Source organism: Thermodesulfobacterium sp. TA1 (genome assembly GCF_008630935.1).
Taxonomy (GTDB): domain Bacteria; phylum Desulfobacterota; class Thermodesulfobacteria; order Thermodesulfobacteriales; family Thermodesulfobacteriaceae; genus Thermodesulfobacterium.
This window is the reverse complement of sequence record NZ_CP043908.1, coordinates 621,853-735,773: the sequence shown is the minus strand read 5'-3', so window position 1 is coordinate 735,773 and position 113,921 is coordinate 621,853. Positions and strand designations below refer to the sequence as shown.

Below are 113,921 nucleotides of genomic sequence, written 5' to 3'. Positions count from 1 at the left end.
AAGGTATATGGTGATTACCAAATCCCCTCTTACAGGAGCCATCGCTTGTTCTAACTCAGGAGGATTTTTTGGGGCTGAGCTTAAGATGGCTGGTTATGATATGATAATACTTGAAGGTAAAGCCCCTAAACCGGTTTACATTGCTATTGAGGACGACAAAGTTGAGATAAAAGATGCTTCACATCTTTGGGGAAAGTTGGTTTATGAAACCACCGACTTTTTAAAACAAGAATACGGAGACAAAGCCAAGGTTCTTGCTATCGGTCCTGCAGGAGAAAAGCTGGTAAAAATTGCTGCGGTTATGAACGATTATGACAGGGCAGCCGGAAGGTCTGGGGTTGGTGCTGTGATGGGTTCTAAAAACGTAAAAGCTATCGTAGCCAAAGGAACCAAGGGAGTTTCTGTAGCTGATGAACAAAAGGTAAAAGATGTGGTAGCAAGTAAGATAAAGATTATCCGTGAAAACCCTGTTACTGGAGAAGGCTTACCGGCATACGGAACAGCCATTTTGGTAAACATCATTAACGAACATGGTATCTTTCCGGTAGCGAACTTCCAAAAAGCCTATACCCCTGAAGCTGATAATATAAGCGGTGAAACCATGGCAAAAACCATTCTAACCAAAAAACATGCTTGTTTCAGATGTCCTATAGCCTGCGGGAGAATAGTTAGATTAAAAGATGGAAAAGAAGTGGGTGGACCTGAATATGAAACCGTGTGGTCTTACGGAGCAGACTGTGAGGTATACGACCTAAACGCTATTGCTGAGGCTAATTACTGGTGCAACCAGTACGGGTTAGACACCATCTCTACAGGAGCTACCATAGCAGCAGCGATGGAGCTCTATCAAAAAGGATATATCAAAGATGAAGAGATAGCTAAAGATGGATTATCCCTTAAGTTTGGAGACCCTGAGGCTATAGTAGGTTGGACGATTAAAATAGGAAAAAGAGAAGGGTTAGGAGATAAACTGGCAGAAGGTTCTTATAGGCTGTGTGAAGCCTATGGAGTTGCAGAACTTTCCATGAGTGTTAAAAAACTAGAACTTCCTGCCTACGATCCAAGAGGCGTACAAGGCCATGGTTTGGTTTATGCTACTGCTAACAGAGGTGGTTGTCATGTTAGAGGATATCTTATCTCTGCTGAAATCTTGGGTATTCCTCAAAAGCTTGACAGATTTTCTCTTGAAAATAAGGCTGAATGGGCTAAACTATTCCAAGACCTTACCGCGGTGATCGATTCCCTTGGGATGTGTCTGTTTACTTCTTTTGCTTTAGGCCTTAAAGATTATGTAGACTTGATAAACGCTGTTTGTGGTACAGACTATACAGAAGAAACCTTACTTACTGCCGGAGAAAGAATAAACAACTTAGAAAGACTCTTCAACTTAAAAGCAGGTATAGACCCATCTCAAGATACCCTTCCTAAGAGACTTCTTGAAGAACCTATACCTGAAGGACCATCCAAAGGTGCAGTCCATAAGCTTTCAGAACTTCTGCCTAAGTACTATGAAGTAAGAGGTTGGGATGAAAAAGGCTATCCTAAAGAAGAAACTTTAAAAAGATTAGAAATCTAAAGTTTTAAAAAACCTATCTCAAACCAAGAGGGCTTCGGAAATTTTCCGAAGCCCTTTTTTATGAATATTTTAATGGGGGTTGCTATTGAGTTTTGAAAAGCTTTATTTAGAACTTACCAGTAAATGCAATCTTACCTGCAAAATATGTTATCGTCAGGGATGGCAAGAAACCTTACAGGACCTGGATTTTTCTCTTTTAGAAAAAATCTATCAAGAAACAAAAGGCTTGAATTTAAAAGAAATAGTTTTAGGTGGCATAGGAGAACCTCTTTTTTATCCTTACATAAAAGAAACTTTAAACCTCTTTTCACGATTTAACCTTACCTTAACCACAAACGGAACCCTTCTTAAAAACGAACTTTTAGAAATGGTTGCTACCAAAATTAGCAAAGTAGTAGTCTCTATCGATGGAAGTTTTAAAACCTATGAAAAGATAAGAGGTTATCCTTTAAACGAAGTTTTAAACAATCTAAAAGCTTTAAACAATATCAAACAAAAACTCAAATCTGAGCTCCCTTTTTTATCGGTTGAGTTTGTCTTATCTAAAGAAAACCAGAAAGAACTGCTTAAGATGGTAGAGATCTGTGCCGAGATAAAAGCCGACCAGCTTATCATCTCCCAGCTTGTACCTCAAACAGAGGTTAATAAAAACAAGATTTTATATAAAAAATATAACAATCAAAAACTTAAAAGTTTATTAGAAAAGGTAAAACTTTATGCTTTAAAAAAGGGATTAAAATTAGTTATTCCTAAGGTAGAACTAAAAACCGAAAGGTTCTGTCCTTTTATAGAAGAAAAAGCTCTGGTCGTGGGAGCAGACGGGAAGGTTTATCCCTGTTACAGATTTTCTCATTCTATGGTAGAATATATTTTTGGAAGAAAAAAAGAGGTCTTCAAGCACTCTTTTGGAGATTTAAGAGAAAAAAGCTTAATAGAAATTTTTAATACCTCCTCATATCAAGACTTCCGTTACCGTATCTATGCTAATAGATATCCCTCTTGTATTGACTGCGACTTGATAGACGGCTGTGAATTGGTAAAAACCTCGGAATGTGATTGTTATGCCCTTATGCCTTCTTGTGGAGATTGTCTGTGGAGCAGAGGGTTTGCTATATGTCCCTAAATTTGGGAGGAGGGAAAAACATGATAAAAGTAAAACTTTTTGCAACCTTAAGAGAAGGTAGAAAAAATGAAATAGATTTTGAGTTCTTTGAAGGTATAAACGGAAGATATATCCTTAACGCGCTTAACATCCCAGAAAAGCAGGTATCTATATTTTTGGTAAACGGAAGAGATAAATCCTTAGATGAACCTCTCTCTGATGGTGATGTAATAGCTATTTTTCCACCGGTAGGGGGAGGATAAACCTTGATAGAAAAAAGATATTTAAGAAACCTTAAGATGCTTTCTTTAGAAGAACAAAAAAAGCTAAAAGATACTAAAGTTTTAGTGGCTGGATGTGGAGGTCTTGGAGGTTATGTAGTTGAAATGCTTGCAAGACTGGGTATAGGTTTTATAACCGTAGTTGACGATGAAGTCTTTGAAGAAACCAACCTCAACAGACAGCTTTTTAGTGATGTTAATACCATCGGAAAGAAAAAAGCCTTAGTTGCTAAAGAACGAATTTTAGCGGTCAACCCTGAGGTATCAGTAAATCCAGTCTTAACTAAGATAGAAGAAAACAACGCAAAAGAAATACTCGCAGGGCACGAGATGGTGGTAGACGCCCTTGATAGCATACCCCACAAGATTCTTCTCGAAAGAACATGTGAAGACCTAAAAATACCTCTCATTCATGGAGCAATAGCTGGTTGGTATGGCCAAGTTACTACCGTTTTACCCGGAGATAAAACTTTATCTATAATCTATAAAAACCGTTCTAATGGTATAGAAAAAGAATTAGGAACACCCTCTTTTTCTCCAGCTGTGATAGCAGGAATTCAAGTTAGCGAGGTGGTAAAAATAAGCTTAAAACGAGGAGAAATTCTTTCAAAAAAACTTCTCTACGTAGATTTACTTAATCAAGAATATCACAAAATAGAGTTGCATTTTTAAAAAACATCTGTTTAAATAGAAAAACATGAGATATGGTAGATGGTGCTGGAAAAAACATGGTTTTAAAGAGTGTGGTGTTAGGAAAACCCAGGCAAGAGAAGCCTTGATAGAACTTCTTAGTCAAACTGAAGGACATCTAACCGCCGAAGAAATCTTTTGGAAACTTAAAGAAGTTTTACCTGGTATAGGATTGGCTACTGTTTACCGAACCTTAGAACTTCTTACCCAATTGGGATTGGTTAAAAAATTAGATTTTCAAGAGGGTAAAGCCCGGTTTGAATTTATAAAACCTGAGGAAAGAGACCATCACCATCTTATTTGTAAAAACTGCGGTAAAATTTTTAACTATACCCCTTCTGAAGAATATCAAACCTTAAAAGAACTAACTGAAAAAATAAAAAAAGAATTTGGTTTTATGGTAGATACCTTAGAAATCCAAGCCTACGGACTCTGCAAAGACTGTCAAAAAGTTTAGAATTCTCAATCAGATATTTTTTTCTTGGCTCTAATAAGCGCTCTTCTTTAAAAACTTTTTAACCTTTTTTTCTTGTCATCCTCTAACAACATAGGAATGATCTCCTCAAGAAGCCTTTTCCCTTTCTCAAAAAAACAGGGAAAAGAGAAGTAATATAATAATAATTAAAAATCTTACTAACTCCCCCAGTCTATCTCTTGACTTTTATAAAATTTTAAATATAGAATATAAACATATTCTAATTTATAACTAGCTTAATTTAGGAGGGGAATGTAAATGGGTATGTTCAGCAATCTTAATAAAAATTTAAGGCTAAGGTGGAAACTTACTATTCCTTTAGTATTGGTGCTTTTTATAGGTATAACTGCAACCGTTTTTGTTACTTCCTACAGTCTTTACTATATAAACCTTTATCATGCTAAAACTAAAAGTTTACCGCATTATGCTAAAGCTGTAAAAGAATCTCTGGTAAAAGATATGGTAAATCCTAATTATAAAGACCTAAGAAATTATTATCTTTCTTCTTTAGGTAATGTTAAAGTTTTAAGAGGACCTAAGGTGGAAAGCCAGTTTGGAGCAGACAAAAATGTATCGTTAGAATTATCTTCTGTAGAAAAAGAGGCTGTTTTAGGCGGTAAAGAAGTATTTCGCAAAGAAAACCATACTCTACAAGGGATCTATCCAATTAAAGCTGAAAATAGATGCTTAGGGTGTCATAAAGTAAACGAAGGAGAGGTTTTAGGGGCTTTAGTAATAAGCCTACCTTACAACGAAATTTTTTCTCTTATCACCAAAACTCAAATAGTTTATGGAGTGTTTGGTTTTTTAGGTATTATAGGTGGTTTTTTAGCTGTTTATTTTGCCTATATAATATCCCACAAACCATTAGACCAATTAGCCTTGATATTACAAAAAATGGCTGAAGGGGATTTGACGGTAAAGGTACCTTATTCAGACTTTAAGGACATTACAGGAAGGGTGGCAAGAAGCATTCAAAAGTTGCTTAACTCTTTTATAGAACTAAACGAAAAGTCTCTTTCTTACTCTCATCGTTTAGCTGAAGCCACAGATAAAAACTTCCAATACGTAGACAAAACCTTTGAAAGTTCAAAAGAACTAACGTCCCAAGCCTCTCAAATTGCAGCAGCTATAGAGGAAATGACCGCAACCATCGGAGATATTGCTAAAAATGCTAACTCGGTTTCAGATTTAGCCTCTAAAAACATAGAGATTGCCTTTGAAGGCCAAAACATCTCGGAAGAAGCAGGAAGAGTTGTTTTAAAGGCTAACCAAGAAACCCTTGCTTTAAAACAAGTCATAAACAGTCTAAATCAAAGAGCAGGAGAAATTGGTTACATAGTTCAACTTATAAAAGACATAGCAGACCAAACAAACCTTCTTGCTCTTAATGCAACGATCGAAGCTGCTCGAGCTGGAGAACACGGTAAAGGTTTTGCTGTGGTAGCAGACGAGATAAGAAAGTTAGCAGACAGAACCTTAAAAGCCACCCAAGAAATCGCCGAAAAAATAAGCAACATCCAACAGGAAACACACCAGGCCTTTACCAACATGGAAAGCACCGCTAAAGAAGTAGAAACAGCCTTATCCTCTTTAGAAAAAGTAAAACAGGTTTTAACCCAAATCGTAACCTCTTCTCAACAGGTAAAAGACGCTATCTCTCAAATCGCCGCAGCCACAGAACAACAGTCTGTTGCCAGCGAAGAAATTAGCCAAAATGTAGAAAAAGTAGCTAAAATTGCCTCTGAAGTAGATCATTTTGTAGAACAATTAGGTCAATCGATCTATCAACTCATCTTAATTTCTTCTGATTTAAGACATACCGCTACCTCGGTGGTTACGCAAAAACTTAAAGAGGCTCTCTTTGATATCTTTATAGGTGACCATGAAAGGATGTTTTTAAGGGTTAAAGCTCACTTAAAGGGATGGGATAAATTGAACCCTGAACTTATAGCTAACTATCAGGATTGTGGCATAGGTAAGTGGTATTATGGAGAAGAGGGTGCAAAATTTAGAAACCTACCGGTGTTTAAAGAATTCGAAGAGATACATAAAAAATGCCATCTTTTGAGTAAAGAAACTGTTTTAGCCTACGAATCTGGTCAATTCGAAAAAGTAAAAACCTTAGAAAAAGAGTTAGAACAAAATTCACAGAAAATAAGGGAATTTCTTAATAAAATGGAAGAAATTTATCTTTCTGAACTTAAAAAAGGTTAAATAGCTATTCTTTAAGAATGAGGCTTGGGGTTTAGTTTATCTCGAGCCTCAAAGTTTATCCTAAAAGAGTTAATCTTTAAAAGGTATAGCTAAGTTTCTTATATGAGATTCTTTTTCTCGCCAGTCTTTTAAGGCTTTAACCCATAGATCCAAATATATCTTTTTTCCTAAAAGGAACTCTAATTCCTCTCTGGCAAGAGTTCCTATTTTTTTTAACATCTGTCCTTTTTTTCCTATGATAATTCCTTTTTGAGAATCTCTTTCTATAAAAATGGTAGCTTGAATATAAAGAAAGTTTCTTTCTTTATCCTCTCTTATTTCTTCTACTTTCACCGCAGTGCTATAAGGTATTTCTTGATAGGTATGTTGAAAGATTTTTTCTCTAATAATTTCAGCTATCAAGAGACTAAGTGGTAAATCTGTAACCCTGTCTGGTTCGTAGTAAAAAGGACCTTCTGGTAGCAATTCAACCAGTTCATTAATTATCCTGTCAACTCCGTCGTTTTTTAGAGCAGAAACCGGAATTATAGCTTTAAAATCATGAAGCTTAGAAAAGTAGTCTATCATCGGTAAAAGCTCACTTTTTTTGATAAGGTCTATCTTATTTAAAACTAAAATAGTGGGTTTATTTGCTTTTTTTATTAAGTCTAAAAGTTTCTCCTCTTCAGGCAGTCTGTGGGTCACATCAACCACCCATAAAATGATGTCTACCTCTTCTAAAGCATTTAAAGCTTCTTCTACCATCATTTTGTTAAAAAGAGATTTAGCATCATGAATCCCTGGCGTGTCTATGAACACTATTTGATAGTGGTCTTTAGTAAGGACCCCTCTAATGTTAAACCTGGTAGTTTGAGGTTTAGGACTTACGATAGAAATCTTGGTACCTATCATTTGGTTTAACAACGTAGATTTACCTACATTAGGAAAACCTATGAGAGCTACAAAACCTGATTTGATTTTGGGTATAGCTTTTATCTCCTTAATTTCTTTGGTTTTATCACTCATTTAAAAACTCCTCTTATGTTTAGTTTTGGTTTTTACCTCTTCTGAACAAACTTCATTCCATAAACAATCTTTACAAGCTTTTTCTTTCCAAACTTCCCATATTTCATAAAGTTTGTTTTTTACTGTTTGTTTTTCTATTAAAACACCTAACTGCACCTTTAGAAGATTTAAAGCTAATAAGTCCTTTTGGTCTATTTTATCACTAAGCGCGCATTTTTCTCCCTCAAGGTAAGGGCAGGATTTACAAACCATATCAGGTCCTTCTACGATAAGCGCCGGCGTTTTCTCCCAAGCTTTAACTACCCTATTTAGGTTCTTTACAAAAGATGCATCGTAGCCTAAACCTTTATAAAACTGTAAACAGATTAAATGATGTCCTCTAAGATGCAAGCTGTTATTCATGTTCTTTCTTTTCTTCAGATTTTAGTTGTTTTAACGCCTTTTTAGCTGCCAAATTTTCTGCTTCTTTTTTGGAAGGACCTTTGGCTCTTCCAAGGATTTGGTCTTTCAGTTTTACCACTACTTCGAATTTAGGATTATGAGGGGGTCCACTTATAGAGACTACCTCATATTCTGGTCTTTCGTGGTATTTACTTTGTAAAAACTCTTGGAGTTCTGTCTTATAATCATATCCTACAATTTTTGGAAACTTTGCAAGATAAGGTTTAAACCATGTCTTAACACACTCACAAGCCACTTCAAGGCCACCTTCTAAAAAAATAGCCCCAATAAGTGCCTCTAAAGCCCGAGCAGCAATGTTTTCCTTACTTTTTGGATCAAGCTTTTCCTCTCTTTTTCCTAAATATAAATAATCTAAAAGGTTTAGTTTCTTAGCAACCTTTATCAAAGTGTTTTTGCAAACAAGGTATGCCCTTTTCTTAGTAAGAACCCCTTCTTGGTCTTCTTGATATTTTTGAAAAATCAGCTGAGAAATACAAAGGTTTAACACAGCATCTCCTAAAAATTCAAGCCTTTCGTTGTCCTCTAAAGCAAGTTCTTTATGACTTATTTTATAAGACCTGTGGGTTAGGGCTGTCCTTAAAAGTTCTTTGTTTTGAAACCTAAATTCTATGAGTTTTTCTAATTCTTCCAAATCTTTTTCCATAGATTAATACTATCAGCGAGCAACCAAAAAAGCGCCCTTAAATCTTTGTTTTTTTAGGTTTTGATAAAGCGAAAGGGCCTGATTTAAATCATCGCTTAAAAAAATTTGAACCCTATAAAATATACAATCTCCTTTAATAAAAGGTTCTATTTCAACCTTAGAAAATTCTTTTTCTAACTGTCTTTTATATTGCAAAGCATTTTCTTTGTGTCTAAAAGACCCTACTTGAAGATAAAATTCACCCTTATAAAAATTGGGGATATGAGTATAAACCATCTGACTATCTTTAATTTCTCCCTCACCTAGAGCTACTATTTTTACCTTAGCCGTTCCTTTTCCTATAATATCTAACTCTTTGGCTGCTACATAACTGAGGTCAAGACACCTATCACCAACAAAGGGACCTCTATCATTAACCCTTACTACTACTTGCTTCCCGTTTTCTAAATTAGTAACCAAAAGATAGGTTCCCATAGGAAGAAGTTTGTGAGCTGCTGTATATTCATACATGTTATAAACCTCACCACTTGCAGCAAAAGCACCATGAAATCCTGGGCCATACCAAGAGGCAATGCAAATTTCTTCATATCCCTTAGCAGAAGGCAAAGGATAATAAGTTTTCCCGTTAATGGTATAAGGTTTTAGCCATCCAGGAATATTTAAAGAAGGGCCTGAGAAAGTGTATTCTTGAGAAAAATCTAATGGCTTAGGAGGTTTGGCACAACCTATTAAAAAGAAACAAAAACCTAAAAACCAAAACCATCTTTTTCTCATAATCTATTCTCTTAAGCTAAAGCCTGAGCCACCTTTTTAGCAAAATAGGTAATAATAAGGTCTGCCCCTGCCCTCTTTATAGCTATAAGACTTTCAAACATGGTTTTCTCTTCATCAAGCCATCCTAACTTAGAAGCAGCTTTTATCATAGCGTACTCTCCACTAACCTGATAGGCGGCCAATGGATGATTAAACTCTTCTCTTATTGCCCTTATTACATCTAAATAAGGCATAGCAGGTTTAACCATCAAAATATCAGCCCCTTCTTGTACGTCTAAATAAGCCTCTCTCAAGGCTTCTCTAAGGTTAGCAGGGTCCATCTGATATGACCTACGGTCTCCAAACTTGGGAGCAGAATCAGCAGCTTCTCTAAAGGGACCATAAAAAGCAGAACAATACTTAACCGCATAACTCATGATGGCTACCTCTGAAAATCCTGCTTCATCAAGGGCCTCCCTTATCCTTCCTACCCTTCCATCCATCATGTCTGAAGGAGCAACTACATCAGCCCCTGCTTTAGCATGAGAAACGGCTATCTTAGCAAGCTGTTCTAAGGTGGCATCATTTTCTACTGTATGATTTTTAATAATTCCGCAATGTCCATGGGAAGTGTACTCACACAAACACACATCTGTAATCACTACAAGCTCAGGAAATTTTTCTTTTAATGCCCGTAAAGCCTTTTGAATAATCCCATCCTTAGCATAGGCTGAACTACCTATCTCGTCCTTCTTTTCAGGAATACCAAAAAGAAGGACCGCTTTGATCCCAAGGTCTACTACCTCTTTTACCTCTTCGATAAGTTTATCTATCGAAAACCGATAAACCTCAGGCATAGATTTTACTTCTTGTTTTATGCCTTTACCTTCACATACAAAAAGCGGATAAATTAAATCGTTTACCGTAAGAACTGTTTCTCGGACCAAAGACCTAATGTTTTCATTTTTTCTAAGCCTTCTTGGTCTATATTCCGGAAAAAACATGTATTCCCCCTATTCAAAATTTAAAGCCTTCTCCAATAAATTATAAAAAGTCTTTAAGTCTTCTTTATAGTTTTCTGTAAGATGAATAAGTATTACCGGTTTTTTTCTTTCTACCAAGGCTTTAAAATCTGCACAAGCTTGGGCAAACTGTTGATCCCAGAAAGTATAACCCTCTTCAGGAATTACCTGGTTAGCCTTTCTACCCTTTCTGGTAAACAACATAAACCTTGAAAGAATAGGTCCTCCTTTATGCATCTGTCCGGTAGAATGAAGATATCTCGGACCGAAACCAAAAACAGTGCTACAATTTTTCTTTTCACGAACAAGGGTCCTAAAATCCCTAAAAAGGTCTTCAACTTCAGAGGTTGGAGGAAGATAAGCTAAAAACCCTACATAATTCCAAGGGGAAAAGTCCTTAAAGAACTTCTTAAGCAGTGCTGAAAACTTAGGAAACTCTATAGAGATGGTGTCTTCATAATAAAAACTAATTCCTGTAGACTCGTCTAAATAAAGCTCTATACCAAAATCTTTTTCTTGCTTAAATTTTTGTAAAAAGGTTTTAGTTTTCTCCTTAGTAAGGACGACATCCGGTTCATCAAACGGGTTTAAAGTAAGAAAATAACCACAAAGAGCTATAGCTACCATCCATCTAAAAGCCTCTGCAAAAATTTCATATCGTTCATCAAGCACATAGGTTTTTACCCTAAATCCCTCTTCTGTAAGGTCTGAAACCAACCTTTGATAAATCTTTTCTCTTCCCTTAAGCGCAAGATAAATAAAAGTTCTATCATTTCCGTAAACCGTAGGAGATCCCGGGGATTCACCTACGATAGGGACTAAACCAGTATAGTTCTTTCCTAAACTTTCAGCGATAAGCTGCTCCAACCATAAGACAAAAGGCTTAAGTAAGGGATCGGTGATAAAAGAAATTTTGTCTTGACCCTGAATATAGGCTTCTACCAAAAACTCAGATAAAGTAGCAGCTAAATTATATCCCCAGGGAATGTCAGCATTACAAGCTTCATACATCTTCTGGGCATAACTTAAAGCTTTGTTTAAATCAAGTCCCATCAAAGCAGCCGGTAAAAACCCAATTTCTGAAAGGGCTGCATATCGCCCACCTATAAAAGGAGGATGAAAAAAGACCTTTCTGAAGCCAAGTTCTTTAGCCTGCGATTCCAGAGGCGACCCCTCATCGGTTAAAGCCACAAATTGAGCTCCGGGATTAGAGACCAGACCTTCTAATTTTTGCCAAAAATACTTTAAATGAGAAAGGGTTTCTAACGTTGTCCCTGATTTAGATACGATAAAAAACAAGGTCTTATCTAAAGGTAAACTTTCTATTTGGGAGATTACCTCTGGGTCGTTGGTGTCAAGCACCCAAAACTGAGGATATCCTGGTTGAGAGCCAAACATCTGAGCTAATACCCACGGAAAAAGAGAAGACCCTCCCATCCCACACCAAACTACATGAGAAAACTCAGTCTTTACCTCTTCAGCAAAAGCCTGGTAATCTTTTATTTTGGAAAGAATAGAAATTACTCCATCTACCCAGTCTAAACGTCTTTTTATTTTTTCTTGAACCTTAGGGTCAGAACTAAAAAGTGAAGGGTCCTTTTGAAACAATCTTTGCAAAATTTCTTGTTTTTGCTCGTTAGAAAAATTCCTTGGACGTTTGATATGTCCAAAATCTCGATAAGTTTTGGCAATCTTCGGAGGTTGAGACATGTAAAGCTCCTTTCTGTTTGATTTATTCAAGTATTTTAAGGAAAAAGAAGGATTTGTCAAGGCAACAAAGGTGCTTTCTAAAAATATTGCACAGCCCCATCTCCTTTAGACACAAACCCGAAAACTTTTCAGCCATATCTCTTCAAAATATGACCAGGGTTTTCCCACTATTCATTTCGAACAAACTGAAAAAATTTGTTCTATATTTCCCAAAATATAATGAGAAGTTTCAAGCTTATCACTCCCTTTCTTTACCTCGAACAAACTTAAGATATTTTCTAAATTGCACTAAATAAAGATTAAAGAAATTTTTAAGAATATCTCTTATTAAAGGCTTGCATTTTCAAAATTATATGCTATTTTTATATTTGAAAGTTGGGGCTGTAGCTCAGCACGGTTAGAGCGCCTGCCTGTCACGCAGGAGGCCGCGGGTTCAAGTCCCGTCAGCCCCGCTTTTCTAAAAAGTCTACTTCCTAAATCGTGATAAATATTCTTTAAAATTATTTTCTCTATTGTTTTTGCGGCTTTTCTTGTGTGCTTGCCTTAAACGAGTGTATCTTAAAGTTATCGAGAGTTTTTATATCCGAAAAACTTTTAAATTCAACCCCATTCATAATAAGATGGCTTGTAAAGGTATGCCTTAGGTCGTGAAATCTAAAATCCTTTATTCCTGCTTTTTTGCAAGCTGTGTTAAAGCTCCTTTTTACGTAGGTTTATCTTTTTCCTTGTTGTTGGTGTATATGCTATAAACCGTTACCGCACCTTCTAGGTTAAGAGTTCCGAAAGTAGTGTCCTTTAGTTCCTGTGCCTGAGAAACACCTGTTCCCAAAAGACTAAAAAGCCCCAGTAAAATTAATCTTTTCATGGTTAACACCTCCTTATCCTAATCCTAAGTTGTAAGAACTTTCTCCATGCTGGGACTTATCCAGTCCCGTTATCTCCTCTTCGTGATTAACCCTTAAGCCTATCATGATTTTTATTACTATAAGTATTAAAAAAGTCATTATCCCATCGTAGATTATGGTTAAACCTACCGCTAAAAGCTGGATGAGCACTTGATTTGGATTTCCATAAAGAATTCCCCTGCCTGCCTCGTTTATAGATGGGTCTGCGAATACGCCAGTTAGTATTGCGCCAAGTATCCCCGCAATTCCGTGGATACCAAAAACATCAAGGGCATCATCGTATCTTAATTTGTGTTTTACTATTGCAACCATGAAGTAGGGAATAATACCAGCAAAAAGTCCTATGATAAGAGCACCGACTACATTGACAAAGCCCGCAGCTGGTGTTATGGCTACAAGTCCTGCTACAGCACCAGATGCAAGACCAAGAACGGTAGGTTTTTTAGCGTGAAGCCATTCGGTAAACATCCAGGATAGAGCTGCAGTTGCTGCTGCAGTGTTTGTATTTAAGAAGGCTACTGTTGAAAGCTCGTTTGAGGCAAGCGCGGAACCTGCGTTAAAACCGAACCATCCAAACCACAACAAACCAGTGCCTATGACAACCATGGGAAGGTTGCTCGGAATGAGAGTAGCGTCTTTACGCCTGCCCAAAAGAAAAGCACCTACCAAACCCGCAATACCAGCGTTTATATGCACCACCGTTCCACCTGCAAAATCAAGGGCACCAAGCTTTGCTAAAAATCCATCTCCCCATACCCAGTGAGCTACTGGCACATAAACGAAACTTATCCAAAGAATGCTAAAAATTACCCATGCGGAAAACTTCATCCTCTCTATGTACGATCCACTGATCAGAGCAACGGTTATTGCAGCAAAAGTTAGCTGAAAGACTACAAAAATGAACTCAGGTATAGTTCCTTTCAAACTTTTTAAACTTATACCATTTAACAAAATCTTTGATGGACTCCCTATAATACCCGAGATGTCAGTGTTAAAAGCTAAGCTGTAGCCGTAAAGAATCCAAAGCACAGTTGCTATACAGTAAGACACAAAGGACATGGCAATAGTGTTTAGAGTATCCTTTCTTTTTGCTATCCCGCCGTAAAAGATAGCAAGACCCGGAAGCGTCATAAGTATAACTAAGGCTGTTGCCACGGTCATCCAAGCAGTGTCCCCAGTGTCAAGCTGTATAGCTTGCTCTTGAGCAAATGATAAATCAAATAATAGCAATGGTATAATCATAATACTTCCTACCCTACGCATGTTAACTCCTCCTTTGCTTAAGTCTTATAGACTTTACGGTTTTTTCCGTCTACCAACCTTTGCTTTGGCTTTAATAAAAGTTCTTATTTTACTTGAGTCTTTTTGTAGCCCCTATTCCGGCAAATATTTAACCTTAGCTCAAAATCCTTTAAAAAAGTGTCTTATATTGCTTGCTCGCCCCTTTCCCCTGTCCTTATCCTTATCACCTCTTCTATAGGAATGACGAAAATCTTCCCATCTCCCACACTACCAGTTTGCGCAGCCTTGACTATTTTCTCTATAACCTTTTCCACATCTTCATCCCTTACCACCACCTCTATCTTCACCTTGGGCAAAAGGTCTACTACATACTCCGTTCCCCTATAGATCTCAATATGTCCCTTTTGTTGACCAAAACCCCTAACTTCTGTGACCGTCATCCCTCCTATACCTATCTCAACAAGGGTATCCCTTACTTCTTCTAGTTTGAAGGACTTGATTATGGCTTCTATCTTCTTCATATCACCACCTCCTTATGAGGTTTTATACAAAAATTGTGCCAAGTTAACACCCTATGACCACCTGGACCACCCGCATACTTTATGGATATTAGTGTATGCTCTCTGGAGGATCCAAAATCAAAAATTACACCCCACGACTATGATGTATTCAGATTTGTATGTCTTCACAAAGTTTAGATGATCCAAATCTTCCATAATATGCTGGGTCAGTCCATAAAAGTCTGATGTGTTAATATCTCTTGCAGCCTAACTTTAGAATATCTTTCTCAGTGGCACAAACAATCTTTTCAACTTCTATAAAGTAAAAGTTTAAATAGGCTGCTTGTACAATCATCCCGCAAGGCTATATTGTCTCTTTTATCCAATAAAAAGACAATATGAAGAGGAACCTTCAAATCTTGTTTTTTCTAATGTTCCAGTTTTTACAGCTATAGCACTTATAAAAATTTCTTCTAACTTTTCCTACGGTTTGGTTATGGCAGACAGGACATTTGTTAAAAGTTTTTAGCACTCTTTTTGACCGTCAAAACGCTTCTGCTTTTTTCTCCAATCCCGCTATTTCTACAAGCCAGCCAATTTAATCTTACTTATATTACCTCCTGCTATATGTTATAGCATAAGTGGAACATCTTGAGCGATTACCAAATTTTTTTTATTTTATAAGGTTAAGAAATACCGTATTTTCTGATACGGTAGTTTAATTGTCTTCTAGTCATACCTAAAAGTTTAGCTGCTTGTGTTTGGTTAAATTTACAAGCCTTAAGGGCTGATATGATTCTCTGCTTTTCTTCTTCCTCTATCTCTTGTTTAAGACTTATGTTTTGGGAGGTCTGTTCCTTAGTGATCGAAATAGATTGAGATGTTTGACATGATTTAAAACCTTCAGGTAGATGTTCAGGGGTTATAAACTCTTCATCTGAAAGTATAACCAAGCTTTCAAGAACGTTTTCAAGTTCTCTTACATTTCCTGGCCAAGGGTATTCTAAAAAGATTTTTAAGGTTTCTTTAGCTATTTTTACGTTTTTTTTATATTTTTGGCTTAACTGGTCCAAAAAATGTTCGGTTAAGACTAAAATATCCTCTTTTCTTTCCCTTAAAGGTGGGATATATATGTTTACTACGTTAAGTCTAAAATAAAGGTCTTCTCTAAATCTTCCCTGGTTGATAAGTTCTTGTAAATTTTTATGGGTAGCAGAAATTATGCGTATGTCCACCTTTATAGGTTTGGTTCCTCCCAACCTTTCAAAAGTATATTCTTGCAGAACCCTTAATAATTTAGCCTGAAGGGATAAAGGTAGGTCTCCTATCTCATCTAAAAATAACGTACCCCCGTTAGCCAATTCAAACTTACCAGGCTTTGAGGTAAGAGCTCCAGTAAAAGAACCTTTTTCATACCCAAAGAGTTCAGCCTCTAATAAACTCTCAGGTATGGCAGCACAATTTATAGCTATAAAAGGTTTATCTGCTCTATCGCTATTAAAATGAATGGCCTTGGCTATAAGCTCTTTTCCTGTACCGCTTTCTCCTTGAATTAAAACAGGAGCCTTGGTTGAAGCAATTTTTTCACATATCTTTATTATCTGTCTCATAGGTTCTGAAGAATATATAAGATTATGAAACTGATATTTTTTCTTTACTTCTCTTTCAAAAAATTCCCTTTTTTTCTTTTCTTCATAAAGCAGGTTGTAAACCTTTATCATCTGTGCAAAAAGGGTGGCTAAGATTTCTAAAACTCTTAAGTCTTCACTAAAATCAATACCCTGATCAAAGATCCTATCAACCGATAAAACCCCCAAAATTTCATCTCCTAACTTGATGGGAACACATAGAAATGAAATGTTGTCCTTTTCAATCCGAGCTCCTGTTTTGTTTAAAAAAAGAGGTTCTTTCCCGATGTTTGGAATAACCATGGGTTCCCCTGTCTCAAAAACCCTACCTACCACCCCTTCTCCAATTTTATAACGTCCTCTTTTAATCTGTTCTTCTGTAAGACCATAAGCCACCGTGATTTTTAAGTCTTTGGTATTAGGGTCAAAAAGAGTGACCGTCCCCCTTGTTAAATGTAGGTTTTCTGCAAGGATCTTAAGGGCATTTCTAAGGTTCTCAAAAATGTTTAAAGATGAGCTTAAAACTTTACTAACTTTAAATAAGGTTAAAATCTCTTGATAAGCCCTTTCCTTTAGATTTCCTTCGTTCATGTTAGTTTGTAACCTTATCGGTCAATTTGTTTAAAAAATGTTTTTATAAATATAACTATGTTTACAACTTTAGCAAGTTTATAGCAATAGGACTTAAAAAAAATATTTTTTGTCCCAAACTATATAAAAAGTTTTTTTCTAAAACTCCCGAGAGAAAGCAATAACAATGAAATGGCTAACTTATGTCTTAGATTAACAGAGTCTGAGTTAATTAATCTCAAATTACCAAAATTTACTAAAAATTACAAAATATTACTTTAATGAACTTTTTGGTCAAAAAATTTTTTTCAAAAATTACATGTTTATCAAAAATTTTTTAGGTATGTATTTTGCTTATTCCTCTAAATAAAAAGCTTGAAAGGAGGAGTAAAGATGCTTAGAAAACCGAGGGACAAGAAGGATGTAATGGAACTTATCAAAGCTCATGATGTAAGGTTTGTAAAACTTTGGTTTACCGATGTATTAGGCCAACTTAAAAGTTTCACCATTCATGTAGATGAATTAGAGGTTGCCTTTGAAGAAGGAATGGGTTTTGATGGGTCTTCTATTCAAGGTTTTGCAAGGATTGATGAGTCAGATATGATAGCTATCCCAGACCCTACCTCTTTTATTATTCTTCCATGGAGGCCTAAGGAAAAAACAGTTGCCAGGATGTTTTGTGATATCTACGAGCCTGACGGCAACCCTTATAAAGGAGACCCAAGATATGTATTAAAAAAAGCCTTAGAAAAAATGAAAGAAATGGGATTTACTGACTTTTTCGTAGGCCCTGAATTAGAATTTTTTTACTTTAAATCACCAAATAATCCTGAAATTTTAGACCAAGGTGGATATTTTGACTATTCTTTAGACGCTGCCGAAGACCTAAGAAGAGACACTATTTTAGCCTTAGAAAGTATGGGTATCAGAGTAGAATATTCTCATCATGAAGTAGCCCCTTCTCAACATGAAATAGACTTAAGGTATACCAGTGCGTTAGACATGGCTGATATCGTGATGACCTATAAGGTAACCGTAAAGGAAATAGCTCAAAAATACGGAGTTTATGCCACTTTTATGCCTAAACCTATCTTTGGAGTAAACGGAAGTGGTATGCATACCCATCAATCCCTTTTTATCAAAGATAAAAACGCCTTTTTTGACCCCAACGACCCTTATCATCTTTCTGAGATAGCTAAACAATATACCGCAGGCATTCTGACTCATATTAGAGAAATTACGCTTGTCCTTAACCAATGGGTTAACTCTTATAAAAGGCTTGTCCCTGGATATGAGGCCCCGGTTTATATCTGTTGGGCAAGAAGAAACCGTTCTGCCTTGGTTAGAGTGCCTATGTATAAACCAGGAAAAGAAAAGGCTACCAGGATTGAGGTTAGGTCTCCTGACCCAGGATGTAATCCTTATTTAGCCTTTGCAGCCATGCTTTGGACAGGGTTAAAAGGTATTCAAAACCGATACACTTTACCAGAACCGGTAGAAATGGATGTATACCATCTAAGCCCTGAAGAAAGAAAAAAACTGGGTATAAAGGAACTTCCCGGAAGCTTGTATGAAGCTATAGAAGAAGCAGAAAAAGGCACGGTCTTAAAAGAGGTTTTAGGTGACCACGTCTATACTCAACTCATAGAAAACAAAAAATTAGAATGGGATGACTACAGAATAAGAGTTTTTGAATACGAGATAGAAAAGTACTTACCTATACTTTAAAAATGAAAAATTTTAAAAAGCCCCTTCTTCAGGGGCTTTTTAAAATTAAATCTATCGAGATTAACCCTAAGGAGTTTATAGATTTTACATCTCTAAAAACTTTATTACCTGTATTAGAAAAGCTATATAACTCTAAAATACCTATACTCTTAGGGGGAGAAAGCGGAGTAGGGAAATCTTTTATAGCTAAAAAAGCTCATTTTTTGTTTAACAAAGAACATACATTTTTTTATTTAGATTGTCTTGCCTCCTCTTTTTGTAAAGAGGAAATTTTCAAAGAAATATATCTACTTCAAAACCAAAAAGGGACCCTTTTTGTAAATCATATAGATAGACTGTCTGAAGAATTCTTAGAAACTTTTATCAAAATCGTTTTATCTCAATCTCAGCTAAAGTTCATAGCCTCTTCATCTGCTAAAAATTTAACTTTAAACGTGTTTAGGACCTATTTCTATAGTCTACAAATTTTACCCCTAAGAGAAAGAAAAGAAGATATACCAGAATTTTTAGCGTATTTCTTAAAAATATTTAACCAAAAATATCAAAAAAGGGTCTTCTTTCAACCTTTAACCATAGAAATATTAAAAGACTACCCATGGCCCGCCAACATAAGGGAACTTCAAAACTTGGTAGAAAGGCTGGTTATTTTTAAAAATAAAAAAATCTATCCTAAGGACATTTTTGAATTTTTAAGTTTTAGTTTGAACAAAAAATAACATAAATGTAAAAAAATGTAAAAGAATGTAATTTAAGGTTAAAAAGTCTTAAGAAAGGCCCCAATAAAGTTAGGCATAATTTTTGATTTAAACATTTCTGAACTGAAACTTTTATAAAGTTTTTAAAAAGGGTGGAACATGAAACCAACTAATTTTGCAAATTTTTATCCTGATTTTTATGTAGAACGTTTAGAGAATAAGTGTGTAAAATGTAAGGTTTGTGTCAAAGAGTGTACTTATGGAGTACATGTTTGGGATGAAAAAAAGAAATTGTTAAAAGAGGACCATACTAAATGTGTAGGATGTCATAGGTGTGAGGCTATGTGCCCCACCAATGCCTTAATAATAAAAAAAAATCCTTCGGAGTTTAGAGAACATCATCTGTGGACTCCCAATTTTATTAAAAATATATATAAACAAGCAGACAAAGGTGGAATTTTACTTTCTTCAACCGGATGTGATTTGCCTTTAAAGGTTTATTTTGACCATCTTGTGCTGGATGCATGTCAGGTTACCAATCCACCTATCGATCCATTAAGAGAGCCTATGGAGTTGAGGACTTATATTGGCTCAAAACCTGAAAAACTGGAGATAGAAAGAACAGAAAAAGGCTTTAGACTTAAAAAATCTTTGCCTCCTTTGATAAAATTAGAAATGCCTATAATATTTTCAGGAATGTCCTATGGTTCTATAAACCTTCATGTTCACCAAGGACTTGTACGCGCAGCTAAAGACTTAGGAATTTTATACAACACAGGGGAAGGAGGATTGCATCCTTCTTTATATGAATATAAAGACCATATAGTGGTCCAGTGTGCTTCTGGAAGGTTTGGGGTTAACGTAGATTATCTAAATTCTGGGGTAGCTATAGAAATAAAAATAGGACAAGGGGCTAAACCTGGTATTGGAGGGCATTTACCAGGAGAAAAGGTTACTGAAGAAATTTCTAAAACCAGGATGATACCCTTAGGCACCGATGCCATCTCCCCTGCCCCTCATCACGACATCTATTCGATAGAAGACTTAAGAGGTCTTATCTTTGCTTTAAAAGAAGCCACCGAGTATAAAAAACCTGTTTTCGTAAAAGTAGCTGCGGTGCATAACATCGCTGCTATTGCCTCTGGAATAATAAGGGCTGGGGCTGATGCAGTAGTTATAGATGGGATAAGAGGGGGCACGGGGGCTGCTCCGACGATGTTTAGACAATACGTAGGCATACCGATAGAACTTGCTATTTCTGCTGTAGATAAAAGACTAAGAGAAGAAGGTATTAGGCATAAAACTACCATCATCGCCTCTGGTGGTATACGCTGCAGTGCTGATGTAGTGAAAGCCATTGCTTTAGGGGCAGATGTAGTAGCTATCGGCACCCCACTTCTTATCGCTGTAGGGTGTACCCTTTGCCAAAGATGTTATACTGGAAAATGTCCTTGGGGTATAGCTACCAACCATCCAGAATTAATAAAACGTCTTTCACCAGACATAGTCTATGAAAAAGTCTACAACCTAATGATAGGTTGGCAGAGTGAGATAAAAGAAATGCTTGGGGCAATGGGGTTCAACTCGATAGAAAGCTTACGGAGTAATAGAGAAAAACTAAGGGCTATAGGCTTAACTCGAGAAGAGATGGAAGTCCTTGAAGTAAAACAGGCAGGCGAATAAATATCAAAGGGGTTTAACGATGTGGGACTTTATCCTTAAAGATTATAAAGAAATTTCTGGTTGTGGGGTTTCTGGAATAATCAACCTCAAGGGAGGGTTGATACCAGGAGACCTAATAATAAAATCTATCGTTTGTCAAGAAGAAAGAGGGAACGGTTTGGGTGCCGGGTTTGCTGGTTATGGAATTTATCCTGACTTTAAAGACTTTTATGCCTTACATGTGATGGCTGATGACAAAAATTGTTTGGAAAAATTTGAAGCCTTCCTTTTTCAAAAAATTAAAGCAATCTACCACGAACCTATCCCTACTAGAAAAGTAAAAACCATCAAAAATCCTCCTATTTTTAAAAGATACTTTGTAAAACCTGAAATAGAAGAAACCCTTTCTTTAGAAGAGCAAGAAAACAAAATAATAGAAATGGTTATGTATATCAACGCCAACCTAAAAGGGATTTACATCCTTTCTTCTGGAAAAAACATGGGAGTTTTTAAGGGAGTGGGGTTCCCAAGTGAAATAGCAGAATTCTTTAGAATAGACGAATATCAAGCATATATCTGGACAGCGCACAATCGTTTTCCTACAAATACCCCTGGTTGGTGGGGAGGAGCACATCCCTTTAGTCTTCTTGACTGGTCTATCGTACATAATGGTGAAATTTCAAGCTACGGGACCAATAAGAGATATTTAGAACTTTTTGGTTATAAATGTACCCTTCTTACTGATACAGAGGTGGTTACCTATCTTTTAGACCTCCTTATAAGAAGGCACAAATTGCCTATTAAATTAGCTTGTACTGCTTTGGCTCCACCTTTTTGGATGGAAATAGAATGTTTAAATGAAGAAGAAAAAAATTTGATAGAGGCCTTGAGAGTAGTGTACGGAGGAGCCCTTTTAAACGGTCCTTTTGCCATTATCTTTGCCTATAACGGTGGAATAGTAGGGTTAACCGACAGATCTAAGCTTAGACCTTTAGTAGTAGCTAAATCAGGGGATTTGTATTATTTAGCCAGTGAAGAAGCCGCTATAAGAACCATTTGTCCTAACCCTGAGATTGTTTGGCATCCTAAGGCAGGAGAACCAGTAATCTTAGAAATAACAGAAGGTACTATTCCTCACCAAAAAAGTTATAAATAAAAGTTGCTAGGAGGAAGCCCTTAATGAGCGTAGTTTTTAACGTTGGGAAATTAAGTTATACCAAAGTAAATCAAATTGTCCGCGAAAAAATCTTAGAAGGTAAAAAAGCGTTTGAAATACACGGGGTAAACGGTCATAGATACTTACTTGCAGGAATAAAAGAAAAGATTACGGTAAAAATTTGGGGGACCGTAGGACTTGATTTAGGATGTTTTATGAGCGGTCCTGAAATATATGTCTATGGAAACGTTCAGGATGGCTGCGGAAATACGATGGAAGAAGGGAAAATAACGGTATACGGAATGGCAGGTGATGTAGTGGGTTACAGCATGCGAGGCGGGAAGATTTTTATTAAAGGAGATGTAGGATACCGTGTGGGCATTCATATGAAATCCTATCAAGATAAACATCCGGTAATCGTAATAGGTGGAAAAGCTGGAGACTTTTTAGGAGAATACATGGCTGGAGGAACGATCGTGGTTTTAGGAATATATTCTCAACATCCAGAAAGACCTATAGTAGGAAAGTTTTTAGGAACAGGTATGCACGGAGGGGCTATCTACTTAAGAGGTAAAATAGACCCTTTTTTTCTTGGAAAAAACCTAAAGGTCTCTTCTCTAAACGAAGAAGACCAGGCATATCTTAAAAAAATTTTAAAAGAATATTGTGCTGATATAGGCGAAGACTTAGGAGTTTTGCTAAACGAAAAATTTTTCAAAATAACTCCTATGTCCCATAGACCATACGGTAATCTTTATGCATACTAAATGAAAAAACCCTGAGAGGCAATAACCTCCCAGGGCTTAAATTTAATCGTTAGACGAGATTTTTATCCGTGGGAAGCAGGAAAGAAGGTATAACTAACCCAAACCAAGACAATCAAAAGAATTATTCCTAATCCTACAGACCATTTTACCAGTTTACTTTCTATAGGCAACCAGGGGTCATATTTCATTTTTTGAAGTTCTTCTATAAGTTTTGCTTCTTTTTCTTCAGCCATATTTACCTCCTTTGGTAGATTTTTATATAAAACTTACTGCCCTATTATAGGTGGTTTTACTCCATGGAAGAAGATGTAAGAAATCAAAAGTCCAATCCAGATGATAAAACCAAACAGACATACTAAGTACACCACAGCCAAACGGCCGATACCTTCTTCCCAAAGTTTCCTAAAATCAGAAATGATACCGATGGTAAAAAAGGTAAAGAGGAACATAAAAGTTCTTAAGTTATTTAATCCATTGGTAGCAGTTTTGGTTTGATCAACTACGTTCTTAGAATCCTTTATACTGGCCTTTAACTCTTCTATTTCAGCTTTTTTAGCAGCTATCTGTTGAGCCAACTGGTCTTTAATAGCTGGATCAACTGCTGTAGCTGCTTGTTTTTCAAGCTTTTCTATCTGTTTTTGAACCCCTTTAATCTGATGTTCTACCGTTCCCACCTTAGGAGCATGAGGGGCAGAAATAATCAAAAAGATTACGAAACCAAGGGCATAAGCCAAAACAAACTTGGGAAACCTATGCCAGATTTCTTTAGCGGTAACTCTTTGACCTTCTTGACATTCTATATGAGCACACCAGATATAAGCTAAAATAAAAGCCCAAATACTGATAAAGATGTCTATAAACAACTTGGTAGTAGCTGCAGCCATCATAATCCAACCAGGTTCATATTTGATACCTGCTACGGCTTCAGCCTTACCTCTTATCAAAGCATCTACTATAGCACCAGAGGCAAAAGCAGCCCCGTCGGTTTTAACCGCAAGTCCCATCCAAGCACCAGCAACCATTGGTTGCTGCCATAAAAACTCACGGGCTAAGAAAGGAAGGATAAGTAATTCAACCACCGCAAAAATAACCACCAAAGAAGAAACCATAACCGGAACAACCGGCCTTGCCTTAATTGCACCACCGGTGGCGATGGATGCAGAAACACCGCAGATAGAAATACCTGAGGCTAAAGGTGCAGCCCACTCCTTACTAAACTTAAAATATTTTCTTGCCAACCAATAAACAAGAGCCCAATAAATAAGATAAGCCTCAACTATAGCACAAAGTCCTCTGAAAAGAACCGCTGAAGCAAGACCAAAGGCTTGAGCTGATTTTAAACCAAGAACCGCACCCATCAAACCAATACCTGTCTTAACGTAAAACTCTGGTAAAACAGCCTCTTTGATAAAATTAGCAAACCCTCTAAAAAAGTTACCTATAATCAAACCAAGGATTAGAGCAAAGATAAGTCCACCTTCTCCAGTAAGTTTTAAAGACCAAGGGATGTTATGTTTAGTAGGATCGGTAGCCGCAAAATATGCATAATGTCCTATCAACCAACAAATATAACTTAACCAAAAAATAAAAAAGAAACCAACGATAAACCTCCCTACGTTAAGCCCTAAAAAGGCAGCCCCAATAGCAAAAAACACAGTTAAAAAAAGCCAGGTTAAAATTAAAGATACCCCACCAGAAATACCTACCTTCTTACTAAGAGGGGCAATGGCTTTATCAAGAGAAATCCATTCTGAAGTCTTTACCGTCCAACCAAATGGGTCTATCCCTACATAGGCTAAAAAAGAAATTATTATCAAGGCCATCGCTAAATAAAAGGCTAACCAATCTTCATTAACCAAACCTTTTTTCTTCTCCTCTACCATACGACCTCCTCCTTTCTTTTAAATTTTAAACCTTAAAAATCCTAAACTTTACTTTTAACCACCTCAACCTTTTTTCATTATCTCACCCCCTTGTTCCAGATTTTAGTTTTACCTAGGCAAAAATAACAAAAAACATGCCTATTTTTATTTTTTTATTCTTTTTAAAAAACTTGAAAAAACCTAAGGTTTTAAGAATGGATTTTTTAAGAAATTTTTACTGTTACCTAAAGGTAACGGTTTTTAGACCTTATGTTTCTTTTAAGTAACGTTATCCTTATACAAACTACTACGGTTCATTCCTCTTCTGTGTGGACTGGAAGAAGTCCAAACTTTTTAAGTTTTTGCCATAAAGTTTTACGGCTAATCCCTAACTTTTGGGCAGCCTCGGTTTTGTTCCAGTTGGTTTCTATTAAGGCTTGAAGTATAATTTCTTTTTCTAATGCTTCTTTGGCAAGTTTATAATCTGAGGTCTCTGTTTTAAAACTATGGATTATTTCTTCAGGTAAGTGCTTAAGGGTTATCTTGCCGTCTACAGCTAATAAGACAGCCCTTTCTATAACATGTTTTAGTTCTCTTACGTTGCCTGGATAATCATAATTCATTAAAGCTTGAAAGGCTTCTTCGGTAATCTGAGGTATGGGCTTTTTAAACTTTTCAGAGAATTTCTTTAAAAAGTGGTTTACCAAAATAGGAATATCCTCTTTTCTTTCTCTAAGAGGAGGTATTTCAATAGACATAACGTTTATTCTATAATAAAGGTCTTCCCTAAATTTCCCTTCTTTTACCAGTTGTCTTAAATTTTTACTGGTAGCATAAAGAAACCTTACATCTATCTTTATAGGTTTTTCGCTTCCTAAACGATATAGGGTTTGATCTTCTAAAACCCTTAACAGTTTAGCTTGCAAGTTCTGAGGAAGTTCTGCGATTTCATCAAAAAAAAGCGTTCCGCCGTTAGCTAATTCTAATCTACCTTTTTTAGAATTATAGGCACCGGTAAACGCCCCTTTTTCGTAACCAAAAAGCTCTGCCTCAAACAAATTCTCAGGAATGGCTGCACAGTTTATTTTAAGGTAGGGTTTATCTGCCCTTAAGCTTAAAGCTTGGATGCAATCAGCTATTAATTCTTTACCTGTTCCGCTTTCTCCTAAAATCAACACAGAAACATCTGTTTTGGCTACAAGTTCTATTTTGTTTAAAATGTCTTTGATAGCCTTACTTTCTCCCACTATCTGTTTAAAGGCTTCTTTTTCTTTTAATTTTTCCCTTAACTCATCTACCTCTTTTCTTAAAGTTTTAAACTCAAAAAATTTTTCTATTGCTATCATCAATTCTTCGTTGGTAAAAGGTTTAGCCAAATAATCAAATGCCCCTTCTTTTATAGCCTGCACCGCACTTTTAATTTCAGCAAAAGCGGTAATCATTATTACCCCTACTTGTTGGTCTTGTGTTTTTATTTTTCTTAACAACGTAAGGCCATCTATATCTGGAAGCTTGAGATCAACAATACAAAGGTCAAACCTTTGTGCTTCTAACTTTTTTAGAACCTCTGTGCCTGTTTCACAGGTTTCTACTTCAAAACCTTGGTCTTTTAAATAGTGAGAAAGTCCAAATAAAATAATTGGCTCGTCGTCAACTATTAAAATTCTACCCTTCATATACCTTTTCCTTTTCTAAAGGTAGTTCTACCACAAAAGTAGTTCCTTTTTCTGAGGTATAAAACCAAATTTTACCTCCGTGTTGCTCAACTATAGACTTAGAAATGAAAAGTCCAAGGCCTGTCCCTTTACCTAAAGGTTTAGTAGTAAAAAATGGCTCAAAAATCTTTTTGGCTATATGGTCTGGTATTCCTGTTCCTGTATCTGAAACCTCAAAGATCATTTTATTTTCTTTCATGTAAGCCCTTACGGTTAAAATCTTGGTCCCAGAATGTTCCATAGCGTCTATCGCATTTAACAAAAGATTAAGTAAAACCTGTTCGATTTTATTTGCATCTAAATAAACCGGCTTTAAATTTTCTTCCAACTCTAAGATTAATTTTATACTTTTTTCTTTTAGATAATAGCTAATGAGTTTCAAAACATTTTCTATTAAGTTTTTAACCTCGCAAGCCTTAAGTTCTAACTCAGTTTTTTTGGAAAAATCAAGTAGGACTTTAAGGATATTTTGAATACGAGACAATCCCTGATTGATAAGTTCTATATGTTGATTTCTCGTTTGTTCATCCATAGAAGTTTTAAAAAGATTGTTTACGCATAAAATAATACCTCCTAAAGGGTTGTTTATTTCATGGGCTATTCCTGCGGCAAGCTGTCCGATAGCAGCCAATTTTTCGGTAATGGCCATTTGTTCTTCTATTTTCTTCTTTTCGGTTACATCTTCAACATAATGAACCACCTTTACCACTTTACCTTTTTCATCAAAAACTGGATAAAGATGAGTATAATAATACCCTCCTTCAGGCGAGCTAAGATGTTCTGAAACCGGCTGTTTGGTCTCCATTACTTTTTTTAATAAAGCTACAAGGCAAGGTCTGATCTCGTCTGATTGCAGAGGATTACATTCCATGTTGAAAACCGGTCCCTTTTTCTGATTTATCCATTCCTGATAGGCTTTATTGCTAACCTCTATAGTACAGTTTAGGTTAACTAATGCTAATGGGTCGGTTATATGATTAAAGATGGTTTGCAAGGTTTGAGCATACGTTTTTATAGCTTCTTGAGCTTCAAAAAGATGATTAGCCAATTGATTAAAAGACTGAAGAAGCTCCCCTATTTCGTCTTTTCTTTCTACTTCTATCTTCTGATTTAAAGGAGCCTTTCCAGAGATAATGTCTCTAAAATGGATGGTAAGCCTTTTAATAGGTTTGCCTACAATAGCCCAAAAAACCCCTTCTATCGTGACTAACAATAAGATGATGGTTAACATACCAGAAATAAACGTAGTTAGGGCGATATGTTTTATTTCCCATAACCAAGTTTTTAGCGGTATATAGACAGCCTCTAATCCCATCAAATCTCCTGGTTTCCAATTAAAATCCTCTTTTCTCGGATAGATTTTAAGAAGGTTTTTTGGTGCATCTTTTACCCTACCATGACATATAAGACATTCTTTTTCCGTTATAATAGGTTTTACAACCACTAAATATTTTTCTTTATTTATTTCTATTATATTTTCCCAACGTTTAAGATTTTTATCTTGATTAAAAATGGCTAAAAGTTTTCTTTCGAGCTCATTGGGGAGGTGGTTAGGGTTTATTGGTTTTAACGAAACCCTTTTATATTCATAGTCATTAAATTTGGCTTTAAACCTTTGCATTACTTTAGTCCTTATATGGGTGGTAGACATAGCCTCCAAGATAAAATCTTCTTTTAAATTCACTTCTTTAAAAAACTTAAAAAGAGAAGGTCTTAGTTCTTCTTTTACATAATCTCCCAAAGCGTCTATTTGAGTAATCAATATCTCAGATTCTCTTCTTGCTTCTTCCAGCATCTTATTTTTTAAAAAATAATAAAGAAGGGTTGAAAAAAGGAAACAAAAAAGGGAAATAACGCACAAAAGATAAAGGGTAAACTTGGTGCTTAGACTTAAATTGTTTAAAAAATTTTTTAAATTTTTCATCGATAGTTTAATTTTAAAAACAATAGTCCTTTTTTCAAGTTATGTTAAAATTAAACATCTATATATCTTTTATATAAAAGGGGGGCATTGTCATGGATTGGAAAGATACCCTTAACCTTCCACAAACTAGCTTTCCGATGAAAGCTAATTTAGTAGAGCGGGAACCTCAGTTTTTAGAATTTTGGGAAAAAGAAAAAATTTATGAAAAAATGCTTAAAAAAAGAGAGAACGCTCCTTTATATGTTCTTCATGACGGCCCCCCTTATGCTAACGGACATATTCATTTAGGGACAGCCCTAAATAAAATTTTAAAAGACATTATAGTAAAAAGTAAAACCATGGCAGGGTATAAAGTGCCCTTTGTGCCTGGATGGGATTGTCATGGCTTACCTATAGAGTTAAAAACCGAACAAGAGTTAGGGGTAAAAAGAGGAGAATTGCCTCCCTTAGTAATAAGAGAGGCCTGCAGAAAGTATGCAGAAAGATACATTAACATTCAAAGAGAAGAGTTTAAAAGACTTGGAGTTTTTGCCTTTTGGGATAAACCCTATCTTACGATGGACTATAAATATGAAGCCACCATCGCCAGGGAATTTTTAAGATTTTTAGAATCTGGACAGGTTTATCGCAAGAAAAAACCTGTTTTTTGGTGCCCGACCTGTGTAACCGCCCTTGCAGAGGCTGAGGTAGAATATGGACCTCACAAATCTTACTCTATTTTTGTAAAATTTCCTTTTACAGAAGACCTTAAAGAGTTTATTTCTAAAAATTATGGAGTTTCTTTAGATAAACCAGCTTATGTATTGATTTGGACGACTACTCCTTGGACCTTACCGGCAAATTTAGGTTTAGCCTTAAACCCTGAATTTGATTACTTATTGGTAGAATGGGAAGAGGAATATTATTTAGTAGCTGAAGGGCGAGTGTCAGGACTTTGCGCCGAGCTCAATAAAGACCTACCTAAATTTATAGCTAAGATAGACCCCAAAACCTTAGAAGGAAAAAAGGCCTTTCATCCTTTTTATCAAAAGGAAAGCCTTATCATCTTAGCTGACTTTGTAAGTTTAGACACTGGTACCGGAATTGTTCATATTGCTCCAGGTCATGGAGAAGAAGACTATCAAGTAGGTCTTAAGTATGGATTAGAGGTTTATGTGCCTGTAGACCAAGAGGGAAGATTTTATAAAGAGGTGGAATTGGTAGGAGGGCTTTCTATCTATCAGGCTAACGAAAAAATTTTAGAAACTCTAAAAGAAAACGGAAGACTGCTTCATGTTGATAAAATAGAACATAACTATCCCTTCTGCTGGAGATGTAAAAAACCGATTATTTTTAGGGCTGAAGATCAATGGTTTATTTCTATGGAACTAAAAAGATTAAGAGAAAAAGCCTTGAAAGCTATAGAAAGTGTAAAATTTATCCCCTCTTGGGGGAAAAACCGTCTTTATAGTATGTTAGAAAGTAGGCCTGATTGGTGTGTTTCCAGACAAAGGGTATGGGGCGTTCCGATTACAGTGTTTAAATGTGAAAATTGTGGAGAGATACTAAAAGATTTTAAGTATTATGAAAAAGTAATAGCCCTTTTTGAAAAAGAAGGTTGTGACCCTTGGTTTGTTAAAACCGCAGAAGAGCTTTTACCAGAAGGCACAACCTGCCCTAAATGTGGGCATACCAAGTTTACCAAGGAAAAAGATATCTTAGATGTATGGTTTGACTCTGGGGTTTCCTTTGCTGCAGTGATTGAGAAAAGAGAAGAACTTTCTTTTCCTGCGGACCTCTATTTAGAAGGGTCTGATCAACATAGAGGATGGTTTCACAGCTCGCTTCTTTGTGCAGTAGGTACTAGAGGGGTTCCTCCTTATAAAGCCTTACTTACTCATGGATTTGTGGTAGACGGACAAGGAAGAAAAATGTCTAAAAGTTTAGGAAATGTTATTCATCCCCAAGACTTGATCAAACAGCACGGGGCAGAAATATTAAGACTTTGGGTATCGGCTGAGGACTACCGGGATGACATAAAAATCTCTAAGGAAATACTTGCAAGGCTGGTTGAAGCCTACCGTAAAGTTAGAAATACCTGTAGATTTTTGATAGGTAATCTTTATGACTTCGACCCAAAAAAAGACTTGATATCTTTTGAAAATCTTCCTTCTTTTGAAAAATACATCCTTTATAGGCTAAGCAAAATAATAGAAAAAGTAAAAAAAGGATATGAGGATTTTGAATTTCACGTGGTTTATCATGAGATTTATCGGTTTTGTGTGGTAGAGCTTTCCTCTCTCATCATAGACATAAACCGAGACTATCTTTATTGTGAACGCCCAGACAGCCCTAAACGTAGAGCTACCCAAACTGTTTTTTATTATTCTTTAGATTCTATCGTTAAACTTATAGCCCCGATTCTTTCTTTTACTGCAGAAGATATCTGGCAAAACCTTCCTTACCCTAAGGATGAACCTTCGGTCTTTCTTACCGAGTTTCCTAACTATAAATTTGAGATTCCTGAAGATGAGGTTAAAAAATGGGAAACCCTGCTTAGACTTAGAGAAGAATTTCTAAAAGCTTTAGAAATAGCAAGAAAAGACCATAAGTCTATCAACACCTTTTTAGAAGCTGAAGTTTATGTTAAGGCTCCAGAAGAGATAAAAGAGTATCTAAAAGACAAAGCTTTTTGGGAATACTTCTTGATGATAGCTAAGTTTGAATTAGTTGAAAACTTAAACGAGAAATTAGAGCCGCAAACCTTTGTTTCTGAGGAGATATCTGGACTTAAGGTATTAATTAAACCTACCGAATATAAAAAATGTGAAAGGTGTTGGCAAAGAAAACCTGAAGTAGGGAACCTTCCTAATCCTGAACTTTGTGAAAGATGTTATCAGGTAGTAGGTGAGATTAAATGAAAACCTTTTGGGTATGGGCTAACCTTGTTTTTGTGTTAGATAGATTAACCAAATTTTGTTTTATAAACCTTAACTATCCGGGAAATCAAGACATTTGGAAGGTTTTTCCTGGTTTTAACCTGGTTAAGGTATGGAATAAAGGTATAGCCTTTGGTTTGTTTGCTAAAGATAGTCTATTAGGAACCTTAGGTTTGATATTGGCAAACCTAATTATCTTAGGTTTAGTGTTTTATTGGGCTAAAAATAAGGCTTATAAACCTGAAGCAAGGCTTGAAACCTTTGGATTAGGGTTGATTTTTGGAGGAGGACTTAGTAATCTTTTAGACCGGCTGGTGTTTGGTTCGGTTTTTGATTTTATCGACCTTTATGTAGGAAACTACCATTGGCCTGCTTTTAACGTGGCAGACATAGGGATTACCGTAGGACTGTTTATCCTAATTTACCAGCAGATAAAAAATGTTTCTTAAAATAGTTGAAATACCAAGGTTAAAACAGTTTTTATTTAAAACCTCTTCTCACGAATTTGACTATCATTTAGAAGATCTTTTAAAAAAGACCTATTATCCTTTATCGTCTACGGTTTATCAAGTTCAACCTAAAAAACTGGTCTATTTAAACGAAATTCTTTATCACCTTAAAGATAGGTTTAAAAAATTTTTAGAGGCCTCTCCTTTACCTTTTTATATAATTCTTTTTAAAGATAAAGATTCTTCCGAAAAACCACGTTATGTAAGGGCTGGTAAGATTTATTTAAAAGAGGAAGTAAAAAAAGAGGTTTTACAAGAGTTTGAAGGGCTAAATCTCTTTTTTAAAATCCAAGACTGGATAGACGATTGGAAAGAACTTTTACTACCGGCAACCGTAGACCCTAAGCTAATTTTTTTCTTTAAAGACTTCTTTTTTACTGGAGAAAACTTTCCTTGTTTCTTCTGTGGAAGCACTCTACATCCATACCAAAAATGCCCTGGGCTTTTAGAACCCAACCCAAGAGAAATCTTAGATAAAGCCTTAGACCTTCCTTTTTCAGAAGTGGCTCAAAAGACCTGGCAAAACTTAATCGAGGAAGAAAAAACCCCAAGTTATTTCCATGTAAGACATTTTTATCTCTTACCTGAGTTTTTAAAAATTGTTTTTTACCGAGGAGATAACCTCAGTTCTTGGGCTCAGTTAAAACTTACGGCAGAAACCCCTGTTAGAGGGGGAAGCTTAGGTATAGGATTAGAAGCACTTATAAAAGGCGACTTAAACGTTGCTGAAAGTCGATTTTCTGAAGAAGAGGAGGACCTAAAAGCCTCGATAGGTTTAATCTGGGTAAACCTATTAAAAAACAACTGGGATAAAGCCTTATATTTTCTTGAAAACTCCTTAAGTAAAACTTCTTCCAACTTCATCAAAAGTTACCTTCTTTTTCTGAAAGGTTACATAACCGAATATAGAGGAAACGATCTTACAGCAAAAGAACTTTACCAAAGAGCCTTTGAGTTAGATAAGACCTGCTTTCCAGCTTTTTACAAACTTAAAATTTTCGATTATTTAAGGGATGAACCGTTAGAAAAGTTTATAAACTACTTTGTCCATCCTTTTTTGGTGTTTTGGGCTTGGAACGAACCCCTATTTATCAAAGATCAGGAAGAATTAGAAAATTTTATAGAAAAAAAACTCCTTGAAAAAAGAGAAACTGCCTTGCAAAGACTTAAAGAGGCTGAGGATTTATTTCATCGTTTAAAACATGTCATGACTAAAGAGGAAGTAAAAGATTATGAAGAAAAACTTAAAACCTTAGCCTATGAAATCTACCACAAAGGAATGGGAGCGATAGACAAAGCCTCAGACCGAGCACTTGACCTTAACCTTGAGCTCCAAAGTTTAGTATATAACAAAATCAAAGAAATGAACCAAAAACTAACTGAATTAAGAAAACAGTATGAAGTGTTTGCTAACTTTTGGTTAAGGTATCCTTATAAAGATGAAGACTTGATTTTTGGAAAAGAACTAAAAGCCTTAAAGGAATTGATAGAAAAAAACATAGAACGAACCCAAAAAAGAGATATTTCTCAAGTTTTATCTCTCATCGTTTCAGAATTAAACCTGGCAGAAGAAAAAGTTGATATATTAAAAAACTTAAAAGATGAACTTAGAAAAAAATGGCTGTTTAAACAAAGATTAGCAGACTTTTTAAGAAATTTTTTATTATTAGAGACCTTTTTAGTTGTCCTCTATGTGCTGGGTTATTTTGCTGAGTTTTCTTTTTTAGAAAACCTTCTTTCTCTTCCGGTGTTTTTAACTATTTCGGTGTTTCTACTAATCCTCTGTTTGATACTTGCCTACGCTAAAAATCCAGAATAATGAAGTTTATTTGGGTTAACTCAGAAACGTTTCCCTACCAAGTCTTATCTTTTGAAAATCCTTTAGAGGTTCTCGTATTAGAAGACCATTTATATACAGAAAAATTCTTTAAAAAACTACAAAGTTTTATAAAAAAAGGCTTTTATGCCTGTGGATTTTTAAGCTATGAGTTAGGGTATTTATTAGAAAAAAAACTTAACCATTTATTCAAAAAGCCTAATCTTCCAGTTGGTTGGTTTGCTATCTATCCTCCCCCTCAAATTTTTTCCGTTAATCCTTCTTGCTTGAGAACCACAAACTTTAACCTTGAAACCTTTATTTGTGATGTTTCTAAAACTACCTATCAAAAAAATATCCAAAAAATTAAGGAATACATAGTCTCAGGAGATGTTTATCAGGTTAACTATACCTTTAAGTTAAAGTTTACTTTACGAGGCCATCCTTTAGAACTGTTTTATCAACTGCTATTTTCTCAGCGGTGTAAATACGGATTTTTTTTAGAAGGAAAAGATTTTTGGATAGCCTCTTTATCCCCAGAACTTTTTCTTAAAAAAGAGGGCCCTTTTTTAACCACCTCTCCGATGAAAGGAACGATAAAAAGGGCTCCTCTCTTTATTTTAGACCAAGAAACCAAAAGAAAACTTTGGTTTGACGAAAAAAACCGAGCAGAAAACGTTATGATAGTAGACCTCTTAAGAAACGACTTAGGCAGGGTTTGCTTTCCAGGAGAAGTTTGGGTAGAAGAGCTTTTTAAAATAGAAACCTACCCTACCCTTCATCAGATGATCTCTTCTATTAAAGGAAGGCTTTTCACCGAAGACCTGTTTGAGGTTTTTAAAGCCCTTTTCCCTTGTGGGTCAGTTACCGGTGCTCCCAAAATACGGGCGATGGAAATCATCGCTGAGCTCGAAAAAGAGCCTCGGGGAGTTTATACCGGTGCTATAGGCTACATAGACCCAAAAGGCAACTTTTTATTTAACGTTGGTATAAGAACTTTAGTGTTTTTTAAGCAAGGGTTAGACCTTTATCAAGGAGAAGCAGGAATAGGAAGTGGGATTGTTTGGGATAGCCAACCTGAAAAAGAATATGAAGAATGTTTGCTCAAAGCAAAGTTTTTCTTAAATCCAGTACCTTATTTTCAACTGATAGAAACTTTTTGGTTTAAACTTAATACCCCTAACCCTCTTTTAAAATTTCACTATCAAAGATTGATTTTTTCTGCTAAATTTTTTAGGTTTAAACTCCCTGAATCTTTAAAAAATTTTGCTTCTTTTAAAAGTCTTATCCAAGAAAAAATTCCAGACCCAAAAAAATATAAAGTAAGGTTTCTTCTTTATCCTGAGGGAAAGATAGAACTATCCTTTCTCCCTTTTGAAGGTTGGAAAAAAGAGTTAAAAATAGCCTTTATGAAGCGCAATTTTGATTTAAGTTATTTTTCCTATCATAAAACTACCATAAGGTCCCCTTTAGATGAGGCTCTAAAAAAAGCAAAAGAGTTAGGATTTGACGAAGTAGTATTTTATGATGAAAACGGAAGAATTCTCGAAGGTTCTTTTTCTACTTTTTTTGCTAAAAAAGATGGTAAACTTTTTACTCCGGCTTTAAACCTAAAAATTCTTGATGGCGTTATAAGAAAATACTTAATCAAAAAGAATATAGCTATAGAGCAAGAACTTTTCCTTGAAGACCTAAAAAGGTTTTCAGAAATTTACATAGGGAATGCGGTGCGTGGACTTGGTAAAGTAAAAGATTGGTTTATACTAAAATGAAACATCTAAAAGTGTATAATAAGGAGGGTTAAGAGATGACAAGAAAAGGAGGAAGTTGTAAAAGGAAAAAAGAAGGGGCTCAAGAAGTAAAAAAAGAAGCAAAGAAAACTTACAAAATAGCTGTAATTCCGGGAGATGGAACAGGACCTGAAGTAATAAGAGAAGGTATTAAGGTATTAGAGGCTGCAGGAAGAAGGTTCAACCTAAAGTTTGAATGGAATTTTTTTGACTGGGGAGGAGAAAGATACCTTAAAACCGGTGAAACCATCCCTGAAGGAGGCATTGAAGAACTTAAAAAACATGACGCTATTTATTTGGGGGCCATCGGTCATCCTGAGGTTAAACCTGGCATTCTTGAAAAAGAAATCTTATTGAGGATTAGGTTTGAACTTGACCAATACGTTAACCTTAGACCGATTAAACTTTATCCAGGAGTTTGGACCCCTATTAAAGATAAAGGTCCAGAAGATATAGATTTTGTAGTAGTCAGAGAAAATACAGAAGGTCTTTATGCAGGAGGTGGTGGCTTTTTAAGGAAAGGTACTCCTTATGAGGTAGCTATCCAAGAGTCCATTAATACAAGATATGGAGTAGAAAGGTGCATAAGGTTTGCCTTTGAATACTGCAGAAAGAGAAACAAAAAAAAGAAGGTTACGTTAGTAGGCAAGACCAATGTTTTAACCTATGCCTTTGACCTTTGGTATAGGGTGTTCCAAGAAGTAGGACAAGAATACCCTGATATAGAAAAAGATTATGCCCATGTAGACGCAACCTGTATGTGGTTTGTCAAAAACCCTGAATGGTTTGACGTTATCGTTACAGACAACATGTTTGGCGACATCATCACAGACCTTGGGGCTATGATACAAGGTGGTATGGGTATAGCAGCCGGAGGAAATATCAACCCTAACGGGGTCTCTATGTTTGAGCCTATCGGTGGCTCTGCTCCTAAATATACAGGAAAAAACGTCATCAATCCCTTGGCTGCTATCTGTGCAGGTATGATGATGTTAGAACATTTAGGAGAAGAAGAAGCAGCAAAAGCCATAGAAAAAGCGGTTATCAAAGTCTGCAGAGACCATTTAAAAAGCCTGTCTGCAGGACAAATGGGTTATACTACCACCGAAGTAGGAGATTTGGTGGCTAAGTATACTGAAGAAGGAGTGGAACTTTAGCATGCAAAATGTTAATGATAAATTTAAAAGAAATCCCCGAATCACCCGGAGTTTATCTCTTTAAAGGAGGAAGAGGAGAAGTCCTTTATGTAGGAAAGGCCAAAAATCTAAAAAATAGGTTGTCCTATTATGTAAAAGGACTTCTCCTTTCTCCTAAAATTCAACGTTTAGTAGAAACTACTGAAAGTTTAGAATACTTTCTTACTCGAACAGAAAAGGAAGCCCTTCTTCTTGAAGCAAGTCTTATCAAGAAATATCGTCCTAAATATAACGTTCTTTTAAAGGATGATAAAAACTATCCTCTTTTAAGGATAGGATTACAAGAAGAATATCCTGCTTTACAAATTGTACGTAGAAGAAAAAGGGGAGATAAAGCCTTATACTTTGGCCCTTTCACCTCTGCCCGTGGTCTAAGAGAGGTCCTTAAACTCCTCTCTAACCTTTTTCCTTTGAGAAAATGTAGCCTCGCAGAGATGAAAAGAAGAAAAAACCCTTGTATTTATTATCAAATCAAAAAATGCTTAGCCCCTTGTGTTCATCCTATACCTAAAGAAGAATATCAAAAATTAGTTCAAGGAATAATAGAATTTTTCCAAGGAGGAGGGAAAAAATTAGCAGAAAAAATCCGAGAAGAAATAGAAAGACTTGCTGAAAATTTAGAGTTCGAACGAGCGGCTTTTTTAAGAGATAGGCTAAAAGACCTTGAAATCATCTTAGAAAAACAGGCGGTAGTTCTACAAGAAGCCTTAGACTTAGACTTTTGGTTTACTCAAAAAACAGAAGCTAAGGAATATTTTATCGTTCTTTTTATAAGACATGGGTACCTTTATGGCTTCCAAAGTTTTGGGATTAAAAACCCTCTTGAAGGGTCTACCCTAAAAGAGCTTTTAGTTCAGTTTTATCTTGACGGTAAAGTCATTCCTCCTAAAATCTACCTTCCTTATGAGTTAGAAGAAAAAGAGGATTTAGAAGAAGTTTTAACAGAAAACGCAAATTATAAAGTAGAAATATTAGTCCATCCAGAGTCAGAAGAATTTATCGTGTTAAAACAAATAGCACTAAAAAACCTTAAAGAGTATGTCATTTCAGAAAAACGACAAGAAAAACCTTGGTATGCAGGACTTGCCGAAGAGATTAAAACAGTGCTCAAACTTTCTAAAGAACCACGTAAGATTGAAGCTATAGACCTCTCTCAGTTTTATGGAGAGGCAAAAGTAGGGGCTACGGTCTGTTTTTTTGAGGGAGAACCAGATAAAAGTCTTTATAGAAGATATCACATAAAAGAAGCCGGAAGAGATGACTATTCTATGCTTTATGAAGTCTTATATCGGAGGTTAAAACGAGGATTAGAAGAACAAAACCTTCCTGACCTATTCTTGATAGACGGAGGGAAGGGACATTTAGAAACAGCCTTAAGAGTAGTTGAAGACTTAAACCTAAAAGAAGTAGAGATAAGAGCGATTGCTAAGAACGAAAAAAGACAGCCTGAAAAACTTTATATCCCTGGAAGAAAAAATCCTGTCTTTCTCCCCAAACATAAAGAAGTTCATCATTTTATCGGACGGATTATGGAAGAGGCTCATAGGTTTGCTAAAACCTTTGCAGAAAAAAGTAAAACCCAAAAAAACCTTTTAGGTTGGTTAGACAACATCCGAGGAATAGGACCAAAACGCAAAGAAGTGCTTCTCTCCCATTTTAAAAGTCTCGAAGAAATAATTCAAGCACCTTTAGAGAAAATCGCTAAACTACCAGGATTTAATCTAAAACTGGCAAAAACCTTAAAGGAAAATTTGACAAGATATCAAACCTAATAAAAGGTTAAGGGGCTGTTATAAAACAGCCCCTGTCTTTATGATTAATAATTATTTAGATAGATCCTTGTCAATAATCTCTGCTATTCTTTTGCCACTCATAAGCATCCCGCCAAAAATAGGACCCATTCTTGGAAGGCCAAAAACCTCACAAACGGCTATTCCTGTAACATAAAGCCCTTCTGCTACCTTAGCAGTATGTTCTACCACCACCTTTTCAGAAACTTCACTCCAGTTAGACCTTTCTCCTTTGATAAAAATGTTTAACTCTGGATTTTTTTCAGCGGCAATTTGTACAATTTCAGCCCCATGACCAGAGGCATCGACCAAAGCTTTAGACTGAGTAAAAAGTGGGTCTACATGAAGACCTGCCATTTCTATAGCTGTCCACTTCCACAACACCCCACAGACCTTAGGTGGGTTATCCCTGACTATTACATCCTCTACATATACTCCAAGAAAAAACTTAGCTCCAGCATCTAAAGCCCCTGTAGCCAGTTTAGCGATAAGTTCAGCAGGGTCAACCACATACAAACCTTTCTCTGCTTTTTTATATCGTATCTTAAAATCATTTACTATAGGCAATACCTCCTCTTGAACCACTATTTTAGGTATCATATTACCACCACCACCTATACCTCCACCAAAGGACAAACGTTTTTCATAAACCGCTACCTTATAGCCTTTTTCAGCTAAATACTTAGCACATGTAAGTCCTGAAGGACCTGCTCCTACTATCAGTACATCTACATCACTGTAATCATAAAGGTCTTCCATACCATACTTTACGATAGCCCTCTGGATCTCAAGCTCCATAACTTCCTCCCAATTTTTGTAAATTAAAATACTTAAAAAATAAACAATTTGGAGTAAAAGTGAAAAAATTAACTTATATTACCATTTCTTTATCAACTCCCCACTTTTTAAGTTTTTGAGTTAAAGTTTTTCTATCTATTTTTAATTTTTTTGCGGCTAAACTTTTGTTCCAGTTAAGCTGTTTAAGCACCTTCATTATATACTGTTTTTCTATTTCCTCTATAGGTAAAATTTCTTCAAAAGTAGAAGTAAACATCTCTTCTGTTAATCTTTCTACGTTTTTTTCTTTAGTTAGAGGTTCAAACTCAGCCAAAAGCAAGTCTTTTTCTGTGATTTCATCCTTAGTAGAAAAAATTACCAATCTTTCTATTAAATTTTTTAATTCCCTTATGTTGCCTGGCCAATTATATTCCATAAAAAGACTCAAAACCTTGGGAGAAAAAAGCTTTAAAGGTTTTTTGTATTTTTCACAAAAATGTTTTAAAAAGTAGTTTGATAAAATCAGGATATCTCCTTTTCGTTCTCTTAAAGGGGGAAGATGTAGGCTTACTACATTAAGACGATAATAAAGGTCTTCTCTAAAGGTTCCTTTTTTTACCTCTTCTTTTAGGTCTTTGTTGGTAGCGGCTATTATCCTTACGTTTGCTTTAATAACCTTTAAACTACCTACAGGGCTGAACTCTTTCTCTTCTACTACTTTTAGAAGTTTGGCTTGCAAGTCAAGTGGGATGTTACCTATTTCATCAAGAAAAAGCACCCCTCCTTGAGCAAACTCTATTTTTCCTATTTTGGCTTGTTGGGCTCCGGTAAAAGCCCCTTTAGCATGGCCAAAAAGTTCACTTTCGAAAAGGGTCGGTACCACTGCTCCACAGTCTACACATACAAAAGGTCCTTTATAAATTAAATCCATTTCGTGAATCTTTTTAGCTAAAAGCCCTTTACCTGTTCCTGATTCTCCTGTAATAAGGACGGTGCAGTCGGTTGAAGCAATAATTTTAGCCTTCTCAAGAATTTGTTTAATCTTAGGGTCTTCACCTATAAAGGGTATTTTTTCTTCTTTCTCTTTTAAACTAAACTTAAGGTATAAGTTCTCCAGGATAAGCTTTTTTTTCTCTATAGCCTTTTCAACCGCTACCTTAGCCTGATAAACCGAGAAGGGCTTTTCTAAAAAATCAAAAGCCCCCATTTTAATAGCAGAAACTGCGGTCTCTATATTCCCGTAGGCTGAAATAACGATAATCTGACTTTCATAGTTTATCTCTAAAAATTCTTTTAAAAGGTCAAGTCCGTTTCCATCTGGAAGTTTTAGGTCTAAAAATACTACGTCATACTCCTTTTTAGAAAAATATTCTAAAGCGTCCTTTTTATTCTCAGCTGTATCCACCCGATAATCTTCTTTTTGAAAAAAAATAGCCAACCCTTCTCTTATGTCTACTTCATCATCTACTACCAAAATCCTTCCTTTATACCGCATCTTCTCTTAAAGCCTCCCTGGTTAATAAAGGAAAAAGAATTTCAAAACAAGCCCCTCCCTCTTTTAGGTTGTAAACGTTTATCCTTCCTCCATGGTTTTTGATAATACCATAACAAATGGAAAGTCCCAAACCGGTAGCCTCACCTTTTTCTTTGGTAGTAAAAAAAGGGTCGAAAATAAAAGGCATGATCTCAGAAGGTATACCTGGACCTGTATCTTTTACTTTTATCACTATCGTATCGTTTTTAAAAAAAGTTTCTACGGTAATTTCTCCTTTTCCCTTCATAGCCTGGGCAGCGTTAATAAAAAGATTAAACAACACCTGCTCTATCTGGCCTTGGCTCGCATAAATCTGGGGAAGGTTGGTTTGTAATTTTAAGTTAAATTTTATGTTTTTAAATAAAGGATATTCCGACAGAAGCTCATATACCTTCTTTATGGTAAAATTAACCTCTACCCATTCTCTTTTTTCTTCCTCAGGTCTCCCAAAAGTCAACAGTCCGTTGATAATCATCCTACATCTTTCAGTAAGGCTGATAATCCTTTCTAACCATGTCTGATAGGTAGGAACCTCTCCGATTTCCTCCTTTAACATACTGGCATAAAGAAGGATACCACTTAAAGGATTTTTTAACTCATGAGATATTTCACCTGCTAATTTCCCCAAACTGGCAAGTCTTTCGGTGTTAATCCAGTAAGGAAATCTAAACCAGTCTTTTTCCTGAATAAACACATGTATAGTATAATTTGGATTAATAGGAAGATTAAAAAGGTAATAAAAATTGTTTTCAAAGGTAAAAAACGTCAACCCAAAGGTATCAAAAACCGGACCAAAAAGCTCTTCTAAAAAAACCACCTCATCATCTTTAAGAAGATAAATAAAGTCCCTTAAAAACCTTGAGTTATAATAAACGATTTTATGCTTAAACTCAAGCCCTACCCTTTCACATTCAGAAATAGCAGTAGGGTAATTAATTTTTTCTATGCTATCCTTAGTAAAAATTATAGAGTTTTCCAAAAATACCATCAGAATAGCAGTTTCAACAATCCTTGCATTTCTTTTTCCATATAAGCACTAGACATAAACACTACCAGTTTTTTACCAGGATAGTTTAACCAATCAAAGGTTGTTATTAGGTTAAACTCTTCTGTCAGTTTAAAAGCTTTCTTATTTTTAAATCTAATCTCTTCTACCATTCTATCAAGGTCTATCCGGTCTTCTTGAGGAATGTTTTCTAACCCTATTGGTTCTTTAAGATAAATCACATCGGCTAAGCATAAGCTTTCTACATAAGCCTGTTGAAAAATCTTACGCTTGCTTGAGTTGGTCCGAGGTTCAAAAAACAACACGGTTAACTCTGGTTTTACTGCTTTTTTAAGCTCACCAAGAGTAACTCTAACCGCGGTAGGGTGATGGGCAAAATCATCTATTACCACAAGCTCATTAGATTTATAGACTACCTCTTGTCTTCTTTTTATTCCCGGAAAGGTTTTTAATCCCTCTTTTATGTCCTGATTAAAAAGATTTAATCCTTTTAATAAAGCTATCACCCCTAAGGTGTTTAACATGTTATATTCTCCTACCAAACTTACCTGAAAAATCTCTTCTTTATCAGATTGGTTAACCTTAAACTTAGACATAAAACACTTCTCTCCCCAAAAAGTTTCAGCTTCCACCAACCTAAAATCATTGCTCTTTTCTTTTCCGTATGAAATAACCTTAGCTTTAGGGTTTGCCCTTGTTATTACCTCCTTTAAATTAGGTTCATCACCGTTATAAACCAACAACCCATCCTCAGGTAAAAGTTTTATAAATTCTATAAAGGCTTTTTTTAAAGTTTCGAGATCAGGATATACATCTGCATGATCATACTCTAAGCTCGTTAAGATAACAGCATAAGGTTTATAATGAAAAAACTTAGGTACCTTGTCAAAAAAAGCAGAAGGATATTCATCTCCTTCTATCACTATCCATTTTCCTTCGGCATAACCAAAATTTCTCCCTTCATCCTTTAACACCCCTCCTATCAAAAATGAAGGCTCATATCCACCTTTTTTCATTAAATAACTTAAAAGTGCAGTAGTAGTTGTCTTGCCATGGGTTCCAGCACAAACTAAAACCTTTTTTCCGTTAAAACAATTCTTTTCAAGAAATTGGGGAAAAGAAAATAGCGGGATTTTTAACTCTTGAGTCTTTAAAACTTCCAGATGCTCAGCCTTGACCGAGTTTCCTACCACTACACAATCGGGTTTGATTTGATTTATGTTTTCTGGGTCAAAAGGAAAGACTCTAATCTTTAATTCTTTTAAAATTTCTGAAGCCGGAGGATAAACCTCTGCTTTTTCTGAACCAAAAACTTGATATCCAGATTGTTTTAAAAGACCTGCTACTCCACACATTCCTATTCCACCGATTCCTATAAAAAATACCTTCATAACTCAACTCTCCTTTTTCTCCAAAATAATTTCTATCTCAGGCATACCTAAAACCTCTTCTGCTGAACCTTGATTGACCGCTATTTCAAGTAGGCCTTCGCTTCCAAACAACCCTACTATCTCTCCTTTTTTAGCCTCCGCATAAGTTTTAACCATCGGAATTTCTCTACCGCCTACCAAAATTTTAAAAGCCTTTCCGACTTGTCTTGCCAAATCTTGATGCAGGTTGGTAATCAGGTTGCCAAAACGATCTACATACCATACAGAAAGCTTCAAACCTTTTTCTGTTTTTTCAGGAGGTTTAAACTCTAATTTAATCAAGCTTTCTAAAGAAATCCTCCTGCTAAAATGTTCTAATGACTCCCCTGTTAACAACCAAGAAACCACAGGAGCAAAAAGGTCTCTCCCATGAAAAGTTTGACTATAAGGAGGTCTTAAAACCTTATTTACTTCTATTTCATAGGGAATCAATTTTGGTTCTTTTTGATAGATTAAAGAAAAAATTCCGTTATCTGGACCAACAAAAAAATATTTATCAGTCTTAAGAACTAATGCCTTTCTTTCAGTGCCTACCCCTGGGTCAACGATACATAAAAATATGGTACCTTGAGGAAAATATTGATAAGAAAAAAACAACATAAAAGCGGCCTTTTTAATATCTTGAGGGGGTATTTCATGACAAAGGTCTATAAACTGAAGGTCTGCAAAGTTTGACCATCCTTTTTTTTCAAGTTCTTGCAATATTCTACCTTTAACCACCCCTACATAGTGGTCTTTAGACCCAAAGTCAGTAAGTAAAGCTACAGTTTTATACATTCTATCCTTTCTCCTGCAGCTAACTTTCTTTTAGCTTTAGGAGAGTATTTCAGTAAAAGTTCTTTTATAAACTCTAAAGGAGGATTACCTTCGAGGATACAGGCAATGGGTGCACTTTCATTAAGTGTATAAAGCGCGTAATCTACGTTTATTATTTTTTGAATTCTCTGATTTTCCTCTTGATTTCTTCCAAGCACAACCCAAAGATTTTCTTCAAAAAAATGGCGCCCTAAACAAAGAATTTGAGCGGTTTTATAGTTAAGCGGTCTTTTTTCCTTTAAGACTCTAAGAACCCTTGTCCCTATTTGCGGATCGGTCAACAAACATCCCCCTGCAGGGGTTGGAATTTCTTTTAACCCCCACTTTTTAGCCAATTCAAATTGGGTTTTTCTTTGTCTTCCCTGAAGGTCTAAAAGTTTTTCTCTGTCTATCAACCCTTTAGCTTCAGGTATAGTAGGAGCTAAAAGCTTAGCAGAAAGAGGCCTTAGAAGAAAACCTTCTACTCCTGCAACTTTTTCTATAAGCCCTAACGCTTGTTTATTCTGGCTCATGGGCCTTTGACCTACTACCTCTCCAGTAGCTATAAAATCACATCCAAGCTCACCAAGCAAATTTTTAGCAAGCTTAATCATCAAAATCTTACAGTCTAAACAAGGATTAGCAAAATCTCCATATCCATACTTAGGTTTTTTTAAAACCTCTAAGTATTCTTCGGTTATATCTACCACCAGACCCTTTTCAAAACCAACATCTAAAGTTTTCTGATAAAACATCTCAGGGTTTTCTTTATATTTCCAACCAAAAAAAGGAGTAATAAACCTCACAGGAAATACCTTTATCCCTTGATTTTTAAGAAGTAGACCTGCAAGAAGGCTATCAAGCCCGTCTGAAAACAATAAAAGCGCTTTTATCATTTAGGCCCGTTCCTTTAAAAATTGAAAAGCTAATTCAATATGGTCTGGATGGCCTAACATCCGAGCAATTTCCTTAAGTCTTTCTTCTCCTTTAAGAAGTTTAACCATAGCCTTGGTTTCTTCTTGAGTTGAGACCTTTTCTACTAAAAAATGGTGGTCTGCCAAAGCTGCTATTTGAGGAAGATGGGTAATACAAAGCACCTGGGTATTTTCAGAAAGTCTTTTTAGTTTTTCCCCTACCTTTTTAGCGGTAAGTCCTCCTATCCCCACGTCTACCTCATCAAAAATAACCGTCTTAGCGGTCTGTTTATCCTTAATGATAGACTGAGTAGCTAAGAAAAAGCGAGAAAGTTCTCCTCCAGAAGCCACCTTTTCAAGCGGTCTTGGTGGAATCCCTGGATTGGATGAAAAAAGGATCTTAACCTCGTCAAGCCCATAAGGACTAAAATTTTTAGGGTCAAAAGACTTAGTAATTACCTCTATCAAGATCTCAACCTTTTCCATCCCAAGTTCTTTAAGCTCTTCTTTTAACAAATTAGTTAAGACTGACGCCCCTTCTTTTCGTTTAAAGGTTAGGTGTTCTGCAAGTTTTATCACTTCATCTGCCAAAACTTCCCTTTTTTTCTTTAAGTCTTCGTAGTCCTCTTTTCCACAATCTAAAAGCTTAAGTTCCTCTTTTAATTCTTTTAAAAGTTTCTGCAAACCTTGGGTATCTTTTTGATACTTTTTCTTTAACCTTTCATATTGAGAAAGTCGTGCTTCTATTTGGTCTAATTCTGAGTTGTCCTCAGGAAGTTCTTTAAAATAGGCTTGAACCTCTCGCAACATTTCTTTTATTTCGTAGTAAAACCCTAAAGTTCTTTCAGCATAAAACTTAAAGGTTTTATCTAAATCGCTAAGTTTTTCAAAAGAAGATAAAGTTTGATGAAGGTTAGAGGTGGTTTCTTCTAAAAGATTTGAGACCAAACTCAACTGTTCTCTTAAAAAAGTAAGATTTTTAAGTTTTTCCCTTTTCTCTTTAAGCTCTTCTTCCTCTTCTGGATTTGGATTTAAATCTTCAAGCTCTTTTATTTGAAAGGTTAAAAAATCCTTTTTTAGCATCAAGTCTTCAAGTTTCTTTTCTAAAGATAAAACTTGAGAAGAGATTTCTTTATATTGAGATAAAGCTTCTCGGTAAGGCTTGAGAAGAGGGGATAAGTTAATAAACTCGTCTAAAAGCTCTAACTGTTTTTCTGGATGCAGTAGGGTATAAAATTCATGCTGACTGGTAAGAAGGATGAAGTCCTTGGTTAAGTAACTAAGTTCTGTCAAAGAAGCTAATTCCCCATTAATAAAAACTTTTTGTTTTTTTGGAGAAAAAGAGCGTATAACATGAACTTCCTCGGTCTCAGAATAACCCAATTCTTTTAACCTTTGGTATAAAAGTTCTCCACCCCAAATAACAGCCTCTACCTCTCCTTCCTTAGCCCCAGGCTTAAGATAGTCTTGACTAAACCTATCGCCTAACAAAAGCCTTATAGCCTTTATTACCAAAGACTTACCTGCTCCGGTTTCACCAGTAAAAACAATAAACCCCTTATCTAAATTAAGGGAAACCTCGTCTATCAAAACTAGATTTTTGATGCTAAGTTCTTTTAACATACCTTAAATGACTATAAAATTTTAAAACATTTTCTTATAAAAAACAAGGTAAACCCTCTTGCTAAACCTAATTTTTAGATTATTATTTTAAAAGTCTTAGAACTAATATAGCCCGGGTGGCGGAATTGGTAGACGCTGTGGACTTAAAATCCACTGGGGTTTCCGCCCCGTGCCGGTTCGAGTCCGGCCCCGGGCACTCTTCAAGATAATCCTTTTTTAAAACACATAAAAATTCTTAAACAAGTTTTTCTAAAGTATTACCATAATTTACATACCACCCAAAATATTATCCACCATCCTTTGCGTTTTAATTGATGATTTTTTCATCATCCTCTTCCTCTTTTGCTTTGATTTCATCATAGTCATCTTCCAAAGCTTCTCTTAGTTTTATTTCTTCAAGCTTGATGAAATCACCAAGCAAAAAGTTTGTAAAATATTCTCCGACAATTTTGCTTATAAAAAAGCTTATAAAAAATCTATTTTTTGGATCTTTAACATGACTCATAAAATTTTCATCTATGCTTTTAGCTATCTTTTCAAATTCCTCTTTATAATCTTTAAGTAATTTATAAACATATTCTTCTAACTCTATCATCCATTCTATCTGGTTATCAAAATGGGGAACTTTAGTCATAAAACTGCCTCCTTTTAGTTTTTTAACAGCCTTAACTATATAAGTTTGACTATATAGGACTATGAGTTTATTTAGATATTAGGATTACTGTTATGAATTTATTTTATTGAATTTATTTAAGAAATATCTCTGATTTTAAATTTTAAGCTTATTTTAAATATTATACCACATTTTTTAAAAAAAGCAATCTGCTATTTTACCGTCTTAAATACCGTATTCAATATTTTTGGGCTTGATAAAGGTTGAAAAAATTTTATCTTGTTTTATTATTTTTAAGTAGTCGGATGTTCTTAGAAAATATGGGGGCGAAAAGGGCTCGACGGGGATAGGTAGGGTTAAACAGCAGGCCGTGGTCGCACCCAACCACGTTAAATAGGGTGCAAAAACACAACTGCCAACGAATACTCCTACGCTTTGGCAGCCTAAGAGCGCTGCCACGCACCTTTAGACCTTGCCTGTGGGTCTAAAGGTGTGTGACCTAACAGGCTCTGGAAGGCTTAATAGGTGGGGTTAAGCCTTCCGAGAATGCAACCCACCTGGTAGGGTTGCTCGGTGCCTGTGACGAGCGCCCTACGAGATCTACCCACAGGCTAAGCCTGTAGAGGTTTAACTTGAACTATCTCCGGACGCGGGTTCAATTCCCGCCGCCTCCACCAAAATTCTTAAAAACCAACAACTTTTATTCCAAAATTTCTACCCGCTTTCTATCAGGAAAATTATACATAAAAAAGCAAAAACAATAATAATTAATTCCATCCATTCGATATTATATCATTAATTGTGTAAAAACTTGAAAAGTAAAATGGGTATGGGAGCTTCCCCCTCCTTTCTGGTAGTTTTGGTTATTATGCATTGGGGAAGCTACCATACCCTTCCCTTTCCTTCAAGGCTTTACACAATTAATGAGACACTACCAATCCTTCTTAAGGGACACATCTTTAATTGTGGTACATTTTTTCTCCTAATTTTTGATCAACATTTACTTACTTATTATGATTTACTAGAAAAAATGTCTAAATTAAACGACCAATTAGTTAATATTACAATAGAACTCAAAAAGAAGAACGACCAGCTATCTGAAGCTTTAGCCACTATACGAAAATTAGCAAATACAGACCCCTTAACCGGAATTTTAAATAAACGAGCACTAAATAAAATTTTAAGTCGCGAAATTTCCTTTGCTCTAAGGCACAAACTACCTCTCTCAGTAGTTTTGTTTGACTTAGATCATTTCAAGGGAATAAACGACAAATACGGACATGAAGTGGGTAACCGAGTTCTAAAAAAGGTAGCTAATAAGGTTAGAAAATTGATAAGAGCAGAAGATATATTTGGAAGATATGGTGGTGAGGAGTTTATTATTCTTCTACCAAATACTAAGATAGACGATGCTTTGAAAGCCTCTGAAAGAATAAGAAAAGAAATAGCAAAGATTAAAATTAAGGGAATCAAGGAACATATAACTGCAAGTTTTGGCATAACACAATTTCTATGTACAGATAGTAAAAAAACTCTTATCAATAGAGCAGATCAAGCTCTCTACATAGCAAAAAGAAATGGAAGAAATCGCTGTGAAATTCTAATAAATAACACAACAACCTAATTAGACAAAAATTAATCAGGATAAAGGATTCATCGGTTTGAGGTTTTATTTTCTCTAAAATTTTCTGTAGAGACTCTTTCAATCCAAAAGCGATAGGCCCAAGGCAGCCCAAAGGCTCCATCTTTTACATAAAAAACCATTTTATCACCTATCTTTGCCTTTTTATAGAGTCGCTCTGACACTCTAAAAGGACAGTTTAGATCACTTAACTTTAAGAAAAAACCACCCATTTTCCCATACAAAACATATTTACCTTTTACAATGGTTTCAATCCTTTTTGCTTCTGACCTGTCAAACCTTGCGTTAAAGGGCTCAAGTACAACAAATGGTATCAAGTAGTATCCAGCAAAGTAAAGAATTATTAGAATTAAAAGATTTTTTCTAAGATGAAAATGTCTACCAAGAATAAAATATGTAGCAAGAAGATGCAAAAGATATATAGGGATTAAGAGTTTAAAACCAAGTTTAAAAAGATCATCTCTACATAAAACATCACCATATCCTAATACTCTCCAATAAATACCAACTGCAGTGAAAACTAAGAAAATACTTAGAGGAAGATAGTAAAATAACCAATTTCTTAGTCTCTCTTTAACTATACCAATTTTTGAGCTTGGTAATCCCTCAAAACTTTTAACTACTTCAGGCAATAATTCGATTGCCCTTTTTATCTCTTCTTTAAAAGCTTGATCAATTTTTCTATGATAAAAGGCAATTTTGAGAGTGTTACCAAGAATTTCAACGGAAGAAAGGTGTTGAAGCTGGGATTCAGGTGTTATAAGTAGACTAAGCTTTGAAGAATCTAAAACAATTTTTGCCCAGTTAGGATCATCAAAAAAAGTATTAAAACTCTTTCCAAGCCACTTTTTCTCAAGGGAAAGGTATCCATTTAAAGACACCTTTGTTCTTATAACTAATCCATAGAGGTAAGAAATTTCAATTTTCTGACTTCCGAGCTTTAGCAAAGCTTTAGGAGGAAAATAGGAGAACATCTCTGCACCTATTTCTTTATAAATCTGAATAAGCTTTTTGTATTGTTTATAAATTAAAACCAAAAATATGAAGACCAAAAGAAGACCGATAAATTTAAAACTTTCTTCCATTGGTTCCCTCTTTTTTTAATATTTTAAAATATCTTCTTAAATTTAAGATAAAAACTTACCTCATCTTTCTTTCTATTTCAATAGTCCCTATTTTGAGGAATTGACAATCCTTATATAAAAAATTTTTGTAAAAAATTCCCAATTACCAAAATAATTCATAGTGTCCCTTTTATTGTGTAAAAATTTTTCCGGGAAAGGCATGGTAGTTCCCCAATTCAATTTCATTAAACCCTCTTAACTTCCTTAAGTTTAACCTCTCATTCAGTTCTTTCAAGATTAAATATAACAACCTCTCAACAGAGCCTTCATCCGGAAATACTTCTATTACCTTTATCCTCCTTTTTATCTCTTTCGCTAACCTCTCAACCTGATTAGTTGTATAAATAAACTGCCTTATCTCTCTCGGATACCTCAAACAAAAAGGTTAATAATGCATACGCTTTATCCTCCCATTTCTTCACTACCTTAGGATATACCTTACCCCATCTTTCCCTTAATCTTAATATCCCCTCCTTAGCTCTTTCTTCTGTTTCTGCTCTATATATCCTTTTTAAATCTTCTGCAAATAAACCTCTATCTTTTGCCCGCACCTTATTTAAAGAATTCCTTACAGTATGTAATACACAAAGTTGCCATTCCGAAGCTGGATAAACCATCTTTATGGCATTTTCTATCCCAGGCAAATCATCCGTAATAAAAAGTTGAACTTTCTTTACCCCACGCCGATTTAACTCTCTTAAAGGTTTTCCCAATTCTTGGCACTCTCCCTGGCATACCCAAATATCCAAAATCCAAGTATCTCTCTTCTCCCATCAGGCTTTATCCCTAAAGCTAAATATACTGGCTCCTTTGCTACCTCATTTCGACGAATAGACAAATAAGTTCTTTAACTTCATCTTCAGTCACCTTTATTAACCGGGAAATGCTTTTCAGCCCTCCTTCTTTCAGGAAGTAGGAAGGCACGAAAAGTAAATCTCTGGTATAAAAACCATTTGCATAGTCTTCTTGCTCTTCTAAATAAATCCTTCTTTCTTTAAGCATAAGGTTTTCTAAAAGGTTTTTAATAAGATTGTTGACTTCTTGCTGAAAAAAGTTTAGAATTTCTTCTATAGGTTGTTTTGTTAAAGTTTTAGTTTTTTCTTTCATGGTAGCTTCCCCTCCTTTTTTGGTAATTTTTACTTGTTTCCCTGGGGGGAAGCTACCATGCCCTTTATTATTCTTCAAGGCTTTACACAATTAATGAGATACTACCTTTACATCTATTTTACTAACAATGGCTTCAAATAAAGTTCTTTGATAAAACTTTTCCAAAAACAAGAAAAAAAACGCTATAATTATTAAAACTAGACTAGACCTTTTTCTTTTTTAAATTTGATTAAAAACTGCACCAGCAACGATCAAAATTCTTTCCTTGACATCCCTGAGGGGAATCTAAATTTAAAGAAGGGGGAAGGGTGAAGAACGGTTTTCTTATTATATTCCTTTTAGAGGTCTTTTAGGGTAAGACATTAATTGAGCAATTCCTTTTTTATTTTTAGCTTTGAGCTAACAGGATGCTTAACTACATTAACAAAAAACTGCTTTATTTCTTCCCAAAAGGGATCTATTTCCGAAAAAGATTCTTTTTCTGCGTCATCAAAGTAAACGATGGCCCTTTCAAAGGCTGATTCAGGAAAGAGGGCACCATATTTAGTTTTGCAAATTTTCTTTACATCAGTCAAGTTCCAGTTGTAAGTTTTCATTAGAAACCACAGGTCGTAGAAGTCCTTTTTTGTTCCTCTTTGAACGATAGCAACTGCCTTCATTCCAGCTATGTCTTCATCAGAAGCTACAGCTACATACTCGTTGTTTTTTTCTTCATCAGAAATGGAAATTTTTATCTTTTCCAAAGGTCTTATCAATTTGTAGGGATAAAGGAAAAAACTACACCTTACATCTTGGAGAAAAAAAATTAAAGTGTCGGCTTTTAACATTTCTATCTTTAAGTCGCCTCCCCTTTGGAGGATGTTTAAATAATGGAGAGGAGAGTTTTTAAAAAAGCTTTCAGAAAAAAAGTCAAAATCTCTTGAGCCTCTATGATTGTATTTTAAGGTTAAGGCAGTCCCACCTGCTAAATAAAATCCTTCTTCAATAATTCCAGATCTTACAAGCCTCTCTAAAACCTTTCTTTGCCTTTTGGTTAATTTCTTCATCCGAGATTCCCAAGATTATTTTCCAGAAGTTTTTGTTTCTTTTGTCCAACTGATAGTAGAACTTAAAGTAAAGCTCTTTCAAGTATTCCAATGGATAAGCTTCCAAAAGAATCTCGTAAGGTTCAAAGCACATTTTTCTGAAAGCAAGCGTATCCTTACTTTTTGCATCATCCCAGAGGTACTTTTTTGTCTCTCCTTTCATAGTTTAAAAAGATATACCATTAACCTTCTTTTTCAAGATCAAGAAAAATAATTGTGGTTACTATTATAAAGTTCACCCTTAATTCCTAATATGAGAGGTCAGATTGGTAGAATATTCTTCAGAGACGAGATGATGGCTCAAAGTATCTCATAAGTAGGGCTATTGTTGATTTAACAAATTTTAATGTTGCATTATAATTATTGTGATTGTTCATGTTGCCATTTCTTTCTTAAATCATTTTTTTCTCACGCTTTCTGACGACTGATGCTTGCCGTTAGAGAGTAAAAGATCATAGTGTCTCTTTTATTGTGTAAAGAATCTTTTGAGGAGAGCATGGTAGTCCTCACTTTAACCTCCATTAAATCCTCTTAACCTCCTTGAGTTTAATCTCTCATCTATTTCTTTCAAGATTAAATATAACGACTCTCTCAACTTGATTCATAGTCTTCTTGCTCTTCTAAATAAATCCTTCTTTCTTTAAGCATAAGGTTTTCTAAAAGGTTTTTAATAAGATTGTTGACTTCTTGCTGAAAAAAGTCTAGAATTTCTTCTATAGGTTGTTTTGTTAAAGTTTTAGTTTTTTCTTTCACGGTAGCTTCCCCTCCTTTCTGGTAGTTTTGGTTATTAAGGATTGGGGAAGCTACCATACCCTTCCCTTTTCCTCAAGTCTTTACACAATTAAAGAGACACTATTGTAGATTATAATTTTTCGCGAGAGCTTTTTAAGCTAAACCGAGGGGTAGACCAATTGAACTTTCACCTGTAAAATTACAAAATAAACATTGAAGACTAAAAGGGGCTAAGGGATGAAAAATTCAAAAATACTAAATATTTGATGACCTAAGAAAACTTAGCCCTGTAATATTTCTTTGTCTGAAAAAATGCAGGAGTGCCCTAAGAAAGGTAATTAAAATGCAAGCATCAAAGAGGAGATTTTTAAAAATATACATACCCTATGAACTTACCCACAACCGTGAAAATTACTTTCCACTTTGTAGATCAAATTTACAGACCTATTACCTCAAAAGAGGTTATGGATAAAACAAAATGAAATGAAATGAAATGAAAAGAGGTTTATCTGTCTATCAACTTGATGAGTTAGTAGAACTTTGGGTTGAGTGCTGTAAAGAAGAAAATCTTTGGAAGTTTAAAAGCTATGAAACTTGTAACGATTATCTTTTAGTTAGACAGAAAATATACGATGAAAATTCACATCATCGGGAGTTTTATGGAACTGGATTGGAATATATTCCTGCTGTTAGAGATGCAGATGAAAAACTTCTTCGTTGGGTTTTAAAAGAAGGAGTAGATTGGTCTGCAGGCAGAGATAGTTCTTTATGGTGGTGGTGTTTAGACCTTATAACTAAAAGGCTTTATCCTGCCAATTATTTCTATGATTATCCCTATTTGAGAGAGGTTTATTTAGAAGATTTAAAAGATCGTTTAAGGACAATTCCAGAAAAGTCTGATAGTGAGCTAATAAAGGAGTGGGACCTTTACACTAAAGAGGATGAGTTTTTTTATATTCCAGCCTATCATCACAGACAATCCTTCTTTTACTTATCTATAAGAGATGAAATAGAAAATAGAGGACTTAGCAGGGAAGAAGCTGTAGTAAAAAGCGATAAACGCCTAATTACTGTGCTAATTATAACAATTCATAATACAGAAGAAGAAACTTATAAACCAATTTTTCGTAAGAGCCTTAATTTTTGGTGGTGGCATTTAGATAAAATTAAAGAAAGGACTTATCCAGTTGAGCTTCTACCAGAGCATTTGCAAGAGACATACGTGTATGAAGACGTGTTAAGCGATTGGGAAAGAATAGTCTATGATGAGGAGTATGTTTATAAACTTTGCTACGATGACTATGAGGCCCCTTTATTTCTAAGTAGGGATGAGATTCATAAGAGGGGATTAGACAATCATCCGAGGGTAGTTGAGGCAGACAAGGCACTCTTGCGTTATGCCTTGGAAAACCGTTGTATTGAGCCTTATGACTATGATGAGCATGACTTAAAGGAGTGGTGGTGGCATCTTGATAAGTTGTCCAAAAGAATATATCCTGCGGAATTATTGCCTGAACATTTAAGGGAATTTTATTTAAAAAGTGGAGGTAGAGATTGATGCTGCCCTCTTCGCCTTATGAGCTGTATTTGTGACAAGTAATCCTTGCTCGCTCATGAGCATATAAACCCTTTTGTGATTGATCTTTAAGCCCTCTCTATGCTTAAGCCAGGCGGTAACTTGCCTATATCCCCAAAAAAGGATGCTCTGGTTTTATCGCCTTTATCCTCCTCAAAAGTTCCTCATCCTTTGGACCTTCTGCTAACCATTCAACAACCTTTACCTCTTTGGCAGCGTAAAGCTCTCCCTTGATATTCCTAAAGCCTTACAGGCAGCTCTAATCGTATATATAGCTTCCTTAAGCATCTCTATTGCCTCTATCTTGTTTTTAATAGCTCCTCTGTTTTTTTTAAATTTCTATCTCTATAGCTTGCCACGGAACTTCTTTCGCTTCTCTATCTATGCCTTATAGGGATTATCGTCAGATGAGGCATTCATAAGTTCTTTTTGGCCAGCCTCAAGAAATTTATTCCTCCATCGGTAATATAAGGTTTGGCTGATTTTATGCCCCTGCATATATCAGCTACTGACCTCTTTTCCTTTAGCTCCTCAAGGACTATTGCTAATTTCTCCTCTGCCGTCCATTTCCTCTGTTTCATCTCACACCTCCTGTCTTAATATTTTATCCCTGCCTAACAAGAGAGTTTAACCTCTACAACTTTAGTGTGTCCAGTTCCTATGGGGTCCAGTATAGGAGTCTAAAATTTCTTGTTGGAGTTGAGGGTTTAAGTTGTTTAGTTGCTTAATGGTAGCTTCCCCTCCTTTCTGGTAGTTTTGGTTATTAAGAATTGGGGAAGCTACCATACCCTTCACCTCAAGTCTTTACAAAATTAATGAGACACTACCCCTTTCATCTTCAGCATACTTAATTTTTTTTAAGTGAAAGATCAAAGATAATTTTAACAAATTTTTAATAATTATTTAATAATTCCTTAACGATAGGCTTCTATGATACATACAAAAAAACTTTAGGAGGTTTAACAATGAAAGGACTGCTCAGAGCTTTGCTGTTAGTTCTTTTTGTAGGCCTGCTTTGGAGCCTTTCTCTATCCTATGCCGCAGAGAAGAAGTGCTTAGTGATGGGCCTCATACCTGCAGAGGAACCTAAATCCATGATTGAGCGCTACAGGCCCATGAAGGAGTGGATGGAAAAAGATATGGGAATGTGTATTGAGATGTTTACAGCGGTTGACTACACGGGAGTTATTGAGGCTATGAGGGCAAAGAAGGTAGACTTTGCATGGTTTGGAGCCTTTTCTTACGTATTGGCAAACGAAAGAGCAGGTGCGGAAGCTTTTGCTGTGGGAATTGATGAGAAAGGAAGAACAACCTACAGGTCCTATCTTGTGGCAACTCAGGAAGTGGCACAGTTACTTGGAATTAATAGGCCACTTGAGGGTGAGAACGGTATGAAAATTTTAAGGGAAAAGCTTGAAAAACACAAAGGAAAATTCAGCTTTGCTTTCACAGACCCAGCCTCTACTTCTGGATACGCAGTTCCTTTCTACTATATGGCCAAAGCAGGTATGGATCCCAAAGCCTACTTTAGAAATGTAGGTTTTGTTGGAACGCACGATGCGGCAGAGTTGGCGGTCTTCAAAAAGACGTTGAATATAGTAGCTGACAACGACATCACCTATGACAAGCTCTTAAGAGAAGGCAAAATCACAAAGGAAAAAAACATAGTTATCTGGATGTCTCCAGAAATACCAGGTCCTCCTATGGCTTATAGGAAGGACTTGCCAGAAAAAATAAAAGAAGCTCTAAGAAAGTCTATTACCAGAGTGCCTAGGGATGTAGTGGTAGGATATGGGAAGATAGTAGGATATAAGCTTGTGTCAGATGCGGACTATGAAACTATAAAAAAAATAAAAAAATTTATAGATACCCAAAAGAGTAAATAAACGGAGGGTAAAGATGCTTTCTCTTAGCTATATCAACAAAAGCTTTAATGGGAAAAAGGTTTTAAATGATGTATCTTTAAAGGTAAGGAAGGGGGAAGTAGTTACTCTCATTGGTCCCAGCGGTTCTGGGAAGACTACCCTTTTGAGGATAATCAACGGGTTCGTCCTCCCAGATGGGGGAGAAGTCTATTTTGATGGTTTAAAGGTGGATTTTCGTAAAAAAGAAATGTTACGAAACATCCGTAAAAAAATTGGAAAAATCTATCAGCAGTTTAACCTCGTAGAAAGAGCGACTGCCTTAGAAAATGTGATGATGGGGGCTTTGGGTAAATACGACAGAGGAATAGATTATCTCATGACCAGTTTAGGTTTCTTTCCAAAAGAAGTAAAAGAAAAGGCACTCTATCTTCTGGAATATGTAGGTCTTGCAGATCAAGCATACGTCAGGACAGATAGACTAAGCGGAGGTCAAAAGCAAAGAGTGGCCATAGCCCGAGCGCTTATGCAAGATCCGGAAGTTTTACTTGCAGACGAGCCCATCTCCAACTTAGACCCAGGTACAAGCAGAAAGATAATAAACCAGCTTCTAAAAATAAGTAAAGAAAGAGGTATAACCCTGATCTGTGTGCTTCACCAGATCTACTACGTTCAAGAGTTTGATAGAGTGGTTGCCCTAAAGGATGGAAAAATATACTTTGACGGACCTCAGTCGGACTTTAGCTTAGACATGGCAAGAGATCTTTACAAAACAGAATTAGAGGAGGTATACTTTGAAGTACAGTCTCCCAAGCCTATCTTTGAAACATCTGTGGTGGTTCCTTTTTCTGGCAACCCTTTATCTATCCTTTAGTTTTTCTAAATTCGATCTATTCGCTCTGGTGGAGGGTTTTTCCAATTCTATAGCCCTAATTGGGGAAATGATTCCCCCAAAGATTAGTGGGGTGGAAAACATAATCAATCTTACCGTCCAGACTATAGTCATAGGCCTATGGGGAACCATAATAGGAAGTTTCATTTCCCTTCCGGTAGGCTTTTTGTCCGCCAGAAATACTTCACCAAACCTTTTGATTTACTACATCTTTCGTGGATTGGTGACTTTTTTAAGGTCCATACCGGAACTTCTTTATGCGCTTGTTTTGGTGGTGTCCTTTGGTATTGGACCTTTGCCTGGAATTATAGCTCTTGCTATCTCCACAGTTGGTCTTCTGGGCAAGTTCTATTCAGAAGCAATAGAGAGTGTAGATACAAGACCTTTGGAAGCTCTGCGGGCCACAGGTAGTCATAGCATCCAGGTCTTCAGATATGCCATAATACCACAGATACTTCCCTCTTTTGTTGGATATAACCTATATCTTCTAGATCATAACATCAGAGTGGCTATAGTTTTAGGAGTGGTAGGAGCAGGTGGTCTTGGAATTGAGCTTTTTAGTCAGATAAGGTCCTTTAACTACCCTCAGGTCGGCGGTATACTCGTAGTAATATTGATAGTAGTATCTATAATAGACAGGCTTTCTGCCAAGCTCAGAAACGATATATATCAGTATAAGCTCTTGGCATACCACACAAAGACCAAGGACGTTATGGTCCTTGTGACCATATTCATACTTTCTCTTTTATCTTTGAAGTTTTTACCCATCGACACTTCAGAGTTAATCAATGGCTTTAAAAACCTACTGCCCTTGCTTGGGGACTTTCTCAAGCTCGACTTTAGTGAGCTGAAAACTTACCTTATGCTCATGCTTGAAACTATAGCCATAGCTTTGACTGGGACAACGATAGCGGTTTTGTTGTCTGTTCAATTGGGGATGCTAATGGCCAGAAACTTGGTAAATAATGCTTTCATAACCAATCTTTTACGAGAGATGGTAAACTTTTTGAGGGCTATTCCTGAGCTTGTGCTTGCTTTGATTTTTGTCAGCGCAGTAGGACTTGGTCCCTTTGCAGGTGTTTTGGCAATAGCTTTACATACGACGGGTTTTTTAGCCAAATTTTATTCTGAAATAGTAGAAGACTTAGACTACAGGCCTATAGAGGCTTTGGAGGCTGTGGGAGCCAGACTAATTCAAACCATAAGACACGCGATAATACCTATGATACTTCCTTTATTCAATAGCTACAATCTTTACATACTGGATAGAAACGTAAGGGCTGCCACTGTAATGGGGGTGGTAGGAGCAGGGGGAATAGGTTTTGAGCTTGTGATGAGGATAAAGCTTTTTGAGTTCGACAAGGTGTCTGCGATGATACTAGTGATAGTCTTCACCTTGTTGATTATAGACTACTTTTCCGCCTATCTAAGAAGGAGGTTTATGTGATGGATTTGGACTTTAGAGAGGTGGTGGTTAAGATGGATCAGAAATCTTTGAATATTTTCTTTAAGATGCTTTCAATGGAAGAGGTCAAAGTAAAGAAAGGACCGCAGGCTGGATGTTTGATGATAAAGGCTAAGGATTGCTTTGGTGTAGAGTTCTGTTTGGGAGAAGCCTTGGTCTTTGAAGCAGAGGTAGAGTATAAGGGCATTAAGGGCTACGGTTTGGTTTTGGCAGAGGAGGAAGAGAAAGCTGTTGCGATAGCTGTCTTAGAAGCTGTTTTTAAATCGGATGAGGAAAATCTAAAGAAAAAACTCCACCGATTTTTAAGCAAGGAGAAAAAGAAGATTGAAGAAGCTTGGGAAAAGGAAAGAAAGCTTATAGCAAAGACTAAGGTTCAGTTTGAAACTATGGTAAAAAGGTGAAAAAACATGAAAGGAGAGGTATTTTACACTCAAAGAGTTTTTAGAGGTTTGCTAAAGGCGATTAGCTTTCCGGGAACAGTTCAGAGTCTTGAGTTGTCAGAGGACCTTTACGAATTTTTAGGTCCTAAGTTTTGGCCCTTAGGGGCCATAGCTCTTACGCTCATAGACGGGCAGACGAGCTTCTGTGTTGTAGGTCCAGACAGCAAAGTTTTAGAGGAAAAGATAGTCTGGCTAACTAAAAGTAAAGTTTTATCTATGAAAGAGGCCGATTTTGTAATAGCAACGGAGGCTTTGCATGAAAGACTTTGGGATGTCAAAGTAGGGGACCTTCGCAATCCAGAAAAGGCTGCTACTGTCATCTACCTGGTTGAAGAGGTGCAAGAGGGAATACACAGTGGGGTTGTTCTTAGACTATCCGGGCCGGGAGTTAAGGGGGAAAAACTTGTTAGCCTTTTGGGCCTGCCACGGCAGGAGTTCATAACTCTTGCCCAAGTGAATCAACTCTTTCCTCTGGGAGTAGACTGTTTTTTTGTCGATAAAAAGGGAATGTTAGTAAGCATTCCCAGGTCTGTGAAAGAGGAGGTGTTATGAAATGGGTTATGTAGCGGTTAGAGGTGGTGAAAAAGCTATAGAATACGCTTGTAAGCTTTTGGAGTATCAGAGGTTGAAGGGAAAGTCAAAGCTACTGTCCGTTGATCAGATAGCTGAACAGCTTTACTTCCTGGTTGATAGAATTATGTCTGAGGGTTCCCTTTACGCTCCAAAGATAGCTGCTCTAGCCATCAAGCAGGCGGCGGGAGACATACTTGAGGCTTCCTTTATTCTCAGAGCCATCAGGAACACCCTTCCCAGCTTGGGATACTCCCTACCTATCAAAACGGAGAAGATTAAGATAATAAGAAGGATCTCTGCCGCCTTCAAAGACATCCCAGGAGGACAGATCTTAGGACCTACCTCAGACTACTGTCTTAGGCTCTTTAAGTTTGAGCTTCTAGAAGAAGATGAGGAAAGAAGAAAGAAATTTATAGAGGAGCTCTTAGGTGAGATAGGAGATGAAGACCTTCCTACTGAGTTTCCCAAGCTTGTTGAGATTCTTAGGAAAGAGGGGCTTGTTGTAGATGCACCCTCCTATCAATCTACGGAGTTTGTGGATATTACAAAGGAGGCGGTCAGCAAATTTCCTCCCCCAAGAAGCGCCATTCTACAGAACATGGCCAGAGGAGAAACAGGAGGACTTTTGCTTTTAGGCTACTCCAACATGAGAGGTTACGGAGACATACATCCTACCGTGGCAGAGCTGAGAGTAGGTTATGCACCAGTGAGCGTGCTTCATCCTTACACAGGAGAAGAGATTTATGTTGGAGAGGTGAAGGTGACAGAGGTAGAACTGGTAGCAAAGATAGAAAGCCAGGACGGTATGCCTAAGTTCTCCTTGGGATACGGTGCATGTTTTGGACATAACGAAACAAAGGCTATATGCATGGCTGTTTTAGACAAGGCTATGCAAACACAAGAACCACAGCATCCCTCCCAAGACAGCGAGTTTGTATTCTATCACGTAGATAGCGTTGATTCTATGGGCTTTGCCAATCACTACAAGCTTCCTCACTATGTTACCTTCCAATCCGATTTGGACAGGCTAAGAAAGATACAAAGCCAGTTTGCAGAGGTGAAAAGATGAGGCTTAGCTACAATTTTGCCTTTTTAGATGAAAACACCAAAAGGGAGATAAGGCGCTCCATTTTAAAAGCCATATCCATACCGGGCTATCAGGTTCCCTTTGCCTCAAGAGAGCTTCCCATAGCCAAAGGTTGGGGTACAGGAGGCCTTCAGATAACTCTGTCCATCATCGGTCCTGACGACATGCTGAAGGTCATAGACCAAGGATGTGATTACAGCGTAAACGCTGTAAACATAAAAAAGTTCATCAAGGCCATGACCGGAGTAGAAACAACCACGGACACCACAAAAGCCACCGTCATCCAGACCAGACACAGAATCCCGGAGGAACCTTTACGACAAGACCAAATCCTCGTTCTTCAGGTGCCCTATCCAGAGCCCCTAAGGCTTGTTGAGCCAAGCGAAGAGGAAACCAGAAGAATGCATGAGGAAAAGGACTATGGCAAAATGTATCTCTACCTTTATGAGGATATTCTAAGATACGGAGAGATAACCATAGGTGCTAGGTATCCGGTCATGGTAAACAAACGCTACATCATGGACCCAACTCCTATACCCAGGTGGGACGTGCCAAGGCTCAATATGGCAGACAACCTCTTCCTCTTTGGAGCAGGAAGAGAGAAGAAAATATACGCGGTACCCCCATACACAACAGTTGAACCTCTGGAGTTTGAAGACTTCAAATTCAGAGTGGAAGACTTCAGTGGCAAAGCTTGCTACAAGTGCGGTGCTACGGATACCTTCTTAGACGAGATAGTGGAAGACGGCACTGTAAGAAGACTGTATGCTTGCTCCGATACAAGCTACTGTGAAAAAAGAATGGAGGCTAACAAACATGCGGGTAGTTCTAAGAGTTTCTAATCTGACTAAAATTCACGGCAAAGGCTGTCCAGAGTGTCTTTCTATCACAGGGCCAAAGCAAGAAACAAACATCTGCAGAAGATGTAGCTCTGTAGTTGCCTGCGCTGATGTGTCCTTTGAACTCTACGAAGGGGAAATTTTAGGCATCTTGGGAGAGAGCGGTTCTGGAAAAAGCACAGTGATAAAACTCCTAAACTTTGAAATAGAACCGACCTTTGGAGAGGCTCATCTTTATGATGTTAGAGGGGCGGAATGGGTAAATGGTAAAAATCTCTTCTCTCTGAACTCCTATCAGAAAAGGATGTTAAAAAACACAGTCATAGGCGTGGTCTATCAAAATCCACTGCTTGGTCTAAATCCAAACGTAAGCGCCGCAGGCAATGTGGCAGATAGCCTGCTTGTCTCAGGTTGGAGAAACTACAGCTCCATAAAAAACAGAGTTGAATATCTTTTGGAAAAGATGGAGTTTCCAAATCATAGGATGAAGGACCTTCCTAGGAACCTAAGCGGGGGAATGCAGCAGAGGGTGCAGATAGCAAAAGCCCTAGCCAACGAGCCATCCATCCTTCTCTTGGACGAGCCAACCACAGGTTTGGACCTTTCCGTGCAAGCAAGGGTCCTTGACCTGATAAGAAAAATTCACCAAGAGCTAAACCTTTCAATAATCTTTGTTTCCCACGACTTGAGAGTGATAAACCTTTTAGCGGATAGGGTTATTGTGATGAAGTTAGGGAGGATTGTGGAGATGGGGCTTACTGACCAGATACTCAACGATCCTCAGCACGAATACACACAACTCTTAGTATCATCTCAACTTTAGAGGGGAAAAAATGCTTTTGAGAGTAGAAAACTTATCCAAAAAGTTTGAGATAAAGGTAGGACAAAAAAAACTAATAGAGAGCATCAACGGAATAAGCTTTGAGTTGGAAAAAGGAGAGTTTTTGGCTCTCTGTGGGCCAAGTGGGGCTGGCAAGAGCAGTATCCTAAAGTGCATATACCGCACATACATACCAACAAAAGGCCATATTCTCTACAACTCTTATGAATACGGATTGGTCCCTATACAAAAAGCTCCCGACTGGCAAATGATAAGGCTAAGAAGGAAAGAGATAGGATACGTATCCCAGTTCTTCAGCGTTATTCCCAGGGTGTCTGCAATGGATATAGTGGCAGAGCCTCTTGTGAGATACTTTGGTGTGGATGAAAAAGAAGCGAGAGAAAGGGCTAGATGGCTCCTAAGGAGGCTTGGTATACCATCCAATCTCCTTGATGCTTATCCTTCTACCTTTAGCGGAGGCGAACAGCAAAGGGTAAATATTGCTAGAGCCATAATATGGAAGCCAAGGCTTCTCCTTCTTGACGAGCCTACTGCCTCTTTGGACGAAAAATCGGCAAGGATAGTTCTTGAGCTTCTAAAGGAGTTAAAAGAGGAAGAAGTGGGTATGATAGGTATATTCCACAACGAAGCTCATCTAAAAGCTATTGCTGATAAAGTCTTGGAGGTGAAAAAGTATGAGTGAGTTTTTGATTGAAGGGTCAAAGGTTATTACTCCCTTTGGTGTTTTAGACCAAGGATACGTGCTTGTAAGTGAGGGAAAGATTTTAGAGGTAGGAGAAGGGGAGCCAAAATACAGCGTAAAAAGAATAAAGGCAAAGGGAATGTTTCTTTTGCCTGGACTGATAGACCTTCACAGCGATGCTATAGAAAAAGAAGTGGAGCCAAGGCCAAATACCTTTTTCCCCTTTGAGTTGGCCATTTTGGAGTTAGACAGGAAATTAGCTCTTTGGGGTATAACTACCTTCTTCCATGCTATTTCCTTTGCGGACAAAGAGTTAGGCCTAAGGAGCAATCAGCTGGCAAGTAAGCTAGCAGAAACCATCCTAAAGCTAAAACCAAGGCTTTTGACCAATCACAAAATTCACGCCAGGCTTGAACTAACCAATGTCAAGGGTATAGACTATCTTGGCGAACTTATAGAAAAGCGCGCTATAGATGCCCTGTCCATAATGGATCACACGCCAGGACAAGGGCAGTTCAAAAAAGAAAAGGATTACAAAGAGTACTTAGAAAAGACTTACAAGATAAAATCAGAAGATGTAAGCCTTCTAATAAAGGAGAAGCTTTCTTTGAGGGACAGTGTCATAGAAAAAGTTGAACGGTTTCTCATCAGATGCAGAGAAAAGGGATTGACATTAATCTCCCACGATGATGACAGCGCAGAAAAAGTTAGGTGGGTTTATGAAAGGGGGATAACGGTTTCAGAGTTTCCCACAAGCATAGAAGCAGCGAAAACTGCCAAAGAGCTTGGGATGACTGTATGCGTAGGATCACCTAACGCGTTAAGAGGCTTATCTCATCATGGAAACCTAAGTGCAAGGGAGCTTATAAAACTCGGCTATGCAAATATTCTATGTTCAGATTATACACCATCAACATTAATTCAAGCAATATTTAAGCTTAGTACAGAGGATATACTTCCTCTTCATGAGGCGATAAAATTAGCCACGCTCAATCCAGCAAAGGCGGTGAATTTGGATAAAAAGGGAAGTATTGAGGAAGGAAAGGATGCGGACTTGATTCTAGTGAAAATGGAAGAAAGCTTTGCGAGGGTGGTTATGACAATGAGAGAGGGAAGGGTTATATATTCAGATAGAATATTTGATGTCTAAGGAACGGAGGAGTGGGGCTGACATTTAAAAATAGTAAACACACATCATGATCAATAAGCTTGACGAAATTAAGTTTATTATTATAATTAAGCAAACTTTTTAAGAGGTGGGAAAATATGATTGATATTCAAAAAATCAGAGTAAAAGATGTAATGAGTACTCCTGTTTTTACCATTAACGGCAATGCCACAGTTAAAGAAGCTGCAGAATTTATGATAAAAAACGGATGCAGAGGTTTGGTGGTAGAAAAGGTCGACGAAGAAGACGCCTATGGAATTATCACGGTCAAAGACATAGTTTATAAGGTTATAGCTAAAGGATTACCTTTAGAAAAAGTCAGGGTTTTAGAGATAATGACCAAACCCTGTATCACGGTGCCAGATTTTTATGACATCAAATACGCGGCTAAACTTATGGAAATGACTGGATTAGTAAGACTACCGGTAATTAGAGGAGAAGAAATAGTAGGTATTATTACCCTTAGAGATATTATTAAACCTTTTCTAAAGAATTTTTAATTACTGCTGCTTTTTCTGTAAATTGATAAACCTCTGGTATGGTTTGGGCTATTCCTACTTGAGCACAAATTTTTACGTCTTTTTCTAACCCAATTTCTAAAAGTTCTCTACCGTGTTTAGAAAGATAGAAATTTTTTTCTACCTCTCGATTTTTAATCTCTTCGGTTAAAAAACCGGTTTCATCGATTACAGGAAACCCTATCCTTTTAGCTATTTCCCAAGAAGCTACCACGTCTTCTTCAGAAAAATCTTCTTTTTCATAAACACCTGCTGGGATGATGACGATGTCTTTTTGATGTTTCAAGCTGTTTTCCCTTAAGACAGAAGATAAAAACTCTGCGTTTAAGGTAGTGCCTACAAAAACCTTAGTAGCCCCTTTACAAGCAAGTATCCTTCTTGCTCCGGAGGTAGAAGTAAAAATAACAGATTTTCCGTTAAGGTTAGGAGCATTAAATATTTCTGATGGACTGTTGCTATAATCAAACCCATCTATTTTTAAATTATTTCTTTCTCCTACCAACAAAGCCTCTGGAAAAGATTTTTTTAATTCCCAAGCGTCTTCTACCTCAGAAACTACAAAAATGGTTTCTATCCCCTTTTCTAATAAAGCTATTATAGTAGCACTCGCCCTTAAAGCATCTACTACCACAGCTATTGCCTTAAGCTCCCTTACTTTTTGACACCCTTTTTCTCCTGGAGACAAAAACACTTTAAACATGTCTTTATTTTAAAATCTAAAAGCTTAGGTTGTCAACCTGATGTTAACCTTAAATTTTATATCAATCTGTGTTTTTTTAGATACCTTAATTTTTAGTCTTTAGTCTTTAGTCTTTAGTCTTTTGGGGATTGGTTTCAGGAAGCAAAAAGATGGATAAAACTAAGGTTAAACCTGAAATGACCGAGAGATAAATCCCAGGAAAAGTTAAAAGTTTTACTTTTTCAACAAAATAGGTACAAACCATAGGAACGGTTCCACCAAAAACTGCAAGGGAGGTATTGTAAAGCAACGAAAAAGAAGTTCCCCGTATTTTTACAGGAAAAAGTTCAGCTAAGGTAGCCGGAAGTATACTCATGAAAAGACTAGATATCAAAGCAAAGCCAAGATGGCTAATTAGAATTACTTTAAACTCTCCAGAAAGCATGAGATTAATTAAAAAGATAGAACAAACAGAATATAAAAACAGAGAAAATAAAAAGAAGGGTCTCCTTCCGTAAAGGTCAGAAAAATAAGCAATAATAGGAATAAAAAGGTCAAGCACTATCATAGCAACAGTATTTATAAAAAAGGCTTGGTCTGAAGGGATTTTAAGAACTCTGTGATAATAAGTGGATAGATAAACAAAAAGGGTAAAGAAGGCTATACCTTGAACCGCAGAGAGAAAAAGGGTTAAAATTATAGACTTTTTATGGTGCCTTATTGCGTAAACCAGAGGGAAACCTTTAGAAGGCGAAAGAGCTTCTTTAACAAAGGACGGTGTCTCATAGGTTTGTTTTCTTATCACCACCCCGAGATAAGCTAAAATTATAGTAGGAAGATAGATTAACCTCCAGGTAAAACCTAATAGTTCTTCTTCGGTAAAGATGTGATGAAAAATGGTAGCAGTAAACGAACCAATAAGGATACCAAGAATTGCTCCAAAAAGGTTTATGCTTGCATAAAAGGCTCTACGATTAGGATGACTATGCTCAAGTAAAAATGTAACCGAGGTAGTATATTCTCCACCGGTAGAAAGACCTTGAAAGATCCTTAAAATCCCAAGAATGATAGGAGCAGAAATTCCTATAGTTTGATAGGTAGGAAGAAACATAATAAGCAAAGAAGGGATTGCCATAAGATATATAGAAATAATCAAGGCAGGTTTTCTACCCTTCTTGTCTGCTAAATAACCTATTAAAAGAGCCCCAACAGGACGGGCTAAAAATCCTACCGCAAAGGTCAAAAAACTTAGAATAAGCGAAACTACAGGATCATAAGTTGGAAAAAATAATTTAGCAAAAATATGGGCAAAATAACCATATATAACAAAATCATACCATTCGATTATATTTCCTACAAGACCAGATAAAATAAGTATTTTTTGAGAAGATTTCATTTTATACTTAATTTACTTTGATAAATTTAATTTGTAAAAAGTTTAATAGACTTAAACCCTATCGTCAAGGTGTGGTTACTTAAGATTTTAAGATATTAATTTATTTAAAGGATTCTTTTAGTTTTACGCTAACGGCCCTTATATCGTTATTTTATTCTACTTTTTCTTTTAGGAATCGAATGGTAAAATAAATTTTGATAGATGGTAGCCCATTCTGATAGATGGTAGCTGATGGAAGCTAAAGGAACTTGTGGTATTAAAGTTTCGCTTTTCAGTCTGTTTTTAAGTATTTTAATTTTTTTAATCAAGCTCATAGCTTATTTTATTACTAAATCTGTAGCTATTTATTCAGATGCGATGGAATCTACCATAAACATACTTTCTGCTTTTACCGCCTTTATAGGGTTAAAGATCGCGCTTAAACCACCTGACCCAGAACATCCTTATGGCCATACCAAAATAGAATACCTTTTTTCTATCTTAGAAGCAACCTTTATCCTTTTAGCCTCTATTTCTATCTTGTGGAAGGCCTTTCAAAATCTTAAAGCACCTCAACCTCCCCCTAACCTTAACCAAGGGTTTATTTTAATAGGTCTAACCATCGTTTTTAATGGGCTTATTTCACTTTTAGCTTATTTACAAGGAAAAAAGGAAAACTCACCGATATTAGTAGCACACGCCCATCATATTTTTACCGACGTTTTAACCACTTCAGGGGTGATAGTAGGGCTTTTTTTGGCAAAAATTTTTCAAAAATGGATTTTAGACCCTTTGATAGCCATAGTCTTAGGGATTAATATTCTTTATATGGGATTTAAACTTACTAAAGAATCGGTCAGCTCTCTACTTGATGCAAGTTTACCAAAAGATAAGGCTGAATCAATAAAAAATATCATTACTAACACCATTGAAAGCCACCCTCAAAGAGACCAAATTCATGATATTCACGAGTTTAAAACCAGAAGAGCAGGAAGAAAAAGCTTTGTAGAGTTTCATCTCACGGTCTCAGACACGATGTCTGTAAAATGTGCCCACGATATCTGTAATGAAATAGAAAAAAACATTTCAGAAAAACACGAAGACGTTAAGGTAACCATACATATAGAACCTAAAGAGTACAACCAGGGCTAAGTTTAAAAGGTCATCTTTTCTATTACCAGTTCTTGTACTCTACGGAAATCTATTTTTCCACTTCCCATCTTAGGAAGCTCTTCCATTACTACAAATTGTTTAGGTAGGGCTAAATTAGGAAGAACCTTAGCAAGTTTTTTTAGCACATCCTTTTCATCTACCTTCTGGCTTACGACCGCAACAATTTTAGCCCCTTTAACCTCATCAGGTACCTCTACCACACAGCATTCTACTTCCTTAGGTAAAATTTTTTCTAATTCCTCTTCAACTTTTACCAACGATACCATCTCTCCCCCTATTTTAACAAACCTCTTGAGCCTCCCTACATGCCAAAGATATCCGTCTTCGTCTAAATATCCCATGTCTCCTGTGTCATACCATCCATGTCTTATCCTCATAGAGGTTTCTTCTAAATCATTATAATAACCTTTCATCACATTAGGCCCTCTTACTAATATCCTTCCTATTTCATTAGGGCCACAGATTTCTCCGGTTTCATAGTTTTCTATTCTAACTTCAAGATTAGGAAGAGGTTTGCCTACACTTCCAGGTTTATTAGCCTCTGGCATGTTGGCTGAAATAGCAGGAGAAGTTTCTGTAGTTCCATAGCCTTCTAAAAGGAGTTTTCCGTGTTTTTCCCAAAAAGCATCTCTAAGAGATTGAGGGCATTTGTCAGCTCCGCTTACCATTAACCTTAAGCTATCAAAAGTGCCTGGCTCTGCCTTTTTAAGGTATCCCCACCAAAAACTTGGAGTAGCAGCCATTACAGTGGGTTTTTCTTCTTTTACGATTTGACAGATTTTTTGATAATCAAGAGGGGTGGGATAGGTAATAAAAGTCATGCCATGATAAAGAGGGGTCCAAAGGTTTACTGTAATCCCAAAAACATGAAAAAAAGGCAAAATAGACATGATAACATCTTTTTCTGTAAGTTTAGCCATTTCACTAAAACCTTCAATGTTGCTAAGGATGTTTTTATGGCTTAATTCTACAGCCCTAGGGTCTTTCTCACTTCCACTGGTAAAAAGAATGACTGAAGTCCTTTCTTGGTCTTCATCTACATTACAGTAGGTCAGGAGAAACTTTAGCGGAAGTTTCGAAATACCTACAGCTATCAATTTTTCCTTTAAATCTATCTCTTCTAACCAGTCCTCTACAAAAACCATATCTTCTAAAACCGGACAATTAATCCTTTCAAGCAATTTTTTAGAAGTAACCACCGGACGAAAATTACATTTTTCCCTGGCATATCTTATGTTATACTCTGCTTTAGTAGAATAATTAAGCATAACAGGGACTTTTCCTGCCATTAGGGTCCCGATAACTGTAAACACAGCAGCTGAAGAATTTGGAAGCATAATCCCTATAAATCGATCTTTAAATCTTTTTATCTTACGAGAAAAAATAAGACTTGCTATCAGGGTTTGCTGGTAAGTAAATCTTTTGTCAACTGCTCTGTCAATAATAGCTATCTTATTATAATAGGCTTTAGCAGTATAAATAAATCTTTCATGAAGTTGCATCTATCTTACCTCTTTTAAAAGTTTTAAAAAGCATAACGAAACTGAGCGCTTATTATGTCTACATGTCCGCGATAATAGCCTTTTAAACCTCCTCTAAGAAGGTCTTCTCCTACAGGTTCTTTATCTATGTAAGATTTTTTGAAAAAAATATGCACATATCCTAAATCAAACTTTAACCTCTCAGAATAACTATATCCTACACCAAAAGATACCCAAAATCTGTCAGTATCTGGTATCCTCGGGGTTCTATGTTTGTCAGAAGAAATAGGTGTTTCATCATAGGCTATACCTGTACGAAAAATCCATTTAGTATTAGGTTGATAAGATATCCCCAGAGAATAGCGAAAACAATCTTTCCATTTAGTAGTGATAACCGTATCACCTATAACTAAAGTGTCATATTTAATCCTTAATTCTTCGAACCTACTCCAACCGGTCCAAGTTACATCTGCTAAAACAGTCCAGTTTTTATTTATTTTATGTAAACCACTAACAGAAAGCATCGGTGGAAGGTTAAGCCTAGCCTTAACATCATCTTTTTTAAAAATCTTTGTTGAGTTGGTGGGTATGTTTTCAAACTCAATCTTTCCTTTTAATTGATGGGTCATCTTAGCCCTATAAGAAACACCCAATCTGGTATTTTCTGAAAGTTCATAAAGAAATCCTATGTTCCAGCTAAAAGACACATCATCCCCTTTTAGCTTAGCAAATCCATCTTGAGTAGTAAAATCCCCAAACTTAGCAAAAGTTATAGGGTTTATAGCGTTGTTTATTTCTGCCTCTGCCCACTGAAAGTTTAAACCTAAGCCCAGACTGAGTTTTGAGTTTACTCGGTAAGCCACAGCTGGATTAAAATTAATGGTTATAAGCTTAGATTTTATCGCATGATAGCGTCCTACCCAGTTTTTATCATACTCAGTCTGGAGCCCAAAAGGAGAATTAACCCCTAAACCTACCACTAAACGTTCATCTACAGGCATTGAAACATAAAGATTAGGAACTACTGCCGTTACTCCAGCATCCCCTCCGTTGTTGCCAGAAAGAGAATAAGTAGAATTAGTAATGGGATTGCGTCCTATAGAGCCTGTATTTTTAAAATTGGCATTGGGAATGATCACATGGGCTCCAAAAGATGCCTCCGGCTTATTGAGCTTAATCAAGCCCGCAGGATTATAAAAGATGGTACTTCCATCTTCAGCAGAGGCCGCAGCACCTGCATAGGCATTTCCAAGCCCGCTTACTCCTTGTTCATAAATAGCAATCCCAGCCGCATACGCGTTTACTACTAACAAAGAAAAAAAAGTTAAAATCGCCCCAATACTCAAAAACAAACTTAAAAACATAGCTCACCTCACTTTTTGAAGTTTAAACTACCAACCAAAAAGTGAAATAAATTTAACAAAAAACTTTCAATTAATCAAGCGTATTTTAATTAAAAATTTCACTAACAAATTCTGATTAGTTGTTCTATAAACCTGAGAAAAGTTGATAAAGTACTCTTATTCACTCCGAATCAGATCTTTATCTATATAAACTTTGAAGTAAAAAGATCTTTAGAATTTAATTAACTATAAAATAAAAATGATTAAACTACCGGATAATTTCTATCTGCTACCAAAGAAATTTTAGTAACCTTAGGGCCAAAAGGTGCTTGTTTTCTTTTAAACTCAGCCCTTTTAACCATGGCTAATACCTTTTCTACCACTGACTTTTCAAACCCTTTTTCTATAATAGCCTGACAAGAATACTTTTTTTCAAGATAAAGATATAAAATTTGGTCAAGGATTTCATAAGGAGGTAAAACCTCATAGTCTGTCTGTCCGGGACGTAGTTCAGCAGAAGGGACTTTTAGAAAAACCCTTTCTGGAATATCAGGTTTAAGATGGTTTCTATATTTAGCCAACCTATATACCATCGTTTTATAAACATCTATTATCGGTGCAAAACCACCTGCCATATCCCCATAAATGGTCCCATATCCTACCGATGCTTCGCTCTTGTTTGAAGTGCAAAGAACCAGATACCCTTTTTTGTTAGAAAGATAAAAGAGAATGTTAGCCCTAATTCTGGCCTGAAGGTTTTCGTCAGCTACATCAAAGTCAGAATAGCCTAAGGTTTTCCTAAAAGTCTCAAAAACCTCTCCGATAGGATATTCTAAAAACTCTATCCCTAAATTTTGGGCAAGGGCCTCAGCATCTTCCTTGCTTTCTTTAGAAGTAAAAGGAGAAGGCATAAAAACCCCTATTACTCTTTCTTTACCTAAAGCGTCAACCGCTATGCAAGCCACTAAGGAAGAATCCATTCCTCCAGAAAGACCTAACACCACTTTTTTAAATTTATTTTTTTCTACATAATCTCTTAAGCTTAAAACTAAAGCTTTATAAACTTTCTCTTCTTCGGCAAGGCTTGGTTCTTTTTTACCATCAAACCTCAAAGGCGTTCTTTTGTCCTCTAAAAAAATTTCATCAAAGACACAAAACTTGCAAGGTTCTATTTCTTTCTTAGCTTGTGTGTTAGATAGTTTTTTTCTAAGAATTGATTCATAATCTATTGAAAAAATGCAAAAATCTTCTTTAAATCCTGAAAGAAGGACTGCAGTTTCCTCATAAGGGTCTATCACAAAACTCCTTCCGTCGAAAACCCAACATTCCTGCCCACCTACAAGATTTGAACAAACTATATAGGAGTTAAACCTCTGAGCTAAGGCTTTAAAAACCTTTTGTCTTTCTTGAAAAGACCCTACATAATAAGGGAAAGCCCCTAAGTTTATCAATAGGTCTATATCCATATCTTCATAAAAATGAAACCAGCCATTATCTTTCCAGCAATCCCAGCCTATGCTAATTCCTATCTTAAACTTCTTAAAATTTATGATTAAAGGTTTAAAACCCTGATAAAAATACTTTCTTTCATTAAGGGTTTCGTTTAAGCAGCGTTTATAGTAGCCTGCTAAAACTGCCCCTTTCTTAATTACTAAAGCGCTGTTAAAAAGTCCTCGGTCAAAATAAGGGGTTCCTATGATAAGGGTTGAATTAAAATTTTCTGAGGCTTCTATCAATTTTTTTATTGTTTTATTTAAGTTTAAAAGAAAATCAGTCTCAAAAAACAAATCTGCAGGGAAAAAGCCACAAAGGGCAAGTTCTGGTAAAATTACTATATGGGAATGTCCGTCAACTTGAGTCCAAACTTCTAAAACTTTATTTAAATTTTGTTCAAAATCTCCTAAAACCGGGTTTATTTGGACCAACCCTATGTTTAGTGTGCACATCAATTATTCCCTTTTAAAGAATAGGTAAATACCTTTCTAACTCGTAAGGGAAAACTTGTATCCTATATTCATCCCATTCTCTTTTTTTGCTTTCTATAAGGTTATAAAAAGTATGTTCTCCTAAGGTTTCTTTTAGTAATTCACTTTTTTCGGCATATTCTATAGCTTCTATCAAACTACCGGGAAGGTTATCTATACCCAAGGAAGCCCTTTCTTCAGGGTCTAAGTGATAAACGTCAACTTCTACCGGTTGAGGTAGCTCATAGCTTTCGGTAATACCTTTTAGACCTGCATTAAGCATACAAGCAAAAGCCAAATAAGGATTACAAGCAGGGTCAGGAGACCTAAGCTCAATCCTGGTAGCCTTTTCTTTTCCAGGCTTGTATAAAGGTATTCTGATAAGGGCAGAACGGTTTCTTCTTGCCCAGCAGATGTAAACCGGAGCTTCATACCCAGGGACAAGCCTTTTATAAGAGTTTACCCATTGGTTAAGCACCAAGGTTATCTCTTTGATATGCTTTAAAAGGCCTGCAGTATAATGTTTTGCCAGCTTGGAAAGATAAAAAGGATCACTTGCATCAAAAAAGGCGTTCTTATCTCCAACAAAAAGGGATTGATGGGTATGCATACCACTTCCACATTTTCCAAAAAGAGGCTTAGGCATAAAGGTAGCATAAACTCCATATCTCTTAGCTATCTCTTTTACCACTACTCTATAGGTCATAACAATATCTGCCATCGTTAAAGCTTCAGCATATCTCAAATCGATTTCATGCTGAGATGGTGCCACTTCATGGTGGGAATACTCAACCTTTATTCCCATTTTTTCTAAAGTAAGGATAGTATCTCTTCTGATATTTTCAGCGGCATCTAAGGAATAGTCAAAATATCCTGCCTCATCTAAAGGTTCTGGATATTTATCTGTTTTAAAATAGAAAAATTCAAGCTCTGGACCGATATAAAAGGTATAACCAAGCTTTGCGGCTTTTTCAAGGTTCATCTTAAGAATGTACCTTGGATCACCTTTATAAGGATTACCACCTGGCTCATAGATATCACAAAACATCCTGGCGGTATTTCTTTCAGGAAAAGTCCAGGGTAAAAGGGCAAAGGTAGTAGGGTCTGGGATAGCTATCATGTCTGACTCATCAATCCTTGCAAAACCATGAATAGAAGACCCATCAAAACCCATTCCTTCTTCAAAGGCAGCTTCTAACTCCTCAACCGCAACCGTAAAACTTTTCAACTGCCCTAAAATGTCGGTAAACCATAAGCTAACGAACTTAACATTATACTTTTTGATAAGTTCTTGCACATCTTTTTTATCCCTAGGTTTCTCTGTTACCATCTCTTAATGCCTCCTAATTGTCCGTTCTTTATGTTTTATTAAAACTCAAAATAAAAAAAAGTAAACCTTCCAATTAAAAAAGGGGTTAGACGAAATTGACCGTCTAACCCCCATACTTAAGATCTAAACTCCCTTAATGTTTAATGAGTTTCAAACTATCCTAACAAAATCTCATAAGCCTTTTCCATATCAGCTTCCATCACATAAGGAATACCTGTAACCTCAGCAGCTTCTTTAGTAAGGGCTACTAAGTCGTTTCTGTCAAGATATTCAATAGAGAACTTTCTGGCTCCGGCCATAAGTTGTTTTAAACCGATGGTAAGCCTTTCCACAAAAGTATACATAGCTACAGCACCCCAAGGTATCCTTTCAAAATCTTTTCCATATTTCTTTTTAAGTATTTCTGTGTTGATAAAAATCTGTTCGAGAGAGTCGCCATATTTTTTGATTTCAGGAGGAAGTTTCCCTTCTTTATACCAGTTAGCTATGTTTTTACCTACAAAAGCAGGTATCATCAAAGCCCTTCCCATACAAACTGCTTTAAAGAAAGGAGCACCGAGGGCTAAAGCTTTAAAGATGTGGTCTTCAAGAGAAAACCCACCTGCTATAGCTAAATCAGGCACGTATTTTCCTCTGGCAGCAAGTTCCTTAGCAAAATTATAGGCTATAGACTGTAAGTAGATGGTAGGAATACCCCATTCGTTCATCATTCTCCAAGGGCTCATACCAGTTCCACCACCAGCTCCGTCTATAGTAACAAGGTCAATACCAGCATCAGAGGCAAACCTTAAAGCCCTAGCAAGGTCAGTAATCCTATAAGCACCGGTTTTTAAAGAAACAAACTTAGCACCAACCTTTCTATAATGTTCTACAGTTTTCATAAAATCATCATAATCTACCATTCCAAGCCTTGAATGCCTTTCAAATTCTTTAATTTCTCCTTTTTTAAAGGCTTCCTGAATAACAGGATTTTCTGGGTCAGGTACAACGATATAACCTCTCTTTTTAAGCTCTAAAGCCCTTTCTAAAGTTCTTAACTTAACCTCTCCTCCGATGTCTTTAGCTCCCTGCCCCCACTTAAGTTCGATGCAATTAACCCCTAATTTTTCTATTGCATATTCGGCAGAGGCAAGCCTTGAGTCCTCTACGTTTTGTTGTAAAATAACCTCTCCATAACCTTCATACCAGTTTTTAAAGGCTTTAACCCTTCTTTCAAGCTCTGGAGATTTGGTTACTTTCCCATTTTTAAACTTGGCGTCAGGGTCCATACCTACTACATTTTCTCCAATAACTACCATTATACCAGAGATAGCAGCGCCAATGGCTAACTCATCCCAATTGTTTTTGGCAACATCGGTAGAACCTAACGCACCGGTAAAAATAGGAATTCTAAGCTTAATTTTGTAATTCCTTCCTATTTCTCTTTCGGTGTTAACCGCAGGAAAAGTAGCCTTGTCTGGGTCTGGTTCAACACCTACTGCTCCTACACAGGTTCCTTGAATGTTAAGATGAGAGTAATCTACTGGATATTTCTTGGTAGCACCAGCAGTGACCTTTCCAAAAGGTTGAGGATAAAGAATTTCTCTTCCTCTAAAAGAGGATTTACCAACCTCACAAAAACCTGGGCATCCGTCTAAACAGACAGAACAAATACCAGAATAAGGTGCTGGGTCAGAAACCCTGTTACGGGTACCTGTTGCTGAACTAGCGTTGGGTTGACCTGGATAAACGCTCATAATTACCCCTCCTTATATTTTAATTTTTGTGCATGTTTTATGCAAAATTCATGCCTAAATAAATTTACCAAAAAACATAAAATAAAGCTGGTATAAAACTAACAATAATGTAACAAAAGTACAAAAATGTTGTTTTAGCTCAAAAAAGAAATTTTTATTCTGTGAGTATGCCATATTTTTTGATACGATAGCTTATCTGTCTTTTGGTAAGTCCAAGAAGTTTAGCTGCTTTAGTTTGATTATATTTACAAGCTTTGAGTGCCTCTTCTATAGCCTTTTTCTCTATGAGTTCTATCTGATTGGGCAAAAGTTTTTCTTGAAAATCTTTTTCTCTTTTAATCTTAAATTCTAAAGAAGCTTGTCTTATATAAAAAGGAAGATCCTCTAAGGAAATAAACTCCTTTTCCGCCAATACTACTAACCTCTCTAAGGTGTTCTCAAGTTCTCTTACGTTCCCAGGCCAATGATAAGCTACCAACTTTTCCATTACTTCAGCAGAAACCTGTACATTTTTGTTATATTCTTGATTAAATTTTTTTAGAAAATGCTCTACTAAAAGAGGAATATCTTCTTTTCTTTCTCTTAGCGGGGGTATATAAATAGGTATAACGTTTAACCTGAAATACAAGTCATCTCTAAAGGTACCTTCTCTTATCATAGCTTCTAAATCTCTGTTGGTTGCAGCTATAATCCTTACTTCTACCTTTATCGGCTTAGTATCTCCTATCCTTTCAAAAGTTTTTTCTTGAATAACCCTTAGAAGTTTAGCCTGTAAAGACAAAGGCAAATCTCCTATCTCGTCTAAAAATATGGTTCCTCCATTGGCCAATTCAAATTTACCTGGCTTTGAAATAAGCGCCCCGGTAAAAGCCCCTTTTTTATAGCCAAAAAGTTCTGCCTCAAGAAGGGTTTCAGGAATGGCAGCACAGTTAATAGCTACAAAAGGTCCATTAGCCCGATCGCTTTCAAAATGAATGGCCTTAGCTATAAGTTCTTTTCCTGTCCCACTTTCTCCTATAATCAAAATGTTAGCTTTACACTTAGCTGCTTTGAGTGCAAGCTTAAACACCTGCTGCATCTTATCAGAGACACCTATAAGATTTCTAAACTGATATTTTCCCTTAAGTTCTAAAGATAAACTTTCTTTTTCTTCCTTTTCTTTTTTAAACATCTGATAAAGCTTTAAGTACTGGGAAAAAAGAGTAGATACGATGTTTAAAAATCTTATATCTTCCTTAAGGTCTATATCCTCACTAAATATCCTATCTACTGATAGAACTCCTAAAACCTCTCCTTCTATCTTAAGAGGTAAACATAAAAAAGAAATGTTTTCTTTAGTCAATCTTGCTCCGGTTTTGTTTAAAAACATCGGTTCTTTCCCGATATTAGGTACTACTATAGGTTCTCCGGTATCAAAAACCTTACCTACTATACCCTCTCCTTTTTTATAAATACCCCTTTTTATCTGTTCTGGTGTAAGTCCATAAGCTACGGAAATATGTAAAGTATTGGTTTCGCTGTCATAAAGGGTAATAGTTGCTCTTTTCATGTCTAAAATATCTGATAAAACTTTAAGACTTTGGTAAAGATTGTGTTGCAAGTTAAAAGAGGAACTTAATATTTTACTAATCTCAAGCAAGGCTAAAAGTTCTTTATTTTTTCTTTCAAGCTGTTCTACAACCTCTTTATGAGGCATCCAACTTTCTCCTTAAAACCTCTATGATTTCTGATAAATTCTTTTGCCAGGTCTTTTTTTTGATAAAAAACAGGTCTACTTGCTCAGATCTTTTTAAGCCTAAAGACTTATATATCTTTTCGTAGTGTTCTTTCCCCCATCCTTTATAAGAGATCACCAAGATTAGGTGTTTACATCTTATTTTTTTTAAAAAATAGGTTATAGGGGGACAATTAAAAGTCCATTTAGGAAAACAAACGATCAACCTTTTACCTTGGGGTGGATCAAACCAACTTTTAACAGCCAAATTAGGTATAAAAGAGAGAAAAAGCCATAAAAAATAAGGAAACCTATAGGTTCTTATCTCCTTAGGTTTTATTCCTAAGGAGAAAGCTATCTCTTCAGCCACAACCTTAGAAAACCCTGTATAGGTAAAATAAAAAACTTCCACCTTTAGTTTAATAGTTTAAAGCTTTTTGGGCAAGATATTCTTCTATCAAATTATCAGGATTCTCTTCTGGTGTTTCAGCCACCAAAACCTTTATTCTTTGTTGGACTAAACTATCAGCAAGCTCTTTAGGAGGGTTATAAAGTAAAATATGGGTAGCTACCTGTTCTGCCAAGAAAGAAAAAAGGTCTTGATTTTGAGGTTTTTTTATCAAATCTTTTACCAAAATTTTGTTATTTTCTATGTCATACACCAAAAACATGTCAAAATTCTCTAAAGATGGCTCTATCTTGTTAGGAGGAGTAGTAACCGGTACCGCGACCCTCATAAACCTTTCTTCCAAAACATCTGCCTTCATCTCTTCGGTAGCAGCAACAATATTTCTAACCAATTCTTCGAAGGCTTTAGCTGTAATACTTTCTGGATAAGCAGCAATCACCGGCCTTCCAGTATCCCCTGTATCAACTACCCTTGGGTCAACAGGAATCCTTCCTAAGAACCTTAACCCAAACTCGTCAGCTAATTTTTGTCCTCCTCCTCTTTTAAAAAGGTCTATCGGTTTGCCGCAATGAGGGCAGATAAAACCACTCATGTTTTCTACAATTCCTAAAATCCTCATCTTTATCTTTTGACAAAACCTAATAGACTTTTTTACGTCTATCAAAGAAACTTCTTGAGGGGTGGTAACGATTAAAGCGTAAGCATCAGGTATAGTTTTAGCTACGGTTAAAGGCTCGTCTCCTGTACCAGGAGGGGCGTCTATTATTAAATAATCAAGCTCTCCCCAGTCTATATCTCCTATAAACTGTTTAATGGCAGAATGCTTTATAGGCCCTCTCCAAATGATGGCTGTATCTTCAGAAGGTAAAAGTGGTTCTATAGAAAGAAAGTTTAAGTTGGGGGAATATTTTATGGCTCCCATCCTTCCGTCTGGTTTACGAGAAATCCTAAGGTCTCTTGCTCCTAACATCTTAGGAATACTTGGTCCATGAAGGTCTACGTCTAAAAGACCTACCATAAAATCTTGCAAAGATAAACCTACAGCCAGGTTAACAGATACCGTACTTTTACCTACCCCACCCTTACCAGACATTACCATGATTTTATGTTTTATCTTGTTAAGTTGTTCTCTTACCTTTTTATCTTGCTGGTCCATCAAAAAGCCTTTTTCCTTACCAACCATAAAAATCCTCCTTTTTTGTAAAAATTTATAAAAAATATATTTATCTTGGGGTTTTATTTTAATCTCAACTTGTTTTTTGTCAAACTTAAAAAATGAAAGTGGTTTAAAAACCTTATTAATTTGTAAAGCTTAACAGAAATAAAATTTCACATCAAATCAAGTTATTAAAGGTTCAAGTTAGCTGAAATAAAAGTAGCCGATCACATAATACCTTAACGATTCGAATCGAAAAGAAAGACAACCAAATAGATTCTAACTTGTTTTTAAATAATAATTTTTTTGATAAACACGCCCCCGGCAGGATTCGAACCTGCGACACCGAGATTAGGAATCTCGTGCTCTATCCTCCTGAGCTACGGGGGCAAAAAAATTAAACTAGATTTTTAAATATAATAGCCTCTAAACAGATTTTTTCAAGATACAACCTCTAAAATTTCTAAGGCTATATTAATTTTTTAGGACCTAAAAATTTTTGAAAAAATTTTTAAAATTAGGCCTTAAGTTTTTTTTAATTTATCCGATAATATTATTTGAGAAAATAAAGGGGTGTACCTATGAACATAAAAAAAATAGATAGCCAGTCCTTTGACCTTTTCTTATCTGGACAAGAAGTTAGTATAAAACCTAGGGATCAAACGTCTTCATTAAATAGAGCTTCTGATAAAACCTTTTCCTTATCTAAGGAAGATCTTTTTCAAGAACCCTCAACCATAGACCCTAAGGAACTAAAAGAGACCTTAAAAAATTTTAATAAATTGGTTGATCTCCTAAACAAACGTTTAGACCCACTTAATAAAGAACTTAAAATAGAAATAGACCAAGACTTAAATATTCCTATCTTTAAAATATTAGACAAAGAAACTAAAGAGGTTTTACGTCAAATACCTTGGGAAGAAAGTTTAAAGCTTTTAAAGTACTTCCGAGAAATGAATTTTTCTGATAATATAAATTTAGAAAAGTTAAAAGGGTTGTTACTCCAAAAAGAGGTATAAACTATGGCTGAAACACCTTTATATTTAAACAATGTAACCGGAATGCTTGATATAGATTCTATGGTTCAGGGTATCTTGCAACCCAAGTTAAAAAAATTTGCAAAACTACAACAAGACAAAGCCTCTCTTCAACTTAAAAACACGGCTATAGAAAACCTACTTGGAGCTATAAAAAGCGCTCAAGCATCGATAGACAGTTTAAATGTTGAGGACCTTTTTAAAGGTAAAACTGCTACGGTAGGAGATAGTTCAATCCTTTCTGCTTCGGCTACCAAAGAAACCCCTAATGTTTCGCTAAACATAACCGTATCTCAGCTTGCCCAGACAGAAACCAGAGTATCTACCCAAGGGGTAAACAGCTTGTCAAGCTCTATAGAGGCCACCAACTTTACCTTAAAATATTACACTTCTAATACCGATTATCTCTCTTTTAACATCAACTTTAGCGGAGGCAACCTTCAAAACTTAGTTGATGCTATAAACCAAGCTCAAGATAAGGTTACAGCCTCTATTTTTTTCGATGGAACTTCTTATAAACTTATGCTCGCTGAAAAAAACGCAAATTCTTCAACCAAAGAAACTCAAGATACGGATGCGGTTATACAAATTGAAAACCTTCCTTCTACTTTAGGAGATCTTGTTACGATGCAAGAAGCCAAAAATACCAAAATTCAATTAGGAACAAACACGATAGAAAGCCCTGACAACACTTTAACTAACCTCCTCCCTGGGTTAACTTTAAACATAAAAAAAACAGGTAGTACTTCGATAAACATAAAAGATGATTATTCAGCAGTTTCTTCCAATTTGTCAAAAGTTTTAGAAAACCTTAATTCTGTGATTAATTTAATAAAGTCTAACACCGATAAAAATCAACTATTTCAAGGCAATGTAATGTTTACCCAAGTTAAAACTCAATTTTTAAGCAACCTACAACCACTTATCAAATTAGGAATAATCAACGCAGCAGATGACGGAACCTTCTCGTTAAACACTTCTACCTTAAACAGCTTGCTATCAAGCAACCCTGACCAAGTAAAACAAGCAATTTACGAATTTAAAAACAACTTCTCAAAGACTTTAACCAATCTCAACTCTACTTTTAACGCCTACCAAAGTAGACAAAACCTTCAAATAGAACTTATAGATAAAAAAATTTCCTCTTTACAAGAGAGTATCGCAAAAGAAGAAAACAGGCTAAGATTAACCTTTAGCAAGATAGAAGCCCTTATGTACCAAAACGACCAGTTAAAATATAGGATACAGAGTTTTGCTACCCCAATATCCGAATCTAAATAATCCTTTTAAAATAAGGAGGATTTATGGTTAAAACTGTTTATAACTATCTTGAAAATCAAGTGAAAAATGCAGACCCTCTCGACTTAGTGATTATGCTTTATGGTAAGGCTATAGCCTGTCTTAAAATATCTAAAAACACCATAGAAGCAGGGTTAAACACCCCTGAAGACGTAAAAAAGAAGGCAGAGAACTTAAGTAAAGCTACAGAAATCATAGCTTATCTTCAAGGGTCGCTTAACTTTGAAAAAGGAGGGGAGATTGCTAAAAATTTAAATGAGGTCTATCAAACCCTTTTAAACGAATTACTTGTAGCCAATTCTCGAAATGACGTGCAAAAAATTGCAGACAGTATAGAGGTTTTAGAAAAACTTAAAAAAACTTGGGAAGAGCTTAAGTGTCAAGACCAAACCTAAAAGAAAGATTAATCGAAATAGAGCTTGCGATAAAAAACCAAGATTTAGACAGGGCTTTAAAGCTTTACGAAGAAATAAACCTTAATTGGGAAGACTATAAAAATAGTATAAACCAAGAAAATTTGCAAGCAATCTTAAATTTAGTAAACTTTTTAGAAAAACTTCTTAAAGAAAAACAAGCGGAATTAATCGAAACCCAAAAATTTCTTAACCTTAAAAAGGCCTATACCAAATTTTAACCTTTTTCCATAAAAGCTTTAAATTCTGTTAAGCGTTGTTTTTCCCTTTCTAAGGCTTTATAGGTTTGCCATAATTTTTTAAGCTTAGGGTTGTTTTCTACGTCTTTTTCGTCTAATTCGTGAGCTTTTAAGTTAAATTCTTTTTCCAAAGCTTCTAATTTTTGGGTTAGGTTTTTGATGTTTTCTTCACAGACCTTTATTTCTCGAGAAGTGGTAAACCAGACCTCGTCATATACTATCCCCATAATTTCATTCTCCTTTTAAATTTTTATTTTCTTCTGTCTATAAAGTAATTACTTCCTTTCATCTTTTTTACTATGGCTTTTACTTCAGCCGCTCGCTGAGAAAGTTCTCCTATATGTCTAAATTTATTAGGATAAACAGGTATCAAGGCTATAGAAACCGATGGTAAAGGGATTTCACTTAAATGACCTTGCCTGTCTTTAGTTATTAAAAATCCTTTTTTCAGGTCTTTCTCTTTTAAAAAAATAGAAAGGGTTGACTCAAACTTCCTTATGATTTCCTTGGCTACCTCCTCTGCCTTATCGATGGGGACGACAAACACAAAATCATCTCCACCTATATGTCCTAAAAAAGAACCCTCGCGTGCCTTTTCGTTTAAGGTGGAGGCTAAAATCCTGGCTAAGTTTTTTATAACCTCATCCCCTCTGGAAAAACCGTAAACATCATTATAAGCCTTAAAATTGTCTAAATCTACATAACCTATAACAACTTTTTGTTTTTCTTTAATAATTTTTTCTAAAAATTTTGAGATAGAGGTATTACCAGGAAGTCCGGTAAGTGGATTGTTGTCTGAAATCCTTTCTATTCTTTTAAAGGCGTACTCTATCCTTAGGATAACCTCTTTTAAGTCTTCGTAGATAAGCACAAAATCATCCACAACTTCAGCTTTCTTCATCAAAAATTCAAAATCCAGATTGTTAACCACCAACACGATAGGAATGGTGGTTAGGTTGAAATCCTTTTTAAGAGCCAATATTTGCTCAAAGGTTGAAGGGTCTTTCTCATGGTCGATAAGGACCATGTCAGGGGGATTAAACAAAAATTTTTCTAACAAAACTTTAGAAGAATTAAAAAATTTAAAAACATATCTATCTTTTTGCTCGGCAACAAACTGTTCTTTCAATTTTTTAAATTTAAAAAAATTATCCCTTTTTAAAAATAGATAGATGGTCTTAGGCATTAAGCCTCGGTTCCTTCGGTTTCTTTTTTAAGCTCTTCAGTAAAGAACTTAAGTTCGTAAAGCTTAGGCTCAAGTTTAAAAAATACTTCTTTGATAAAAGATAGGTCAAGCTTAAGTATCTTAAAGGACCTTTCATCAAGAGGGGGGACTTTTTTATAAAGGCTTTCTCCATAACCTCTTGCATGGATAAGTACATCAGAAAGATGTATCACCGCAGCCTCTTTTTTAAACTCTTTGGCTTTCGAAAGGTCATGGTGGGCTTCCACAGCTTCTATCAGCCTATCAGGCAGGTTCCACTGTCTCATTAGAAAAGCACCGATCTCTGCATGGTTTATCCCTAAAACCTCTTCCTCTGCCTTAAGAGGGTCCTTCTTTTCTTTTTCTACCAACTCAATTATTTTTTGGTATTCCTCAGGAAAAGCCACCTTTTCGATTACCCTACCAAGGTCATGCAAAAGACCGGCGGTAGCTATCTCCTGTGGTTCCTTTAGCTCCACTTTTTCTGAAAGAATTTTCGCACAAGCAGCTACCCCTACAGAATGTTCCCAAAGCCCTACGTCTTCTTTATGTAGGATTTCAAAAATAGAAGAGGTGGTAATCAAAATTTTTACTACGTTTATACCAAGTAACATAAGGGCATTTTGAACGGTGCTCACTCTTCTAGGAAAACCATAAAAGGCGGAATTAGCCAGTCTTAAAATTTTAGAAGTAATCACCTGGTCTTTCTCGATTAGGTCTGCTATCTGTCCTATAGAAACCCTTTCGTCTTCTACCATAGCGTTTAGCCTTTGAACTATAGGGGGCAATGTAGGTAAACCCTCAAGTTTACGTAGCTTTTTCCTTACTTCTTTTCTCTTCTCATAGGGATCCATAAAAGTCTCCTAAGCCTCTTTATATTTTTCCATCAAAAACTCCTTTAATGCCTCTTTAATCTTAAGAAGTACAGGATCTGAAATCCCTTCAAACCTTTTTTCTAACCCTTCAAGTTCTTCTTCTAAAGTTTTCTCCCAAGGAAGCTTTACTTTAAGCCCTTCTACTGTAATAAACTGGACCCCAAACTCTTGAAACCTTTTTAGGTGTTCCTCAGTAAGCTCTACCCCTTTACCGCAGAGGGTTCTTCCGTTTGCATCTATTACCTCTTCATAGGTCTTCATGCCAGGTATTACATAAGATAAAGGTAACCTTTGCATTCTCTAACCCCTTTAGATAACTTTGTTTAAACTATACTCTATAATTCCTTCAGCCCCTAATTCTAAAAGTTTAGGTACAAGGTCTCTGACCTCTTTTTCTGAAACGATTACCTCTAAAGCATACCAATCTCTATTATACAACTGCGAGATGGTAGGAGATGTTATGCTTGGTAAAACCTCTATAACCTTTTCAAGATTGCTGGCAGGCACATTCATTTTAAGCCCTACCTTTTTATGGGAATTAAGGGCCCCTTTAAGTAAAACAGAAATTTGGTTTATTTTTTTCCTCTTCCATGGGTCTTCCCAAGCATTTTCATTAGCTATCAACTGAGGATAGGTGACCAAAAGTTCATATATAATTTTTAAACCATGGGCTTTAATGGTAGTGCCTGTTTCAGTCACTTCAACGATAGCATCACAAAGACCTTGGACTACTTTTGCCTCTGTAGCCCCCCAAGAATAACTTACTTCAACCGGTATACCCTTTTCTTCAAAAAACCTTTTAGTAAACTGCACAAGCTCTGTGCTTATCTTTTTACCGGCTAAGTCCTCAAGCTTTTCTATACCAGAACCTTCTTTTACTGCCAAAACCCATCTGGCAGGTCTTTTACTTACCTTAGAATAAATAAGATCCTCTACGACTACTACCTTAGAGTTGTTTTCTAAAATCCAATCTTTTCCTGTAATACCGGCATCAAGAATACCAAGCTCAACATACCTGCTCATTTCTTGTGGTCTACAAATAACCATTTCTAACTCGCAATCATCTACCTCTGGGAAATAATTTCTGTGATGAACGTCTATCGTCCATCCAGCCTTTTCAAAAAGCTCGATGGTTGCCTTTTCTAAACTGCCTTTAGGAATACCAAACTTAAGCTTTTTTTCCATAAACTTCCTCCGCATTAAATAATTTTTCTTCTATTATCTCTAAACCTTTTTCTTCAAGCCTCTTATAAAAACAGCTCATATATCCTTCATGGCATACAGGACCCTTAGGTTCTACCTTAAAAAGTAAAGTATCTTCGTCGCAATCAATCAAAATCTCCTTTACAACTAAATAATGCTTTGAAGTCTCCCCTTTTAACCAAATCTTATTTCTTGTTCGGCTATAAAAGTGTACCAGTCCTGTTTCTAAGGTTTTCAACCAAGCCTCTTCGTTTAAAAACCCTACCATCAAAACCTTAGAGGTTTGATAATCCTGGATAACCGCCGGCACAAGGCCTCCCATCTTTTCAAATTTAGGTCGAAAATCCATCTACTACCTCCCTAAAAGCTTTTAGTTTTTTTTCCGGGTCTTTGGCTTTAACCAAAGAAGTTCCTATCAAAACCCCTTTAAATCCCTTTTTAAGTAAAGGTATCAAGTCTTCAGGCTTTTGATAACCGCTTTCGGCTATTACTTGACATCTCTTCGGAATAAGGTCAAAAAGGGTTAAGCTTTGAGTCGTATCAACCTGTAAGGTCTTTAAGTTTCGGTTGTTAATACCGATAAGGGTTGCTCCTGCAGAAAGGGCTTTTTCTAAATCTTCTTCGTCGTGCACCTCAACCAAAGAAGAAAGACCTAACTTCTTTGCCTGTTTAATAAGTTCTCTAAGGTCTTCCTTGGCTAAAATATTACTAATAAGAAGAACAAGGTCTGCTCCAAAAGCTTTAGCTTCTTCTATTTGTATAGGGTCTAAGATAAAATCTTTTCTTAAAAGAGGAAGGTCAGCAACCAGCCTTATAGCTGCAAGATATTCTAAGGAGCCTCGAAAAAAAATTTCTTCTGTAATCACAGAGATAGCTTTAGCTCCTCCTTTAAGATAGGCTTGGACAATTTTTAAGGGGTCAAAATCCTTTCTAAAATTATCCTTTAAAGGGCTTGCCTTCTTTATCTCAGCGATGATAACAAAACCTTCTCTTTCTAAATATTTTTCGAAATCAATCGGCGTTCTATCACTAAAAGGCCTAAAATAAAGTCCCTTTTCTTTGCGTTTTAAAACCTCATAGTATTTTTCTAAAAGAATACTTTCCAAAACTGGGTTGATTTTACGGTTTTCCATATTATTTTTATAAGGAAATTTTTTCTTTTATTTTATCCTGTAGAAAAATTTTTAAAAGATGTTAATATCATAAATTTTAGAAGGACGGAGGTAAGAGTATGAAGAGGACTTACCAACCAAGCCGTTTAAAAATGAAAAGAAGACATGGATTTAGAGCCAGAATGAAAAGCCGTTCTGGAAGAAGGATACTTAAAAACAGAAGAAGAAAAGGACGTTGGCGTTTAACGGTTTAAGCCTTAAACGCTCCCTAAACGGGTTTGAAAAGAGAAAAATTTTCTAAAAAAGAACGGTTAAACCGTAATAAAGATTTTCAAAGGGTTTTTAAAGAAGGTAAAAAAGTATGGGTTAATTCTATATTGTTGATGCTTTATTTATCAAACGAATTAGGAATAAAAAGGATTGGGATAGTAGTTTCTAAAAAAATTAAAAAAGCTACCAAAAGAAACCGAGTTAAACGCTTGATTAGAGAAATTTTTAGAAAAAATAAAGAATTTTTTCCTGAAGGATGTGATTTTATAATTATACCCCATCCTAAGATGGCGGAGTTGAGTTTGGCTGAAGTTAAGGCTAAGTTTTTAGAAAAACTTACTGAGCTTAAGAACTAACATGAAGAGTTTAGCCTGTTTTTTGATAGACCTTTATAAAAGGTTCCTATCTCCTATACTATCTGTATACTTTAATATAAACTGTAGGTTTTATCCTTCTTGTAGTGATTATACCAAAGAAGCCATAATAGAATTTGGTTTATTAAAAGGATTCCTTTTAGGGGTTAAAAGGATTCTTAGATGTCATCCTTTTTCTAAGGGTGGCTATGACCCTGTGCCTAAAAATCTTCTGAGGAGGCCTTAATTTAATGGATAATAGAATTTTGATTGCTTTAGGACTTTCTTTTTTAGTAATAATTTTCTTTCATTATCTTTATCTTAAGTTTGTCCCTACTCCTAACATAGAACCTCCTGTCATAAATTCAACGACTAATCAGACCGAACCTCGGTCTGAACCTTTAACCCAAAACACAACTACGCCACAACCTAAGGTTTTTGAAACCCAAAACTTGCCTACCTATACCATCCTTTCTCCCAAATACAACGCAACCCTTACTTCTTCTGGGATAAGATTTACTGAATTTTTCCTAAAAGAATATTTTAAAGACCTAACCAAAAAGGAACCTGTAAACCTTATTACCGCAAATAGTTATTCTCTACCCCTCGAGGTTTATTTAGAAACTAAACCAGAATTTGCAGTATTAGGCTATAATGGTGAGGCTCCCTCTAAAGTGGTTTTAGAAAAGGATGGAGAAAAGGAATTATCTTTTTTTACCAATCACCAAGGGATAAACTTAGAAAAATCCCTCAGGTTTAAACCCCAATCTTACTATATAGACCTTAAAGTAAAGATAACCAACCAAAGCAATCAAACACTTAACGACAAACTCCTTTTAAGAGGGGCTTTTGCACCTTTTGTAGATGGAACAAAATATGTGTTTATCGGTCCTTTTTATTACACCAACCATTTAAACGAAGTTAAGGTTAAAAATTCTAAAGTAGAAGAATATGTAGGAAACTTAAAATATTTAGGTTATGAAGATAACTATTTTATGGTAGCTGTCATTCCTGAAGGCTTAAACAATAGTTCATTAAGGGCTACTTTTAGAAATTTGACCGACACAGTTCAAGAGTTTATCTTATGGGTTCCGGTAGAAAATCTTAAACCAGGAGAAAATGCTACCTATCAGTTTAAAGTTTACATGGGACCTAAAAAAATAGAAGAGATGCAAAAAGAATTCCCTCTACTTACCAAGGCTTTATACTTCGGAATTTTCGACTTTATCGCTAAACCTTTGCTTTATGTATTAAAATTTACTCATCAGTTTACACATAACTTTGGATGGGACATCATCCTTATGACCTTGCTGTTAAGGGTGCTTTTCTTTCCCTTAAACCACATAAGCTATAAAAGCATGAAAAAGATGCAAGAGCTTCAGCCTGTTATTCAAAGGTTAAGAGACAAATATAAAGATGACCCACAAGCCTTAAACAGAGAGATTATGAATATTTACAGAACACAAAAAATCAATCCCTTTTCTGGATGCCTCCCTATACTTATTCAGATACCTGTGTTTATCGCTTTTTACAAAGTGTTGTTGATGGCGATAGAGCTAAGACATGCACCTTTTATACTCTGGATAACAGACCTTAGTGCTCCAGAAAGACTTTATATAGGAAATTTTGTCATACCTTACTTAGGTGGTATTCCTGTGCTTACGATTTTGATGGGGCTTTCGATGTATATCCAGCAAAAACTAACCCCTTCTTCTCCTGACCCTATGCAAGCCAAACTTATGCTTTTTATGCCTATCTTTTTTACTGTGCTTTTTATTAACTTTCCTTCAGGACTTGTTTTATATTGGTTTGTAAACAACGTCTTGTCGATCGTACAACAATATTTTACTCTAAGGTTAGTCAAAAAATAATCTGAGAGGTGGGACTATGGTTTTAGAGAAAGAGTTTGAAGGAAAAAGTTTAGACCAACTTTTGGAGGCTGCTTGTCAAGAATTGGGCTGTATGCCCGAAGATTTGGAGTTAGAAATATTAGAGGTCACCACTTCGTCTGGTTTGTTAGGAATGCCTAGTAAAAAAATTAAGGTTAAAGCCAAACTTAAACCCAACAAAATGCTTTCTGAAAGGGCTAACAAGGCTTTAACCTTCTTAAAAGACCTTTTTTACTATACTGATTTTCAGATAGAAACCCAAACAAACCTTCTAAAAGACAAACTTCAAATAGAAATCGTTTTGAAAGGTGAAGACCTGAAGTATCTTGTGCAAAACGGAGGCGAAGTGCTTTCTGCTTTAGAATTTCTTACCAATAAAATCGTAGCTAAATCCTTAGGAGTTGGACCTAAAATTGTGTTAAAACCTGAGGGTATCAACTTAGAAAGAGAAAAAAGACTTATCTCAGCGGTAAAAAAAGCTATTGAAAAGGTAAAAGCCTCCAAAGAGCCTCAGATAATTAAAGTAGGCTCTCCGCGGGAGCAAAGAATTGTTCTTAATTTAGTAAAAACTGAAGAAAATATAGAGTCAGTGATCGAGGGCGAAGGCAAGCAAAAAAAGATTATTCTAAATTGGACTAACTCTTAGTAGGTTTAAAAAAGGGGGGCTTCCCCCCTGATGTTTTATGGAGCCTAAACTTTATCCTGAAGACACCATAGCAGCCATCGCTACCCCTTTAGGAAGGGGGGCTATAGGTGTCATCAAGATAAGCGGTGAGGCCTCTTTATCTATCTTGAAGCGAATCTTTAGACCTAAAAACCCTAAAGCTTCCTTTCAATCGCACCGCCTTCATTATGGTTTTATCGTAGACCCAGAAACAGAAAAGGTAATAGATGAAGTTATGGCTGTTTATATGCAAAAACCTAAAACATATACTAAAGAAGATGTAGTAGAGATTTATGCCCACAGCGGTTCTTTTATTTTAAAAAAAATATTGGAATTGGTATTAAAAGCTGGAGCAAGACCTGCTCAACCAGGGGAGTTTACTTTAAGGGCTTATTTAAACGGAAGGATCGACCTTTCTCAAGCTGAGGCAATCCAAGAATTAATCTCAGCTAAATCCGAAAAGGCTTTACAGCTTTCTTTAAATGTCCTTTTAGGTAAGCTTTCTGAAAAAATAAACCAGATAAAAGAGAACCTTTTAGATCTATTGGCCCAGGTAGAAAGCGCCATAGACTTCCCAGAAGAGGACCTCGAAATTCTTTCTCCGCCTTTACTTATTGAAAAAATAAGCTCCCAAATTATACCAGAATTAGAAAAACTTATTAAAAATTATCAAGAAGGTAAGGTCTACAAAGAAGGGATCAGTTTAGTGATAGCAGGAAAACCTAACGTAGGCAAATCTTCTTTGATGAATGTCTTGTTGAAAGAAGAAAGGGCTATAGTAACCCCTATTCCTGGAACTACCAGAGACTTCTTAGAAGAAGAGGCTACTATCGAAGGGCTTCCGGTTAAGCTTATTGATACTGCAGGAATAAGACCTACAGAAGACCCGGTAGAAAAAATAGGAGTAGAAAGGGCTAAAAACAAGTTTAAAGAGGCAGACCTTATTCTGTTTTTGTTAGATGTAAGCTCCCCTCCTTCTGAAGAAGAAAGAGAAATTTTTGAAGAAGTGAAACCATACCCTCATTTAATTTTGCTCAATAAAATAGATTTGAAACCTAACTATTTAAAAGATTGGGAAAAAGAGCTTGCTAACTGGAAAATAAACGATTATTTAGCCATTTCTGTAAAAGATGGTACCAACTTGGACCTTCTTGGGAAAAAAATTTTTGAAAAGATCACAGGAGGTAAAGAACCAGAAATACCTGAGGTAGTACCTAACTTAAGGCAAAAAGTAGACTTAGAAAAAGCGATAAAATGTTTAGGAAACGCCTTAAAAGAGCTTAAAAAACCTAACCCCCTTCCTGAAATCATTGCTATAGAGCTAAGAGAAGCTATTTCTGCCCTTTCTGAAATAATAGGAGAAATTACCACCGAAGACCTCTTAACCAAAATCTTTTGTACCTTTTGTATAGGTAAATAATCGGAGAAGTTTAAATGTTCGTCCTGTCTTTAGCAGGTTTTGACCCTTCAGGTGGAGCAGGTATCCTCATGGATATCAAGGTTTTTTCTTTGTTAGGTTTAAAAGGAGGTGGAATTCCTACTACCCTTACCCTACAAAACACCTCGGTTTTTGAAGGTTGGACCCCTGTAGACGTTAATTACTTTGAGAGAGCTTTAAAACTTGTATTTTCTGACCTGCCTGTAAAGGGAATTAAGATAGGAATGATTGGCTCTTGTGAGATATTAGAAGTATTACTTTTTTATCTTAAAAAATATCACTCTGAAGGTTTAGCCATAGTCTATGACCCTGTACTTAAAGCTACGTTGAACCATCCTCTTTTTTCTTCTGAGGAATTTTTACCTTTAGTAAAAAAAAATTTACTTCCTCTTTTAGACTTTATCACCCCTAATCTTTACGAAGCCTCACTTCTTACTCAAACAGAACTAAAAAATCTCAAAGATTTAGAAAAAGCAGGAAAAACCCTTTTAGGATATGGGTGTAAACAGGTGATTATTACAGGATACCAGAAAAAGGATAAGATTTATGACTGTTTTTTTTCTGCAGAAAAAAAGGCTTTCTTAGGTAAAAAAAAGTTAGCCTTTGAGTTCCATGGCACAGGATGTGCCTTTTCTTCAAGTCTTTTGGGATTTTTAGTTAAAGGGGCTTCTCCTTTTTTTGCCTTTAAAAAAGCCAAAAATTGGTTATACTTATATCTCAAAAAAGGAACGGTCAATCCTTTAGGAGGTAAGCTATGCCTATTTCTTTAGAAGAGGTGTTAAAAATCGCCCATTTATGTCGGCTTGAGTTTGAGGAAGAGGAGGCTAAAAAGTTTTCGGAAGAACTTTCTAAAATATTAGACTATTTCAAAACCTTACAAACTTTAGATACCAAAGACGTTCCTCCTACTTTTCATGCCATCAAACTTCCTACCCCTTATAGAGAAGACAAGGTTAAACCTTTTGAAAACATAGAAGGTTTATTAGCTAACGCTCCTAAGACCAAAGACAACATGATAGTAGTGTCTAAGGTAGTAAAAGCTCCTTCATAAAAACAAGAGAGGTGAAAGATGGCAAAGACTGATTTAACCAACCTTACGATAAAAGAAGCTTTAGAATTAATGGAAAAAGGAAAAATAAGCGCGACTGAATTAGTAGAAGAGACATTTAAACAGATTGAGGGGATTGACCCTAAAATTAAGGCTTTTTTGCATCTTTTTAAGGAAGAGGCCCTTTTACAAGCAAAAGAATCAGATGAAAAAAGAAAAAAGGGAGAAAAAGGAAGCCTTTTAGGGATACCTCTTTCTATAAAGGATAATATCTGCATCAAAGGATATCCTACTACTTGTGCCTCTAAAATTTTAGAAAACTACATTGCCCCTTATGAGGCTACGGTTATTGAAAAATTAAGGACTGAAGGGGCGGTGTTTATAGGTAAAACTAACTTAGATGAGTTTGCTATGGGTTCTTCTACCGAAAATTCAGCTTTTTTTACGACCCGAAACCCTTGGGATTTAGAAAGGGTTCCTGGAGGTTCTTCAGGTGGTTCTGCTGCGGCGGTGGCGGTAAGGATGGGGCTTGGGTCTTTAGGTTCTGATACCGGAGGTTCTATTAGACAACCTGCAGCCTTTTGCGGAGTGGTTGGTCTAAAACCTACTTATGGGCTTGTTTCCCGTTATGGTTTGGTAGCCTTTGCTTCTTCTTTAGATCAAATAGGTCCCTTTGGACTTACAGTAGAAGATACTGCCATTCTTTTAAAGACTATCGCAGGCAAAGATGAAAAGGATTCAACCTCTGCTGAAGTTCCTATCCCAGACTATTTACAGATTATACATCAAAACGAAAAAACTAAATTCAAGATAGGCCTTCCTAAGGAATATATGCAAACCGAGATGGACCCTGAGATAAAACAAAAAATAGAGGAAGTAGTAGAAGCCCTAAAAAAAACCCACGAAATAAAAGAAGTCTCTCTGCCTCATACAGAATATGCAGTGGCTACTTATTATATCATCGCCCCTGCTGAGGCTTCTTCTAACTTAGCTCGTTATGATGGAGTTAAATATGGGTTAAGAATAGAAAGTTCTAATCTGATAGATATGTATAAAAAGACCAGGGCTAAAGGTTTTGGAAAAGAAGTAAAAAGAAGGATTATGATAGGAACCTATGCCCTTTCTGCCGGATACTATGATGCCTTTTATCTCAAAGCCTCTAAGGTAAGGACCCTTATTCTGAGAGACTTTTTAGAAGCTTTTAAAGAAGTTGACTTACTAATCACCCCTGTTACCCCTACCCCACCTTTTAAGATAGGAGAAAAGATTACTGACCCATTACAGATGTATCTTTCTGACATCTTTACTATTCCGGTTAATTTAGCAGGTCTTCCTGGTATCAGTCTTCCAATAGGTCTTAACTCTGAAGGACTTCCCATAGGACTTCAGATAATAGGACCCCATTTTAGAGAAGACTTGCTTTTTAGTCTTGCCTATCAAATCGAAAAACTGATAGACCAAAAATTTATTCCCCCTCTGATAAAGGGTTAGCAAGATGAAAAGAAAAGCACTTGGCAAAGGACTTTCTGAATTAATCCCTGACATAGACCAAGAAATCTCTTTACAAGAAAAACCTTCTTACGGAGGGATAAGATTTATTCCGATAGACCAAATCCTTTTTTCTCAACTGCAACCAAGATTGGTCTATAAGGAAGACGAAGAGTTCGAAGAGTTAGTAAAATCTATTAAAGAAAAAGGGGTTTTACAACCTATTTTGGTGCGTGAAAAAGGAGAGGGACTTTTTGAATGTATAGCAGGTGAACGCAGGCTTAGAGCCTCTAAAAAAGCAGGACTCACTGAGGTTCCTGCTATCGTTAAAAACCTTTCTGACGAAGAGGTTTTGATAGTTGCCTTGATAGAAAACCTTCAAAGAAAAAACCTAAATCCTTTAGAAGAAGCCATAGCTTACAAAAACCTTGCGGAAAAATTTGGTTATACTCAAGAAGAAATCGCGGCTAAGGTAGGGAAAGACCGTGCTACTATAGCTAATCTATTAAGGCTACTTAACCTCCCTCAAGAAATTCAGCAGGACCTTTTGGAAGAAAGACTCACGGTAGGTCATGCCAAAGCCCTTCTTTCTTTAAGTTCCAAAGAACAACAATTAACTGTAAGAAACCTCATTTTACAAAAAGGGCTCTCGGTAAGAGAAACCGAAAGACTGGTAAATAAACTCTTAGCAGAAAAAAAACCGGAAAAGGTTAAGCAACCTGACCCTAACCTTTTATATCTTTCTGAAGAAATAAGCAAGTTGATAGGAACAAAAGTTAATGTAAAGGTGCAAAAAAAGAAAACTTATTTTATCTTTGAGTTTGACGAAATAGAAAGGGTCGAAGATTTTATAGAAGGGCTTAAAAAAGCCTTTGGAAATTATTAAGCCCTTACATAGGCATAACCTTCTTTTTGTAACTCAACAAGGGCTTTGATGCCTGCAGGAACAGTCTTGCCCCCTTTAGGCACCATATCTAAAGAAAGATTAAATCCTTTTAAGGCGTTTTCACAAAAATAAACCTCTCCACCCAAACCGAGAAGCTCGTTAAAAAGTTCACTATATGGACTAAAATCTTTTAAAACGGTTATTCCTTCAAAGTTTACGATGATTTTAACTAAAGGTTTTTCTTCAGAAGTACAGGCGTTAAGAAAGTTTTTGGCCATCTTAAGGGCTGGCATAAACCTGTCAGACTGGGGAACATGCAGTAAAAGCCTTAATCCCATATTTCCCTCCCCTACCAAGTTTTTTTAAAATATATCACAAAAATTTAAAAACTACAATACTAAACAACCCTCAAACTCTTTTTTAAGCCCTCTTGAAAGAAGCCTTTTTAAACACTTTTGAGGGCTCTCTTTTTCAAACAAAACTTGATAGACCTCTTCGCAGATGGGCATTTCTACTTTTAATTTATAGGCTAAATTCTTTACTACCTTAGAAGTTTTTACCCCTTCTGCTACTTCTCTTAGACTTTTAAGGATATCCTCCAGTTTTTCCCCTTTTCCTATTCTATAACCTACCTGATAGTTACGAGAAAGGGCTCCGGTGCAAGTTAAAACTAAGTCTCCAAGACCTGCGAGACCATAAAAAGTGTGAAGTTTTCCTCCTAGTTTAGTGCCTAACCGTATCATTTCTATAAGTCCTCGGGTTATTAAAGAAGCTCTGGCGTTTAATCCTAATTGAAGTCCGTCACAAATCCCAGAGGCTATGGCTATCACGTTTTTCAGGGCTCCTGCTATCTCTACTCCTATAGGATCTTCGCTTCTATAAACCCTAAAATAAGGCTGGGCTATCAACTCCTGTATCTTTTTTGTCTCGTCTTCTTTTTCTCCAGCTAAAACCACGGCTGTAGGAAGCTCTTTAGCTACTTCTTTGGCAAAAGAAGGTCCACCTAACACCATCACTTCGCAACCATCAGGTAGACCTTCTCTTAGAATATGGTAAGGTGTTTTTTGAGTTTCAAGATCTATCCCTTTGATAGCAGAAACATGATATTTTACTCTTTCAGCTAAAGGTTTTAATCCTTCTAACATCTGTCTCAAAGTATGAGAAGGAATTACCCAAAAAACCGCTTCAGAATTACCAAAAGCCTCCTCTAGGTCTAAGGTAGCCTTCAGTTTTTTCGGAAGTTTAATCCCTGGGAGGTAAAAAGGATTTTCTTTTTCCTTGTTAATACTATCACAAACTACCTCTCTTCTTACTAAAAGAGAAACTTCTATTTCTTTTGAGGCTAACACTTTACCTAAGGCTGTTCCCCAGCTTCCTCCTCCGATGATGGTAATCTTTTTCATATGGCTACGCCTCTTATCATGGTATTAAATATTTTTGTTTTTCTTTAGGGACCCACCATTCTTCTAAATTATAGCCTATGCCTATGGCCGAAGTTTTAACTTCTTGAATCCTAACACTTATAGCCTCTAAACTCATCGGAATATAAAGAAAGGTATAAGGTTGGTCTTCTGCTAAAATTTCTTGTATCTTTGCATAGATCTTTTTTCGTCTTTTTTTATCTAAAGTATATCTTCCTTCTTCTAAAAGTTTATCAAGCTCAGGATTAACATAACCCACAAAATTTAGTCCAGGGGAGTTCTTTTTAGAGGAATGAAAGATGTCATAAAGGTCTGGATCAGGTCCGGTAGACCATCCTAAAATCACGGCTTCAAACCTTCTTTTATCTATAAACTGATGAATAAGGGTAGTCCATTCTAAAGTCCTGATGTTTACCTTTATTCCTATTTTAAAAAGTTCTTGTTGTACGATCTGGGCAGCTAGTAGCCTCGGAAGATTCCCCTGATTTACTAACAAAGTAAACTCAAAAATCTTTCCGTCCTTTTCTAAAAGCCCTTTTTCGTTTTTCTTAAACCCTGCCTCAAAAAGAAGAGCTAAGGCTTTTTGTGGATCGTAAGGACAACTTTTTTCTATTTCTGGATTGTAAAACCAAGCATCTGGTTTATAGGGACCGTAAGCAGGGATCCCTTGCCCTAAGAGTGCACCTTTAACTATCTTATGTTTGTCTATAGCCAAACATAGGGCCTTTCTTACCCTTTGATCCTTAAAAAAAGGATGGGCTAAATTATACCCTATGTAAGTAAAAGAAAAAGCCGGATATTTATATACCTGAAAAAATTTTTCTACTTCTTTTTCTTTTTGGAGCTTTAAGTATTGAAGTGGGGTTAGAGGTACCCAATCTATGCCTCCAGAACGAAGCTCCATAAAAAGGGTGGTAGGGTCAGGAATGATGCGATAGATAAGATAGTTTAAATAGGGTCTACCTTTGTAATAAAGCGGGTTAGCCTTTAGAAGGATTTCCTGTTGAGGTTTCCAATGAACCAACATAAAAGGCCCATTACCTACAGGTTTTCTACCAAAGACATTTCTTAAATAATCAAGGTCTTTGCCTTCAAGCAAGTGTTTAGGGAGGACCACCAGGTTACCCCAAGAAGAAAGGGCTAAAGCAAAAGGTTTTTTATAGGTAACCCTAAAAGTGTAAGGGTCAAGCACCTCAAACTTTTCTACTTCCTGAAAATCGCTGGCATAAGGAGTAGGAATTTTCGGGTCGGTAATCAACCTATAGCCAAAAGCTATGTCTTCTGAGGTTACTTCAACCCCATCACTCCATTTTACCCCTTTTCTTAAATAAAAAGTTATCGTTCTTTGGTCTTCGGATATTTCAAATCTTTCAGCGAGTTCTCCTACAAGATTAAGGTCAGGTCCATACTTGACCACCCCTAAAAATAAGTGCCCTCCTATCGTGTGACTCATAACATCTGTAGCTATCATCGGAACCATCACGCTTGCATCGGATATGGCTCCTATAACCAAAGCATCTCCATAATCCTTAGAAAGATGCTTATTAGAAGAACCTTCATAGGTTAATACCTCTTTACCTGCTACTACTATCAGACCTAAGAACAGAACTACAAGAAAAAACCTTAATTTAAGAGACATACTTATTCCTGTGAAGACTTAATCATAGGTTTTCTAAAAAACCTTATTCCTTTGTAAATCACAAAAATAAACCTACTAAACACCACCAAAACTATCCCTAAGGCCCACCAAAAAACTTCGAATCCTGTAGCTTTTCCTTCAAAAAGATATATCATAAACTCTCTTATCAAAAAGGCTATCAAAGCCTCTATAAGAATTTCTATACTAACTGCTTCATGCTCAAAATAGTCTACAAAGGCCCTTATCAACTCAAGCACTACGATCAAACTTAATACGTTGGTTACCAATTCTTTAAAACTAGCCCTAACCGTAGGCTCGGTAAAAACCAGGGTTAAGTCCTTAATCGTTTTAAAAATTCCTATTCCTAAACTTATTATCAGAATAATAATAGCTAAATTAAAAGCAAGTTTTATAATCCCTTTGTAGAAACAGATTATCCAATTTTGAAAAATTTCAAATTGAAAAGGTGGACTACAAGGCGACTCTTTTTTCATAATCCTAAGCTTACCTCCTTAAGGGTTTTATAAATAGGACCTTTGGGGGTTAAAGTACTCTCAAAAAACTTCACTTCTTTTACAGGAAATCTAAACCCCTCTAATTTTTGGGCGATTTCTGAGAGGTTTTTAAAGTATTCTTCAAAGGCTGTTTTATTGACCAGCTCTTTCACTCTAAAAAGGGTAATATGAGGATGAAACCTTTGGTCAAGTTTTAGTTTGAATTTCTTAAAAGCTTTATGTAAATCCTCTACCAGTTTTACCAAAGTTCCTGTGGGTTCTTTAAGCCCTATCCAAACCACCCTCGGGGTTCCTTTCTCAGGGAAAAAACCTATTTTATCTATGGTTAATACAAAACCTGGATAGTTAGTTAAAACCTTTTCTACCGATTTACTTAATCTTTCTAAAAGGTCAGCACTAACGTTTCCGAAAAAGACTAAAGTAAGATGAAAATTTTCTTCCTCTACCCACTTAGCCTTAAGTCCCTCTGGTTGTTTAATCTTCTCTAACTCAGAGAGACCTTTCTTCAACTCCGACGGCAAATCTATACCTAAGAAAGCCCTCATCATAAACTATAAGCCTCCTTAACATGTCTAAAGCGGTATAACTGCTTATCAGCTGAATTTCCCTCCTCTCTAATCCTTGAAACCAAAACTTAAAGGCTTTAACCTTTTGTTGATAAGCAAGACCTATGTAGACAGTACCTACAGGGTTTTCAGTAGCCCCTCCTCCAGGTCCTGCATATCCTGTAATCCCGATGGCATAGTCTACTTTTACTCTATTTTTAAGCCCCTCTGCCATGTCTAAAGCTACTTGATAACTAACCACCCCAAAACGTTCTATATGTTCTTTTTTTACCCCAAGCAACTCCACCTTACTTTCCGGACTATAAGTCACAAAACCCCTTTCAAAATAGTTAGAACTACCTGCAACCGAGGTCAACAGGGAAGAAAGCATACCACCTGTGCAAGACTCTGCTACTGCCAATTTTTTACCCTGAGAGATTAAAAGTCTACCGGTTACTTCTACCAAAGAAACATCTTCTTCACTCACCAAAGAAGGACCAAACCTTTTTTTGAGTTTAGATACCACCTCAGTTAAAAGGCCTTTATCTCTACTCCTAAGCACCAGTTTTACTTCAGGCAAAAGGGGATAATACCCTATTTTTAACTCCTTAGGGTCAAAGACCTGGTCTTTTAAAAAAAGGTTTAAGTCGGTTTCGTTTAGGTCAAAAAACCTTAAAACTTGAGAATACTCTAAAACTTCAGGTCTAAACCTTTGAGATAAAAGAGGTATCACTTTCTGGGTTAAAAGATGCTCAAACTGAGAAGGAACACCTGGTAAAACAAAAAGAAGTTTTTCTTTGAGGTCTATAAAATAACCTGCCATCGTCAGGTCGTCTGCTAAAGGAACAGCTCCTTCAGGTAAAAGAGACATCTTTCTTGCTATTTCGTGAGAACTGACATATTCTTTAGAAAAGGCTATAGCCTGGGCAACTTCTGTATTTTCTATCAAGTTAAACCCTAAAGCCTCAGCAACCGCCTGGTTAGTAAGGTCATCATCAGTAGGACCAAGCCCTCCTGACAGAACCAGAAAAGAATATTTTCGTAAAAGTTTTCGCAAATACTCCTTAATCAAGGACAAATCATCTGGTAAGGTAATAATCTCTTTTATCTGAAAGCCATGAGAAAAAAGTTCTCTGGTAGCTACCAAGACATTGGTGTTAGCTACCAGTCCAGAAACCAACTCATCTCCGATAAAGATTAAAACCCCTTCCATCTTAAAAATAAGTTTATATCAAACCATAAAATTTAGCAACATAAAACACCAAGGACACTATGCCGTTAGTAAGGATACCCGCCCAAAGGTCATCTAACATGATACCCCATCCTCCTGAAAACCTTTCTAACCTACCGATAAAAAGAGGCTTTTTAATGTCTAAAAACCTAAAAACCACAAAGGCTAATACAAACTCAACCCAAGTGTTTTTACCTATCAAAGCAAACCACATCCCTGCTATTTCGTCTATAACCACAAACTCAGGGTCTTTTTCTCGTACTATTTTGCTTGCCAGATGACTTGCAACTACTCCTAAACCTGAAAGGCTTAAGGTCAAAACCAATTGATATAACAATGAAGTCTCTTTAAGAAACCAAAAATATACCAGCCCGGTTAAGGCCCCAAAAGTCCCTGGACAAACTGGTAAAAAACCGACAAAACCACCGGATGAGATAAAAATCCAAATAAGGTTGCGGAAAAAATTAGGCTGTTTAGAAAGGGGCATTTTCTATCTCCTTGTTAAAGCTATCATAATCCTCTAAAGTAATCAAAGACCTTAATTTCCATAGATAAAGCTCTATTTTTAATCGGTCCTCTCCTTTTTTGGTTTTTAAAACCTCTTTAGCCTTTTGTTCTAAAGCCTGATATTTTTGCATAGCCTCTCTTTTTAAGGTTTCTCTATAGGTTTCAAGTTTGTTTTTTAGGGTTTCTGCCTTAGGTTTGAGTTTCTTTAACTCCCTTTCACATCTTCGGTAATATTTACTTTTATAAAGATTTTCTATCTCCTCCCAGTGTTTTAAGACTGCCTTTTGTTCTTCTTTATAAAGATCAGGAACCTTAGCCCCTTTTATCCATTCTACCATTCCTTTTACCTCTTGATAAAACTCCTTAGGCGGCGGATAAAGAGAGACATACCTTTTAACTAAAGGAAGTCTTGCTAAAAATACCTTAGCGCGTTCTAGGTTATCATCCTTAAACTCTTGAAACCTTTCTTTTAAAGCACAAGAAGGCAAAAGTAAAACCAAGACCAAAACTAAGGGTAATCTTTTAATCAAAAATTTTTTATCCATTAGATAGACTCTTTTCAAGTAAGCTAAGTTTTTCTGGAGGTCCTATGGCTAAGAGGATATCCCCTGGTAGAATAAGGCTTTCAGCCGAAGGGTTAAATTCTATCTGTCCTTCCTTTCTTTTTATACCTACGATAATAACCCCAAAGGTCTTACCTATTTCTGTCTCTCGCAAGGTCTTACCTGCATAAGGTGATTTTTCTGAGACCACAAGTTCTTCTATGTCTATGTTTAAATACTCTGATCTAGTAATAAACTCCCAAAAATCGACTACATTAGGTTTTAACAACATATGGGCCATTCTTAAACCACCTATATGATAGGGACAGACTACCTTGTTTGCCCCTGCTATTTTTAATTTTTTTCTGGCTGACTCTTCAGCTGCCCTGGCTATGATAAAAAGGTTTGGGTTTAAAGCCCTGGCACTTAAAACTACATAAAGGTTGTCTGCATCTGAAGAAAGAACAGACACAAGCCCTTTTGCCCTCTCAATCCCTGCTTCCTTAAGAACCTCATCTTTGGTAGCGTCTCCGATTATAAAGAAAAATCCTTCTTCTTTAATTTCACCCTGCCTTTCTATCACTACAATCTCTTCACCATGAGCTTTAAGCTCTTTAGCGATAATCCTTCCCATCCTACCATAACCACAAATGATGTAATGTCCTTTAAGCCTTACTAACATCTTCTTTCTTCTCCTTTCGTTAAAAACATCTCTTAGCTCTCCTTCTATCAAAATTTGAGCACCTGTGGTCACTGCATAGGTAAAAACCCCAAAACCTAAAATAATAAGCAAAATGGTAAAAATCATCCCTGCTTCGCTAAGAGGTTTCACTTCTTTAAACCCTACAGTAGCTAAGGTGATAACCGTCATGTACAGAGCTTCCAAAAAAAGCATATCTTCTATTATGATATAACCTACCGTTCCCAAAGCTATTATACCAGCAACCAAAATTAAAACCAAAAAAAGACGTCTGTTTACCGAATAAGTATAATCCATAGACCCTAAACTATAACCTTAATCTTTCCTTTTCCTTCCGATTTGGCTTGATAAAGGGCTTGGTCTACTTTAAATATCAATTCTTCTAAACTTTTATCTGGTTCTATCTTAGCAACCCCTATACTTACCGACCCTTTTATCTCGTTTCCGTTTACCTTTAAGCAAATCTCTTTTACCCCCTGTAAAATCCTTTCTGCTACCTTTTTGGCTCCTTCAAGGTCTGACCTAATGATTAGAATAAACTCATCCCCTCCCCATCTCACAGGGATATCCTCTGCTCTGGAGTTTTTAGCGATAACCTCAGCTACCGCTTTTAAATACCTATCTCCTGTCAAATGTCCGAATTGGTCGTTGATATCTTTTAAATAGTCTACATCTACAAAAATTACACTATACTCTTGACCTCTTTTAATCAAATCAAAAATCCTTTTAATAATATCCTCTAAATAGGTCCTGTTATAAAGTCCAGTTAATTGATCTTTGGTTGCCCTAACAAAAAGTTGGTCCATCTCCTCCTTAAGATAAGAAATGTCATAGCCTATCACCAGATAATAAAGGCTGTATTCTTTTATAGGTATTACCTCAAAACTTAAACATACCTCTTCTCCGGTTTTGGTTTTAAAGCATAACTTAAAAGGCTTAGTTTTTTCTAATCCTTCTCGGTCTATAAAAGAGAAAATCGATTTTTCTAAATTTTCTTCTATAAAGTTTTTCCAAAAGCTGTTTGCATAGACTAACTTTTCATCTTGATTAAAGACTGCAACCGCAAGGTTAGACCTTTCGGCTATCATCTGATAAATCTTGGTAGCCTTGTTAACCTCTTCAAGCTGTGTTTTTAAAAGAGAATAAACCAAATTAAAACGTTTTACCAATTCAACAAGTTCATCTTCTCCTTTTAAGGTTATTTTCTCCTTCTTTCCTTTAGAAATAAGGTCTATCTCAGATTTAACATACTCTATTTTCTTTAGAATCAACCTCATATGAAAATAAAATACACCAAAAACCATCATTAAAACTAAAAACTGCACTAATAAAAACTTTTCGAGATACTTTTCAAAGGCAATTTTTTTAGAAACTGTAAAACTTAGGCCCAGAGGGTTTCCGAAGAAATCTCTAAGACTAATTAAAATCTCATAGATTCCTTTTTCGTTTAACTTAATGGTATTTTCTATCTTTTTTCCTTGAAAAGTTATAAAATCTATGTTGATAAGCCCAAAAATATCTTTTATTAAGTCTAATTTTTCTCCTTCTAAAGGAAAAACCATCACTAAAAGTCCTACAGGAGTTTTTTTAGCCTCTGAATCAGTTACCGGATAAAAACTTACTATGGAAGGTACCCCTTGATAAAAAGATAGACCGGTGTAAAAGGATTGTAAGGTAATTTCAGGATAAAGAGACCGATAATATCGGTAATGTTCCTTTAGCCATACAGGGTCTACAGGTAAAATCTGGTCGGCCTTCTTGTCATAAAAACCACCTGCCTTGACTTTTCCGTCTAAAAAAAGATATGCAATCACAGAAAGTTTATTGTTTACATAGGTTTCTCTGTTCAAATTGCTCTTAGGAAAGTTAGGCATTTTTCCGGTTAAAAAATCATAGGCATCATCCCAAACCGCCCAATCCCTGGTAAGAAGTTCCGACCTTTTCTTTTCTACCTCTAAATATTTTATTACCTCTGAGGCTATCGAAAAAACCCACTCCTTTTCTATCTTAAAAAAACTCTTTTGCACAAAAAGCAAATAAATAAACCAGCTTAACCCAAAAAACAGGATAAGTTGAGTAAAAAGCCAAAGTAAAATTTTATGTTTTAGCCTCATAAAAGTTTACTAAATAATTTTTAATTTGTTAGGTAATTTTACCTCAAAATTTTACGATTTACTACTGGTTTTTAACCAAAAAATTTTTTAAAAACTCTATTTCTTCTTTCTTGTTTTTAATCGTTCCCTCCAACCTTTTTAAACGAAGTAGTTTAAGAATCTCTCCTATATCTTTTCCAGGTTTAAACCCCAATTTTTTAAGGTCCTCTCCGTTTAGCTCTGGTCTTACCTTAGAATAAATCTTTAGATAACGCAAAACCTCCTCCTTAAGCTCCGGAAAAATCACGGCAAAGGCACAAAGATAATCTCTACGGATTTTATCAAACCAATCTAATTTTTCTTTTAAAGATAACTTTTTAATCCTATTACAAAGCCCCTTTATGTCATGAAGTAAGTTCGCCAACCTTTTAACCTCTACTTCGCTAAATCCCAATCTTTCCAAATCACTAAGGGTTGCAACCAGCCCTAACAAATAGACCCTTTCCCTTTCCTTAGGGCTAAACTCTTCTTTTATTTCTTTCAACACCTCACAAAGTACAGGGAAGTTTTCTCTGGCTACTTCAATCCCTGCGTTCTCAAAAACCCCAAGCTGATAGGTCGTCTCAAGGAGGTCAGGTAAAAGGTCTTCTCCTTCTTTAAGCAGATAAAGCCTTAATTCGTTAACCAACCTGGTAGAAGAAAGCCTTTTTAAAGCCTCTTTCTGATAACAAACCTCCAGTGCCTGATAAAACTCTTCAGCGAAACTAAAGTCCAGCCTTACCTTATACCTTATCCCTCTAAAAATCCGGGTTGGGTCTTCTACAAAGGAATAGAGATGCAAAGGTTTGATAAGCGCAGACTCGAGATCCTTTTTGCCGTCTAAAGGATCAAGCAAAAGGCCTTCATAAGGGGGTGATAGACCTATAGCTAAGGAGTTTATCGTAAAATCCCTTCTTAAAAGGTCGTCTAAAAAATTAGAAGGAAAAACCTTAGGAAGCTGAGCGATTCCTTCATAAACTTCTTTTCTTGCGGTAATAAAGTCTACTTCTAAAGAAATTTTCCCTAAAAAGACCCTAACCTTATAAGTAAGAAATTGAGACTTAAAAAGAATTTCTTTTTTTATTCCTCCGTTTAGTTCTTGCAAAAACTCTTCAAGGTTTCCTTCTAAAACTAAATCAAAATCTTTAATTTCTTTAAAAGATAAACGCCCTTTTTTAAAGAGTAGATAATCTCTTACCATCCCTCCTGCAAAATACAAAAACTCTCCTCTTTTCTGAGCAAGGTCTCTCAGTCTAAGCAAAAATTTTTTAGCCTCTCTGTCTTTGGCTACAAAGTCTATAAAGTCTGCAAAATCAATAGGATAGACCTTAAGCCCTGGGGTGGTGCCGGTCATAAACCTCTCTTAGTCTCTTGTAGTCTAAATGGGTGTAAACCTGAGTGGTAGCTAAACTGCTATGCCCAAGCATCAATTGAAGGGCCCTTAGGTCTGCCCCTCTTTGAAGTAGATGAGAGGCGAAAGAATGTCTTAAAACATGGGGAGAGATCTTTTCAACGTCTATCCCTGCTTTTAAAGCGTATTGTTTAATTATCTGCCAAAACCTTTGCCTGGTAAGAGGAGTTCCCCTTCGGTTTAAAAAAACGTGGTCCTTACTTTTGGGACTGATTAATATAGGTCTTATGTTATTAAGATAGTTTTTTAAAAAATCAAGGGCATAATCCCCTATAGGAATAAGTCTTTCCTTTCCTCCCTTTCCCATAACCCTTAAAAAACCCAGCTCAAGGTTTAGGTCCTGCCCCTTTAATCCTATCAATTCAGAAACCCTTATACCTGTAGCATACATTAGCTCAAGCATCGTCCTATCCCGATATCCTAAGGGATGTTTTAGGTCTGGTTGAGACAACAACCTTTCTATTTCTTCTAAACTCAAAACCTTAGGAAGCCTTAACGGAAGTTTAGGATTTTCTAAAAAACCAAGGTTTACGTTTAATCCTTTTTCTACCTCTAAAAACTTTAAAAAACTTCTAAGACTTGAAAGCTTTCTTGCCACGGTAAAAGGGTTATAACCTTTTGCCCTTAAATACTCTAAATACTCGGCAAGGTGATTTAAACCTTCTAAACTAAGGTTCCCTTTCTTTTGTAAAAATTCTATCAAATCTTTAAGGTCAGACCCATAGGAAATCAACGTATTAAGAGAGGCGTTTTTTACCGCCGACAAAAAAGACAAAAATTCTTCTACGTAATCCTGTATCAAAGGCTTAATTCCTTTAAAAGGGTTTCCACTTTAAAGCTTATGGTTTCATCCTTTGAAGTAAGGACCATAGTTTTAAGTTTTGAAAGCATCCCTTGTTTTTCGGTGGTGGTTTTCTGAGGAAAAGTTTCTTTTATTTTTTCTAAGGTCTGGAGAACTAAAGTTTTATCTTCTAAGTCTAAAAACAACATAAGGGTTCTCCAGTCTTCAGGTAATCCGTATTTTTCTACAAACTCTTTAGCTAATTTTTTAAAATTTTTATTGCCGTACTGCTGATGAAGTTTCTCTAAAAAACTTTGCTTTTCTAACTCATCTTTATCTAAAAACAATTTATCAAGCTCTTTTAAATATTTTTGCTTATTTTTAGTGTCTGCTACAGAGGAAGTTCTGTCTTGTCTTTCTAACTTTTTTCTAATTTTACTTAATCCACTTTGGGACTTTAGCTTGTCTATTTCCCTCCAAGAAAGTTTTCTGTCTCCGTCATCTTTTGCCATCCTTACCTCCTCCTTACCTTATTTTACATTTTACCTGAAAAAACTCTAACTCAGGTAACATAACTGCTGTCAAGAAACCACCGTAAATACAGCCGGTGTCTATACCTATCCGGTTAGGTCCTACAAAAGGGGTAATAAAGGGAGTATGTCCAAAAACCACTGTTTTAGGTAAAGGTTTAGTAGAACCATAAAAAGTTTCTCTTATCCATAAAAAATCTTCTTCTGTTTGTTTGTCCCAAGGTTTATAAGGATTTATCCCTGCATGAACAAAAAAATAATCCTTATTCTCAAAAAACAGCTTAAGGTCTTTAAAAAAAAGTTGATGTTCGGTAGGAATTTCTATCATCCTTTTTTCTGGATTATAATAGTCTCTTATAGTAACCTCCCCTCCGTTATAAAGAAAAAGTTCAACATCTTTTCCTTCCAAAAATCTTTCGAACATCCATTCATGATTCCCCTTAAGGGTAATCACTCGGTCTGGATATTCTTTCTTTAAACTTACTATCCTTTCTACTACTCCTTTAGGGCTCTCTCCTCTGTCTATATAATCTCCAAGAAAAACCACCAAGTCATGGCCCCAATCAACCGGTAAAATCTCAAGCAAAGCTTCTAAACTATCAAGACAACCATGGATGTCTCCGATGGCAAACATCCTAAGGTCTTCGGACATTATATATCCCAAAACCTTGCCCTTCGGTCATCAAGACGTTTAAGACCATATTTTTTAGCTAAACTTAAAGCTCTTTCCCATTCTTCTTGAGTAATTTTTCTATCAAGAGGAGGATATTTCCAGGCATCTCCACAAGGCCTATACTGGTCCATAAGATTAAAATAGGTGTCTTTTGAAATCTCCTCTGCAATAAATTTGATTACCTCTTCGGTTTGAGAAAGATCTTGAGGTAAAACTAAATGTCTCACAATCAATCCTCTTTTAGCTATTCCGTCTTCTATCACTAAATCACCCACCTGTCTATACATTTCCTTTACTGCAGTCTTAACCACCGAAGAATAGTTTTTTACCTTAGAAAGTTTTAAGGCTACCTCATCGTTCATGTATTTAATGTCTGGCATATAGATATCTACTATATCTTCTAACAATTTTAAGGTGTCTAACGATTCGTACCCTCCGCAGTTATAAACGATAGGAAGTCTTAATCCTTTTTCTGCTGCCAACTTTATAGCTTTTACGATAAAAGGAACCTGATGGGTAGGAGTAACAAGGTTTATGTTATGACATCCCCAAGCTTGAAGAATAAGCATTATCTTAGCTAAATCATCTACCCATGCAATGTCTCCGTCACCCAAATGACTTATTTCCCAGTTTTGACAATATACACAAGCCATATTACAATAGGTAAAAAAGATAGCCCCTGAACCGTTTTTTCCTACTAATGGACGCTCTTCTCCAAAATGTGGTCCATAGCTTGAAACCATAGGTCTGTCTAAAACCTTACAAAAACCTCGTTCTCCTTTTAGCCGATTAACCTCGCATCGATTAGGACAAAGGTCGCAACATTCAAGCTTAGTATAGAGGGCTTCTATCCTTTTATCTATTTCCCCATTATCCATTAATTTAAGATAAGAAGGATAAGGCCTCATAAAAGCTCTAACCAATGTTTTATTTGGGGAGGTCGTCTTATAAACATATTAAAGTTAAGGAAACAACCAGCACAAAAGGTAGCAAGCACCTTTACTTTGGTCAGATTTTGAACCCAAAAACTCTTATATTTTTCAGAAAAACCTTCCCAATAAAGAGAAATTTTTGGAGAGCCACAACAAAATTCAATTGTCTTTATTTTATTTTTTACCAAAGAAAACTCTTCTGTCAAGTGGCAAGGAAGATGAAAAAGTAAAGTGCTGTCTTCAGCCTTCTCTGATAAAACCTTAAGCTCATCTTCTGCCCAAAGTTCTAAAGCTTTATAAGCAGAAATACTCCTTTCAGCTAAATTCAAAAAATCTCTTTCATAAGAACTACCCTCAAAAAACTTAGGATAAACCCTTTTAAACATCCAAAAACAGGTAGCACAAAAAAATACTACAGGAGCCATAAACTCCTGTAAAATTTTTAGATTTTTTATCCCCTGCTCTTTTACTAAGGAAGGAAGGCCTAAACTTAAAAAATGAGCTCCACAGCATTGAGACCCTTCAACTACCCAAGGATTTATACCTTTTTTCTTTAAAATCCCTAAAAATTTGTCCAAAGCCTGAGGATAAAGATGTTTTAGGTCGCAAGAAAGATAAATCAACAAATCAGGCTTTTTATCTAAAAATTGTAAACTTGACTGCTTAGTTTGACCCTTTTTTTCAGGTAAAACCTTGCTAAATCTTCCTAAAAACCTGAACTTAGCAAGTGTTTGAAGAGGGTGCTCTCCTACTTGTTCTAAGAGTTCTTTTAAAATAATATTCTCTTTTTTGTTTTTGATAAACTCAAGCCCTGAGTCTACAAAACCCACCTTATTAGGACAAACCCTTTCACACCTACCGCAAAAAAGACAGGTTTCGAAAGATTGATGTGACATCTTGTGCTGAAAAAGAAAGAGCCTTCCTCTGGGAGAATAGACTTCAGACTTAAAAACTTTATAGGTTGGACAGTAAGGAACACACTTACCACAACGGGTACAAAGGTTAGCTTTAGTGATTTTTGAGATGGTTTCCATTTTTTTCTATCAAAAAATCATACCACCAACTACACCAATCGGTCTCTAAGATAGCCTCAACCAATTTTTTAGCTACCTCAGTAATCAACCTGGGTTTAGCATAATCGATCCACTTCTGGGCATAAGGGTTGTTTAGGTCTTTTTGTTCTTTAAGCTGGATGATAAGGTCTATTACATCTGCATCGTGAACCAATTTTGCTTCTAAAGACTTCAAGGCCCTATATTCTTGCCAAAGAGAAAGTACCTCTTGGCTTAAAGACATGCCTTCAAAAGCGTCTTCAAGGGCTTTTTTTTCATCGGTCCGGTTGTAAAGTTTGTTTAAGGCATTAAAGTCTCCGGTCCTTGTTTCAGGAAGGTCGTGAAGCAAAGCCATCTTAAAAAGTTTTTCCTTATCTACCTTTTCTTCTGAAAGCGAGGAGAGAATCCAAGCAATAAACACCACCCCAAAGGAATGAGAGGCTACATTTTCACGGCCTGTGCCAAGATAGGGATAACCTGTCCTTTCTATCCTTTTAAGAAAGGCTACTTCAAAAAGCAGGTTAGCATACTTGCTATAAAATTCCTTCATGTTTGGCAGCCAAATAGACTGCTACCTTAAAGATAAGTTTAGCTGCTACATATTCGGTATTTGGGTTAACAGGATCTGGTTTTACCTCAACCAAGTCCATACCTACCAATCGATGTTTAACCAGAACCTTTAAAATATCTAAAACCTCCCACCAATTAACACCCCCTGGCTCAGGAGTACCAACCCCAGGTGCAACCGAAGGGTCAAACACATCCATATCAAAGCTTAGAAAAAAAGGCCCTCCTTTAACAAACTCCTTTAACCTTTCTAAACAACCTTTAAAATCAGCCTTTAAGTCTTTCGCCCAAATAACCGGATAGTTTTCTTTTTTGATAAACTCATACTCTTCTTCACATAAAGTCCTAATCCCCACACTCAAAATAGGCACCCCAAGTTCATAAACCCTTCTCATAACCGTAGCATGGGTGATCAAACTTTGATTATATCGATACCTAAGGTCTAAGTGAGCGTCAAGATGAACCACCTTTAACCTTGGGAAAGCCTCTTTTAAAACCCTGATACTTCCTAAAGTTACCGTATGCTCCCCACCGATAACCAAGGGAAACCTACCTACACTTAGACTTTCTTCTACTTTTTGGGCTATCTCCTTTAGCGCTTCCTCTGGGTCAAAAGAAAGTTCCTCTACTGAATAGGTAAAAAAACCAAGCTTTTCTGATGGGTCTAAAAAATATTCTTCGTCAAAAAACTCCATATTAGGACTTACTTTAAGAATCTCTAAAGGGGCCTCTTTGGTGCCTTTTTTCCAAGAAGTAGAGTATTCAAAAGGAGCAGGGATAAGGGCTACCTTAGCTTGAGGATGGTCAGGTAGCCCTAAAAATGAAATTTTCATACTAAGCTATAACACAGGCTAATTATAAGATAAGGTCCTTTCTTTCCATTCTAATAAATTTTTCCACCGCCCTGATAGAACGAGGAAATTCAAGCCCTCTATCAAAGAACTTGATTTCGCTTTTCTGGATTTCAAAAATTTGGGTTACATCGGTAATCACCTTGTCAGCATCAAAGGGCTTGCAAGAAAAAACGTCTATACTAAGGTAAAGCTTTTCTGGAAAGGTATGGATGCTTATATGGCTTTCCGCAATAATAACAAAACCAGAAATTCCCCAATCCTCAGGCACAGGAGCATAATATTTAAAAACATAAGGGGGCATGATTTTAGTCATCTCTATTTCTTCTGGATATTTGCTTAAAAAATTATATATAAAATCTAAATCCATCAATTTTTCTCGATTAGCCCCATAACCATCTATTACCAAGTGTTGACCAAAACCATACTCAAACTTTTCTGTGTTTTTCATCTTTAGTCCCCCCTAAACCATGAAATTAAAAACCTTAGGACGGCTTTTAAAATATATCATAAAAATTTTTTGTCAAGATTTTTCCAGAAAATTTTTGCAAAAATTTTGATTATTTAGTAATAGCCTTGTTAATAACCAAAAAACCTTTATTTTTTTATAAAATTTTTTGTTTTTTTAACCGAATTTAAAATTGACTTGTTAAACACCGATTATATAATTATTTATTAATAAATTTAAAATTTTAGTCCAAAAAAAATAAAGGAACTAATATTTTAATACCAAGTTCCTTGTTTAAAAGGAGGAAAAACTTGTTTTTAAAAAGATTTTTCTATACTTTTTATTTTATTTTTTTGATATTTTATCTTTCAAGTTGTGCAAACTCCAAAGGTCCTATTTTGAACCTTATTCCTGAAGAAAAAGAGATAGAACTGGGAAAGATATATGTTTATGCTGCTATAGATGAATACGACGGACTCTATCCTGAAAAAGAGGTTCAAGATTATATTTCAAAGATAGGGAACAAGCTTGCTAAGTTTTCTGAAAGGAAGGTACCTTATACATTTTATGTAGTTAACTCTGACATAGTCAATGCTTTTGCCTTACCAGGGGGTCCGGTTGTCATCACCCGAGGGCTTCTTCTAAACTTAGACAAGGAGAGTCAGTTAGCAGGGGTTATTGGGCATGAAATAGGGCATATAAACGCTAAACATCATGTAAAAATGTTAGAAAAACAGCTTGCCCTTAACCTTCTTTTACAGATAGGTAGTCTTTTAGCCCCAGAAAGTCTTACAGGAGAGGCTTTATTACAGTTAGGGGCTGTTTCTGCCTCTCTGCTTCAGCTTAAGTTTAGCAGAGACCAAGAAAGAGAAGCAGACCGTTATGGGTTTCTTTTTACCTATCAAGCTGGTTATTCTCCACAGGGAATGATAGAGGTCTTTGAAAAGTTTAAAGCAATGGAAAAAGAAAGACCACCTGAATGGCTTTCTACTCACCCTTTACCTGAAACCAGGATTAGAGAAGCTAAAGAATACATCAAAACCTTCAAACCTTCTGGGACTTTTATTTATGATACCGAAACCTTTCAAAAAATTAAAAATCTTTTGGTAGCTAATCAACCTTCATACAAACAAGTAGTCAAAGGCAAGGCTGAATATAAAAAGAAAAATTTTCAAGCTGCAGAAACTCACTTCTTAGAAGCCTTAAAGTTATATCCAAAAAACAACTTAGCTTTAGTCTACTTAGCTTCTATTAAGTTAGAACAAAAAGACTTTAATAATGCAAAGGCTTATGCTATAAGGGCTGTAGTTTTAGACCCAAACTTTTTTTCTGCTCAACTCCTTGCAGGAATAGCCTGTTTTAAAACAGGGGAAGTAGACATCGCCCTTTCTTATTTTGAAAAAGCCTCTCAGCTTATTCCTTTTCACGGTATTTCCTACTACTATAAAGGTAGGGTCTACGAAGCTAAAAATCAGCTCAGCTTAGCTTTACAAAACTATCAAAAAGCCTTAGAGTTAGGTCCTAAAGAGGCCTCTTGGTATAACGACTGCAAGGTGAGGTATAATAGACTAAGATATTGAAAAAATCTCAAAGGTAGACAAATGTTAGAAGGTTTATTAACCTCTTTACCTTTGGTAGTTACCTTTAAGACCTCAGGAGTTACTACTTCGGTTTTAGTACCTCTGGTAGTAGCCTTTGCAACTGCTTTCATTTGTGCGGCTGGGGGAATAAGCGGTGCCTTTTTACTTTTGCCTTTTCAAGTAAGCTTTCTTAAGTTTACTACCCCTGCGGTTAGTGCCACCAACCATCTTTTCAACGTGTTTGCCATCCCTTTTGGGGTTTATCGTTATTGGAAAGAAAAGCGCTTTTTTTATCCTTTAACCTTAATAATTACCTTGGGTACCTTCCCTGGGGTTATTATAGGATATTTTCTAAGAATAGGCTATTTTCAAGAGTTACACAGGTTTAAGCTCTTGGTAGGAGGAGTGCTTTTGTTTATAAGCTTAAAACTTCTCTATGACCTTATCTTTCCGCCGAAAAAAGATGCCTCTTTTTCTCCAGAACCGCCAAAACTTCTTAAGTTTAACTGGAAAACCTTAGAGTTTATCTATGCTCAAAAAAACTATAAAGCAAACTCTGTAACCATTTCTATAACTGCCTTTTTTATAGGAATTATCGGGGGTATCTATGGTATAGGGGGAGGAGCTTTAATGGCCCCCATTTTGCTTGGTTTTTTTCATCTTCCTCCTTATGTGTTTGCTGGAGCCACCCTTTTTGGTACTTGTCTAACCTCAGTGGTAGGGGTTATAGTGTTTACCTTAGGGGGTAATGGTCCAGACTGGGTACTTGGAGCACTCCTTGGGTTAGGTGGAGCGGTCGGGCTTTATCTTGGGGCTAAAGCCCAAAAAAAATGCCTCAAAGACTAATAAGGTTTATCATAACCACCTTGGTATTTTTCATCAGTATAAGATATATTTGGTCTTATTTTATTAGACCTTAAAGAACACGGTCGTAAAAAAGCTTTAGCCTAACTTTTTTTAACTCTTTTAAGGTGTTGAGCATGAGATAGTCGTTAATCTTTAACCTTTGGGCAAGCTCTTTTATCCAATTTTTCTCTTCTTCATTTTTAAAATGACACATGGTATAAAGGTTGTACTCCCAAAAGGGATAGGTTTTTCTTTCGTAACAATGAGTAATAAAGGTTTTACGATTTACTTCCTTAACAAAACTTTCGATTTTTTCTTCAGGTACCTTCCAAGCTACCATAACGTTGGTTTTATACCCTAAACGGTCATGTTTAACCAAAGCTCCAAATCTTCTTAGTCCTCCTTGATTTTGCATGTTAATCATCCAAGAAAAAATATCATCTTCCTTAACTCCCAGTTTTTCAGCTATAATCTTAAACGGCTCTTTTATCAGTGGAAGAGGCTCTTGAAGATGTTTAACAAAAATAACATCCCTTTCTGAAAATTTACTTTCTTTTTGATGTTGGTTTTCAAAAACATCGTTTTTTTCGTTTTCATAAGGCTCTA

At 36.2% G+C, this 113,921-nt stretch carries 117 protein-coding genes, 3 tRNA genes, 1 other RNA gene and 1 pseudogene (2 of these 122 only partly in view); 50 read left to right on the top strand and 72 right to left on the bottom strand.

Annotated features, from left to right (window positions below):
- The 6 genes from F1847_RS03865 to F1847_RS03840 form a co-directional block, all read left to right on the top strand.
- Positions 1–1,576, top strand: partial view of an aldehyde ferredoxin oxidoreductase family protein gene (locus F1847_RS03865; RefSeq protein WP_150071783.1) — the 3' portion only. It extends 224 nt beyond the left edge of the window; the window shows 1,576 of its 1,800 coding nt (coding positions 225–1,800); its start codon lies beyond the left edge, outside the window; its stop codon occupies positions 1,574–1,576.
- 85 nt (positions 1,577–1,661) lie between these two features.
- Positions 1,662–2,699 carry a tungsten cofactor oxidoreductase radical SAM maturase gene (locus tag F1847_RS03860; protein WP_150071782.1) on the top strand — a complete coding sequence of 346 codons (1,038 nt, stop codon included), beginning with the start codon at positions 1,662–1,664 and terminating at the stop codon, positions 2,697–2,699.
- Between the two features lie 20 nt (positions 2,700–2,719).
- Entirely contained in the window at positions 2,720–2,941 is a 222-nt protein-coding gene (locus F1847_RS03855; RefSeq protein WP_150071781.1) for a MoaD/ThiS family protein, read from the top strand.
- A 36-nt stretch (positions 2,942–2,977) separates the two neighbouring features.
- Positions 2,978–3,631: a HesA/MoeB/ThiF family protein gene (locus F1847_RS03850; RefSeq protein WP_150072756.1), complete on the top strand. Its 654-nt coding sequence runs from the start codon at positions 2,978–2,980 to the stop codon at positions 3,629–3,631.
- A 25-nt stretch (positions 3,632–3,656) separates the two neighbouring features.
- Positions 3,657–4,106, top strand: a complete 450-nt coding sequence (locus F1847_RS03845) for a Fur family transcriptional regulator (RefSeq protein ID WP_150071780.1) — start codon at positions 3,657–3,659, stop codon at positions 4,104–4,106.
- Between the two features lie 276 nt (positions 4,107–4,382).
- The gene (locus tag F1847_RS03840) at positions 4,383–6,341 is read left to right on the top strand and encodes a methyl-accepting chemotaxis protein (RefSeq protein ID WP_150071779.1); all 1,959 of its coding nucleotides are present in this window, start codon (positions 4,383–4,385) and stop codon (positions 6,339–6,341) included.
- A 69-nt stretch (positions 6,342–6,410) separates the two neighbouring features.
- Here the strand turns inward: F1847_RS03840 and era are convergent, their stop codons facing one another.
- From era to F1847_RS03810, 6 genes are read right to left on the bottom strand one after another with little or no spacing between them, the layout of a single operon-like run.
- The gene (era, locus tag F1847_RS03835; RefSeq protein ID WP_150071778.1) at positions 6,411–7,346 is read right to left on the bottom strand and encodes a GTPase Era; all 936 of its coding nucleotides are present in this window, start codon (positions 7,344–7,346) and stop codon (positions 6,411–6,413) included.
- On the bottom strand, positions 7,347–7,748 hold the full coding sequence (locus tag F1847_RS03830; RefSeq protein ID WP_150071777.1) for a DUF1284 domain-containing protein: 402 nt from the start codon (positions 7,746–7,748) through the stop codon (positions 7,347–7,349).
- On the bottom strand, positions 7,741–8,451 hold the full coding sequence (rnc, locus tag F1847_RS03825; RefSeq protein ID WP_150071776.1) for a ribonuclease III: 711 nt from the start codon (positions 8,449–8,451) through the stop codon (positions 7,741–7,743). Before rnc ends, F1847_RS03830 begins: the two co-directional genes overlap by 8 nt.
- 12 nt (positions 8,452–8,463) lie before the next feature.
- Entirely contained in the window at positions 8,464–9,225 is a 762-nt protein-coding gene (locus F1847_RS03820) for a septal ring lytic transglycosylase RlpA family protein (RefSeq protein WP_150071775.1), read from the bottom strand.
- 11 nt (positions 9,226–9,236) lie between these two features.
- Positions 9,237–10,208, bottom strand: coding sequence for a porphobilinogen synthase (gene hemB / locus F1847_RS03815; protein WP_150071774.1), 972 nt, complete (start codon positions 10,206–10,208; stop codon positions 9,237–9,239).
- Between the two features lie 9 nt (positions 10,209–10,217).
- Positions 10,218–11,936 carry a phosphoheptose isomerase gene (locus F1847_RS03810; RefSeq protein ID WP_150071773.1) on the bottom strand — a complete coding sequence of 573 codons (1,719 nt, stop codon included), beginning with the start codon at positions 11,934–11,936 and terminating at the stop codon, positions 10,218–10,220.
- A gap of 377 nt (positions 11,937–12,313) precedes the next feature.
- On the opposite strand from F1847_RS03810, the gene F1847_RS03805 reads away from it, so the two are divergent.
- Positions 12,314–12,388 (top strand) — tRNA-Asp (locus tag F1847_RS03805).
- Between the two features lie 150 nt (positions 12,389–12,538).
- On the opposite strand, the pseudogene F1847_RS09530 reads toward F1847_RS03805, so the two are convergent.
- The 5 genes and pseudogenes from F1847_RS09530 to F1847_RS03785 all read right to left on the bottom strand — a co-directional run.
- Positions 12,539–12,640, bottom strand: a pseudogene (locus F1847_RS09530) (tyrosine-type recombinase/integrase); the annotation flags it as partial.
- Complete coding sequence (locus tag F1847_RS09210; RefSeq protein WP_168194257.1) at positions 12,640–12,801, bottom strand: hypothetical protein; 162 nt, start codon at positions 12,799–12,801, stop codon at positions 12,640–12,642. The gene F1847_RS09210 and the pseudogene F1847_RS09530, both read right to left, overlap by 1 nt.
- Positions 12,802–12,814: 13 nt before the next feature.
- Positions 12,815–14,104 carry an ammonium transporter gene (locus F1847_RS03795; RefSeq protein ID WP_150071772.1) on the bottom strand — a complete coding sequence of 430 codons (1,290 nt, stop codon included), beginning with the start codon at positions 14,102–14,104 and terminating at the stop codon, positions 12,815–12,817.
- Between the two features lie 161 nt (positions 14,105–14,265).
- Positions 14,266–14,604 (bottom strand): P-II family nitrogen regulator, encoded by a 339-nt coding sequence (locus F1847_RS03790; RefSeq protein ID WP_150071771.1) that lies wholly within the window; start codon positions 14,602–14,604, stop codon positions 14,266–14,268.
- A gap of 665 nt (positions 14,605–15,269) precedes the next feature.
- Positions 15,270–16,802, bottom strand: coding sequence for a sigma-54-dependent Fis family transcriptional regulator (locus tag F1847_RS03785; RefSeq protein ID WP_150071770.1), 1,533 nt, complete (start codon positions 16,800–16,802; stop codon positions 15,270–15,272).
- A gap of 405 nt (positions 16,803–17,207) precedes the next feature.
- On the opposite strand from F1847_RS03785, the gene F1847_RS03780 reads away from it, so the two are divergent.
- The 5 genes from F1847_RS03780 (at position 17,208) to F1847_RS03760 (ending at position 22,789) form a co-directional block, all read left to right on the top strand.
- The gene (locus F1847_RS03780) at positions 17,208–18,509 is read left to right on the top strand and encodes a glutamine synthetase family protein (protein WP_370516787.1); all 1,302 of its coding nucleotides are present in this window, start codon (positions 17,208–17,210) and stop codon (positions 18,507–18,509) included.
- Between the two features lie 2 nt (positions 18,510–18,511).
- Positions 18,512–19,225, top strand: a complete 714-nt coding sequence (locus F1847_RS03775) for a sigma 54-interacting transcriptional regulator (RefSeq protein ID WP_150071768.1) — start codon at positions 18,512–18,514, stop codon at positions 19,223–19,225.
- Positions 19,226–19,363: 138 nt separating this feature from the next.
- Entirely contained in the window at positions 19,364–20,887 is a 1,524-nt protein-coding gene (locus tag F1847_RS03770; protein WP_150071767.1) for a glutamate synthase-related protein, read from the top strand.
- Positions 20,888–20,906: 19 nt separating this feature from the next.
- Complete coding sequence (locus F1847_RS03765; RefSeq protein ID WP_150071766.1) at positions 20,907–22,022, top strand: glutamine amidotransferase family protein; 1,116 nt, start codon at positions 20,907–20,909, stop codon at positions 22,020–22,022.
- A 23-nt stretch (positions 22,023–22,045) separates the two neighbouring features.
- Positions 22,046–22,789, top strand: coding sequence for a hypothetical protein (locus tag F1847_RS03760; protein WP_150071765.1), 744 nt, complete (start codon positions 22,046–22,048; stop codon positions 22,787–22,789).
- Positions 22,790–22,851: 62 nt separating this feature from the next.
- Here F1847_RS03760 and F1847_RS03755 read toward each other — a convergent pair whose 3' ends face one another.
- The 4 genes from F1847_RS03755 to F1847_RS03740 all read right to left on the bottom strand — a co-directional run bounded on the left by F1847_RS03755 (position 22,852) and on the right by F1847_RS03740 (position 28,161).
- Entirely contained in the window at positions 22,852–23,022 is a 171-nt protein-coding gene (locus tag F1847_RS03755; RefSeq protein ID WP_150071764.1) for a hypothetical protein, read from the bottom strand.
- Between the two features lie 33 nt (positions 23,023–23,055).
- A complete protein-coding gene (locus tag F1847_RS03750) occupies positions 23,056–24,672 on the bottom strand; it encodes a putative sulfate exporter family transporter (protein ID WP_150071763.1) in 1,617 nt (538 codons plus the stop codon).
- Between the two features lie 293 nt (positions 24,673–24,965).
- Positions 24,966–26,327, bottom strand: coding sequence for a sigma-54 dependent transcriptional regulator (locus F1847_RS03745; protein ID WP_150071762.1), 1,362 nt, complete (start codon positions 26,325–26,327; stop codon positions 24,966–24,968).
- Positions 26,317–28,161, bottom strand: coding sequence for a DUF3365 domain-containing protein (locus F1847_RS03740; RefSeq protein ID WP_240702855.1), 1,845 nt, complete (start codon positions 28,159–28,161; stop codon positions 26,317–26,319). Before F1847_RS03740 ends, F1847_RS03745 begins: the two co-directional genes overlap by 11 nt.
- A gap of 221 nt (positions 28,162–28,382) precedes the next feature.
- On the opposite strand from F1847_RS03740, the gene ileS reads away from it, so the two are divergent.
- The 6 genes from ileS to uvrC are packed head-to-tail and all read left to right on the top strand — an operon-like array spanning position 28,383 to position 38,291.
- On the top strand, positions 28,383–31,190 hold the full coding sequence (gene ileS / locus F1847_RS03735) for an isoleucine--tRNA ligase (protein WP_150071760.1): 2,808 nt from the start codon (positions 28,383–28,385) through the stop codon (positions 31,188–31,190).
- A complete protein-coding gene (gene lspA, locus F1847_RS03730) occupies positions 31,187–31,657 on the top strand; it encodes a signal peptidase II (RefSeq protein ID WP_150071759.1) in 471 nt (156 codons plus the stop codon). Before ileS ends, lspA begins: the two co-directional genes overlap by 4 nt.
- Positions 31,647–33,536, top strand: a complete 1,890-nt coding sequence (locus tag F1847_RS03725; protein WP_150071758.1) for a hypothetical protein — start codon at positions 31,647–31,649, stop codon at positions 33,534–33,536. Before lspA ends, F1847_RS03725 begins: the two co-directional genes overlap by 11 nt.
- Complete coding sequence (gene pabB / locus F1847_RS03720; RefSeq protein WP_150071757.1) at positions 33,536–35,305, top strand: aminodeoxychorismate synthase component I; 1,770 nt, start codon at positions 33,536–33,538, stop codon at positions 35,303–35,305. Before F1847_RS03725 ends, pabB begins: the two co-directional genes overlap by 1 nt.
- A 35-nt stretch (positions 35,306–35,340) precedes the next feature.
- Positions 35,341–36,480, top strand: coding sequence for a 3-isopropylmalate dehydrogenase (locus F1847_RS03715; RefSeq protein ID WP_150071756.1), 1,140 nt, complete (start codon positions 35,341–35,343; stop codon positions 36,478–36,480).
- 8 nt (positions 36,481–36,488) lie between these two features.
- Positions 36,489–38,291, top strand: coding sequence for an excinuclease ABC subunit UvrC (uvrC, locus tag F1847_RS03710; RefSeq protein WP_150071755.1), 1,803 nt, complete (start codon positions 36,489–36,491; stop codon positions 38,289–38,291).
- A 51-nt stretch (positions 38,292–38,342) separates the two neighbouring features.
- Here the strand turns inward: uvrC and F1847_RS03705 are convergent, their stop codons facing one another.
- From F1847_RS03705 to recN, 7 genes are all read right to left on the bottom strand, one after another.
- The gene (locus F1847_RS03705; RefSeq protein WP_150071754.1) at positions 38,343–39,107 is read right to left on the bottom strand and encodes a sulfide-dependent adenosine diphosphate thiazole synthase; all 765 of its coding nucleotides are present in this window, start codon (positions 39,105–39,107) and stop codon (positions 38,343–38,345) included.
- A 73-nt stretch (positions 39,108–39,180) separates the two neighbouring features.
- Positions 39,181–40,581: a sigma-54 dependent transcriptional regulator gene (locus F1847_RS03700; RefSeq protein ID WP_150071753.1), complete on the bottom strand. Its 1,401-nt coding sequence runs from the start codon at positions 40,579–40,581 to the stop codon at positions 39,181–39,183.
- Positions 40,571–41,599, bottom strand: coding sequence for a sensor histidine kinase (locus tag F1847_RS03695; protein ID WP_168194256.1), 1,029 nt, complete (start codon positions 41,597–41,599; stop codon positions 40,571–40,573). The genes F1847_RS03700 and F1847_RS03695 overlap by 11 nt, the downstream gene beginning before the upstream one ends.
- A gap of 8 nt (positions 41,600–41,607) precedes the next feature.
- Positions 41,608–43,017 (bottom strand): UDP-N-acetylmuramate--L-alanine ligase, encoded by a 1,410-nt coding sequence (gene murC / locus F1847_RS03690; protein ID WP_150071751.1) that lies wholly within the window; start codon positions 43,015–43,017, stop codon positions 41,608–41,610.
- Between the two features lie 3 nt (positions 43,018–43,020).
- Entirely contained in the window at positions 43,021–43,833 is an 813-nt protein-coding gene (locus F1847_RS03685; RefSeq protein ID WP_150071750.1) for an S-adenosyl-l-methionine hydroxide adenosyltransferase family protein, read from the bottom strand.
- Positions 43,818–44,747 carry a tRNA 4-thiouridine(8) synthase ThiI gene (locus F1847_RS03680; protein ID WP_150071749.1) on the bottom strand — a complete coding sequence of 310 codons (930 nt, stop codon included), beginning with the start codon at positions 44,745–44,747 and terminating at the stop codon, positions 43,818–43,820. Before F1847_RS03680 ends, F1847_RS03685 begins: the two co-directional genes overlap by 16 nt.
- Positions 44,748–46,388, bottom strand: coding sequence for a DNA repair protein RecN (gene recN / locus F1847_RS03675; protein ID WP_150071748.1), 1,641 nt, complete (start codon positions 46,386–46,388; stop codon positions 44,748–44,750). It abuts the gene before it with no gap.
- Positions 46,389–46,498: 110 nt separating this feature from the next.
- Between recN and F1847_RS03670 the strand changes: the two genes are divergently transcribed.
- A tRNA-Leu gene (locus tag F1847_RS03670) sits at positions 46,499–46,584 on the top strand.
- Between the two features lie 111 nt (positions 46,585–46,695).
- On the opposite strand, the gene F1847_RS03665 is transcribed toward F1847_RS03670, so the two are convergent.
- Positions 46,696–47,022 carry a hypothetical protein gene (locus F1847_RS03665; protein WP_150071747.1) on the bottom strand — a complete coding sequence of 109 codons (327 nt, stop codon included), beginning with the start codon at positions 47,020–47,022 and terminating at the stop codon, positions 46,696–46,698.
- 301 nt (positions 47,023–47,323) lie between these two features.
- Between F1847_RS03665 and ssrA the strand changes: the two genes are divergently transcribed.
- Positions 47,324–47,678: a transfer-messenger RNA gene (ssrA, locus tag F1847_RS03660) on the top strand.
- 152 nt (positions 47,679–47,830) lie between these two features.
- Positions 47,831–48,625, top strand: coding sequence for a GGDEF domain-containing protein (locus F1847_RS03655; protein WP_168194255.1), 795 nt, complete (start codon positions 47,831–47,833; stop codon positions 48,623–48,625).
- A 29-nt stretch (positions 48,626–48,654) separates the two neighbouring features.
- On the opposite strand, the gene F1847_RS03650 is transcribed toward F1847_RS03655, so the two are convergent.
- From F1847_RS03650 to F1847_RS03615, 8 genes are all read right to left on the bottom strand, one after another.
- The gene (locus tag F1847_RS03650) at positions 48,655–49,728 is read right to left on the bottom strand and encodes a hypothetical protein (protein ID WP_150071745.1); all 1,074 of its coding nucleotides are present in this window, start codon (positions 49,726–49,728) and stop codon (positions 48,655–48,657) included.
- A gap of 169 nt (positions 49,729–49,897) precedes the next feature.
- On the bottom strand, positions 49,898–50,143 hold the full coding sequence (locus F1847_RS09525) for a transposase (RefSeq protein ID WP_150071744.1): 246 nt from the start codon (positions 50,141–50,143) through the stop codon (positions 49,898–49,900).
- Complete coding sequence (locus tag F1847_RS03640; RefSeq protein WP_240702846.1) at positions 50,100–50,516, bottom strand: transposase; 417 nt, start codon at positions 50,514–50,516, stop codon at positions 50,100–50,102. The genes F1847_RS09525 and F1847_RS03640 overlap by 44 nt, the downstream gene beginning before the upstream one ends.
- Positions 50,465–50,605 carry a transposase gene (locus F1847_RS09520; protein WP_150071742.1) on the bottom strand — a complete coding sequence of 47 codons (141 nt, stop codon included), beginning with the start codon at positions 50,603–50,605 and terminating at the stop codon, positions 50,465–50,467. The genes F1847_RS03640 and F1847_RS09520 overlap by 52 nt, the downstream gene beginning before the upstream one ends.
- Positions 50,581–50,874: a hypothetical protein gene (locus tag F1847_RS03630; RefSeq protein ID WP_150071741.1), complete on the bottom strand. Its 294-nt coding sequence runs from the start codon at positions 50,872–50,874 to the stop codon at positions 50,581–50,583. Before F1847_RS03630 ends, F1847_RS09520 begins: the two co-directional genes overlap by 25 nt.
- 362 nt (positions 50,875–51,236) lie before the next feature.
- A complete protein-coding gene (locus tag F1847_RS03625) occupies positions 51,237–51,920 on the bottom strand; it encodes a nucleotidyl transferase AbiEii/AbiGii toxin family protein (protein ID WP_150071740.1) in 684 nt (227 codons plus the stop codon).
- Positions 51,856–52,122: a hypothetical protein gene (locus F1847_RS03620; protein ID WP_150071739.1), complete on the bottom strand. Its 267-nt coding sequence runs from the start codon at positions 52,120–52,122 to the stop codon at positions 51,856–51,858. Before F1847_RS03620 ends, F1847_RS03625 begins: the two co-directional genes overlap by 65 nt.
- Positions 52,123–52,550: 428 nt before the next feature.
- Positions 52,551–52,769 (bottom strand): hypothetical protein, encoded by a 219-nt coding sequence (locus tag F1847_RS03615; RefSeq protein ID WP_150071738.1) that lies wholly within the window; start codon positions 52,767–52,769, stop codon positions 52,551–52,553.
- A 415-nt stretch (positions 52,770–53,184) separates the two neighbouring features.
- Between F1847_RS03615 and F1847_RS03610 the strand changes: the two genes are divergently transcribed.
- Positions 53,185–54,249, top strand: coding sequence for a hypothetical protein (locus F1847_RS03610; protein ID WP_150071737.1), 1,065 nt, complete (start codon positions 53,185–53,187; stop codon positions 54,247–54,249).
- Here the strand turns inward: F1847_RS03610 and F1847_RS09515 are convergent.
- The 3 genes from F1847_RS09515 to F1847_RS09205 form a co-directional block, all read right to left on the bottom strand.
- Positions 54,226–54,393: an IS3 family transposase gene (locus F1847_RS09515; protein WP_150072755.1), complete on the bottom strand. Its 168-nt coding sequence runs from the start codon at positions 54,391–54,393 to the stop codon at positions 54,226–54,228. The two genes, F1847_RS03610 and F1847_RS09515, sit on opposite strands and share 24 nt — an antisense overlap.
- A 290-nt stretch (positions 54,394–54,683) precedes the next feature.
- Positions 54,684–54,848, bottom strand: a complete 165-nt coding sequence (locus F1847_RS03600; RefSeq protein WP_150071736.1) for a transposase — start codon at positions 54,846–54,848, stop codon at positions 54,684–54,686.
- A 61-nt stretch (positions 54,849–54,909) separates the two neighbouring features.
- Positions 54,910–55,053 (bottom strand): hypothetical protein, encoded by a 144-nt coding sequence (locus tag F1847_RS09205; RefSeq protein WP_168194253.1) that lies wholly within the window; start codon positions 55,051–55,053, stop codon positions 54,910–54,912.
- A gap of 179 nt (positions 55,054–55,232) precedes the next feature.
- On the opposite strand from F1847_RS09205, the gene phnD reads away from it, so the two are divergent.
- The 11 genes from phnD (at position 55,233) to F1847_RS03545 (ending at position 64,616) form a co-directional block, all read left to right on the top strand.
- Positions 55,233–56,153 carry a phosphate/phosphite/phosphonate ABC transporter substrate-binding protein gene (gene phnD, locus F1847_RS03595; protein WP_150071735.1) on the top strand — a complete coding sequence of 307 codons (921 nt, stop codon included), beginning with the start codon at positions 55,233–55,235 and terminating at the stop codon, positions 56,151–56,153.
- Between the two features lie 13 nt (positions 56,154–56,166).
- Positions 56,167–57,003, top strand: a complete 837-nt coding sequence (gene phnC / locus F1847_RS03590; protein ID WP_150071734.1) for a phosphonate ABC transporter ATP-binding protein — start codon at positions 56,167–56,169, stop codon at positions 57,001–57,003.
- Complete coding sequence (gene phnE, locus F1847_RS03585; RefSeq protein ID WP_150071733.1) at positions 56,924–58,468, top strand: phosphonate ABC transporter, permease protein PhnE; 1,545 nt, start codon at positions 56,924–56,926, stop codon at positions 58,466–58,468. Before phnC ends, phnE begins: the two co-directional genes overlap by 80 nt.
- The gene (locus F1847_RS03580) at positions 58,468–58,887 is read left to right on the top strand and encodes a phosphonate C-P lyase system protein PhnG (protein ID WP_150071732.1); all 420 of its coding nucleotides are present in this window, start codon (positions 58,468–58,470) and stop codon (positions 58,885–58,887) included. Before phnE ends, F1847_RS03580 begins: the two co-directional genes overlap by 1 nt.
- 6 nt (positions 58,888–58,893) lie before the next feature.
- Complete coding sequence (phnH, locus tag F1847_RS03575) at positions 58,894–59,478, top strand: phosphonate C-P lyase system protein PhnH (RefSeq protein ID WP_150071731.1); 585 nt, start codon at positions 58,894–58,896, stop codon at positions 59,476–59,478.
- A 1-nt stretch (position 59,479) separates the two neighbouring features.
- A complete protein-coding gene (locus F1847_RS03570) occupies positions 59,480–60,568 on the top strand; it encodes a carbon-phosphorus lyase complex subunit PhnI (protein WP_150071730.1) in 1,089 nt (362 codons plus the stop codon).
- On the top strand, positions 60,565–61,428 hold the full coding sequence (locus F1847_RS03565; RefSeq protein ID WP_150071729.1) for an alpha-D-ribose 1-methylphosphonate 5-phosphate C-P-lyase PhnJ: 864 nt from the start codon (positions 60,565–60,567) through the stop codon (positions 61,426–61,428). The genes F1847_RS03570 and F1847_RS03565 overlap by 4 nt, the downstream gene beginning before the upstream one ends.
- Complete coding sequence (locus F1847_RS03560) at positions 61,403–62,248, top strand: ATP-binding cassette domain-containing protein (protein ID WP_150071728.1); 846 nt, start codon at positions 61,403–61,405, stop codon at positions 62,246–62,248. Before F1847_RS03565 ends, F1847_RS03560 begins: the two co-directional genes overlap by 26 nt.
- A gap of 10 nt (positions 62,249–62,258) precedes the next feature.
- Entirely contained in the window at positions 62,259–62,948 is a 690-nt protein-coding gene (locus tag F1847_RS03555; protein ID WP_150071727.1) for a phosphonate C-P lyase system protein PhnL, read from the top strand.
- Positions 62,941–64,098, top strand: a complete 1,158-nt coding sequence (locus F1847_RS03550) for an alpha-D-ribose 1-methylphosphonate 5-triphosphate diphosphatase (protein ID WP_150071726.1) — start codon at positions 62,941–62,943, stop codon at positions 64,096–64,098. The genes F1847_RS03555 and F1847_RS03550 overlap by 8 nt, the downstream gene beginning before the upstream one ends.
- 116 nt (positions 64,099–64,214) lie before the next feature.
- Entirely contained in the window at positions 64,215–64,616 is a 402-nt protein-coding gene (locus F1847_RS03545; RefSeq protein WP_150071725.1) for a CBS domain-containing protein, read from the top strand.
- Here the strand turns inward: F1847_RS03545 and F1847_RS03540 are convergent.
- Positions 64,591–65,334, bottom strand: coding sequence for a 2-phosphosulfolactate phosphatase (locus F1847_RS03540; protein WP_150071724.1), 744 nt, complete (start codon positions 65,332–65,334; stop codon positions 64,591–64,593). The genes F1847_RS03545 and F1847_RS03540 overlap by 26 nt on opposite strands.
- A gap of 106 nt (positions 65,335–65,440) precedes the next feature.
- Positions 65,441–66,709, bottom strand: coding sequence for an MFS transporter (locus F1847_RS03535; RefSeq protein WP_150071723.1), 1,269 nt, complete (start codon positions 66,707–66,709; stop codon positions 65,441–65,443).
- 231 nt (positions 66,710–66,940) lie between these two features.
- Between F1847_RS03535 and F1847_RS03530 the strand changes: the two genes are divergently transcribed.
- On the top strand, positions 66,941–67,840 hold the full coding sequence (locus F1847_RS03530) for a cation diffusion facilitator family transporter (protein WP_150071722.1): 900 nt from the start codon (positions 66,941–66,943) through the stop codon (positions 67,838–67,840).
- 2 nt (positions 67,841–67,842) lie between these two features.
- On the opposite strand, the gene F1847_RS03525 is transcribed toward F1847_RS03530, so the two are convergent.
- From F1847_RS03525 to F1847_RS03485, 9 genes are all read right to left on the bottom strand, one after another.
- Positions 67,843–69,363 carry an AMP-binding protein gene (locus F1847_RS03525; protein ID WP_150071721.1) on the bottom strand — a complete coding sequence of 507 codons (1,521 nt, stop codon included), beginning with the start codon at positions 69,361–69,363 and terminating at the stop codon, positions 67,843–67,845.
- A 23-nt stretch (positions 69,364–69,386) separates the two neighbouring features.
- Positions 69,387–70,706: an OmpP1/FadL family transporter gene (locus F1847_RS03520; protein WP_150071720.1), complete on the bottom strand. Its 1,320-nt coding sequence runs from the start codon at positions 70,704–70,706 to the stop codon at positions 69,387–69,389.
- A gap of 242 nt (positions 70,707–70,948) precedes the next feature.
- A complete protein-coding gene (locus tag F1847_RS03515; protein ID WP_150071719.1) occupies positions 70,949–72,631 on the bottom strand; it encodes an NAD+ synthase in 1,683 nt (560 codons plus the stop codon).
- 13 nt (positions 72,632–72,644) lie between these two features.
- Positions 72,645–73,979 (bottom strand): glutamine synthetase family protein, encoded by a 1,335-nt coding sequence (locus F1847_RS03510; RefSeq protein WP_150071718.1) that lies wholly within the window; start codon positions 73,977–73,979, stop codon positions 72,645–72,647.
- 155 nt (positions 73,980–74,134) lie between these two features.
- Entirely contained in the window at positions 74,135–75,715 is a 1,581-nt protein-coding gene (locus F1847_RS03505; RefSeq protein ID WP_150071717.1) for an FMN-binding glutamate synthase family protein, read from the bottom strand.
- Positions 75,716–75,869: 154 nt separating this feature from the next.
- Positions 75,870–77,411, bottom strand: a complete 1,542-nt coding sequence (locus F1847_RS03500) for a sigma-54-dependent Fis family transcriptional regulator (protein WP_150071716.1) — start codon at positions 77,409–77,411, stop codon at positions 75,870–75,872.
- Positions 77,401–77,799 (bottom strand): hypothetical protein, encoded by a 399-nt coding sequence (locus tag F1847_RS03495; RefSeq protein WP_150071715.1) that lies wholly within the window; start codon positions 77,797–77,799, stop codon positions 77,401–77,403. Before F1847_RS03495 ends, F1847_RS03500 begins: the two co-directional genes overlap by 11 nt.
- 49 nt (positions 77,800–77,848) lie before the next feature.
- Positions 77,849–79,021, bottom strand: a complete 1,173-nt coding sequence (locus F1847_RS03490) for an Mrp/NBP35 family ATP-binding protein (protein WP_150071714.1) — start codon at positions 79,019–79,021, stop codon at positions 77,849–77,851.
- A gap of 289 nt (positions 79,022–79,310) precedes the next feature.
- Positions 79,311–79,384, bottom strand: a tRNA-Arg gene (locus tag F1847_RS03485).
- A 191-nt stretch (positions 79,385–79,575) separates the two neighbouring features.
- Here F1847_RS03485 and F1847_RS03480 point away from each other — a divergent pair.
- Genes F1847_RS03480 through F1847_RS03465 form a run of 4 tightly spaced genes read left to right on the top strand, consistent with a single transcriptional unit; the run spans position 79,576 to position 81,964 of the window.
- Positions 79,576–80,013 carry a flagellar protein FlaG gene (locus tag F1847_RS03480; protein WP_150071713.1) on the top strand — a complete coding sequence of 146 codons (438 nt, stop codon included), beginning with the start codon at positions 79,576–79,578 and terminating at the stop codon, positions 80,011–80,013.
- 3 nt (positions 80,014–80,016) lie between these two features.
- The gene (gene fliD, locus F1847_RS03475) at positions 80,017–81,312 is read left to right on the top strand and encodes a flagellar filament capping protein FliD (protein WP_150071712.1); all 1,296 of its coding nucleotides are present in this window, start codon (positions 80,017–80,019) and stop codon (positions 81,310–81,312) included.
- A 23-nt stretch (positions 81,313–81,335) separates the two neighbouring features.
- Positions 81,336–81,725, top strand: coding sequence for a flagellar export chaperone FliS (gene fliS, locus F1847_RS03470; protein WP_150071711.1), 390 nt, complete (start codon positions 81,336–81,338; stop codon positions 81,723–81,725).
- The gene (locus F1847_RS03465; RefSeq protein ID WP_150071710.1) at positions 81,707–81,964 is read left to right on the top strand and encodes a hypothetical protein; all 258 of its coding nucleotides are present in this window, start codon (positions 81,707–81,709) and stop codon (positions 81,962–81,964) included. The genes fliS and F1847_RS03465 overlap by 19 nt, the downstream gene beginning before the upstream one ends.
- Here F1847_RS03465 and F1847_RS03460 read toward each other — a convergent pair.
- Genes F1847_RS03460 through trpC form a run of 7 tightly spaced genes read right to left on the bottom strand, consistent with a single transcriptional unit; the run spans position 81,961 to position 86,397 of the window.
- On the bottom strand, positions 81,961–82,209 hold the full coding sequence (locus F1847_RS03460; protein WP_150071709.1) for an aminoacyltransferase: 249 nt from the start codon (positions 82,207–82,209) through the stop codon (positions 81,961–81,963). The genes F1847_RS03465 and F1847_RS03460 overlap by 4 nt on opposite strands.
- A 23-nt stretch (positions 82,210–82,232) precedes the next feature.
- Complete coding sequence (locus F1847_RS03455) at positions 82,233–83,168, bottom strand: GGDEF domain-containing protein (protein WP_150071708.1); 936 nt, start codon at positions 83,166–83,168, stop codon at positions 82,233–82,235.
- On the bottom strand, positions 83,168–84,040 hold the full coding sequence (locus tag F1847_RS03450; RefSeq protein WP_150071707.1) for an HDOD domain-containing protein: 873 nt from the start codon (positions 84,038–84,040) through the stop codon (positions 83,168–83,170). Before F1847_RS03450 ends, F1847_RS03455 begins: the two co-directional genes overlap by 1 nt.
- A gap of 9 nt (positions 84,041–84,049) precedes the next feature.
- On the bottom strand, positions 84,050–84,358 hold the full coding sequence (locus F1847_RS03445; protein ID WP_150071706.1) for a hypothetical protein: 309 nt from the start codon (positions 84,356–84,358) through the stop codon (positions 84,050–84,052).
- 12 nt (positions 84,359–84,370) lie between these two features.
- Positions 84,371–85,246: an ATP phosphoribosyltransferase gene (gene hisG, locus F1847_RS03440; protein ID WP_150071704.1), complete on the bottom strand. Its 876-nt coding sequence runs from the start codon at positions 85,244–85,246 to the stop codon at positions 84,371–84,373.
- Positions 85,230–85,613, bottom strand: a complete 384-nt coding sequence (hisI, locus tag F1847_RS03435; protein WP_150071703.1) for a phosphoribosyl-AMP cyclohydrolase — start codon at positions 85,611–85,613, stop codon at positions 85,230–85,232. The genes hisG and hisI overlap by 17 nt, the downstream gene beginning before the upstream one ends.
- Positions 85,597–86,397, bottom strand: a complete 801-nt coding sequence (trpC, locus tag F1847_RS03430; RefSeq protein ID WP_240702844.1) for an indole-3-glycerol phosphate synthase TrpC — start codon at positions 86,395–86,397, stop codon at positions 85,597–85,599. Before trpC ends, hisI begins: the two co-directional genes overlap by 17 nt.
- A gap of 98 nt (positions 86,398–86,495) precedes the next feature.
- Between trpC and rpmH the strand changes: the two genes are divergently transcribed.
- The 10 genes from rpmH to F1847_RS03380 are packed head-to-tail and all read left to right on the top strand — an operon-like array spanning position 86,496 to position 94,412.
- Positions 86,496–86,630: a 50S ribosomal protein L34 gene (rpmH, locus tag F1847_RS03425; protein ID WP_150071702.1), complete on the top strand. Its 135-nt coding sequence runs from the start codon at positions 86,496–86,498 to the stop codon at positions 86,628–86,630.
- 24 nt (positions 86,631–86,654) lie between these two features.
- Positions 86,655–87,002, top strand: coding sequence for a ribonuclease P protein component (gene rnpA, locus F1847_RS03420; RefSeq protein ID WP_150071701.1), 348 nt, complete (start codon positions 86,655–86,657; stop codon positions 87,000–87,002).
- A 1-nt stretch (position 87,003) separates the two neighbouring features.
- A complete protein-coding gene (gene yidD / locus F1847_RS03415; RefSeq protein WP_150071700.1) occupies positions 87,004–87,246 on the top strand; it encodes a membrane protein insertion efficiency factor YidD in 243 nt (80 codons plus the stop codon).
- A gap of 4 nt (positions 87,247–87,250) precedes the next feature.
- Complete coding sequence (gene yidC, locus F1847_RS03410) at positions 87,251–88,870, top strand: membrane protein insertase YidC (protein WP_150071699.1); 1,620 nt, start codon at positions 87,251–87,253, stop codon at positions 88,868–88,870.
- Between the two features lie 16 nt (positions 88,871–88,886).
- Positions 88,887–89,534, top strand: a complete 648-nt coding sequence (locus F1847_RS03405) for a Jag N-terminal domain-containing protein (protein WP_150071697.1) — start codon at positions 88,887–88,889, stop codon at positions 89,532–89,534.
- 37 nt (positions 89,535–89,571) lie between these two features.
- Positions 89,572–90,972 (top strand): tRNA uridine-5-carboxymethylaminomethyl(34) synthesis GTPase MnmE, encoded by a 1,401-nt coding sequence (mnmE, locus tag F1847_RS03400; protein WP_150071696.1) that lies wholly within the window; start codon positions 89,572–89,574, stop codon positions 90,970–90,972.
- 14 nt (positions 90,973–90,986) lie between these two features.
- Positions 90,987–91,760, top strand: a complete 774-nt coding sequence (locus F1847_RS03395) for a hydroxymethylpyrimidine/phosphomethylpyrimidine kinase (RefSeq protein WP_150071695.1) — start codon at positions 90,987–90,989, stop codon at positions 91,758–91,760.
- Positions 91,745–92,041 (top strand): Asp-tRNA(Asn)/Glu-tRNA(Gln) amidotransferase subunit GatC, encoded by a 297-nt coding sequence (gene gatC / locus F1847_RS03390; RefSeq protein WP_150071694.1) that lies wholly within the window; start codon positions 91,745–91,747, stop codon positions 92,039–92,041. Before F1847_RS03395 ends, gatC begins: the two co-directional genes overlap by 16 nt.
- Positions 92,042–92,059: 18 nt before the next feature.
- The gene (gene gatA, locus F1847_RS03385; RefSeq protein ID WP_150071693.1) at positions 92,060–93,529 is read left to right on the top strand and encodes an Asp-tRNA(Asn)/Glu-tRNA(Gln) amidotransferase subunit GatA; all 1,470 of its coding nucleotides are present in this window, start codon (positions 92,060–92,062) and stop codon (positions 93,527–93,529) included.
- A 4-nt stretch (positions 93,530–93,533) separates the two neighbouring features.
- Entirely contained in the window at positions 93,534–94,412 is an 879-nt protein-coding gene (locus F1847_RS03380) for a ParB/RepB/Spo0J family partition protein (protein ID WP_150071692.1), read from the top strand.
- Here F1847_RS03380 and F1847_RS03375 read toward each other — a convergent pair.
- From F1847_RS03375 to speD, 19 genes are all read right to left on the bottom strand, one after another.
- A complete protein-coding gene (locus F1847_RS03375; protein WP_150071691.1) occupies positions 94,409–94,750 on the bottom strand; it encodes a DsrE family protein in 342 nt (113 codons plus the stop codon). The two genes, F1847_RS03380 and F1847_RS03375, sit on opposite strands and share 4 nt — an antisense overlap.
- A 51-nt stretch (positions 94,751–94,801) precedes the next feature.
- Positions 94,802–95,815 (bottom strand): NAD(P)H-dependent glycerol-3-phosphate dehydrogenase, encoded by a 1,014-nt coding sequence (locus tag F1847_RS03370; protein WP_150071690.1) that lies wholly within the window; start codon positions 95,813–95,815, stop codon positions 94,802–94,804.
- Between the two features lie 16 nt (positions 95,816–95,831).
- A complete protein-coding gene (locus F1847_RS03365) occupies positions 95,832–97,472 on the bottom strand; it encodes a peptide-binding protein (RefSeq protein WP_150071689.1) in 1,641 nt (546 codons plus the stop codon).
- A gap of 2 nt (positions 97,473–97,474) precedes the next feature.
- On the bottom strand, positions 97,475–97,966 hold the full coding sequence (locus tag F1847_RS03360; protein ID WP_150071688.1) for a phosphate-starvation-inducible PsiE family protein: 492 nt from the start codon (positions 97,964–97,966) through the stop codon (positions 97,475–97,477).
- Entirely contained in the window at positions 97,963–98,532 is a 570-nt protein-coding gene (thpR, locus tag F1847_RS03355; RefSeq protein ID WP_168194251.1) for an RNA 2',3'-cyclic phosphodiesterase, read from the bottom strand. The genes F1847_RS03360 and thpR overlap by 4 nt, the downstream gene beginning before the upstream one ends.
- Entirely contained in the window at positions 98,477–99,745 is a 1,269-nt protein-coding gene (locus tag F1847_RS03350; protein ID WP_150071686.1) for a nicotinamide-nucleotide amidohydrolase family protein, read from the bottom strand. The genes thpR and F1847_RS03350 overlap by 56 nt, the downstream gene beginning before the upstream one ends.
- A gap of 13 nt (positions 99,746–99,758) precedes the next feature.
- Positions 99,759–100,250 (bottom strand): phosphatidylglycerophosphatase A, encoded by a 492-nt coding sequence (locus F1847_RS03345; protein ID WP_150071685.1) that lies wholly within the window; start codon positions 100,248–100,250, stop codon positions 99,759–99,761.
- Positions 100,237–100,815: a hypothetical protein gene (locus F1847_RS03340; RefSeq protein ID WP_150071684.1), complete on the bottom strand. Its 579-nt coding sequence runs from the start codon at positions 100,813–100,815 to the stop codon at positions 100,237–100,239. The genes F1847_RS03345 and F1847_RS03340 overlap by 14 nt, the downstream gene beginning before the upstream one ends.
- The gene (locus F1847_RS03335; RefSeq protein WP_150071683.1) at positions 100,808–101,809 is read right to left on the bottom strand and encodes a TrkA family potassium uptake protein; all 1,002 of its coding nucleotides are present in this window, start codon (positions 101,807–101,809) and stop codon (positions 100,808–100,810) included. The genes F1847_RS03340 and F1847_RS03335 overlap by 8 nt, the downstream gene beginning before the upstream one ends.
- Before the next feature lie 5 nt (positions 101,810–101,814).
- A complete protein-coding gene (locus tag F1847_RS03330) occupies positions 101,815–103,626 on the bottom strand; it encodes a diguanylate cyclase (protein WP_150071682.1) in 1,812 nt (603 codons plus the stop codon).
- Positions 103,627–103,687: 61 nt separating this feature from the next.
- Positions 103,688–104,998, bottom strand: coding sequence for a CCA tRNA nucleotidyltransferase (locus F1847_RS03325; RefSeq protein WP_150071681.1), 1,311 nt, complete (start codon positions 104,996–104,998; stop codon positions 103,688–103,690).
- Positions 104,973–105,857, bottom strand: a complete 885-nt coding sequence (xerD, locus tag F1847_RS03320) for a site-specific tyrosine recombinase XerD (RefSeq protein ID WP_240702842.1) — start codon at positions 105,855–105,857, stop codon at positions 104,973–104,975. Before xerD ends, F1847_RS03325 begins: the two co-directional genes overlap by 26 nt.
- Positions 105,854–106,348 carry a hypothetical protein gene (locus F1847_RS03315; RefSeq protein ID WP_150071680.1) on the bottom strand — a complete coding sequence of 165 codons (495 nt, stop codon included), beginning with the start codon at positions 106,346–106,348 and terminating at the stop codon, positions 105,854–105,856. The genes xerD and F1847_RS03315 overlap by 4 nt, the downstream gene beginning before the upstream one ends.
- A gap of 13 nt (positions 106,349–106,361) precedes the next feature.
- Entirely contained in the window at positions 106,362–107,018 is a 657-nt protein-coding gene (locus F1847_RS03310; protein ID WP_150071679.1) for a metallophosphoesterase family protein, read from the bottom strand.
- Positions 107,018–107,947, bottom strand: coding sequence for a radical SAM protein (locus F1847_RS03305; RefSeq protein ID WP_150071678.1), 930 nt, complete (start codon positions 107,945–107,947; stop codon positions 107,018–107,020). The genes F1847_RS03310 and F1847_RS03305 overlap by 1 nt, the downstream gene beginning before the upstream one ends.
- Positions 107,944–109,005 carry a (Fe-S)-binding protein gene (locus F1847_RS03300; RefSeq protein WP_150071677.1) on the bottom strand — a complete coding sequence of 354 codons (1,062 nt, stop codon included), beginning with the start codon at positions 109,003–109,005 and terminating at the stop codon, positions 107,944–107,946. The genes F1847_RS03305 and F1847_RS03300 overlap by 4 nt, the downstream gene beginning before the upstream one ends.
- Positions 108,980–109,573 (bottom strand): HD family hydrolase, encoded by a 594-nt coding sequence (locus F1847_RS03295; RefSeq protein ID WP_150071676.1) that lies wholly within the window; start codon positions 109,571–109,573, stop codon positions 108,980–108,982. The genes F1847_RS03300 and F1847_RS03295 overlap by 26 nt, the downstream gene beginning before the upstream one ends.
- Positions 109,557–110,423, bottom strand: coding sequence for an agmatinase (gene speB / locus F1847_RS03290; protein ID WP_150071675.1), 867 nt, complete (start codon positions 110,421–110,423; stop codon positions 109,557–109,559). The genes F1847_RS03295 and speB overlap by 17 nt, the downstream gene beginning before the upstream one ends.
- A gap of 22 nt (positions 110,424–110,445) precedes the next feature.
- The gene (gene speD, locus F1847_RS03285; protein WP_240702840.1) at positions 110,446–110,892 is read right to left on the bottom strand and encodes an adenosylmethionine decarboxylase; all 447 of its coding nucleotides are present in this window, start codon (positions 110,890–110,892) and stop codon (positions 110,446–110,448) included.
- A 308-nt stretch (positions 110,893–111,200) separates the two neighbouring features.
- On the opposite strand from speD, the gene F1847_RS03280 reads away from it, so the two are divergent.
- A complete protein-coding gene (locus F1847_RS03280; protein ID WP_150071674.1) occupies positions 111,201–112,469 on the top strand; it encodes a M48 family metalloprotease in 1,269 nt (422 codons plus the stop codon).
- 21 nt (positions 112,470–112,490) lie between these two features.
- Positions 112,491–113,315, top strand: a complete 825-nt coding sequence (locus F1847_RS03275; protein ID WP_150071673.1) for a sulfite exporter TauE/SafE family protein — start codon at positions 112,491–112,493, stop codon at positions 113,313–113,315.
- Between the two features lie 70 nt (positions 113,316–113,385).
- Here the strand turns inward: F1847_RS03275 and F1847_RS03270 are convergent, their stop codons facing one another.
- Positions 113,386–113,921: the 3' portion of an Lrp/AsnC family transcriptional regulator gene (locus tag F1847_RS03270; RefSeq protein WP_150071672.1), read on the bottom strand. The gene runs 439 nt beyond the window's last position; only the last 536 of its 975 coding nucleotides appear in the window; its start codon lies off the right edge, out of view; the stop codon is at positions 113,386–113,388.

Bases quoted from the DNA above. Each gene is read 5' to 3' on its own strand.
- F1847_RS03715 (WP_150071756.1), top strand. From the start codon at position 35,341: ATGACAAGAAAAGGAGGAAGTTGTAAAAGGAAAAAAGAAGGGGCTCAA.
- F1847_RS03520 (WP_150071720.1), bottom strand. From the start codon at position 70,706: ATGTTTTTAAGTTTGTTTTTGAGTATTGGGGCGATTTTAACTTTTTTT.
- F1847_RS03685 (WP_150071750.1), bottom strand. From the start codon at position 43,833: ATGTATAAAACTGTAGCTTTACTTACTGACTTTGGGTCTAAAGACCAC.
- F1847_RS03600 (WP_150071736.1), bottom strand. From the start codon at position 54,848: ATGAAACAGAGGAAATGGACGGCAGAGGAGAAATTAGCAATAGTCCTT.
- F1847_RS03655 (WP_168194255.1), top strand. From the start codon at position 47,831: ATGGGAGCTTCCCCCTCCTTTCTGGTAGTTTTGGTTATTATGCATTGG.
- F1847_RS03740 (WP_240702855.1), bottom strand. From the start codon at position 28,161: ATGCTGGAAGAAGCAAGAAGAGAATCTGAGATATTGATTACTCAAATA.
- F1847_RS03460 (WP_150071709.1), bottom strand. From the start codon at position 82,209: ATGGGGATAGTATATGACGAGGTCTGGTTTACCACTTCTCGAGAAATA.
- F1847_RS03525 (WP_150071721.1), bottom strand. From the start codon at position 69,363: ATGCAACTTCATGAAAGATTTATTTATACTGCTAAAGCCTATTATAAT.
- F1847_RS03850 (WP_150072756.1), top strand. From the start codon at position 2,978: ATGCTTTCTTTAGAAGAACAAAAAAAGCTAAAAGATACTAAAGTTTTA.
- F1847_RS03750 (WP_150071763.1), bottom strand. From the start codon at position 24,672: ATGGTAGAGGAGAAGAAAAAAGGTTTGGTTAATGAAGATTGGTTAGCC.
- F1847_RS03615 (WP_150071738.1), bottom strand. From the start codon at position 52,769: ATGGTAGCTTCCCCAATCCTTAATAACCAAAACTACCAGAAAGGAGGG.
- F1847_RS03765 (WP_150071766.1), top strand. From the start codon at position 20,907: ATGTGGGACTTTATCCTTAAAGATTATAAAGAAATTTCTGGTTGTGGG.
- F1847_RS03545 (WP_150071725.1), top strand. From the start codon at position 64,215: ATGATTGATATTCAAAAAATCAGAGTAAAAGATGTAATGAGTACTCCT.
- F1847_RS03755 (WP_150071764.1), bottom strand. From the start codon at position 23,022: ATGGCTGAAGAAAAAGAAGCAAAACTTATAGAAGAACTTCAAAAAATG.
- speB (WP_150071675.1), bottom strand. From the start codon at position 110,423: ATGAAAATTTCATTTTTAGGGCTACCTGACCATCCTCAAGCTAAGGTA.
- F1847_RS03565 (WP_150071729.1), top strand. From the start codon at position 60,565: ATGAGGCTTAGCTACAATTTTGCCTTTTTAGATGAAAACACCAAAAGG.
- ileS (WP_150071760.1), top strand. From the start codon at position 28,383: ATGGATTGGAAAGATACCCTTAACCTTCCACAAACTAGCTTTCCGATG.
- hemB (WP_150071774.1), bottom strand. From the start codon at position 10,208: ATGTTTTTTCCGGAATATAGACCAAGAAGGCTTAGAAAAAATGAAAAC.
- F1847_RS03610 (WP_150071737.1), top strand. From the start codon at position 53,185: ATGAAAAGAGGTTTATCTGTCTATCAACTTGATGAGTTAGTAGAACTT.
- uvrC (WP_150071755.1), top strand. From the start codon at position 36,489: ATGTTAATGATAAATTTAAAAGAAATCCCCGAATCACCCGGAGTTTAT.
- F1847_RS03345 (WP_150071685.1), bottom strand. From the start codon at position 100,250: ATGCCCCTTTCTAAACAGCCTAATTTTTTCCGCAACCTTATTTGGATT.
- fliS (WP_150071711.1), top strand. From the start codon at position 81,336: ATGGTTAAAACTGTTTATAACTATCTTGAAAATCAAGTGAAAAATGCA.
- F1847_RS03515 (WP_150071719.1), bottom strand. From the start codon at position 72,631: ATGTGCACACTAAACATAGGGTTGGTCCAAATAAACCCGGTTTTAGGA.
- F1847_RS03570 (WP_150071730.1), top strand. From the start codon at position 59,480: ATGGGTTATGTAGCGGTTAGAGGTGGTGAAAAAGCTATAGAATACGCT.
- pabB (WP_150071757.1), top strand. From the start codon at position 33,536: ATGAAGTTTATTTGGGTTAACTCAGAAACGTTTCCCTACCAAGTCTTA.
- F1847_RS03315 (WP_150071680.1), bottom strand. From the start codon at position 106,348: ATGGCAAAAGATGACGGAGACAGAAAACTTTCTTGGAGGGAAATAGAC.
- F1847_RS03650 (WP_150071745.1), bottom strand. From the start codon at position 49,728: ATGGAAGAAAGTTTTAAATTTATCGGTCTTCTTTTGGTCTTCATATTT.
- F1847_RS03760 (WP_150071765.1), top strand. From the start codon at position 22,046: ATGAGCGTAGTTTTTAACGTTGGGAAATTAAGTTATACCAAAGTAAAT.
- lspA (WP_150071759.1), top strand. From the start codon at position 31,187: ATGAAAACCTTTTGGGTATGGGCTAACCTTGTTTTTGTGTTAGATAGA.
- F1847_RS03845 (WP_150071780.1), top strand. From the start codon at position 3,657: ATGAGATATGGTAGATGGTGCTGGAAAAAACATGGTTTTAAAGAGTGT.
- F1847_RS03680 (WP_150071749.1), bottom strand. From the start codon at position 44,747: ATGATAAAAGCGCTTTTATTGTTTTCAGACGGGCTTGATAGCCTTCTT.
- F1847_RS03705 (WP_150071754.1), bottom strand. From the start codon at position 39,107: ATGGAGCTTGAGATCCAGAGGGCTATCGTAAAGTATGGTATGGAAGAC.
- F1847_RS03700 (WP_150071753.1), bottom strand. From the start codon at position 40,581: ATGCGGTATAAAGGAAGGATTTTGGTAGTAGATGATGAAGTAGACATA.
- F1847_RS03365 (WP_150071689.1), bottom strand. From the start codon at position 97,472: ATGTCTCTTAAATTAAGGTTTTTTCTTGTAGTTCTGTTCTTAGGTCTG.
- F1847_RS03620 (WP_150071739.1), bottom strand. From the start codon at position 52,122: ATGAAAGGAGAGACAAAAAAGTACCTCTGGGATGATGCAAAAAGTAAG.
- era (WP_150071778.1), bottom strand. From the start codon at position 7,346: ATGAGTGATAAAACCAAAGAAATTAAGGAGATAAAAGCTATACCCAAA.
- F1847_RS03770 (WP_150071767.1), top strand. From the start codon at position 19,364: ATGAAACCAACTAATTTTGCAAATTTTTATCCTGATTTTTATGTAGAA.
- gatA (WP_150071693.1), top strand. From the start codon at position 92,060: ATGGCAAAGACTGATTTAACCAACCTTACGATAAAAGAAGCTTTAGAA.
- fliD (WP_150071712.1), top strand. From the start codon at position 80,017: ATGGCTGAAACACCTTTATATTTAAACAATGTAACCGGAATGCTTGAT.
- F1847_RS03325 (WP_150071681.1), bottom strand. From the start codon at position 104,998: ATGACCGGCACCACCCCAGGGCTTAAGGTCTATCCTATTGATTTTGCA.
- F1847_RS03790 (WP_150071771.1), bottom strand. From the start codon at position 14,604: ATGAAGAAGATAGAAGCCATAATCAAGTCCTTCAAACTAGAAGAAGTA.
- F1847_RS03530 (WP_150071722.1), top strand. From the start codon at position 66,941: ATGGAAGCTAAAGGAACTTGTGGTATTAAAGTTTCGCTTTTCAGTCTG.
- F1847_RS03810 (WP_150071773.1), bottom strand. From the start codon at position 11,936: ATGTCTCAACCTCCGAAGATTGCCAAAACTTATCGAGATTTTGGACAT.
- F1847_RS03395 (WP_150071695.1), top strand. From the start codon at position 90,987: ATGTTCGTCCTGTCTTTAGCAGGTTTTGACCCTTCAGGTGGAGCAGGT.
- murC (WP_150071751.1), bottom strand. From the start codon at position 43,017: ATGAAGGTATTTTTTATAGGAATCGGTGGAATAGGAATGTGTGGAGTA.
- F1847_RS03725 (WP_150071758.1), top strand. From the start codon at position 31,647: ATGTTTCTTAAAATAGTTGAAATACCAAGGTTAAAACAGTTTTTATTT.
- phnD (WP_150071735.1), top strand. From the start codon at position 55,233: ATGAAAGGACTGCTCAGAGCTTTGCTGTTAGTTCTTTTTGTAGGCCTG.
- F1847_RS03510 (WP_150071718.1), bottom strand. From the start codon at position 73,979: ATGGTAACAGAGAAACCTAGGGATAAAAAAGATGTGCAAGAACTTATC.
- F1847_RS03550 (WP_150071726.1), top strand. From the start codon at position 62,941: ATGAGTGAGTTTTTGATTGAAGGGTCAAAGGTTATTACTCCCTTTGGT.
- F1847_RS03310 (WP_150071679.1), bottom strand. From the start codon at position 107,018: ATGTCCGAAGACCTTAGGATGTTTGCCATCGGAGACATCCATGGTTGT.
- F1847_RS03785 (WP_150071770.1), bottom strand. From the start codon at position 16,802: ATGAACGAAGGAAATCTAAAGGAAAGGGCTTATCAAGAGATTTTAACC.
- F1847_RS03340 (WP_150071684.1), bottom strand. From the start codon at position 100,815: ATGGATAAAAAATTTTTGATTAAAAGATTACCCTTAGTTTTGGTCTTG.
- F1847_RS03375 (WP_150071691.1), bottom strand. From the start codon at position 94,750: ATGGGATTAAGGCTTTTACTGCATGTTCCCCAGTCTGACAGGTTTATG.
- F1847_RS03500 (WP_150071716.1), bottom strand. From the start codon at position 77,411: ATGCCTCATAAAGAGGTTGTAGAACAGCTTGAAAGAAAAAATAAAGAA.
- F1847_RS03630 (WP_150071741.1), bottom strand. From the start codon at position 50,874: ATGAAAGAAAAAACTAAAACTTTAACAAAACAACCTATAGAAGAAATT.
- phnH (WP_150071731.1), top strand. From the start codon at position 58,894: ATGAAAGGAGAGGTATTTTACACTCAAAGAGTTTTTAGAGGTTTGCTA.
- F1847_RS03370 (WP_150071690.1), bottom strand. From the start codon at position 95,815: ATGAAAAAGATTACCATCATCGGAGGAGGAAGCTGGGGAACAGCCTTA.
- F1847_RS03505 (WP_150071717.1), bottom strand. From the start codon at position 75,715: ATGAGCGTTTATCCAGGTCAACCCAACGCTAGTTCAGCAACAGGTACC.
- F1847_RS03305 (WP_150071678.1), bottom strand. From the start codon at position 107,947: ATGAGGCCTTATCCTTCTTATCTTAAATTAATGGATAATGGGGAAATA.
- hisI (WP_150071703.1), bottom strand. From the start codon at position 85,613: ATGGATTTTCGACCTAAATTTGAAAAGATGGGAGGCCTTGTGCCGGCG.
- gatC (WP_150071694.1), top strand. From the start codon at position 91,745: ATGCCTATTTCTTTAGAAGAGGTGTTAAAAATCGCCCATTTATGTCGG.
- F1847_RS03665 (WP_150071747.1), bottom strand. From the start codon at position 47,022: ATGACTAAAGTTCCCCATTTTGATAACCAGATAGAATGGATGATAGAG.
- F1847_RS03380 (WP_150071692.1), top strand. From the start codon at position 93,534: ATGAAAAGAAAAGCACTTGGCAAAGGACTTTCTGAATTAATCCCTGAC.
- F1847_RS03335 (WP_150071683.1), bottom strand. From the start codon at position 101,809: ATGGATTATACTTATTCGGTAAACAGACGTCTTTTTTTGGTTTTAATT.
- F1847_RS03405 (WP_150071697.1), top strand. From the start codon at position 88,887: ATGGTTTTAGAGAAAGAGTTTGAAGGAAAAAGTTTAGACCAACTTTTG.
- rnc (WP_150071776.1), bottom strand. From the start codon at position 8,451: ATGGAAAAAGATTTGGAAGAATTAGAAAAACTCATAGAATTTAGGTTT.
- F1847_RS03295 (WP_150071676.1), bottom strand. From the start codon at position 109,573: ATGAAGGAATTTTATAGCAAGTATGCTAACCTGCTTTTTGAAGTAGCC.
- F1847_RS03775 (WP_150071768.1), top strand. From the start codon at position 18,512: ATGAAAAATTTTAAAAAGCCCCTTCTTCAGGGGCTTTTTAAAATTAAA.
- F1847_RS03480 (WP_150071713.1), top strand. From the start codon at position 79,576: ATGAACATAAAAAAAATAGATAGCCAGTCCTTTGACCTTTTCTTATCT.
- F1847_RS03535 (WP_150071723.1), bottom strand. From the start codon at position 66,709: ATGAAATCTTCTCAAAAAATACTTATTTTATCTGGTCTTGTAGGAAAT.
- F1847_RS03455 (WP_150071708.1), bottom strand. From the start codon at position 83,168: ATGCCTAAGACCATCTATCTATTTTTAAAAAGGGATAATTTTTTTAAA.
- mnmE (WP_150071696.1), top strand. From the start codon at position 89,572: ATGGAGCCTAAACTTTATCCTGAAGACACCATAGCAGCCATCGCTACC.
- phnC (WP_150071734.1), top strand. From the start codon at position 56,167: ATGCTTTCTCTTAGCTATATCAACAAAAGCTTTAATGGGAAAAAGGTT.
- F1847_RS03625 (WP_150071740.1), bottom strand. From the start codon at position 51,920: ATGAAGAAATTAACCAAAAGGCAAAGAAAGGTTTTAGAGAGGCTTGTA.
- F1847_RS03330 (WP_150071682.1), bottom strand. From the start codon at position 103,626: ATGAGGCTAAAACATAAAATTTTACTTTGGCTTTTTACTCAACTTATC.
- speD (WP_240702840.1), bottom strand. From the start codon at position 110,892: ATGAAAAACACAGAAAAGTTTGAGTATGGTTTTGGTCAACACTTGGTA.
- F1847_RS03445 (WP_150071706.1), bottom strand. From the start codon at position 84,358: ATGCAAAGGTTACCTTTATCTTATGTAATACCTGGCATGAAGACCTAT.
- F1847_RS03855 (WP_150071781.1), top strand. From the start codon at position 2,720: ATGATAAAAGTAAAACTTTTTGCAACCTTAAGAGAAGGTAGAAAAAAT.
- F1847_RS03580 (WP_150071732.1), top strand. From the start codon at position 58,468: ATGGATTTGGACTTTAGAGAGGTGGTGGTTAAGATGGATCAGAAATCT.
- F1847_RS03780 (WP_370516787.1), top strand. From the start codon at position 17,208: ATGGAACTTATCAAAGCTCATGATGTAAGGTTTGTAAAACTTTGGTTT.
- F1847_RS03490 (WP_150071714.1), bottom strand. From the start codon at position 79,021: ATGGTTGGTAAGGAAAAAGGCTTTTTGATGGACCAGCAAGATAAAAAG.
- F1847_RS09210 (WP_168194257.1), bottom strand. From the start codon at position 12,801: ATGAAAAGATTAATTTTACTGGGGCTTTTTAGTCTTTTGGGAACAGGT.
- F1847_RS03745 (WP_150071762.1), bottom strand. From the start codon at position 26,327: ATGAAGGGTAGAATTTTAATAGTTGACGACGAGCCAATTATTTTATTT.
- F1847_RS03555 (WP_150071727.1), top strand. From the start codon at position 62,259: ATGCTTTTGAGAGTAGAAAACTTATCCAAAAAGTTTGAGATAAAGGTA.
- recN (WP_150071748.1), bottom strand. From the start codon at position 46,388: ATGTTAAAAGAACTTAGCATCAAAAATCTAGTTTTGATAGACGAGGTT.
- F1847_RS03350 (WP_150071686.1), bottom strand. From the start codon at position 99,745: ATGGAAGGGGTTTTAATCTTTATCGGAGATGAGTTGGTTTCTGGACTG.
- F1847_RS03830 (WP_150071777.1), bottom strand. From the start codon at position 7,748: ATGAATAACAGCTTGCATCTTAGAGGACATCATTTAATCTGTTTACAG.
- rpmH (WP_150071702.1), top strand. From the start codon at position 86,496: ATGAAGAGGACTTACCAACCAAGCCGTTTAAAAATGAAAAGAAGACAT.
- F1847_RS09205 (WP_168194253.1), bottom strand. From the start codon at position 55,053: ATGGTAGCTTCCCCAATTCTTAATAACCAAAACTACCAGAAAGGAGGG.
- yidD (WP_150071700.1), top strand. From the start codon at position 87,004: ATGAAGAGTTTAGCCTGTTTTTTGATAGACCTTTATAAAAGGTTCCTA.
- F1847_RS03560 (WP_150071728.1), top strand. From the start codon at position 61,403: ATGCGGGTAGTTCTAAGAGTTTCTAATCTGACTAAAATTCACGGCAAA.
- yidC (WP_150071699.1), top strand. From the start codon at position 87,251: ATGGATAATAGAATTTTGATTGCTTTAGGACTTTCTTTTTTAGTAATA.
- F1847_RS03820 (WP_150071775.1), bottom strand. From the start codon at position 9,225: ATGAGAAAAAGATGGTTTTGGTTTTTAGGTTTTTGTTTCTTTTTAATA.
- F1847_RS03360 (WP_150071688.1), bottom strand. From the start codon at position 97,966: ATGAAAAAAGAGTCGCCTTGTAGTCCACCTTTTCAATTTGAAATTTTT.
- F1847_RS03300 (WP_150071677.1), bottom strand. From the start codon at position 109,005: ATGGAAACCATCTCAAAAATCACTAAAGCTAACCTTTGTACCCGTTGT.
- hisG (WP_150071704.1), bottom strand. From the start codon at position 85,246: ATGGAAAAAAAGCTTAAGTTTGGTATTCCTAAAGGCAGTTTAGAAAAG.
- F1847_RS03840 (WP_150071779.1), top strand. From the start codon at position 4,383: ATGGGTATGTTCAGCAATCTTAATAAAAATTTAAGGCTAAGGTGGAAA.
- F1847_RS03275 (WP_150071673.1), top strand. From the start codon at position 112,491: ATGTTAGAAGGTTTATTAACCTCTTTACCTTTGGTAGTTACCTTTAAG.
- F1847_RS03795 (WP_150071772.1), bottom strand. From the start codon at position 14,104: ATGCGTAGGGTAGGAAGTATTATGATTATACCATTGCTATTATTTGAT.
- F1847_RS03540 (WP_150071724.1), bottom strand. From the start codon at position 65,334: ATGTTTAAAGTGTTTTTGTCTCCAGGAGAAAAAGGGTGTCAAAAAGTA.
- trpC (WP_240702844.1), bottom strand. From the start codon at position 86,397: ATGGAAAACCGTAAAATCAACCCAGTTTTGGAAAGTATTCTTTTAGAA.
- F1847_RS03450 (WP_150071707.1), bottom strand. From the start codon at position 84,040: ATGGATCCCTATGAGAAGAGAAAAGAAGTAAGGAAAAAGCTACGTAAA.
- thpR (WP_168194251.1), bottom strand. From the start codon at position 98,532: ATGAGGGCTTTCTTAGGTATAGATTTGCCGTCGGAGTTGAAGAAAGGT.